Source organism: Halorubellus amylolyticus, assembly GCF_034808145.1.
Lineage (GTDB): Archaea > Halobacteriota > Halobacteria > Halobacteriales > Natrialbaceae > Halorubellus.
This window is the reverse complement of record NZ_JAXHGM010000004.1, coordinates 128,049-239,508: the sequence shown is the minus strand read 5'-3', so window position 1 is coordinate 239,508 and position 111,460 is coordinate 128,049. Positions and strand designations below refer to the sequence as shown.

At 69.8% G+C, this 111,460-nt stretch carries 105 protein-coding genes, 2 tRNA genes and 2 pseudogenes (1 of these 109 running past the window's edge); 54 read left to right on the top strand and 55 right to left on the bottom strand.

Translation table 11 applies throughout. The features are described from left to right. Positions 1-546: pseudogene (locus SM754_RS12345) on the top strand (hypothetical protein); the annotation flags it as partial. 55 nt (positions 547-601) lie between these two features. On the opposite strand, the gene SM754_RS12340 reads toward SM754_RS12345, so the two are convergent. Further along, a complete protein-coding gene (locus tag SM754_RS12340; protein WP_323676538.1) occupies positions 602-1,087 on the bottom strand; it encodes a DUF309 domain-containing protein in 486 nt (161 codons plus the stop codon). A 187-nt stretch (positions 1,088-1,274) separates the two neighbouring features. Between SM754_RS12340 and SM754_RS12335 the strand changes: the two genes are divergently transcribed. Then, positions 1,275-1,358, top strand: a tRNA-Leu gene (locus SM754_RS12335). Between the two features lie 144 nt (positions 1,359-1,502). Here the strand turns inward: SM754_RS12335 and SM754_RS12330 are convergent. After that, entirely contained in the window at positions 1,503-1,760 is a 258-nt protein-coding gene (locus SM754_RS12330; RefSeq protein ID WP_323676537.1) for a DUF8072 family protein, read from the bottom strand. Positions 1,761-1,878: 118 nt separating this feature from the next. On the opposite strand from SM754_RS12330, the gene SM754_RS12325 reads away from it, so the two are divergent. The 3 genes from SM754_RS12325 to SM754_RS12315 all read left to right on the top strand — a co-directional run bounded on the left by SM754_RS12325 (position 1,879) and on the right by SM754_RS12315 (position 4,674). Beyond that, entirely contained in the window at positions 1,879-2,700 is an 822-nt protein-coding gene (locus SM754_RS12325; protein WP_323676536.1) for an inositol monophosphatase family protein, read from the top strand. 102 nt (positions 2,701-2,802) lie between these two features. Further along, positions 2,803-3,252: an Lrp/AsnC family transcriptional regulator gene (locus SM754_RS12320; protein ID WP_323676535.1), complete on the top strand. Its 450-nt coding sequence runs from the start codon at positions 2,803-2,805 to the stop codon at positions 3,250-3,252. Positions 3,253-3,546: 294 nt separating this feature from the next. After that, positions 3,547-4,674 (top strand): DUF63 family protein, encoded by a 1,128-nt coding sequence (locus SM754_RS12315; RefSeq protein ID WP_501993788.1) that lies wholly within the window; start codon positions 3,547-3,549, stop codon positions 4,672-4,674. Positions 4,675-4,762: 88 nt separating this feature from the next. Here SM754_RS12315 and SM754_RS12310 read toward each other — a convergent pair whose 3' ends face one another. The 4 genes from SM754_RS12310 to SM754_RS12295 form a co-directional block, all read right to left on the bottom strand. Continuing rightward, on the bottom strand, positions 4,763-4,945 hold the full coding sequence (locus SM754_RS12310; RefSeq protein ID WP_323676533.1) for a hypothetical protein: 183 nt from the start codon (positions 4,943-4,945) through the stop codon (positions 4,763-4,765). Between the two features lie 150 nt (positions 4,946-5,095). Next, positions 5,096-6,838: a YcaO-like family protein gene (locus SM754_RS12305; RefSeq protein ID WP_323676532.1), complete on the bottom strand. Its 1,743-nt coding sequence runs from the start codon at positions 6,836-6,838 to the stop codon at positions 5,096-5,098. Between the two features lie 98 nt (positions 6,839-6,936). Continuing rightward, positions 6,937-8,313 carry a class-III pyridoxal-phosphate-dependent aminotransferase gene (locus SM754_RS12300; RefSeq protein WP_323676531.1) on the bottom strand — a complete coding sequence of 459 codons (1,377 nt, stop codon included), beginning with the start codon at positions 8,311-8,313 and terminating at the stop codon, positions 6,937-6,939. Between the two features lie 119 nt (positions 8,314-8,432). Beyond that, a complete protein-coding gene (locus SM754_RS12295; RefSeq protein ID WP_323676530.1) occupies positions 8,433-9,731 on the bottom strand; it encodes an MgtC/SapB family protein in 1,299 nt (432 codons plus the stop codon). Positions 9,732-9,851: 120 nt separating this feature from the next. On the opposite strand from SM754_RS12295, the gene SM754_RS12290 reads away from it, so the two are divergent. After that, on the top strand, positions 9,852-11,099 hold the full coding sequence (locus SM754_RS12290) for an AI-2E family transporter (protein WP_323676529.1): 1,248 nt from the start codon (positions 9,852-9,854) through the stop codon (positions 11,097-11,099). 2 nt (positions 11,100-11,101) lie between these two features. Here the strand turns inward: SM754_RS12290 and SM754_RS12285 are convergent, their stop codons facing one another. Next, positions 11,102-11,386, bottom strand: coding sequence for a PadR family transcriptional regulator (locus SM754_RS12285; RefSeq protein WP_323676528.1), 285 nt, complete (start codon positions 11,384-11,386; stop codon positions 11,102-11,104). A 204-nt stretch (positions 11,387-11,590) separates the two neighbouring features. Here SM754_RS12285 and SM754_RS12280 point away from each other — a divergent pair, with 204 nt between their 5' ends. Next, positions 11,591-11,881, top strand: coding sequence for an amphi-Trp domain-containing protein (locus tag SM754_RS12280; protein WP_323676527.1), 291 nt, complete (start codon positions 11,591-11,593; stop codon positions 11,879-11,881). Positions 11,882-12,494: 613 nt separating this feature from the next. Here the strand turns inward: SM754_RS12280 and tbsP are convergent. After that, the gene (gene tbsP / locus SM754_RS12275) at positions 12,495-13,313 is read right to left on the bottom strand and encodes a transcriptional regulator TbsP (RefSeq protein ID WP_323676526.1); all 819 of its coding nucleotides are present in this window, start codon (positions 13,311-13,313) and stop codon (positions 12,495-12,497) included. Between the two features lie 352 nt (positions 13,314-13,665). Further along, positions 13,666-15,735 carry a hypothetical protein gene (locus SM754_RS12270; RefSeq protein ID WP_323676525.1) on the bottom strand — a complete coding sequence of 690 codons (2,070 nt, stop codon included), beginning with the start codon at positions 15,733-15,735 and terminating at the stop codon, positions 13,666-13,668. 306 nt (positions 15,736-16,041) lie between these two features. Here SM754_RS12270 and glyA point away from each other — a divergent pair, with 306 nt between their 5' ends. Then, complete coding sequence (glyA, locus tag SM754_RS12265) at positions 16,042-17,298, top strand: serine hydroxymethyltransferase (RefSeq protein WP_323676524.1); 1,257 nt, start codon at positions 16,042-16,044, stop codon at positions 17,296-17,298. A 51-nt stretch (positions 17,299-17,349) separates the two neighbouring features. Here the strand turns inward: glyA and SM754_RS12260 are convergent, their stop codons facing one another. Genes SM754_RS12260 through SM754_RS12250 form a run of 3 tightly spaced genes read right to left on the bottom strand, consistent with a single transcriptional unit; the run spans position 17,350 to position 19,435 of the window. Next, positions 17,350-18,099, bottom strand: coding sequence for a DsbA family protein (locus tag SM754_RS12260; RefSeq protein ID WP_323676523.1), 750 nt, complete (start codon positions 18,097-18,099; stop codon positions 17,350-17,352). 44 nt (positions 18,100-18,143) lie between these two features. Then, on the bottom strand, positions 18,144-18,671 hold the full coding sequence (locus SM754_RS12255) for a hypothetical protein (protein WP_323676522.1): 528 nt from the start codon (positions 18,669-18,671) through the stop codon (positions 18,144-18,146). After that, positions 18,668-19,435: a DsbA family protein gene (locus tag SM754_RS12250; protein ID WP_323676521.1), complete on the bottom strand. Its 768-nt coding sequence runs from the start codon at positions 19,433-19,435 to the stop codon at positions 18,668-18,670. Before SM754_RS12250 ends, SM754_RS12255 begins: the two co-directional genes overlap by 4 nt. Before the next feature lie 103 nt (positions 19,436-19,538). Between SM754_RS12250 and SM754_RS12245 the strand changes: the two genes are divergently transcribed. After that, on the top strand, positions 19,539-20,132 hold the full coding sequence (locus SM754_RS12245; RefSeq protein WP_323676520.1) for a hypothetical protein: 594 nt from the start codon (positions 19,539-19,541) through the stop codon (positions 20,130-20,132). A 46-nt stretch (positions 20,133-20,178) separates the two neighbouring features. Here SM754_RS12245 and SM754_RS12240 read toward each other — a convergent pair whose 3' ends face one another. Then, positions 20,179-20,550: a hypothetical protein gene (locus SM754_RS12240; RefSeq protein ID WP_323676519.1), complete on the bottom strand. Its 372-nt coding sequence runs from the start codon at positions 20,548-20,550 to the stop codon at positions 20,179-20,181. 152 nt (positions 20,551-20,702) lie between these two features. On the opposite strand from SM754_RS12240, the gene SM754_RS12235 reads away from it, so the two are divergent. Continuing rightward, positions 20,703-21,596: a tetrahydrofolate dehydrogenase/cyclohydrolase catalytic domain-containing protein gene (locus SM754_RS12235; protein ID WP_323676518.1), complete on the top strand. Its 894-nt coding sequence runs from the start codon at positions 20,703-20,705 to the stop codon at positions 21,594-21,596. Between the two features lie 53 nt (positions 21,597-21,649). Here SM754_RS12235 and SM754_RS12230 read toward each other — a convergent pair whose 3' ends face one another. From SM754_RS12230 to glmM, 3 genes are all read right to left on the bottom strand, one after another. Further along, a complete protein-coding gene (locus SM754_RS12230) occupies positions 21,650-22,384 on the bottom strand; it encodes a DUF7117 family protein (RefSeq protein ID WP_323676517.1) in 735 nt (244 codons plus the stop codon). A 73-nt stretch (positions 22,385-22,457) separates the two neighbouring features. After that, the gene (locus SM754_RS12225) at positions 22,458-23,447 is read right to left on the bottom strand and encodes an ABC transporter permease (protein ID WP_323676516.1); all 990 of its coding nucleotides are present in this window, start codon (positions 23,445-23,447) and stop codon (positions 22,458-22,460) included. Positions 23,448-23,747: 300 nt separating this feature from the next. Beyond that, positions 23,748-25,082: a phosphoglucosamine mutase gene (gene glmM / locus SM754_RS12220; protein ID WP_323676515.1), complete on the bottom strand. Its 1,335-nt coding sequence runs from the start codon at positions 25,080-25,082 to the stop codon at positions 23,748-23,750. Positions 25,083-25,396: 314 nt separating this feature from the next. Between glmM and SM754_RS12215 the strand changes: the two genes are divergently transcribed. The 7 genes from SM754_RS12215 to SM754_RS12185 all read left to right on the top strand — a co-directional run bounded on the left by SM754_RS12215 (position 25,397) and on the right by SM754_RS12185 (position 30,086). Then, positions 25,397-26,131, top strand: a complete 735-nt coding sequence (locus SM754_RS12215; RefSeq protein WP_323676514.1) for a YihY/virulence factor BrkB family protein — start codon at positions 25,397-25,399, stop codon at positions 26,129-26,131. A 159-nt stretch (positions 26,132-26,290) separates the two neighbouring features. After that, on the top strand, positions 26,291-26,800 hold the full coding sequence (locus SM754_RS12210; protein ID WP_501993787.1) for a DUF7528 family protein: 510 nt from the start codon (positions 26,291-26,293) through the stop codon (positions 26,798-26,800). A 95-nt stretch (positions 26,801-26,895) separates the two neighbouring features. Continuing rightward, complete coding sequence (locus SM754_RS12205) at positions 26,896-27,861, top strand: DUF1028 domain-containing protein (protein WP_323676512.1); 966 nt, start codon at positions 26,896-26,898, stop codon at positions 27,859-27,861. Positions 27,862-27,972: 111 nt separating this feature from the next. Continuing rightward, the gene (locus tag SM754_RS12200; RefSeq protein WP_323676511.1) at positions 27,973-28,590 is read left to right on the top strand and encodes a hypothetical protein; all 618 of its coding nucleotides are present in this window, start codon (positions 27,973-27,975) and stop codon (positions 28,588-28,590) included. Then, a complete protein-coding gene (locus SM754_RS12195; RefSeq protein ID WP_323676510.1) occupies positions 28,587-29,252 on the top strand; it encodes a DUF2238 domain-containing protein in 666 nt (221 codons plus the stop codon). The genes SM754_RS12200 and SM754_RS12195 overlap by 4 nt, the downstream gene beginning before the upstream one ends. A 48-nt stretch (positions 29,253-29,300) precedes the next feature. Then, on the top strand, positions 29,301-29,501 hold the full coding sequence (locus SM754_RS12190) for a dodecin (RefSeq protein WP_323676509.1): 201 nt from the start codon (positions 29,301-29,303) through the stop codon (positions 29,499-29,501). A 99-nt stretch (positions 29,502-29,600) separates the two neighbouring features. Continuing rightward, complete coding sequence (locus SM754_RS12185) at positions 29,601-30,086, top strand: cupin domain-containing protein (RefSeq protein WP_323676508.1); 486 nt, start codon at positions 29,601-29,603, stop codon at positions 30,084-30,086. Positions 30,087-30,101: 15 nt separating this feature from the next. On the opposite strand, the gene SM754_RS12180 is transcribed toward SM754_RS12185, so the two are convergent. The 4 genes from SM754_RS12180 to SM754_RS12165 form a co-directional block, all read right to left on the bottom strand. Beyond that, positions 30,102-30,284 carry a DUF4177 domain-containing protein gene (locus SM754_RS12180; RefSeq protein ID WP_323676507.1) on the bottom strand — a complete coding sequence of 61 codons (183 nt, stop codon included), beginning with the start codon at positions 30,282-30,284 and terminating at the stop codon, positions 30,102-30,104. 41 nt (positions 30,285-30,325) lie between these two features. Beyond that, on the bottom strand, positions 30,326-30,691 hold the full coding sequence (locus SM754_RS12175) for a HesB/IscA family protein (protein ID WP_323676506.1): 366 nt from the start codon (positions 30,689-30,691) through the stop codon (positions 30,326-30,328). Between the two features lie 110 nt (positions 30,692-30,801). Then, positions 30,802-32,085 carry a histidinol dehydrogenase gene (gene hisD / locus SM754_RS12170; protein WP_323676505.1) on the bottom strand — a complete coding sequence of 428 codons (1,284 nt, stop codon included), beginning with the start codon at positions 32,083-32,085 and terminating at the stop codon, positions 30,802-30,804. A gap of 684 nt (positions 32,086-32,769) precedes the next feature. Beyond that, on the bottom strand, positions 32,770-32,982 hold the full coding sequence (locus tag SM754_RS12165; protein WP_323676504.1) for a hypothetical protein: 213 nt from the start codon (positions 32,980-32,982) through the stop codon (positions 32,770-32,772). 119 nt (positions 32,983-33,101) lie between these two features. Here SM754_RS12165 and SM754_RS12160 point away from each other — a divergent pair, with 119 nt between their 5' ends. The 3 genes from SM754_RS12160 to SM754_RS12150 all read left to right on the top strand — a co-directional run bounded on the left by SM754_RS12160 (position 33,102) and on the right by SM754_RS12150 (position 36,701). Then, the gene (locus SM754_RS12160; protein WP_323676503.1) at positions 33,102-34,739 is read left to right on the top strand and encodes a lipopolysaccharide biosynthesis protein; all 1,638 of its coding nucleotides are present in this window, start codon (positions 33,102-33,104) and stop codon (positions 34,737-34,739) included. 4 nt (positions 34,740-34,743) lie between these two features. Next, positions 34,744-35,550 (top strand): hypothetical protein, encoded by an 807-nt coding sequence (locus tag SM754_RS12155; RefSeq protein WP_323676502.1) that lies wholly within the window; start codon positions 34,744-34,746, stop codon positions 35,548-35,550. 128 nt (positions 35,551-35,678) lie between these two features. Continuing rightward, positions 35,679-36,701 (top strand): hypothetical protein, encoded by a 1,023-nt coding sequence (locus SM754_RS12150; RefSeq protein WP_323676501.1) that lies wholly within the window; start codon positions 35,679-35,681, stop codon positions 36,699-36,701. Between the two features lie 395 nt (positions 36,702-37,096). On the opposite strand, the gene SM754_RS12145 is transcribed toward SM754_RS12150, so the two are convergent. The 3 genes from SM754_RS12145 to SM754_RS12135 form a co-directional block, all read right to left on the bottom strand. Next, complete coding sequence (locus SM754_RS12145; protein ID WP_227131195.1) at positions 37,097-37,291, bottom strand: cold-shock protein; 195 nt, start codon at positions 37,289-37,291, stop codon at positions 37,097-37,099. Between the two features lie 74 nt (positions 37,292-37,365). Next, on the bottom strand, positions 37,366-38,457 hold the full coding sequence (locus tag SM754_RS12140; protein ID WP_323676500.1) for a phosphotransferase family protein: 1,092 nt from the start codon (positions 38,455-38,457) through the stop codon (positions 37,366-37,368). A gap of 98 nt (positions 38,458-38,555) precedes the next feature. Further along, a complete protein-coding gene (locus SM754_RS12135) occupies positions 38,556-39,134 on the bottom strand; it encodes an NADPH-dependent FMN reductase (RefSeq protein ID WP_323676656.1) in 579 nt (192 codons plus the stop codon). 251 nt (positions 39,135-39,385) lie between these two features. Here SM754_RS12135 and SM754_RS12130 point away from each other — a divergent pair, with 251 nt between their 5' ends. Beyond that, positions 39,386-40,030, top strand: coding sequence for a DUF998 domain-containing protein (locus SM754_RS12130; protein ID WP_323676499.1), 645 nt, complete (start codon positions 39,386-39,388; stop codon positions 40,028-40,030). A 417-nt stretch (positions 40,031-40,447) separates the two neighbouring features. Next, positions 40,448-41,059: a hypothetical protein gene (locus SM754_RS12125; RefSeq protein ID WP_323676498.1), complete on the top strand. Its 612-nt coding sequence runs from the start codon at positions 40,448-40,450 to the stop codon at positions 41,057-41,059. A 78-nt stretch (positions 41,060-41,137) separates the two neighbouring features. Here the strand turns inward: SM754_RS12125 and SM754_RS12120 are convergent, their stop codons facing one another. Genes SM754_RS12120 through SM754_RS12105 form a run of 4 tightly spaced genes read right to left on the bottom strand, consistent with a single transcriptional unit; the run spans position 41,138 to position 45,627 of the window. Next, positions 41,138-42,016, bottom strand: coding sequence for an ABC transporter permease (locus tag SM754_RS12120; RefSeq protein ID WP_323676497.1), 879 nt, complete (start codon positions 42,014-42,016; stop codon positions 41,138-41,140). Further along, positions 42,013-42,882: an ABC transporter ATP-binding protein gene (locus tag SM754_RS12115; protein WP_323676496.1), complete on the bottom strand. Its 870-nt coding sequence runs from the start codon at positions 42,880-42,882 to the stop codon at positions 42,013-42,015. Before SM754_RS12115 ends, SM754_RS12120 begins: the two co-directional genes overlap by 4 nt. Beyond that, a complete protein-coding gene (locus SM754_RS12110; RefSeq protein ID WP_323676495.1) occupies positions 42,879-44,921 on the bottom strand; it encodes a NosD domain-containing protein in 2,043 nt (680 codons plus the stop codon). Before SM754_RS12110 ends, SM754_RS12115 begins: the two co-directional genes overlap by 4 nt. Position 44,922: 1 nt before the next feature. Further along, positions 44,923-45,627, bottom strand: coding sequence for a nitrous oxide reductase accessory protein NosL (locus SM754_RS12105; RefSeq protein ID WP_323676494.1), 705 nt, complete (start codon positions 45,625-45,627; stop codon positions 44,923-44,925). A gap of 203 nt (positions 45,628-45,830) precedes the next feature. Here SM754_RS12105 and SM754_RS12100 point away from each other — a divergent pair, with 203 nt between their 5' ends. The 4 genes and pseudogenes from SM754_RS12100 (at position 45,831) to SM754_RS12085 (ending at position 51,046) form a co-directional block, all read left to right on the top strand. Continuing rightward, the gene (locus tag SM754_RS12100; RefSeq protein ID WP_323676655.1) at positions 45,831-47,273 is read left to right on the top strand and encodes an APC family permease; all 1,443 of its coding nucleotides are present in this window, start codon (positions 45,831-45,833) and stop codon (positions 47,271-47,273) included. Further along, positions 47,273-47,986, top strand: a pseudogene (locus tag SM754_RS12095) (universal stress protein); the annotation flags it as partial. The gene SM754_RS12100 and the pseudogene SM754_RS12095, both read left to right, overlap by 1 nt. A gap of 497 nt (positions 47,987-48,483) precedes the next feature. Continuing rightward, the gene (locus SM754_RS12090; protein ID WP_323676492.1) at positions 48,484-49,836 is read left to right on the top strand and encodes an RNase J family beta-CASP ribonuclease; all 1,353 of its coding nucleotides are present in this window, start codon (positions 48,484-48,486) and stop codon (positions 49,834-49,836) included. Between the two features lie 100 nt (positions 49,837-49,936). After that, positions 49,937-51,046, top strand: a complete 1,110-nt coding sequence (locus SM754_RS12085) for a pyridoxal-phosphate-dependent aminotransferase family protein (protein ID WP_323676491.1) — start codon at positions 49,937-49,939, stop codon at positions 51,044-51,046. A gap of 52 nt (positions 51,047-51,098) precedes the next feature. Here SM754_RS12085 and SM754_RS12080 read toward each other — a convergent pair whose 3' ends face one another. The 4 genes from SM754_RS12080 to SM754_RS12065 form a co-directional block, all read right to left on the bottom strand. Next, entirely contained in the window at positions 51,099-51,647 is a 549-nt protein-coding gene (locus SM754_RS12080) for a hypothetical protein (RefSeq protein WP_323676490.1), read from the bottom strand. A 210-nt stretch (positions 51,648-51,857) separates the two neighbouring features. After that, entirely contained in the window at positions 51,858-52,907 is a 1,050-nt protein-coding gene (locus SM754_RS12075) for a hypothetical protein (RefSeq protein ID WP_323676489.1), read from the bottom strand. Positions 52,908-52,960: 53 nt separating this feature from the next. Continuing rightward, positions 52,961-53,896 carry a LipP1 family hormone-sensitive lipase gene (gene lipP1, locus SM754_RS12070; protein WP_323676488.1) on the bottom strand — a complete coding sequence of 312 codons (936 nt, stop codon included), beginning with the start codon at positions 53,894-53,896 and terminating at the stop codon, positions 52,961-52,963. Positions 53,897-54,211: 315 nt separating this feature from the next. Next, positions 54,212-54,736 (bottom strand): winged helix-turn-helix domain-containing protein, encoded by a 525-nt coding sequence (locus SM754_RS12065; RefSeq protein WP_501993786.1) that lies wholly within the window; start codon positions 54,734-54,736, stop codon positions 54,212-54,214. Between the two features lie 189 nt (positions 54,737-54,925). Between SM754_RS12065 and SM754_RS12060 the strand changes: the two genes are divergently transcribed. From SM754_RS12060 to SM754_RS12050, 3 genes are read left to right on the top strand one after another with little or no spacing between them, the layout of a single operon-like run. Further along, positions 54,926-55,141 carry a heavy-metal-associated domain-containing protein gene (locus tag SM754_RS12060; RefSeq protein WP_323676486.1) on the top strand — a complete coding sequence of 72 codons (216 nt, stop codon included), beginning with the start codon at positions 54,926-54,928 and terminating at the stop codon, positions 55,139-55,141. Positions 55,142-55,152: 11 nt separating this feature from the next. Further along, entirely contained in the window at positions 55,153-57,078 is a 1,926-nt protein-coding gene (locus SM754_RS12055; protein WP_323676485.1) for a heavy metal translocating P-type ATPase, read from the top strand. Positions 57,079-57,117: 39 nt separating this feature from the next. After that, a complete protein-coding gene (locus SM754_RS12050) occupies positions 57,118-57,834 on the top strand; it encodes a hypothetical protein (protein ID WP_323676484.1) in 717 nt (238 codons plus the stop codon). Positions 57,835-58,284: 450 nt separating this feature from the next. Here the strand turns inward: SM754_RS12050 and SM754_RS12045 are convergent, their stop codons facing one another. The 6 genes from SM754_RS12045 to SM754_RS12020 form a co-directional block, all read right to left on the bottom strand. Continuing rightward, on the bottom strand, positions 58,285-59,508 hold the full coding sequence (locus tag SM754_RS12045; RefSeq protein WP_323676483.1) for an MFS transporter: 1,224 nt from the start codon (positions 59,506-59,508) through the stop codon (positions 58,285-58,287). Positions 59,509-59,716: 208 nt separating this feature from the next. Continuing rightward, positions 59,717-61,012, bottom strand: a complete 1,296-nt coding sequence (locus SM754_RS12040) for an NAD(P)/FAD-dependent oxidoreductase (RefSeq protein ID WP_323676482.1) — start codon at positions 61,010-61,012, stop codon at positions 59,717-59,719. Between the two features lie 105 nt (positions 61,013-61,117). Continuing rightward, positions 61,118-62,491, bottom strand: a complete 1,374-nt coding sequence (locus SM754_RS12035) for an NAD(P)/FAD-dependent oxidoreductase (RefSeq protein WP_323676481.1) — start codon at positions 62,489-62,491, stop codon at positions 61,118-61,120. Between the two features lie 114 nt (positions 62,492-62,605). Continuing rightward, entirely contained in the window at positions 62,606-62,944 is a 339-nt protein-coding gene (locus tag SM754_RS12030) for a DUF7116 family protein (RefSeq protein WP_323676480.1), read from the bottom strand. A gap of 173 nt (positions 62,945-63,117) precedes the next feature. Beyond that, a complete protein-coding gene (locus SM754_RS12025; RefSeq protein WP_323676479.1) occupies positions 63,118-63,363 on the bottom strand; it encodes a DUF5816 domain-containing protein in 246 nt (81 codons plus the stop codon). Positions 63,364-63,464: 101 nt separating this feature from the next. Then, complete coding sequence (locus SM754_RS12020) at positions 63,465-65,045, bottom strand: hypothetical protein (RefSeq protein WP_323676478.1); 1,581 nt, start codon at positions 65,043-65,045, stop codon at positions 63,465-63,467. Between the two features lie 139 nt (positions 65,046-65,184). Between SM754_RS12020 and SM754_RS12015 the strand changes: the two genes are divergently transcribed. Further along, positions 65,185-66,615 (top strand): bifunctional metallophosphatase/5'-nucleotidase, encoded by a 1,431-nt coding sequence (locus SM754_RS12015; RefSeq protein ID WP_323676477.1) that lies wholly within the window; start codon positions 65,185-65,187, stop codon positions 66,613-66,615. A 138-nt stretch (positions 66,616-66,753) separates the two neighbouring features. On the opposite strand, the gene SM754_RS12010 is transcribed toward SM754_RS12015, so the two are convergent. Further along, entirely contained in the window at positions 66,754-68,112 is a 1,359-nt protein-coding gene (locus SM754_RS12010; protein ID WP_323676476.1) for a hypothetical protein, read from the bottom strand. 166 nt (positions 68,113-68,278) lie between these two features. Between SM754_RS12010 and SM754_RS12005 the strand changes: the two genes are divergently transcribed. The 3 genes from SM754_RS12005 to SM754_RS11995 all read left to right on the top strand — a co-directional run bounded on the left by SM754_RS12005 (position 68,279) and on the right by SM754_RS11995 (position 70,068). Further along, on the top strand, positions 68,279-68,686 hold the full coding sequence (locus SM754_RS12005) for a universal stress protein (protein ID WP_323676475.1): 408 nt from the start codon (positions 68,279-68,281) through the stop codon (positions 68,684-68,686). A gap of 105 nt (positions 68,687-68,791) precedes the next feature. Next, complete coding sequence (locus SM754_RS12000) at positions 68,792-69,463, top strand: class II aldolase/adducin family protein (RefSeq protein ID WP_323676474.1); 672 nt, start codon at positions 68,792-68,794, stop codon at positions 69,461-69,463. Positions 69,464-69,528: 65 nt separating this feature from the next. Further along, the gene (locus SM754_RS11995) at positions 69,529-70,068 is read left to right on the top strand and encodes an NUDIX hydrolase (protein ID WP_323676473.1); all 540 of its coding nucleotides are present in this window, start codon (positions 69,529-69,531) and stop codon (positions 70,066-70,068) included. 42 nt (positions 70,069-70,110) lie between these two features. On the opposite strand, the gene SM754_RS11990 is transcribed toward SM754_RS11995, so the two are convergent. Then, positions 70,111-71,124: a mechanosensitive ion channel family protein gene (locus tag SM754_RS11990; RefSeq protein ID WP_323676472.1), complete on the bottom strand. Its 1,014-nt coding sequence runs from the start codon at positions 71,122-71,124 to the stop codon at positions 70,111-70,113. A gap of 86 nt (positions 71,125-71,210) precedes the next feature. Between SM754_RS11990 and SM754_RS11985 the strand changes: the two genes are divergently transcribed. Further along, a complete protein-coding gene (locus SM754_RS11985; RefSeq protein WP_323676471.1) occupies positions 71,211-71,954 on the top strand; it encodes a proteasome assembly chaperone family protein in 744 nt (247 codons plus the stop codon). Between the two features lie 54 nt (positions 71,955-72,008). On the opposite strand, the gene SM754_RS11980 is transcribed toward SM754_RS11985, so the two are convergent. After that, positions 72,009-72,479 carry a DUF5793 family protein gene (locus SM754_RS11980; protein ID WP_323676470.1) on the bottom strand — a complete coding sequence of 157 codons (471 nt, stop codon included), beginning with the start codon at positions 72,477-72,479 and terminating at the stop codon, positions 72,009-72,011. 176 nt (positions 72,480-72,655) lie between these two features. Here SM754_RS11980 and SM754_RS11975 point away from each other — a divergent pair, with 176 nt between their 5' ends. From SM754_RS11975 to SM754_RS11955, 5 genes are all read left to right on the top strand, one after another. Next, complete coding sequence (locus SM754_RS11975) at positions 72,656-73,222, top strand: DUF7549 family protein (protein ID WP_323676469.1); 567 nt, start codon at positions 72,656-72,658, stop codon at positions 73,220-73,222. 116 nt (positions 73,223-73,338) lie between these two features. Beyond that, positions 73,339-75,069, top strand: a complete 1,731-nt coding sequence (locus SM754_RS11970; protein WP_323676468.1) for a type II/IV secretion system ATPase subunit — start codon at positions 73,339-73,341, stop codon at positions 75,067-75,069. A 3-nt stretch (positions 75,070-75,072) separates the two neighbouring features. After that, positions 75,073-77,190 (top strand): type II secretion system F family protein, encoded by a 2,118-nt coding sequence (locus SM754_RS11965; protein WP_323676467.1) that lies wholly within the window; start codon positions 75,073-75,075, stop codon positions 77,188-77,190. Positions 77,191-77,272: 82 nt separating this feature from the next. Beyond that, complete coding sequence (locus SM754_RS11960) at positions 77,273-77,941, top strand: class I SAM-dependent methyltransferase (protein WP_323676466.1); 669 nt, start codon at positions 77,273-77,275, stop codon at positions 77,939-77,941. Between the two features lie 204 nt (positions 77,942-78,145). Beyond that, positions 78,146-78,216 (top strand) — tRNA-Gly (locus tag SM754_RS11955). 320 nt (positions 78,217-78,536) lie between these two features. Here SM754_RS11955 and SM754_RS11950 read toward each other — a convergent pair. The 4 genes from SM754_RS11950 to SM754_RS11935 all read right to left on the bottom strand — a co-directional run bounded on the left by SM754_RS11950 (position 78,537) and on the right by SM754_RS11935 (position 82,329). Beyond that, on the bottom strand, positions 78,537-79,349 hold the full coding sequence (locus tag SM754_RS11950) for an alpha/beta fold hydrolase (protein WP_323676465.1): 813 nt from the start codon (positions 79,347-79,349) through the stop codon (positions 78,537-78,539). A gap of 211 nt (positions 79,350-79,560) precedes the next feature. Next, complete coding sequence (locus SM754_RS11945) at positions 79,561-80,295, bottom strand: class I SAM-dependent methyltransferase (RefSeq protein WP_323676464.1); 735 nt, start codon at positions 80,293-80,295, stop codon at positions 79,561-79,563. A gap of 244 nt (positions 80,296-80,539) precedes the next feature. Next, positions 80,540-81,655 (bottom strand): DNA-methyltransferase, encoded by a 1,116-nt coding sequence (locus SM754_RS11940; protein ID WP_323676463.1) that lies wholly within the window; start codon positions 81,653-81,655, stop codon positions 80,540-80,542. Between the two features lie 128 nt (positions 81,656-81,783). Next, positions 81,784-82,329, bottom strand: coding sequence for a GNAT family N-acetyltransferase (locus SM754_RS11935; protein WP_323676462.1), 546 nt, complete (start codon positions 82,327-82,329; stop codon positions 81,784-81,786). A gap of 109 nt (positions 82,330-82,438) precedes the next feature. Here SM754_RS11935 and SM754_RS11930 point away from each other — a divergent pair, with 109 nt between their 5' ends. Further along, positions 82,439-83,080, top strand: a complete 642-nt coding sequence (locus SM754_RS11930) for a GNAT family N-acetyltransferase (RefSeq protein WP_323676461.1) — start codon at positions 82,439-82,441, stop codon at positions 83,078-83,080. An 18-nt stretch (positions 83,081-83,098) separates the two neighbouring features. Here SM754_RS11930 and SM754_RS11925 read toward each other — a convergent pair whose 3' ends face one another. The 4 genes from SM754_RS11925 to SM754_RS11910 all read right to left on the bottom strand — a co-directional run bounded on the left by SM754_RS11925 (position 83,099) and on the right by SM754_RS11910 (position 87,563). Then, entirely contained in the window at positions 83,099-84,610 is a 1,512-nt protein-coding gene (locus SM754_RS11925; RefSeq protein WP_323676460.1) for an RtcB family protein, read from the bottom strand. 73 nt (positions 84,611-84,683) lie between these two features. Continuing rightward, entirely contained in the window at positions 84,684-85,787 is a 1,104-nt protein-coding gene (locus tag SM754_RS11920; protein ID WP_323676459.1) for a DoxX family protein, read from the bottom strand. 70 nt (positions 85,788-85,857) lie between these two features. Beyond that, on the bottom strand, positions 85,858-86,334 hold the full coding sequence (locus tag SM754_RS11915; RefSeq protein WP_323676458.1) for an archease: 477 nt from the start codon (positions 86,332-86,334) through the stop codon (positions 85,858-85,860). Continuing rightward, positions 86,331-87,563, bottom strand: a complete 1,233-nt coding sequence (locus SM754_RS11910; protein ID WP_323676457.1) for a DUF502 domain-containing protein — start codon at positions 87,561-87,563, stop codon at positions 86,331-86,333. The genes SM754_RS11915 and SM754_RS11910 overlap by 4 nt, the downstream gene beginning before the upstream one ends. 116 nt (positions 87,564-87,679) lie before the next feature. On the opposite strand from SM754_RS11910, the gene SM754_RS11905 reads away from it, so the two are divergent. From SM754_RS11905 to SM754_RS11875, 7 genes are all read left to right on the top strand, one after another. Continuing rightward, entirely contained in the window at positions 87,680-88,615 is a 936-nt protein-coding gene (locus SM754_RS11905) for an ABC transporter ATP-binding protein (RefSeq protein WP_323676456.1), read from the top strand. Further along, on the top strand, positions 88,615-89,433 hold the full coding sequence (locus tag SM754_RS11900) for an ABC transporter permease (protein WP_323676455.1): 819 nt from the start codon (positions 88,615-88,617) through the stop codon (positions 89,431-89,433). The genes SM754_RS11905 and SM754_RS11900 overlap by 1 nt, the downstream gene beginning before the upstream one ends. 82 nt (positions 89,434-89,515) lie before the next feature. After that, positions 89,516-90,337 carry an ABC transporter permease gene (locus SM754_RS11895; RefSeq protein ID WP_323676454.1) on the top strand — a complete coding sequence of 274 codons (822 nt, stop codon included), beginning with the start codon at positions 89,516-89,518 and terminating at the stop codon, positions 90,335-90,337. Between the two features lie 118 nt (positions 90,338-90,455). Then, positions 90,456-91,634, top strand: a complete 1,179-nt coding sequence (locus SM754_RS11890) for a PQQ-like beta-propeller repeat protein (protein ID WP_323676453.1) — start codon at positions 90,456-90,458, stop codon at positions 91,632-91,634. A 302-nt stretch (positions 91,635-91,936) separates the two neighbouring features. Then, positions 91,937-92,422 carry a GNAT family N-acetyltransferase gene (locus SM754_RS11885; RefSeq protein WP_323676452.1) on the top strand — a complete coding sequence of 162 codons (486 nt, stop codon included), beginning with the start codon at positions 91,937-91,939 and terminating at the stop codon, positions 92,420-92,422. A gap of 55 nt (positions 92,423-92,477) precedes the next feature. After that, a complete protein-coding gene (locus SM754_RS11880; protein ID WP_323676451.1) occupies positions 92,478-92,966 on the top strand; it encodes a hypothetical protein in 489 nt (162 codons plus the stop codon). A gap of 107 nt (positions 92,967-93,073) precedes the next feature. Next, positions 93,074-94,300, top strand: a complete 1,227-nt coding sequence (locus SM754_RS11875) for an acyl-CoA dehydrogenase family protein (RefSeq protein ID WP_323676450.1) — start codon at positions 93,074-93,076, stop codon at positions 94,298-94,300. A gap of 24 nt (positions 94,301-94,324) precedes the next feature. Here the strand turns inward: SM754_RS11875 and SM754_RS11870 are convergent, their stop codons facing one another. Both SM754_RS11870 and SM754_RS11865 read right to left on the bottom strand, forming a co-directional pair. Next, the gene (locus SM754_RS11870; protein WP_323676449.1) at positions 94,325-96,211 is read right to left on the bottom strand and encodes a hybrid sensor histidine kinase/response regulator; all 1,887 of its coding nucleotides are present in this window, start codon (positions 96,209-96,211) and stop codon (positions 94,325-94,327) included. Between the two features lie 99 nt (positions 96,212-96,310). After that, complete coding sequence (locus tag SM754_RS11865) at positions 96,311-98,188, bottom strand: ABC transporter ATP-binding protein (RefSeq protein WP_323676448.1); 1,878 nt, start codon at positions 98,186-98,188, stop codon at positions 96,311-96,313. 196 nt (positions 98,189-98,384) lie between these two features. On the opposite strand from SM754_RS11865, the gene SM754_RS11860 reads away from it, so the two are divergent. The 3 genes from SM754_RS11860 to SM754_RS11850 all read left to right on the top strand — a co-directional run bounded on the left by SM754_RS11860 (position 98,385) and on the right by SM754_RS11850 (position 102,230). Beyond that, positions 98,385-99,161, top strand: a complete 777-nt coding sequence (locus SM754_RS11860; protein ID WP_323676447.1) for an SDR family NAD(P)-dependent oxidoreductase — start codon at positions 98,385-98,387, stop codon at positions 99,159-99,161. Positions 99,162-99,166: 5 nt separating this feature from the next. Then, positions 99,167-100,168, top strand: coding sequence for a TIGR04024 family LLM class F420-dependent oxidoreductase (locus SM754_RS11855; RefSeq protein ID WP_323676654.1), 1,002 nt, complete (start codon positions 99,167-99,169; stop codon positions 100,166-100,168). 277 nt (positions 100,169-100,445) lie between these two features. Continuing rightward, positions 100,446-102,230, top strand: coding sequence for a sensor histidine kinase (locus tag SM754_RS11850; protein WP_323676446.1), 1,785 nt, complete (start codon positions 100,446-100,448; stop codon positions 102,228-102,230). 11 nt (positions 102,231-102,241) lie between these two features. Here the strand turns inward: SM754_RS11850 and SM754_RS11845 are convergent, their stop codons facing one another. Then, the gene (locus SM754_RS11845) at positions 102,242-102,418 is read right to left on the bottom strand and encodes a hypothetical protein (protein WP_323676445.1); all 177 of its coding nucleotides are present in this window, start codon (positions 102,416-102,418) and stop codon (positions 102,242-102,244) included. 32 nt (positions 102,419-102,450) lie between these two features. Between SM754_RS11845 and SM754_RS11840 the strand changes: the two genes are divergently transcribed. Next, positions 102,451-104,151, top strand: coding sequence for a thiamine pyrophosphate-binding protein (locus SM754_RS11840; protein ID WP_323676444.1), 1,701 nt, complete (start codon positions 102,451-102,453; stop codon positions 104,149-104,151). Positions 104,152-104,484: 333 nt separating this feature from the next. Here SM754_RS11840 and SM754_RS11835 read toward each other — a convergent pair whose 3' ends face one another. Then, positions 104,485-105,657, bottom strand: coding sequence for a tubulin/FtsZ family protein (locus tag SM754_RS11835; RefSeq protein ID WP_323676443.1), 1,173 nt, complete (start codon positions 105,655-105,657; stop codon positions 104,485-104,487). A 384-nt stretch (positions 105,658-106,041) separates the two neighbouring features. Here SM754_RS11835 and SM754_RS11830 point away from each other — a divergent pair, with 384 nt between their 5' ends. Next, the gene (locus SM754_RS11830) at positions 106,042-106,548 is read left to right on the top strand and encodes an SHOCT domain-containing protein (RefSeq protein WP_323676442.1); all 507 of its coding nucleotides are present in this window, start codon (positions 106,042-106,044) and stop codon (positions 106,546-106,548) included. A 36-nt stretch (positions 106,549-106,584) separates the two neighbouring features. On the opposite strand, the gene SM754_RS11825 is transcribed toward SM754_RS11830, so the two are convergent. The 3 genes from SM754_RS11825 to folP form a co-directional block, all read right to left on the bottom strand. Further along, a complete protein-coding gene (locus SM754_RS11825; RefSeq protein WP_323676441.1) occupies positions 106,585-107,970 on the bottom strand; it encodes an FAD-binding oxidoreductase in 1,386 nt (461 codons plus the stop codon). A 200-nt stretch (positions 107,971-108,170) separates the two neighbouring features. Further along, positions 108,171-108,920 carry a 6-hydroxymethylpterin diphosphokinase MptE-like protein gene (locus tag SM754_RS11820; protein ID WP_323676440.1) on the bottom strand — a complete coding sequence of 250 codons (750 nt, stop codon included), beginning with the start codon at positions 108,918-108,920 and terminating at the stop codon, positions 108,171-108,173. 132 nt (positions 108,921-109,052) lie between these two features. After that, a complete protein-coding gene (gene folP, locus SM754_RS11815; protein WP_323676439.1) occupies positions 109,053-110,255 on the bottom strand; it encodes a dihydropteroate synthase in 1,203 nt (400 codons plus the stop codon). A gap of 115 nt (positions 110,256-110,370) precedes the next feature. On the opposite strand from folP, the gene SM754_RS11810 reads away from it, so the two are divergent. Beyond that, positions 110,371-110,982, top strand: coding sequence for a DUF8114 family protein (locus tag SM754_RS11810; RefSeq protein WP_323676438.1), 612 nt, complete (start codon positions 110,371-110,373; stop codon positions 110,980-110,982). A 1-nt stretch (position 110,983) separates the two neighbouring features. Then, positions 110,984-111,460, top strand: partial view of an RNA methyltransferase gene (locus SM754_RS11805; protein ID WP_323676437.1) — the 5' portion only. The gene runs 330 nt beyond the window's last position; only the first 477 of its 807 coding nucleotides appear in the window; it begins with the start codon at positions 110,984-110,986; its stop codon lies beyond the right edge, outside the window.

Here is a 111,460-nt window from a genome sequence, read left to right as displayed (position 1 = left end):
CCAACGACGACCACTACCACCACGACGGAGCCGACGACGACCACTACCACCACGACGGAGCCGACGACGACCACTACCACCACGACGGAGCCGACGACGACCACTACCACCACCACGGCGACGGAGTCAGAGGACGCGGCTATCAGCTACGTCGCGTTCTGCGTCGAGGGCCAGTCGGGCCCCGGGAACGACCCCTGTCCGGATGGCGAACGGCAGCTCGTGAAGTTCGAGTGGACGGGCAGCCAGTTCGTCCCCGAGGGTGGTGACAGCGAGGGCGTGACCATCACCGACGTCACGTTCAAGGCGCCCGGCGAGCCGATAGCGGTCGAGTGGACGTCGAACCAGCAGATCTCGACGGTTCTCGTCAAGTCCAGCACTGACCTGTGCGACGAGCCAGGTGGGACTGCTGGCACCGCGGAGTCGTGTGGCCCGCCGAACAGCACGTTACTCGGGTCGTTCCCGGAGGGGTCGCTCGCGGGCTGGCTGCTGTCAGCGTCGAGCGTGCTCGCCGCCGTCGGCGTCGTCGCGCGACGACGCCTCACCTGACCCGTCGCGAACCCCGCGTCTCTCTTCCGTTCGGTTCGCTTGCCGAGACCGTCGCTCAGTCCCGGTGCTCGGCGTACGCGTAATCGGCCTCTGTCGCCTCCGGAATCTGGCCGTCGAGCCGGAGCTGCCAGCCCTCGACGACCGTCGGGTCGTGGAGCGCGTTCGAGAGCGTCGTCCGGACGTCGAGGAGTTCGACGCCGTACATGTCCTTGGGGAGGCCCTGGAAGTACTGGAGAGCGGTCCGGAACAGCGACCGGAGCCCGTCGTCGTCCTCGAAGTCGACGTGCTTGTACGTGCCGGCGGCGACCTGCACCATCCCGTGGAGGAACATCGACTCGCGGGACCCACGCCCGTAGTTGTACCACTCGTCCTCGAAGCAGTCGTGCGATTCGTGGTACGCGCCCGAGTTGAACAGCGCGACGCCGTGTTCGAGGGAGCGCCGGAGCGTCGCGTGCTCCCAGCGGCCCGCGTCGGCGTCCCATCCCGTCGGGTCGCCGCGAGCAGGCGGACCGACCGACGGGTCGTTCGTGTGTTCGTCCATACGCCCGAGCACGCACTCGGTGCCGAAGAACGATGGGGTCCCGAGACCGTTCGGTCGGCAGCTCGCTCCCGTGCACGGACCGCCCCTCGACGGCTGGCCGCTCGGGGTCTCGCCAACGCGGCGCTCGCGTCCGCGTCGCCTCGGTCCGCAAGGCTTTAGCGCGCGGTCCGCCGAGACGCAATCGCGTGCGAGGGTAGCCAAGCTAGGAAACGGCGGCGGACTCAAGATCCGCTCCTGTAGAGGTCCAAGGGTTCAAATCCCTTCCCTCGCATCGCGTGCGCCGGACGGCGCACAAGATGCGGAAGGCGCTCTGGGAGCGTTCTTCCCTCGCAAAACTCTCACTCGAACCGGCGAGCGACTGCGCCCGCGTGGCGCTCGTGATGCTCGTGACCGGCTGGCGATGGCGTCGTCGGCGTCAGGCGCGCTGGACGTCGGTGGCTTCGCCGACGACCTGCCAGCCGTCGGTGGTCTCGCGAGCGACGAGGAGGGCGTCGTCGTCGTCGCCGTCGACGATGCGGTACGTGGTTCCGTCGTCGGCCTCGCCTTCGGCCTCGAGTTCCTCCTGGAAGAACTCGGCGTGATGCATGGCGAGGTCGACGGTGGTGTCGTCGGCGAACGTGAGGGTGACCGGGTCCGGTGCGACGTTGTACAGTCGCTTCGCAAGCGTGTTCATGGACGATGGTGGCGCGCGAGCCGACAAAGCCGCGTCGGTCTCGCGAGTGACCGCACTTCGAGGGTGACGGTGCGGGTGAATCGGAGGGCCTTTTGGTACGGCTCGCGCCAGTGAGAGCATGACCGAGGACGCTCGCGTTCGCGCGGACGTCGCGCTGGCTGCGGCCCGTGCAGGGGCGGCCGTCGCGGAGTCGCGCTTCCGGACGGGCATCGACGTGGAGACGAAGGACGGGAAGACCGACGTGGTGACGCAGGCGGACCGCGACGCCCAGACCGCGGTCGTGGACGCGATCCGCGAGGAGTACGACGCGGACGCTATCGTCGGCGAGGAGGACGACGAACTGAAGTCGGTGCCCGAGGACGGTCCCGCGTGGGTCGTCGACCCCATCGACGGGACGAACAACTACGTCTCCGGGATGCGGTACTGGGCGACGAGCGTCGCGGCAGTCGTCGACGGCGAGCCGGTGGCGGCGGCGACGGTCGCGCCAGCGCTCGGGGACACGTACGTCGTCGGCCCCGAGGGGGTGCGACGGAACGACGAGCCGATCGCGGTGAGCGAGGAGGCGGACCCGGAGCGACTCGCCGCGGTTCCGACGATCTGGTGGGATTTCGACCGACGCGACGAGTACGCCGCGGCGTGCACGGCCGCCGTCGAGCGGTTCGGGGACGTCCGCCGGTTCGGGTGCGCGCAGCTCGCGCTCGCGAGCGTCGCCGAGGGCGCCATCGGCGGGACGTTCACGAACGTCGAGGCGAACCCGTGGGACACCATCGCCGGCGTCCAGCTCGTCCGCGAGGCCGGCGGGCGCGTCACCGACATCGACGGCGACCGTTGGCGACACGACTCCCGGGGGCTGGTGGCGTCGAACGGCGCGGTCCACGAGGACGTGCTGGCCGCCGCGCGAGCCGCGGAGGACGCCCGCGACGCCGAGCGCGACGTCTGAAGACGCGACCCGAATCGCTCCGTGGATTCGTCGGTGAACGCGCTCAGGAGTCGTAGAATCCCCGACAGTCACTTGTATCCGGGCGACGAACCGTCGGTACCCATGGAGCTCGACGACACTGACCGGGAGATCCTCCGGATCCTCCAGCAGGACGCACGCACACCGTTCTCGGAGGTCGCGAGACGCATCGACATGTCGAGCGCGACCGTCCACGACCGCGTCAACCGCATGCAGGAGGCCGACGTCATCGAGGGCTATCACGCGAAGGTCGACCCGCGAGAGGTCGGGTTCGGCATCTCCGCGATCGTCGGCCTCCGCGTGGAGCAAGGCCGCGAGAAGGACACGCTCGACCGACTGAGTGCGGTCGAGGGCGTCCAGGAGATACACCTGACGACCGGGGAGTGGGACGTGATGGCTCGCGTGTACGCCGAGGACGCGGACGCCCTGCGCGAACTCATGTTCGAGGAGGTCGCCCAGATGGACGGGTTCGCGCGCTCGCAGACGATGGTGGTCCTCGGCACCGAACACGAGGCCGAGGAACTCCCCGTGTAGGTCACGGTGGGGTCGACGCCGGACCGCCGGTGAGACGCGCAGGTGGTCTGGCGGCGACGACGTGAAAGACCGGAAGCGTAAAACGCGGGCCGTCCGCTGGTATCCAACATGACGAGTGACGACCCCGGACACGGGGGCGACGACCCGGGCGCGGACGAGTCCCCGGACGCCGACGGTCCGACCGACGACGGGGTGCCCCTCGACGAACTCGAACACGACGCGGCGACCGAGTTCGACGCGGACGCTGACACCGGGCCGGCCGAGCGCGGGTTCCTCGACCGACTCGGCGTGTCGATGTTCCAGGCGTGGCTGGCTGCGGTCGCCGGGCTGTTCGTCGTGTTCGGGCTCGGCTCCGTCGCGTTCACGCGCACGATCTACGCGAACTTCGTCTGGCACTACTTCTGGGGGCCGGTGTACGCGGACGCGCAGGGCTGGCGGTACGCCGCGTGGGCGGACGGCGAGCAGGTGCAGGTGTCGAGCGCGGACGTCGCCGCGAACATGGGACCGGTCGCGGAGCCCGGGTACACGATCTACTCCGAGGTGGGGTACGCAGTCATCCTCCTCGTGATGCTCGTGGGCGTGGCACTCCTGCTGCGGCGCCTGGAGTTGACGCGCTATCGGGCGTTGTTCTACGCGCTGTTCCCGTTCGTCCCGCTCGGCGGGGCGCTCCGCGTGCTCGAGGACGCGAACAACGTGCTGCCGCCGGAGGCGAGCGCGTTCGCGCTCGACTACCCGCTGAACACGCTGTTCATCAGTCCCATCATCTACTTCACGATGTTCTTCCTGACGCTCGCGACGCTCCTGCTCGCGCTCTGGGTCCATCGGCGCGGGTTCACGAGCACGTTCGAGTATCCACTTGCCGCGATGGGGACGACGCTGCTCGTGCTCACGGTCGGCGCGGTCGCCGCGCTCTCGTTCACGACGGACCTGACGACACCGCCGCGTCTGCGATTCTATCCCCTCATCACCGTGCTGACGCTCGTGTTCGCGACGCTGTCGACCGCGGGCGTCTGGGGACTCATCCGGACGTTCGCTCCCCAGATCAACGAGGGAACGGGCTACATGGGTCTCGTCATCATCTGGGGGCAAGCGGTCGACGGCGTGTCGAACGTCATCGGGCTGGACTGGTACGACGAACTCGTGCCGGTCGCGACCGCTGACCTCGACCCGAAGCATCCCGTGAACAAGTTCGTGCAGGACTTCACGGGGCAGGTCCTCCCCGAGTCCATCACGGCGATCACGGGTGACGCGTGGACGTTCCTCCTCGTGAAGCTCGTCGCTGCCGTGTTCGTCGTCTGGGTGTTCGACGAGCAGATCTTCGAGGAGAGTCCGCGGTTCACGTTCATGCTCCTGCTCGCCATCCTCGCCGTCGGCCTCGGCCCCGGCACGCGGGACATGCTCCGCGCGACGTTCCTCGTGTGAGCTGATTCCGGGAGCATCCGGCGGCCTCGTGGCCGCCGGTTCGGTGGTGTTTCGTTCGGCTGAACTGTTTCGGTCTCGTTCGTGGAGTTCAGCTCGCTTCGTTCCCGATGAACTCGAGCGCTTCGGTCGGGTAGTATCGGCTGCCGCAGTGTTCGCAGGTGGCGATGGGGACGGGACCTGGGGCGTCGACGCCGAGGTCGTCGGGGGCGACGGTGTCGCGGGCGAGCGGGCCGTCGCAGGCCGCGCACGGCAGGTCGTATTCGGTCGTCATACGTGCACCTCTGTCTGGGGGTGGGCTTCCATCCGAGAGAACACCGTGGTAAACGTTAGCGACCAGCGGGGCTTAAATCTAGCCCACGCTAGATGAGCTTGACGCGAGACCCGTCGTCTGCGCGCGGCTCTCGGTGTGACACGACCCGTCTCAGGGGTAGGGATGGTGGCGGCGGTCGAGTCGCGGCTCGAACCCGAGGGACTCGGGGACGGAGTGCGCTCGCTCGCCGAACACCGGGTCGTCCGTGAACAGGGGTTGGGCGCCGGGAACGACGACGCGCACGGCCTCGAACCCGAGGGCGTCGACGTCCCGCGTCGTCACGCGGGCGGCGTACGGCGTCAGGTCGGCGTCCGCGACGGCGTCGACGAGCGCGTCGACGCGGCCGCTCCCCGTCGGTGCCTCGCTCGGGCCGACGCTCGACGCCGGCACGGGGCCGTCGGCATCGAGGAACGCGCTCGCGGCGCGCGGGAAGTCCGCGAACGCACCGATGGCGCCGTCCTCCGCGCTCGCCTGCGAGCGCCCCATCGACCGGAGCTCCATCCAGTTCTGGAGCGCCTCCGCCAGGGCGTCCGTCGCCGCCGCTTCCGGGTCCAGCGCCGCGTCGGAGCCGACTGCGAACCGCGGCCACTCGCCGTTCTCGCGGTGCACTGCCACCGCGACCACCGGAACGTCGACGTCCTGCGTGACGAGCAACGCTGTCACCTCGAGGCCCTCGCTGCGCGCGCGCTTCTCCAGGGTCCGGTAGTCCGGGGCGTCCACGCGGAGCTCGAGCGGCGAGAACGACGAGTACCACGCGAGCATCGTCGCGTCCCGCTCTATCACCTCCGTCAGTCCCGACGCGAGCGCGCCGGCGCCCGACGACCCGAGGCCGAGCCCGGTCGTGATGGCGTCGACGTGCCGCTCGGCCGGCGGCGGGAACTGCACGAGCTCCGCCGCGAGATAGGTCTCCTCGCCGGAGACGAGGTCGACGCCCGGCACCCACCGGATGGGGTCCTCGGGGTCGACCGCGGGCGCGTCCTCGCAGCGCACCACGGCCTCGGCCGTCACGCCACCGTCGACCATCGCCGGCGGCGCAGTCTCGAAGTCGCTCGCGTCGTAGACGCCCGCGCAGTACCGCTCCAGGCCCTCGCCGAGCGCCTTCATGAACGCCGCGTTCCAGTCCGCGTCCACGCCCGCGCTCTGCGGGGCGGCGCGAGCGGCGGCGAACGCGCTCGTGTCGCAGGTCCGCGCGAGGTAGTACGGCGCCGGATACGACTCGGCCTCCCCGACCTCCGCGACGAGGCCGATGCGGTCGTCGAGGCCGCGTTCGGCCGCGGCGAGGGACTCGTCGAGGGAGACGTCTCGGTGGCCGGTCCGCACCCGGCGGTCGCGGGTCTCGTCGTCGCACCCGCATCCCGGGACGGGGAGGAACTCGCGTTCCGCGTCGGGGAGCTCCCGGACGCCACCGACGAGCGACGACCCGTCGCCGGCCGCGAGCGCCGCGGCCTCGCTTCCCGCGAGCGCACCCGCCAGCCGCTCGATGCGAGCGCCGAGCGCGCCGGCCTCGTCGTCGACCGTCCCGGGTGCGTCCGGACCGCGGTTCGACGCGACGCGCGCCCCCAGACACTCGAAACACCCGGTATCGGGCCCGAACCCGGCTATCGCCGCGTCCACCCCGCCGAGCGCGTGCCCGCCGAGGCCACCGCGTTCCACGGCGAGCCACGTCGACCCGCCAGCCAACGCCGCCTCGTTCGCCGCCGCGAACGCGCTCGCGCCGACGTCCCCGACCACGACCCCGAGGTCAGCCCCCTCGACGTCGCCCGGGACGCCGCGTTCGACGTCGCACTCGACGTCCGCGAGCGCCGCCTCGACCGCCGCCACCGCCGGCCCATCGCCGGCGAGCACTACGTGCATGGCTACGACGTCGCACGAAGACGGGAAAAAGCCGACGAGTCACCCCGACACCGCGGCCGAGATACCGCAGTCGGCTGGTCGCGGTCGGAACGGACGCGTTACGACACGTCGCTCGAGTCGGTGGTCGCGAGCGGCGCGTCACGGCCTGCGGCGTCGACGGCGTCGAGGAAGATATCAGCACCCAGCTCTATCTCGCGCTCGGTGACGTCGAGCGGCGGGAGGAGACGCAGGCTCTTGTACCCGCACCCGAGCGTGAGCAGCCCGCGGCCGAGCGCCTGCTTGACGACCTCCTCGCGGCGCTCCTTCGAATCGAACTCGACCGCGAACATGAGCGCGCGACCGCGGACGTCGGTGATGCAGTCCGGGTCGGCGTCCTCGATGATTTCGCGGAGCTGACGGCCGCGCTCGCGAGCGTTCTGGAGCAGGTCGTACTCCTGGATGGCGTCGAGGGTCGCGACGCCCTGCGCCGCGGAGATGATGTCGCCGGCGCCCCACGTCGAGGAGAGGCGACCCTTCTCCTCGGGGAATATCTCGGAGCGGGAGACGGTCGCGCCGACGCGCAGCCCCTTCGCGCTCGTGACGACGTCGGGCTCCAGGTCGACGTGGTCGATCCCCCACATCTCGCCGGTGCGGCCGAGCCCGGCCTGGATCTCGTCGCTGATCACGCGGATGCCGTGGTCGTGCTTGATCTCCTTGATGTCCGCGATGAACTCCTCGTTCGGGACGCGATACCCGCCCTCGCCCTGCACGGGCTCGAGGATGATGTACGCGACCTCGTCCGGGTGGACGTTCCCCCGGGCGTGATGGAGCTTGTCCGCGAGGACGTTCCCGCCGGGGCCGTTTGTCTTCCACCCGCACTCGCAGTCGCCGCGACACGAGCAGTAGGGGACGCTCATGATGCCCGGGACCTCGGGGTAGCCCTTGCGGTGCACGGTCTTCGAGCGGTTCAGGCTGAGCGCGCCGAGCGTCCGCCCGTGGAACGCGCCCTCGAAGCAGACGCCGCGGTGCGCGTCCCGGTCCTGGTAGGACACCTTGATGGCGTTCTCGACGGCTTCGGCGCCCGAGTTCGACAGGAACACGGTGTCCATGTCGTAGTGACTGAGCGCGCCCGTGATGCGGTCCATGAGCTGCGTCGGCGTCGCGAGGTCGGGGTCCTCAGGCGGCCACCCGGCGCTCGCGTAGAAGTCCTGTCCCGCGATCTTCGACGGGTCGAGGAGGTCCATCCCCTCCAGCTTCTCCATGATCTTCGGGTTGTTGTACCCCAGAGGGGCGGCCGCGACGTGGCTCGTGAAGTCCATGAGGACGTTCCCGTCGACGTCGACGCAGAACGGTCCCTCCGACTCCTCGGTGACGTCCCACACGAAGTCGTAGACGTACGTGCTTGGCGCGGAGAATCCCTGATGGTAGTCAGCCCACCGTTTCGCCTTCTCGCCCGGCATCGAATCGACGCTCGGCGTAGCCGTCTCTCGGTCCATATACCCCGTATGGAAAACAAGTTGTTAAATCGCCCGTTACGGTTCGGGCGAACGTTGCCGACCATGGTCATCACGCGGTCAGCGCTCGACCCGGACGGAAGCCGGCGACGACGGAGCGCTCAGACGAGGACGGCGACGGCCACCACGGTCGCGGCGGCGAGCAGCACCGTGGAGTACGTCGCGACCTTCCGTGCGAACTCGCGGTTCGGGCCGACCCACGTGAGCGCGCACTTGACGACGATGGACGAGGCCGTGGAGAGCAGGACGGCGAGGACCGCGGTCTGCGCGTCGACGGTCCCCGCTCGGAACAGGAGGACCGCGGACGTCGTCGCCCCCGCGGAGGAGACGAGCCCGGTGAGGACGGCGGTGGCGACGAACGCCGAAGCGCCGACCTGCTCCTGGGCGATCGCGCCGACGACGAGGACGACCAGGAACACGGCCCCGAACCCGAGGACGTACCGGAGGCTGAACGGTGACTCGAGGTCCATATCGACGCTCTCCCCCCAGTCCGCGGTGAGGGCGGCGACGACGAACGACCCGACCACCACGACCAGCAGCGGGACGACGGCGTCGACGAGCAGCCCGACCGAGAGCGTGAACACGACCGCGATGACGAGGTTCCGCATCGCCATCGCCGCGTTCGCCAGGAGGATGGCGGCGACCGCGTACGCGGTCGCGTCCGGTTCGTCGCGGACGTGGTCGAGCATGGTGCCGACGACCGCCGTGGAGGACGCCAGTCCACCGAAGAAGCCGGTGACGGCGATACCGCGGCCGCCGTAGGTCTGGACGACGGCGTAGTTCACGATGCCGATGCCGGCGACCGTGACGACCATCAACCAGACGACCCGCGGTTCGATGGCGAGGGAGTCGATGCCGAGTGCGGGCGCGGAGAACACCTGCGGTTCCGCGGGCAGGACCGGGTACACGACGAACGCGAGGATGGAGAACTCGGTCGCGGACCGGACCTCCTCGCGCGAGAGGCTGTCCGCGAACGCGTGGAGCTCGCGCTTCAGGACGAGCAGGAGCGACGAGATGACGGCGACGGTGACCCCTTCGAGGACGAACCCGGTCGCGACCATCGCTCCGACGCCGTACGCGACCAGCATCGACACGGACGTCGTCAGCGAGAGCCCGTCCTGGTCGTCGTCCACGAGCCCGCGGACGGCGAGCAGGACTCCCTGTGCGATGACGAGGACGCCACCGACGAGGACGAGCGAGGCTCCCGCGGCCAGTTCGTCCGCGAGGTGCGTGAACACCGCACCGAGGAGGGAGATGAGCGAGAACGTGCGAACACCTGCCGACTTCTGGGACCACTCGCGCTCCAACCCGAGGAACAGTCCGAGGGCTGCGGCGAGGGCGAGCTGGACGACCGGGCTCGCCAGCGGCGCTTCGAGTAGTTGCAGTACCGACCCGTTCACTCTATAGATTATATAGCCGCGTCGGTTAAACGTTCTGCCACGCCGGTCCGACCAGCCCACACGACACATAATCCAAGCCACACGATAGGTTTTTTACACCCGGGCGGCGCTGTAGATGGTATGTTCGGTGGGTTCGACATCAGTCGCTCCCGCGCACCCTGGGTGCTCGCGGGCATCCTCCTCGCGGGCACCGTCGCGTTCGTGCTCTACTCGTTCGTCGGCACGTTCGTCTTCGGGCTGTTCATGTACTACGCCACGCGCCCCGTCTACCGGCGTCTCAAGCGACGCGTTCGCCCACCCAGTCTCGCCGCCGCCATCGCCATCGTCACCCTCGCACTCCCGTTCGTCCTCCTCGTCGCCTACACCGTCGCCATCGGCCTCCAGGAACTCAACGCCTTCACCGGACAGCTCCGCGCGAACAACACCACCCTCGGCAGCTACGAGTCCGTCCTCCAACCGTACTTCGACGTCTCACAGATCGCGGAGAACCCCGCTGCGCTCGTCGAGGACTCGGCCGGCCGCGAGATCCTCCAGCAGGTCCTCACCGAGAGCCAGCAGTACCTGTTCTTCATCGGGAACGCCCTTCTGCACCTGTTCGTCATGGCAGCCCTCGCGTTCTACCTCCTCCGCGACGGCAGCTCGCTCTCGGCGTGGGTCAAGGGGAACTTCGGCGACGACCGCGGCGTCATGGACGCGTACTTCCGCGCCGTCGACAAGGACTTCTCGTCGATCTTCTTCGGGAACATCCTCAACGCCTTCATCACCGGCGTCATCGGCACGCTCTCCTACAGCCTCCTCAACGTGTACGCACCCGGCGACCTCCTCATCCCCTACGCCGCGCTCGTCGGCCTCCTCTGCGGCGCCGCGAGCCTCATCCCCGTCGTCGGCATGAAACTCGTCTACTTCCCCGTCACCGCGTTCCTGTTCGTCCGAGCGTACATGGCTGACGCGTCCGGCCTCCTCTGGTTCCCCATCCTCTTCTTCGGCGTCTCGTTCCTCATCGTGGACGTCATCCCCGACCTCGTCCTCCGGCCGTACGTCTCCGGCCGGAACCTCCACGTCGGCACCGTCATGTTCGCGTACATCCTCGGACCGCTCCTGTTCGGCTGGTACGGGCTCTTCCTCGGTCCCGTACTCCTCGTCCTCGGCGTGCACTTCGCGAAGCTGGTGCTCCCGGAACTCCTGCACTCCAAACGCCTCCAGCCGTACGCGGTGGACCCGACGTACTTCGGGCCGGACGCCGAGGTCTCACCTCGCGACCGTTCGATAGAAGAACCGGCGACCGTCGACGACCCGCCCGTGGACGTCGAGGACGTCCAGGCCGACGACGACGGCGACACCGCTGAAGATAGCGGGGACGGCAGCTAGCCCTACTCCTCGCCGGGAGTCACGTACTGGGATTCCCACTCCCGCCGCGCCTCTATCTCGCGGCTGCCCCGCCGCGTGAGCGAGTAGAAGTTCGTGCGGCGGTCGAGTTCGCCCTTCTCGACGAGACCCTTGTCGACGAGCGTATCGAGGTTCGGATAGAGCCGGCCGTGATGGATCTCCTTCTCGTAGTAATCCTCGAGCTCCTCCTTTATCGCCAGTCCGTGTGGTTCGTCTGCCCCCGCGATGACGTACAGCAGGTCACGCTGGAATCCTGTCAGGTCGTACATCTATCTATCTACGCAAACTCATTAGTGTCTGAATTAAATAAACATAACGGCTCTCGCCCGGAATCAGCGGGTTTAGACGCTATTACCACTGGTTACGGTCGTGACGGTGACTCAACGTGTTCGGTGAGAGGGAGCCGACGTGTCACCTCCGATTTCACTTTGGCAGAGCGATGACTTATCCTGCTCGACGACGTACGTGTTCCCATGCCAGAAGAGGTACTCTTCGAGACCGAATCCAAGACGTCGCGCGCCGACATCGCAGCCATCCTCCGGAACACCGCCGACAAGCTCGAGGCGAACGACGCCATCACGCTCAGCTCCGGCAGCGACTCCATCACCCTCGACCCACCAGCCTCCCCCGAGTTCGAGGTGAAGGCCGAGCGCGAGACAGCGGCCGGACAGACCGAGGGCGAACTCAGCATCGAGTTCGAGATCGAGTGGGACGAACGCGACCCCGACGACACCGAGACCGACGGCACCCTCTCCATCGAGTAACCCACTCACGAACCCGGGTCGACACCTGGAGACCACCGGTTCGTCCCCGCGACCGAACCCGAGGCCGTCCGACCGCGCAATCTCCTCGGGTAGAACGATACTCTTCCGTAGAAGCTCTCTCTACCAGAACCGCCACCGCGTTCCGGCTGCGACCCGTGGACGCCGCGCAGTGCGACCGCTCCCTGTCGTGTGGTACATCGAAACAGGAAAGCAGGGCACGCGGGGAAAAACCGCGTGCCCGCTTGCCGCCCTGATTGGTCCCCGCTGACGCTTCGGCCCTCCAAGCGAAGCGTCACTTAGGCAAAGCCCCCACAGGCTATTAAAAGTACCGACCACAGCCGATACCACGGGTTGGTTCGGCGGCGAGAACCACCGGAAGACGCCCCATGAGGTGCGATGACCAGCTAGCGACGCGTACGTTCGCGCCGCCGGAGACGCCGTCCCGCGGCGAACGGTCCTCACCACACTCGCGCGACGACCTGGAGACGGTCCAGCCGACCACACACGCGTGACGATTCCCGGGAGAGTCCAGCCGACCGGAACACGCCGAGAACAGACGGCGAACGCGAAGCGGCCGCTGTCGGGCCGGGCGCCGAAAGGAAGGAAGCGACGTTCAGTTGAGAATCGACTGCGCGACCGTCGCGAGCTGGCCGTTGTCCGCGTTCCGCAGGCGGTCGTCGCCGATCTTCAGGCGAAGGCGCGGTCGACCGACGTCGATGGGCACCTTCTCCGTGTCGATGAGGCCCATGTCCTCGAGCTTCGTCTTCGTCCGGGAGAACGTCGCCTTCGACGCGATTCCGACGTCCTCGCCCCACTTGCTGATGTCGTAGAGCAGCGCCTCGTTCTTCGCCGCGACGAGCAGCGAGATGGTGACCTCGTCGAGGCCGTCACCGTCGCCGCGCGCGGTCTCGAGGCTCGCGAGGATGTTGTCGAAGTCCTCCTCGGCCTCGGGACTGATGTCGTCCTCGAGCGTCTGGCGGACGCGACTGATCGGGGGCGTGCGGAGCTTGAACTCCTCGGCCTCGCCCCACTCGGTCATGTACGCGTCGTACGCGGTCGTCACGAAGTCGTCGTCGTCGGTGGCGAGCCCGCCGACGCGGTTGCCCGCACGGACGAGTGCGACGACCTCGGTCTCGGTGACCAGCAGCGAGTTCTCCGGGCTCTCGTCGGTGGTGCGGAGTTCCAGTGCGTCCTGGTCGATGAGGTCTGCCGCGTTCGACGCGACGATGAAGTCGTCCATGACGTCCTTCAGCGTGCGCTCGTCTGCGAGCATGTGGACGTCCGGGAGGTCGCCGTCGAACGACGTGGCGACGCGGACGAACTCCTCGATCGCGTCCGCGGACGGATTCACCACGAGAAGGTCTCCCGCGGTATCTTCCAGCACGGTGCGGAGGATATCGTCAATTTGTTGGTCTAGTAAATTCGAGGTCATGCTTCTGTAGAACACAACGCCTCACTCGTACTTAATTTTGTTGGCTAACCTAACCGCAAGCCTGCCAGAATCGGAAAGGAATCGCCCTCGCGGTTTTGCGAGTCGACACCGTGTCGAGCTGTCCGAACGTTTAAGAATGGTGATGGACATGTCTCACGGTAGCACATGCGAGGACACTGCGACCCGACGTGGACGGAACCCGCAACTCGAACGGCCACACTCGACGGCTCCTCGAGCCCCTACACCGGGCCGTAGCCGGTTCGAAGAACGCGGTCGACGCGGCGTCGCGAACGCCATCGGTGACGAGCGTCGAACCTCCGAGCGCCAGTTCAGCCCGAGACGCCGGAACCCGTCAGCGACGGCTGAGTTCGTTCGCGAGTTCCGCCGCGAGCTCGTCCGACCAGTAGAACTCGCCGTCGAAGATGACCGACGTGTCCGCGCGAGCGAGGAAGTCGACGGTCGTCCGACGGTCGAGCGCGAACTCCGAGGTGTTCCCCGAGAGGTACGAGTACTCGTTGTCCGCGACGTACGGATGATAGTACGCGCCGGCTTCGCGGATGGAGAACTGGTCGAACATGAGGAAGAACTGGTCCTCGGCGAGTCGTTCGAGCTCCGCGGTCGTCGGCAGCCGGTTCGTCGTCTGACTGAGCGTGTGCGTCCCGTCGCCGACGACCGCGTAGTCCTTCCCCATCATGATGCGGCGACGCGCGATGCGGAGCGCGCGCTCGAAGCTGAACCCGTGGATGAGCAGTCGCGCGAACGCCGACCCGACCTTCACCGCGTGATCGTTCAGGACCTGCGTGAACGTCACACCACCCGTGACGGCGCCCTTCTCCACGAGCGCCATCCCCTCGTGGAACGACCCGCAGGCGTTCAGGAAGAACGTCTGCGTGTTCACCTCGTCGAGCACGCTCGCGGGCATGTAGCCGTCCGGGCACCGCAGCCCGTCGGCCTCGCAGTGCCCGATGTAGTGCACGAAGTCGTTCTCCGCCTCGAACACTGCGGCGAGCTCGTCGGTCGACAACTCCTCGTAGACGTCGACCGTTATCGGGAGGTCCTCGCTGCCCTCGCGGTAGATGCTCGCGACGTCCGCGTGCTCCTTGTCCATCTGCTGGTCGTTCAGGACGACGCTCACGATGGTGTCCTCGTGGTCGCGGTCCATGTACGACAGCCGGTTCCGGTAGGCCGACGGCGTGGACTTGAACACGTCGATCGGGACGCCGTCCGCGAGCCAGCCGTGGACGCGTCCACCGCGTAGCTCGGGTTTGACGACGTCGACGGTCGCGACCTCGCCCGGGCCCTGTGTGCCCCGATAGAAGTCGTCGAGCGACCGCTCGACGAGCTCCGCGCCCTCGAGCTCGCTCGTCCTCGGCGGGAACACGAGCGACAGCGAGTCCAGGAGGAACGGGAGCGTCTCCACGTACGCCGGGTCCGGGTCGACGTACGTCGACAGATGCCAGTCCGGAAGCCGGTGTTCGACCGCCTGGAACGGGACGTCGAGGTACGTCTCCAGGCGCTCGACGGGGTCGGCGTGGTAGAGCGTCGAGCCGTCGAGGTCGAGCGCGTCGAGCAGGCTCTCCTCGGCGAGGTTCGTCCCGTACGGCCCCGAGTTCCGGACGAGGCAGTCGAGGAAGAACGTCTTCCGGAGCAACCGCTGGACGTCCGTCTCCAACCTGGGCATCGGCGACAGCGGCTCGCGGATACCGGCGCTGGGCGCGCACAGGAGCGGCTGGTCGACGTCCGCGGTCTCCACGCTCGCCTGGAGGTAGTACGCGAGCGGCGCGGTCGTGTACAGCGTCTCGTACTCGGGCGGGACGAGGAGTTCGATGCCGACGTCCGGCGTCGCGTCGGCGACCGCGTCCGGGACGTCGACGCTGTCGCCGAGTTCGACGAGGGGCGGGTGGCCGCGGAGCGTCGGGTACGTGCGGTCGGCGCCCGTGGTTTTGTGGGCGCTTGAGGCGTGCGTGACCGCGGCGGCGAACCCCGTCGGCGTCTCGGGGACGGTGACGGTGTCGGTCGGTCGGTCGTTCCGACTCCGGAAGCCGAGCGTGAGCTCGCGGCGGTCGGGGAACGTGACGACGACCTGTTCGAAGTCAGGCGTCTTCGACACCGACAGCGGCCCGTCGACCTGGAGGTACGTCTTCACGTGCGTGTCGATGTCGAGGACGTACTCGCCGGCGGGCAGGTCGAGCGGTCCGGTGTCGTTCTCGAGCTCGTAGGTCGCGTCGCTGGCCTGTGAGGCGATATAGACGACGGCGACCGGGAAGCGGAGTTCGGACGCCTCGCAGTCGACGGTGACGTCCACGGGGCGCGGGATCGTCGTGTCGCTCGCGCGCACGGACAGGTCCGGTGAGGTGACGCGGAGTTCGGTGTGTCCCGCGTCCCCGACCGTGAGTCCGTCACTACGCACCCGCCACTCCATTCTCGTCGGTACCTCGCCGCGCGTCCCAGTTAGGTGTATCGGGCGCGGCATGGCGCACGCGCGTGCCGGTGGACGGGCCAGGGGCCGGGCAGTCGAACGGGTGCCGTCCCGGGTCGCCGACGGGTGCCGTCTCGGTTCGCCGACGGGTTCCCGTCCGGGTTGCCGCGATGCCTGCGCACGCGTGTGTCGTGATTCGTCCTGTGCGGCCCTGATGACGGCGCGGCCTATGCACGTTCGTGTTGTTCGGTGGTGCGCTTTCTGGCCGTCAAAGGTAGACTTATGCGGCCGCCGGTGTGGGTTTCTCGTATGGACTACGAGCGGGTTCGCGAGACAGATCCGGACGTGGCGGCAGCACTCGACGGCGAAGTGACGCGACAGCAGGAGTCGCTGGCGATGATCGCGAGCGAGAACCACGTCTCCGAGGCGGTCCTGGAGGCGCAGGGGAGCGTGCTGACGAACAACTACGCGGAGGGCTACCCCGGGAAGCGGTACTACGGCGGCTGCGAGTTCGCGGACGACGTCGAACAGCTCGCGATCGACCGCGCGAAGGAGCTCTGGGGCGCGGAGTACGTGAACGTCCAGCCGCATTCGGGGAGTCAGGCGAACATGGGCGTGTACCTCGCGGTGCTCGAACCCGGCGACAAGATCCTCTCGCTCGACCTGACTCACGGCGGGCACCTGAGTCACGGCCACCACATGAACTTCGCGGGCCAGCACTACGAGGTCGAGCAGTACGAGCTCGACGAGGAGTCCGGGCGCCTGGACTACGACGCCATCCGCGAGCACGCCGAGGCGTTCGACCCGGACATCGTCGTGTCGGGGTACTCGGCGTACCCGCGCGAGGTCGAGTGGGAGCGCATCCAGGCGGCCGCCGAGGCCGCGGACGCGTACCATCTCGCGGACATCGCGCACATCACGGGCCTCGTCGCGGCGGGCGAGCACCCGAACCCGGTCGGGACGGCGGACTTCGTCACCGGGAGTACGCACAAGACCATCCGCGCGGGCCGCGGTGGCATCATCATGGCGGGCGAGGAGCACGCGGACGACATCGACTCGGCCATCATCCCCGGCATGCAGGGCGGGCCGCTCATGCACAACATCGCGGGGAAGGCGGTCGGGTTCGGCGAGGCGCTCGACGACTCGTTCGACGAGTACGCCGCGCAGACGATCGCGAACGCGCAGGCGCTCGCCGACGGGCTCCGCGAGCGCGGGTTCGACCTCGTCTCCGGCGGCACCGACAACCACCTCGTGCTCGTCGACCTCCGGCCGAGTCACCCTGACACGACCGGGAAGACCGTCGAGGAGGCTCTGGAGGAGGTCGGTATCGTCCTGAACGCGAACACGGTCCCCGGCGAGACCCGGTCGCCGTTCAACCCGAGCGGGTTCCGCGCCGGCACGCCGGCGCTGACGACGCGCGGGTTCGACGAGGACGACATGGCGACGGTCGCGGACTGCATCGCCGACGTCGTCGACCACCCCGACGACGAGGACGTGAAGGCGGAGGTCGCCGAGATCGTGCAGGGGCTGTGCGACGCGTACCCGATCTACGAGAACCTTATCTGAACGCACCGACCCGGTCGCGGTGACTCCCGTCCGGTCGATTGGCGGGTCGGTTCAGTTCTCGCCGAGTTGCGTCATGGCGTCCCGGAACGCTTCGACGGGTTGCGAGCCGCGGATCGACGTCCAGTCGCCGGTACTGGGGTTCGAGAGCGCGAACACCGGGGCGCCGCGTTCGATGCCGAGGTCGTCGAACGCGACGCTCGCGTCCGCTCGGACGCTCGCCGCCAGGGCGTCGCGGTCGTCGACGACGAGCCGTTCGACGGTCTCGCCGGGGACGCCGTCGACGACTGCGGCGTACGAGAGGAGGTTCGACTCGGCCGCCCACTCGCCGTTCTCCGGGCCTTGCTTCGAGAACACGTAGCGGTGGAACCGGCCCCAGGCGTTCGGGTCGTCGTCGCGGACGGCGCGCCAGACGGCCTTCGAGACGACGCCCGCGGACAGCGATCGCTCACCGAGGAGCGGGAGGTCGAGGAAGACGATGGCGAGGTCGCCGGTCGCGACGTGGTTCTCGGCGAGTTCCGGGAGGGTGTCCCCGTCGAATCGCCGACAGTACGGGCACTGGTAGTCGCTCCACGCGAACAGTCTGCGGTCGGCGTCGAGGGAGCCCATGACCGGGCGGTCGGCGTACGCGATGCCGAGGCCGTCGCTCTGCCCGGAATCGGCGGAGAAGTCGGCGGGGTAGTCGTCGACGTCGGCGGCGGTGTCCGCCGTGAGGTAGAGCCCTGCGGCACCGAGTCCGAGGACGCCTGCGGTGCCGGCGAGGACGCGGCGTCGCGTGCGGCCGCCGTTCGTGTCGTCTGCCATGTCGCCCGCTGGGTGCTTCCGCGGGTTAAGTCGCGCTGCGGTTCTCAGACCCTGCAAACGCGCGGGTCGCCCGTCCTGGCGAGCGCGAACAGGAGCGCGAGCACGCCGACGGCGCGGACGAGGTTCCCGGCGAACGGGAAGAGCGCGTACGCGCCGGCGACGCCGAGCAGCGGGAGGACGCCGGCGCCACAGCTCGCGCAGCCGGCCGCGAGGACGCCCGGCGCGACCCCGAGGAGGTTCTCGGCGCCGCCGGCGCCCCGGCGGAGCGTGCTCGCGACGACAACCGTGGTGACGCCCGCGAGGACGGCGTAGGCGACGGTGAGCGCGAGCCCGAGCCAGCCGGCGGCGTCGACCGTGCCGACGGTGTACGCGAGGAGGAGGTCGTCGACGGTGCTGGCGCTCGCGTGCAGTGCGGCCGCGACCGCGGTCGGGTTCGCGCTGGCGACGAGGAGGACGTACGTCGCAGCGGCGACGCCGACGGCGGCGGCGGTCGTTCCCGCGGACAGCAGCGGGTACGTGAGTGCGCGGTAGAGGCGGTCCGAGCGGGTGCGCGAGGGGTCGGTCGCACTCATGTCTCCTGCAGGCGTTCGACGACCTTCTCGAATGTCTCGTACGGCTGTGCACCGGGGATACCGAGCCACTTGCCGGTGGTGACGTTCGACATCGCGAACGCTGGGGTCGCGCGCCGGAGTCCGAGGTCGTCGACGGCGGTGGTGACGTCCTCCTGGACGGCGGCGGTGACGGCGTCCCGGCGTTCGTCCATGCAGACCCGCAGCTCGTCCTCGGCGACGCCGTCGACGCCGCGCGTGTACTCGTAGAGGCGGTCCTCGCTCGCCCACCCGTCGTTCTTGTCGCCTTGCTGCGCGAACACCTGCCGGTGCCAGCGTCCCCACGCGTTCGGGTCGTCGTCGCGGGCGACGCGCCACGCGCACTTCGACGCGGCGGCGGCGACGTCGGAGTCGGCGCCGAACACGGGGAGTTCGAGGAAGACGATGGCGAGGTCGCCGGTCGCGACGTGGTTCTCGGCGAGCTTCGGGAGGGTGTCGACGTCGAAGCGCTTGCAGTACGGGCACTGGTAGTCGCTCCAGTAGAACAGGCGGAGGTCGGCTTCGAGGCTGCCGAGGACGGGGCTGCCGGCGTAGTTCACCTCGAGGTGCGCGCTCTGTCCGTCCTCGCGGCGGAAGTCGCCGGCGAGGGCGTCGCCGTCGTCGGTCGCGAGCGTCGAGGCGGCGTAGACGCCGGCGGCACCGAGGCCGAGCGCGCCGCCGAGGGCGGCGAGGGCTGTGCGGCGCGAGACCGTGATGGGGGGTTCGTCGGTGGACCTGTCGTCGGGCACGACCGGACGACAGTCTTGCAGGGTTTTAACTATACTGGTGTGGGGTGTGGTCCGTGCGCACTCGCGCGGCACGCTTTTCGCTTCGCCGGCCCACCGTCCTCGTATGGACCACGACGCGCCGCGACGCCGGCTGCTCGCCACGCTCGGCGCCGTCGGACTCGCGGGATGCCTCACTGGGTCCGACGGCACGGACGAGGGGCTCGACGGTGACGGGACCACCGATGCGGACGACGGCGACGACCCCGGGTCCGAATCGAGCACGGCGGCTGAGGTGGTCGACGACGGCGAGCCCGCGACGACCGAGGCGGCGACGACGACTGATGGACTGGACCTCCGGGAGGCGAACGTCACTGGCGTCGAACTGGACGCGCAGGGCGACGGGCGGGTGCGGTTCTCTGTGACGCTCTATCACGACGACGACGGCGAGGACGGGTACGCGAACCGGTGGACGGCGGAGACGCGCGACGGCGAGGAGCTCGGGCGCCGGGAGCTCCTGCACGCGCACGGCACCCGCGAGTTCACGCGGTCGGAGACGGTGTCGGTCCCGATAGACGTGGAGTGCGTGGTGGTGCGCGGGCACGACCAGACGCACGGCTACGGCGGCCGGGCCGCGCTCGTGTCGGTGTCCTCGGGCGCGACGCGGTTCGTCGACCAGGGCCCCGGGCGGCGTTCGTTCGCGGACGCGGAGTGTCCGTGACCGTGGCGCGACACGGATGGACGGGAGCCGCGGGCAGTGCTGGCCGTCAGCGCCGTTGGTCGTAGCGGTTCCAGCCCATGTCGCTGCGGACGCCGCTCCAGACGCGAACGACGTTCACGAGGACGACGAGCGCGACGAGCGCCGGGGCGAGGACGTAGATGGGTGGGAAGAGCGCGAGGACCTGCGAGGTGGTGACGGCGTCGGCGTCGAGGAGGGCGGTGGTCTCGGCGGGACGCCGGCTGACGAGGTAGAGGACGGCGGCGATGGCGACCGTGAACGCCGTGGAGAGGGTGGTTCGGATGGGGCACGTGAACACGCGGACGGTGCGGGTGCGAAGCGACTCCGAGAACCGGCGGATGTCGCGCTCGCTTCGCCGTGCCCGTCGGCGGACGACCCAGGAGAGGAAGCGTCTGAACATGGGTTCTAGACGCGCGTTCGCGTCATACCCGTGCTGCCCAGTTGCTGACGGCCACCCGATAGGATACAAGAACATGCACAATTCGAGGTATCGAGGCGGCGTTTTGGGCACGAACCCGAGGGTTTTAGGCGGGCGTGGTCGTGAGGTCGACCATGACGAACGTCATCGACGGGAACGCGCTCGCGGACGAGGTATTCGACGGCGTCAGCGACGCCGTCGACGAGTTCGAGACCGAGGACGTCACGCCGGGGCTCGCGACCGTCATCATGGGCGAGGACCCGGCGAGCCAGACGTACGTGAACATGAAGCAACGCGACTGCGAGAAGGCCGGCGTGAACGGCGTGCACGTCGAGGTCGACGGCGACGCCTCCCAGAGCGACCTCCTCGACACCGTCGCGGACCTGAACGACCGCGACGACGTCCACGGAATCCTCGTGCAGACACCGCTCCCGGACCACGTCGACGAGCGCGAGATCATGACCGCCATCGACCCGGTCAAGGACGTCGACGGCTTCCACCCGGAGAACGTCGGGCGGCTCGTCGCGGGCGAAGCGCGCTTCAAGCCGTGTACCCCCCACGGCGTCCAGCGGATGCTCGCGCACGCCGGCGTCGACACCGAGGGCAAGGACGTCGTCATCGTCGGCCGGTCGAACATCGTCGGGAAGCCGCTCGCGAACCTCCTCATGCAGAAGGCCGACGGCGGGAACGCGACCGTCACCGTCTGTCACTCCCGCACGAAGGACCTCGAGGCGAAGACGCGGAACGCGGACGTCGTCGTCGCGGCCGCCGGGATGCCGGAGTTCGTCACGGGCGACATGCTCGCCGACGACGCGGTCGTCATCGACGTCGGCATCAACCGCGTCGACGCGGACACCGAGAAGGGCTACGAGCTCGTCGGCGACGTCGACTTCGAGAGCGCGAGCGAGAAGGCGTCGGTCATCTCGCCGGTCCCGGGCGGCGTCGGCCCGATGACGCGCGCGATGCTGCTGTACAACACCATCAAGGCGACGCGGCTCCAGACGGGCGTCGACGCGACCCTCCCCTGACGCCACCTGACCGCGCCTCCACTGCGCTCTGTTTTTCCTGCGCTCTATTCTCCCTACGTGTCGCCGAGCGACCGCAATCGGTCGGCGGCCTCGACGACCGCGCTCTCGTCGCCGGTCCGGTAGTACTCGTTCAGGCCGCGAGCGGCCGCGTAGAGCGAGTCGGCGTGCCGCGGGTCGACGTCGCCCTGGAGCGCCTGGACGCGCTTCTGGTGGGATTCGAGCCCGGTGAGGACGTCGTTCGCGGCGGGGACGAGCGTCCGGTCGGTCGCGTCGAGCCAGTCGCGGACGTCGCGCCGGTACCGCTCGACGAGGTCGGCGGTCGCGAGTCCGCGCGCCGCTCGCATCGCCGGGGGGACGTCCGCGGCGGGCGGTCGGTCGCCGGTGTCGGCGCCGCGGAGGAGCGAGAGCACGTAGTACTCGACGTCCTCGGGGTTCTCGAACGACCGCGTGCGGCCGACGACGTCGACGGCGTTCGCGAGCTCGCGCGCCGCCAGCCGACGCCCGTCGAACGCGACGAGGTCGCCGGCGTGCACGAACCCGTTCCCGCGCACGAACTCGCGGCACGCGGCCTTGACGACGTCCACGGCCTCGTCCTCCGGGGCGTCGTCCCACGCCGTCCGCGCGTCGGTGAGGTCGAACTCCGCGGGCGTGGTCGTGTGGAGCGCCCGGTCCTCGTCGACGCCGACGCTCCGCAGGCTCCCGCAGTCCGGGCATTCGACGGCGCCCGTGTCGTAGTACGACCACCGCGTCCCGCAGTCGCTGCACTCGCGCTCGCCGCGTATCTCCATGCTCTCGGGTTGGACGGGCGCGAGGAAATGTCCTCGGACTCGCCGACGCCCGCGTCGAGCGACCGGCGGCGGTTCAGTCCGCGTCGACGCGCGGGTCGACGACGCCCATCCCGAGGTCCTGACAGAGGTTCAGGATGATCGCACCGGTCACGACGACGACCACGAGCCCCATCGTCGTCGACACGTCCCGCGCCTTCACCGAGACGAGACCGAGCTGTCCGAGTCCGGGGAGGTCGAACACGAACTCGAGGACGAACGCGTGCACGAGGAGCGTGGTGACGACGTCGTCGAGGAATCCCGTCAGGAGCGGGAGGCCCGCGGTCCGGACGACGCCCGCCGCGATCCGCCAGTCGCTGGCGCCCTTCGCTCGGGCGAGCCGGACGAAGTCGTCGGTCGCGTACTCGAGGCACTCCGAGCGCGCGTACCGGACCTGGCCGCCGGCGAGCGTGATGGCGAGTATCGTCGCGACGATACCGAACTGGACGAGCGCGTCGGCGGTCCAGACGTCGACGGGCGCGCCCTGCGTGTAGTACTTCCCCTGGGACGTGCCGAGCGTGAACTCGACGAGCCCGAGCTGCGCGGAGAGCACGACGAGCGCGAGCTGGGCGACGACGAAGTTCGGGACGCCGAACGCGAGGTAGCCGACGGACCGGACGGCGCGGTCGACGTAGCCGCCGCGTCGGAGGGCGGCGTACGCGCCGAGGCCGACGCCGCTCGCGAACCCGACGAGGAGCGCGGGGACGACGTAGAGGAGCGTGTACGGCGCGTGCCGAGCGATGAGCGTCGTGACGGGCGGTCCGATGCTCCCGAGCCGGCTCACCGAGCGCCCCCAGTCGAGCGTCGCGAGGTTCCCGAGGTACGCGACGTACCGGTCGAGCAGCGGCTGAGTTCCGCCTTTCGCGGCGATGAGGGCCGGAATCTGGTCGGCGTTGACGTTGTAGTAGTTGAGGACGGCGGGCGCGGGGTCGGGGACGAGGACGACGGCGACGAACACGAGCGTCACGACCGCGTACAGCGAGAGCGCGGCGACGCCGACTCGTCGCAGGACGTACGTCCGGTTCACGACGTCCCTCCGCGGGGGCTCCGGCGAACGTGGGTCTGTCGGTCGGACGGGCTGGACACGTGACGCACGTGCGACCGGTCGCGAGAAATGTGGTTCGGTGTGTCAAACGGCTCTTTGAGGCACCATGAGCTGCGGCTCGCGGCGACGGGAGCGGTCGGCGACCGGGTCGACGCCGCCGTGGCTCCGCCGCGTGTCCCGTCGCGATGTAGCGGTTGGTGGTTCGCTATAGACGACCGTTCAGGCACGGAGCGCTCGGTAGCCGCAGTGTACCTAGCGTCGACGTGCCGCGAACGGGGCGGGTCAGCGGCCGTCGACGGCGGCGAGCGCGTCGTCGAGGTACTCGCGGGCCCGGGCGGCGAGCGCGTCGCTCCGGTCAGCCGAGCGCGCCTCGGCGGTGACGCGGACGAGCGGTTGCGTGCCGCTCGCGCGAACGAGGAACCAGCCGTCGTCGGTGTCGACGCGCACGCCGTCGCGGTCGTCGACCGCGTCGAAGTCCGCGCGGACCGCCTCGGCGACCGCCGTCATCACGGCCGCCTTGTCGGGGACCTCGACGCTCTCGCGGCGCGTCGGGTACGTCTCGACGGCGGCGGCGAGGTCCGCGAGCGGGCCGTCGGCCGCGACGAGCGCCGCGAGCTTGACGGCGGCGAGCGGGCCGTCCGGGCACTTCGTGGCGTCCGGCCAGATCCACGCGCCGCTCATCTCGCCGCCGAACACGACGTCGTCGGCCTCGGTCCGCTCGGCGACGAACCCGTCGCCGACCTTCGTGTGGACGAGCGTCGCGCCGACGGCCGCGAGCGCGTCGTCGACCGCGAGGCTCGTGTTCAGGGGGGCGGCGACGCGGTCGCCGCCGCCCGCGACGGCCGTCGCGAAGACGGCGAGGAGGACGTCACCGGCGAGGAACTCGCCGTCGCTCGACACCGCCATCATGCGGTCGGCGTCGCCGTCGTGCGCGATGCCGAGGTCCGCGTCGCTCGCCGCGACGAGCGCGGAGAGCGCGCCGCAGTGCTCGGCCGTCGGCTCGCTCGGTCGTCCGGGGAACGAGCCGTCGGGCTGCGCGTTCAGCGTCTGGACGTCGGCGCCGAGACGGTCGAGGACGGTCGCGGTCACGCCACCCATCCCGTTCCCGACGTCGACGACGACCGACAGCCCGTCGAGGCTCGCGTCGACCGCGTCCGCGAGCGCGTCCGCGTGGCGGTCCACGGCGTCCTCGAGCCGGCGTTCCGCGCCGACGTTCGCCGCGTCGACGAGCGCGTAGTCGCTCTCGCGGACGCGGCGCGCGATGGCGTCCTGCTGGGCGCCGTCGAACGCACGCCCCGAGGCCGTCCAGAGCTTCAGGCCGTTGTCCGGCGCCGGGTTGTGGCTCGCGGTGACGGACACGCCCGCGTCTCCATCGACCCACTCGACGGCGCGCGCTACCGTCGGCGTGGACGCCATCCCGACGCGCACCACGTCACTTCCGCCCTCGCGGAGACCGGCGGCGACCGCGTCCGCGAGCGGTTCACCGCTCTCCCGCGGGTCGCGGCCGACGACGACAGTCCCGTAGCCCTCCGCGGCGAGCGCCCGGCCGACCGACAGCGCCAGCTCGCAGGTGACCTCGTCGCCGACGCGACCCCGTATCCCGCTCGTTCCGAACATGACAGTCGATACCGGCGTCCGGCAGGTAGTTATAACCTCTCCGTTGGTGCGGTGGCGAGCGACCGGTCGCCGTACGCTCCCGGCGCGGCGTCCCGCGGGTAGTGTCGTCGTACCGCGCTCGAAGCGGCCTCGTCGACGCCGGGTAACGGCATCATAACGACGCTCCTGTGCGTCGACGACAGACCGATGACACGCCATCGCGCTCCGTGCCGCGGCCCGCCCGCCGTTCGGTGGGCGTCGGTGACCGGGTTGCACGACCTGGAACCGCCCGCCGCCTCGGCGGTCGGTGCGTCCAACACCGACCGCGAGTGGTCGTGAGCGCACCGACGGAGGCGGTCGCTCGCGCACGGCGCGCGGACGTCTCGTTCGTCGCCGCCGCGGTCGCGTACTACTGGCTCGGGTCGCTCGTTCCCGTGCTCGCGCTCGGGTTCGTCGCGGTGCAGCTCGTGTACGGAGGCGTCCTCGCGGACGTGACGCTCACGTACCTCGACGGGGTACTGACGGCGGACGGCCGGTCGCTCCTCCGGCGAGCACTCGTCGACTCCCGGGGCGCGACCGGACTCGGCGCGGTCGGCGTGCTCGGCCTCCTATGGGGGTGGTCGCGGCTCTACGCCGCCCTCGAAGCCGCGTTCGAACGCGTCTACGAGACCACGGCCGACGACGGGCTCGCGGCGCGAGCGCTCGCCGGCGCGGTCGTCGTCCCCGCCATCTCCATCGGGATGGCGCTCGCCGCGTCCGGGCTCCTCACCACGTCCGGCGGCCTGACGTGGCAGGTCCTGCACGTCGTCGCCGTCGCGCTCGCGCTCTTCCCCGTGTTCGTGACGCTCCCGCCGACACGGCCGGGGTTGCGTGCCGCGATCCTCGGCGCGAGCACGACCGCCGTCGCGTGGTCCGCACTCCGGTTCGGGTTCGAGGTGTACGCCGCGTACGGGTCGTACTCGCCCGCGTACGGCGTCATCGGCGGCCTCATCCTCGTCGTCACGTCCCTCTACCTCGGCGCGCTCGCGCTCCTCGTCGCGGTCGCGCTCACCGCCACGCTCGACGCGTGACCGACCGAACCGACCGGCGTCCGCGACCGACCCGTCGGGACGGGCGCGACCGACGAACGGTTCGGGTGGCGGTCCGACAGGCAGAACCTGCATCACCACCAGCGTTTATGCCACTCGGCGCGAAAGAGGGGGTTGCAATGACACGGAGTTCCCAGGCTCCTGGTCGAGAAATTCTCCGACGGTAAGCCGACCGTCGTAGCCGACGACCACGACCTGTCCCTGTGCGTCGGCGACGAAACGCACGACCTGAGCCGCGACGAAGCAGCACAGTTACGCGACGCGTTGTCGAACGCGCTCACGCGCACCACCGAGTACGTCCACACGACGGGCACGCACCGCGAGGACGACGCGTACGTCGTCGCGCGCCGCGGCGCCGACTCCGCCGGCCACGAGAAGGTGTTCGAGTCCTTCGAGGCCTGCGAGCGCGTCTACGAGCAGCTCCCCGCGTCGTTCACCGCGTCGGACGTCGAGCGGTCGGGCCTCACCGGCGGGCGCCGGCACATGCTCGTGTGGCACTACGCGGAGCATCCCGCGTTCGACTGCGAGCTCGCGTCCCGTCAGCCCCTCACCGTCGAGAAGACCGATGACGGCGAGGGCGCGGACGCGACCGCGTCCGCGGACGAATCGACGAACGGCGACCACCTGGGGGTGATGCCCGCGGACGACTGACGGAACGGTCGGATGTGGCCGCCGGGCGTTCGGTGATAGACCGCGGGGCTGCCGGGACGCCAGTCCTTTTGCGACCGCGTGCCGTGCCCTCGGCCATGTCACGAGACCACGCGAGGGCGAGCAGCGGGCCGCGACCGTCGACGTTCTCCATCGTCGCCCGCGACCCCGACCGGGACGCGGTCGGTGTCGCCGTGCAGTCGAAGTTCGTGAGCGTCGGGAGCGTCGTCCCGTTCGCGGACGCGAGCGCCGGCGCTATCGCGACGCAGTCGTTCGCGAACGTCGCGTACGGCCCGGACGGCCTCGACCTCCTTCGCGACGGTCACCCCGCCGACGAGGTCGTCGACGAGCTCACCGACGGCGACGAGGAGGCCCCGCAGCGACAGGTCGGCGTCGTCGGCCAGGACGGGTCGGTGGCGGCGTTCACGGGCGACGAGTGCTTCGACGTCGCCGGGGACATCCAGGGCGAGCACTACACGGTCCAGGGGAACATCCTGGAGAACGACGAGACGCTGCCCGCGATGGCGGACGCGTTCGAGGCGACCGACGGCGGGCTCCCCGAGAAGCTGCTCGCGGCGCTGCACGCCGGGAACGACGCCGGCGGTGACTCCCGCGGCGAGCAGTCCGCGGCGATGTACGTCGCGAAACCCGAGGGCGGCTACGACGGGAGGAACGACCGGTGGATAGACGTGCGCATCGACGACCACGAGCACCCCATCGACGAGCTCGAACGCGTGTTCAAGGTGTACGACGTGACGCTGCTCGCGCGCGAGGAGCCCGACGTCGTCCGGGACCTCGAGGGCGAGGTCGCGCGCGAGGTCGCGGCGACGCTCGCGGACCTCGGGTTCTACGACGGCGACCCCGAGTCGGTCGCCGACGCCGGGTTCGGGGACGCCGAACGCGACGCGCTCGAGGGGTTCCGCGGGATGAACAACTTCGAGAACCACGACCTCTCGGTCATCGAGGACGCGCTCGTCCGCGGCTGGGAGGACGCCTCGGGCGAGGGCGAAGCCGAACTCGTCGACGCGATCTGGCACGGCCTGCAGCGCCTGGACCGCGAGTAGGCGCTTCGGCGCCTCGACCGCGAGCAGGCACGTGCGATCCTGGCTCGGTCCGACGCACGGACCCGCTGCCGGGGAGGAGGCTTTTTCCCTCGCACCCGTCTACGTCGGGGTATGTCAGGGGCTGACGGTGGGTCGTTCGAGGAGGACCTCGCGGGGCTGTTCGAGGATCATCGGGTGAACGCGGCGCTCGCGTGGGTGGTGGTCGCGGTGCTCGTCGTCGACGCGGCGACGGAACTGCTGCTCGGCGGCGTCCCGTCGGCTGTGTTCGCGGCGGGCGTCGCCGCGCTGGCGGCGCTCCCCGCGGTCGCGTTCCGGAACCCGCGCATCATGCTGCCGTGGGAGGTCGTCGCGCTCGCGGCACTCCCGATGCTCGGCCGCCTGTTCGCGACCCTCCCGGTCACGGAGGCGCTCGCGACGTACCTCGCGGTCGCGGCGGTGGCGCTCATCGTCGCCGTCGAGCTGCACGTGTTCACGCCCGTGAAGATGACCCTCGGGTTCGCGGTGCTCTCGGTCGTCGTGTTCACGACGGCCGGCGCGGGCGTCTGGGCGGTGACGCGGTACGCGGGGTTCGTGTTCCTCGGCTCGCCGTTCGTGCAGGACAACGAGGCGTTGATGATCGAGTTCGTGTACTCGATACTCGCCGGCGTGCTCGCCGCGGGCGTCTTCGAGTTCTACGTCCGTCGACGCGCGAACCTGGACCGCCTCCCGCCGGGAGTGACTGTCCGATGACCACGCTCTCCTCGCTCGGCCTTCCGAAGCACCGTCAAGAGCAGCTCACGCGAGTCATGCAGCTCTCGCTCATCGGGCTGCTGTTCGTCGGCGTCTACGAGCTCAACGCCGGTATCGTCGTGAACTGCGTGGTCGGGCTCGTCGTCACCCAACTCCCAGCCATCGTCGAACGGGACTACGACGTCCCCATGGACGCCGGACTGACCCTCTGGATCACGAGCGCCGCGTTCCTGCACGCGCTCGGGACGGTCGGCCTCCCCGGGATGGAGGACTCGTTCTACCGGACGCTCCCCGTCTGGGACGACGTCACGCACGCGTTGTCGGCGAGCGTCGTCGCCGCCGTCGGGTACGCGACGGTGCGTGCGCTCGACGAGCACTCCGAGGACATCCACCTGCCGCGTCGCGTCACGTTCGCGTACGTCCTCGCGTTCACGATGGCGTTCGGCGTCGTCTGGGAGACCCTCGAGTTCGCCATCTCGCTCGCGACGCGCGCGCTCGGCATCGGGAACGTCCTCACGCAGTACAGCGTCGAGGACACCCTCGGCGACCTCGTCTTCGACCTCGTCGGTGGCGCGCTCGTCGCCGTCTGGGGCCACGTCTACCTCACCGACGTCGTCGGCGCGCTCCGGGCGCGACTCGCGAACGACTCGCATGTGGAGTGATAGCGCGCCCCTAGGCTTACGTCGGGTGCGGTCGACCACCCGAACGCGATGGTATTCAAGAAGATAACCCTCATCGGTACGAGCCCCGAGAGCTTCGACGCCGCGGCCGACGACGCCATCGACCGCGCGCAGGACACCCTCCAGAACGTCCTCTGGATCGAGGTGGACGAACTCGGCGTCGAGGTCGCGAGCGTCGAGAACCGCGAGTACCAGGCGGAGGTCACGGTCGCGTTCGAGCTCGAAGGCTGACGCGACCGCGACGCTCGCCCTCGCTGCACGCCGCCGTCCCCGCGTGGTGGCCGACGTCTCACCAGAACGCCTACCAGGTGGTCCGTCGAACCCACGGGCATGGAACCGGTCGACGAGCGCGACCTGGAGTGGCGCGAGTACGAGCACGGCGAGTCCGCGTTCCGACGGAAGCGCCTCGCGGCGGCCGCCGGCGCCGGCGACGACCTCGGCTGTAGCCTCTACGAGCTGCCGGCGGGGAAGCGGTCGTGGCCGTACCACTACCACACCGGGAACGCGGAGGCCATCTACGTGCTCGCCGGCAGCGGCTTCGTGCGTCTGGGCGACGACGAACATCGCGTCGAGGCGGGCACGTACGTCCCGTGTCCCGCGCGGCGCGAGGGCGCGCATCGCGTCGTGAACGACGGCGACGACCCGCTCCGGTACCTCGCGGTGTCGACGATGACGGAGCCGGACGTCGTCGAGTACCCGGACAGCGAGAAGGTCGGCGTCTTCGCCGGGGCACCGCCGGGGAGTCGCGACGAACGCTCGATACACGGGTACTTCCGGACCGAGGACGCGGTCGACTACTGGGACGGCGAGGAGTGACTCGGGACCGGGAGCTCAGCGCGGGCGTTTGAACACGAGGGACTGCGAGTTCCCGCTCGCCTCGCTGAGGTCCTCGACGAGCTCCCAGCCGTCGCGGCCGAGTTCGTTCAGTCGGTCCTCCGGGTCCTCGACGGACTTCCCGAGGAACGACGTGGACAGGTCGACGACCTTGTACTCCCACTGCTGTCGCGTTGACATGCTCGCGACTCCGAGGGCGCCCGAGAAGTGTCTTGTGTTCGTCAGGTCCGGAACGACTCGCCGCAGCCGCATTCGCTGACGACGTTCGGGTTCTCGACGTGGAACCCCTCGCCCTGGAGCCCGCCCTCGAACGCGAGGTGGCTGCCTTCGACGTAGTCGAGGCTCGCGGGGTCGACGAACACGCGCAGTCCGTGATGGTCGAACACCGAGTCCTCGTCGGCGGGTCCGTGCTCGAACCGCATCCCGTACGACAGGCCCGCGCAGCCGCCTTGCTTGACGAACAGGCGGAGTCCGGCCTCCTCGACGTCCATGTCCTCGCTCTCGAGGAGCGAGACCGCCTCGGACGCGGCCTCCTCGCTGACCGTCAGCGACCCGCCCGGCTCGGCGCTCGCGGTTTCCGTGCTCATACTACAACTGAGGGAGCGCGACCGTGTTAAGCGTGGCGTCGACGGCACCGAACCCGTCCACCACCGACCCCGGGTTTACGTCTCCCGTAAACCTCGATGCATGGCGGGTGTCAGTCGTCGCGCTCGGTGCGTTTGCGGACGCTCTCGGCGTGGGCTTCGAGGCCTTCGGCTTCGGCGAGCGTGGTGATGGCGTCCGCGAGGTCGCCCAGTCCTTCCCCGTCGAGGCGCTGGACGGTCGTGGACCGCACGAACTCGTCGACGCTGAGGCCGCCGTGGCGTTTCGCGCCGCCGTTCGTCGGGAGGACGTGGTTCGTGCCGGAGGCGTAGTCGCCGGCGGCGACGGGCGTGTGCGAGCCGAGGAACACGCTCCCGGCGTTGTCGATGCGGTCGAGGAGCGCCTCGTCGTCGTCCGCGTGGATGGCGAGGTGCTCGGCGGCGTACTCGTTCGCGAACAGCACCGCCTCGCTCATCGAGCGCGCGAGCAGCACGCCGGACGCGTCGCTCGCCAGTGCCTCCCGGATGGTGTCCTCGCGCTCTCGGCCGTCGACCTGCGCGGCGACCTCGTCGACGACGTCGTCCGCGAGATTGGCGTCGTCGGTCGCCGCGACGACGCTCGCGTTCGGGTCGTGCTCGGCCTGCGCGACCAACTCCGCGGCGACGAGCTCGGGGTCGGCGGTGTCGTCCGCGAGCACGAGCACCTCGCTCGGCCCCGCGAGGAAGTCGATGTCGACGTCCCCGCGCACCTCCGCCTTCGCCGCCGTCACCCACTTGCTTCCCGGGCCGACGACCTTCTGGACGTGCGGGACGGTCTCGGTGCCGTACGCGAGCGCCGCGATGGCCTGCGCGCCACCGATACTGTACACCTCGTCCGCACCGGCCGCGTGCACGGCCGCGAGCGTCGCCGGGTTCAGCTCCTCGGCGGGCGGCGTCGCGACGACCACCTGCTCGACGCCCGCGACCTTCGCCGGGACCACGCCCATGATGGCGCTCGACGGATACGCGGCGGTCCCGCCGGGCGCGTACACGCCGACGCGGTCCAGCGGCCGGAACCGCCGACCGAGCTCGCGCCCCGGCGAGAACTCGTCGCGCCAGTCCGCCGGCACCTGTCGCTCGTGGAACTCGCGGACGTTCGCGACCGCGGTATCGATGGCGTCGCGGACGGCGGGGTCCACGCGGTCCTCGTACGCGCGCTCGGCGGCGTCGCTCACGTCCAGGTTCCCGACGGAGACGCCGTCGAAGTCCTCGGTGAACTCGCGGACCGCGACGTCGCCCTCCTCGCGCACTCGTTCGACGACCTCGCGGACGTCCTCGCGAGCGCTCTCGACGCCGGCGTCACGTTCGAACAGCGCACGGCGTCGGTCGCTCCCGAGGTCCGCGATCTCGTTGACGTCCATGCATCGGCGTTGACAGCGACCGGAGAAAAGCCGTTTCCTTCGCGGGTTCCCCGCCGGGACCGTCCCGAACGTCGCCGGCGACGGTCTCGACGGGTCGCGACTACCAGCTGTCGACGACCCGGTTCGCGCAGCCGCCGTCGGCGAGGAAGTCCGGCTCGTGGCCGTCGACGTCGCTCGCGCCGTGGTCGACGTAGTTCTCGGGCGGGGTCTCCTCGATGCCTTCGGCGCCGAGAGCGGTCTTGTCGAACGAACTGACGAGGTGGCCTCCCGTTCCTCGACGCGGGTCGTCGCTGGTCGTCGCGGGTCGTCGCGACGGCTCAGGGTACCGTCGCTGTGCGGAGTGATAGGTGACGACCCCATGGAGCAGGCCGCTCCTGTACGGTGCGGCCGTGCTGGGGTGCCGTCTGACGCAGGTGCGGGACCGTCGCGTTGCGGACGGCCGCGGTCGCTCCGAGACGCCGTGTGCACGACGCCGCGAGGGGGAGTGCGGCGCCAGGCATCGACCCGTCGGGGGGACGAGGCGACCGTGTGTCGGCGTCCGTGCCACGGCGAGTCGTGGGGGGGACGGTCTCGCCGCGGCGCGGCCATGCCCGTGGTCCGAGCGACCGCGGACCGCACGCTGCATTCGCAGTTGGACCTCACAGAACAAATAGGTGTCGCTTTCGGAAGTTTCCAATGGTTATCTCAGGTCGCGTCGTCGGTGCCGAACAGCACCGTCCGCAGGGACACCGCGAACAGCACGACGACGAGGACGAACGCGACCAGTCCGAACGGTGCCGCGAGCAACTGCGCCGTCCGGTACCCGAGCGCGAGCCGGCCGAACCCGAGCGTCACGAAACTCGCGAGCACGCACCCGAACGCGACGAACGACAGCGACACGAACCGGTTCCGGTCCATGCGGCGACTCCGGCCGCGCCCGCCAAGTCCGTTTCGTCCGACCGCCTCGCCTCATGATGCGTGGTACCGTCACTGTAGCCACCATCGGACTTATTCCGTCCACTGCAGAATCCACTGGCGTGACAGCGGACGCGACCGCGGAACCGAACGACGGAGCTTCGAGCGAACGCGGTTCCACGGCGAACGCGAACGCCGACGGCGCGCCGAGCGACGCCGACGCCGCACCGAGTGACGCGGTCGTCGAGGCACGCCTCGAGGACGCGCTCGAACGCGTCGCACACGGCGCGACCGTCTCCGTCCCCGGTATCCTCGCCGAGCGCGGACTCTCGGTCGCGTTCACCGCCGCCCTCACCAACGGGTTCGGCGCCGCAGCGTACGGCGTGTTCGCGCTCGCGCGCCGCAGCCAGGCGTACCTCCTCCACCTCGCGTTCGGGTTCAACAGCGGCCTCAGTCGGTTCCTCCCGAACGCCGACGACGACGCCGAGCGCGACGCCATCGTCACGTTCGCCGTCCTCCTCCTGCTCGGCGTCGCGACCGCCTTCGGCGCCGCGCTCTACGTCGCCACGCCCACCATCGTCGACCTCGTCGAGGTCGGCCGCGAAGGCCAGTTCGGCGCACTCCTCCGCGTGTTCGCCGTCGGCCTCCCCGCGGTCGCGTGGCTGTTCACCGTCAGCGGCGTCCTCCGCGGGCTCGAAGCCGTCGTCCCGTTGACGCTCACGATGCGCGTCGGCGTCCCGGTCGCGCACCTCGCCGTCGCGGGCGTCGGCGTCCTCGTCTTCGACGACGTCGTGCTCGTCGCCGCCGGCGTCGTCGCGGCGAGCGCGCTCGTCGGCACCGTCGCGATGGCGTGGTTCGCCCGCGACCGCGGCATCCGCCCGCGCCTGAGCGGCCCCGACGTCCGCGGGCTCTGGAAGCGCTACGTCACGTACACGTTCCCGCTGTTCCTCGGCGGGTTCGCGACCGTCACCCAGCGCCTCGGGTTCTACCCGCTCATCGCGTGGTTCCTCTCGGGCCTCGCCGGCGGCGTGTTCGCCGTCGGCGTCCTCGTCGGGTCGCTCGTCCGCCTCCCCCTGAACGCCATCAACCAGTTCATCCCGCCCGTCGCCGCGGAACTCAACGAGGAGGGCTACGACCGCGCGCTCAGCCGACTGTATCACGTCACGAGCCGCATCGTCCTCGTCGGCGTCACCGCCGCCGCCGTCCCCGTCGTCGTCTATCGACGCGAGCTCATGGCGCTGTTCGGCGAGGCGTTCGTCCCGCACGCCGACCTGCTGGCCGGGTTCGTCGTCGCGCAGTACGTCGCCTGCGCCGCCGGCAGCGTCGGCATCCTCCTCATGATGACGGACAACCAGCGCGCGCTCCTCGTCGTCAACTCCGCCATCACCGCCGCGCTCGTCGTCGTCGCCATCCCCCTCACCGCGAACTACGGGCTCCCCGGGCTCGTCGGCACGTACGTCCTCATGCTCACCCTGAACAACACGCTCGAGGTCGTCGTCCTCTACCGCCTCGAGGGCCTCCAGCCGCTCACGCGCCGCCACGGCTACACGCTCGTCGCCGCCGTCCCGCTCGCCGTCGCCGCGCTCGGCGCGCGCGCACTCCTCCCCGGCGCGCTCGGGCTCGCGGTCGGCGTCCTCTTGGGGCTCGGCGCGTACGCCGCGACCCTCCGCCGGCTCGGGTTCACGCCCGTCGAACGACGCCTCGTCGGCACGCTCGCCGACCGGTACCGCGAAGCGCTCGCAGCCCGTCGTCCCGCCTGAGACCATGTCCGGGAACGCCCGCACCCGCGACGGGACGGCTTTCGACCCGACGCACGCGCTCGTCGTCCGGACGACCGTCGACGCGACGACCGAGGCCCGAGCGACCGCCGCGGCCGTCGACGCCGTCCTCGACGACGCCGACGTCGTCACCGTCCGCGTCGACCTTCAGGCGCTCGCGTCCGACCATCCCGGGGTCGCGGGCGACCTCCGTGCCGCGTTCACCCCCACGGCGGACGAGCGCGACGACCGGACGGGACCTGGTGTGCGGACGCTGCGAGCGCCGGTCGCAGCCGGCCGAGAGGCGCTCTCGGCGGTGCTCGCGCTCGATTCCGTGCATCGGTTCGTCGCTGTCGAGCGCGTCGACGCGTTCCGCGACGGCCGGCAGGTCCTCGCGTACGTCCCCGACCACGGCCGGTTCCGAATCGACGCGGACGCCGCGGCCGACCCCGACGCGCTCCTCGGTCGCGTGGCCGACGCGCTCGCGACCGAGCCGGCTGGCGTCCTCCCTGCGCGTCCGCTCGCCACGTGGATCGACGCCGGCACGCGCTACGCGCTCGAACCGCCGTCGCTGTGCGTGAACGACGACGCGTGCTTCGACCTCGGGGCGCTGGAACGCGTCGCACTCGACCCCGACGACGGGGTCGTCCGCGTCGCGTGGACGACCGGCGACGGTCTCGCGGCCCGGGCCCTCGACGCGCTCGGCCCGAACCGGCCAGCGCGACTCCGGTTCGATGCCACGAGCCGGTACGACCGCGTCGCCACCGCGTTCCGCACGGTCGCCGACGCGCTCGACGTCCCCGTCGACGACTGACACACCGACGTCCCGTTGGATGACCGACCCATGGACGTCCCGTTCGACGACCGACCCATCGACGCGACCGCCGGAATCGAGGGTCCGCAAGCGCAAGGTACGAACCGCTAGCTCGCGTCCGGAGAGACGTGCATCGACGACGCGTGCTCGCCGTCTGTCTCCTCGCCATCGCGCTCGCGACCGTCGCCGCGCCAGCGCTCGGGCACGTGCCGGCGTTCTCGGCGGACAACGACGACCCGGGGAACGCGACGTACGTCGACGACCCGGCGAAGTCGTGGTCGTTCTACGACGACGTCGAGGCGAACGAGAGCGCGTACTACCGGACGTACCTCGACGCGGGCGAGCGCCTCCAGGTGAGCACGTTCGTGCCGCGCGACGGCGATTTCAGGCCCGGGTTCGTCGTCATGAGTCCCGCGCTGAACGGCACGGACGGCGTGCCCTCTCACGTCGAGGTCCCCGAGGGGTACGGCGCGCGCGTCGTCGACCCCGACCCGGCGGTCGACGCCGAGTACGAGCCGTTCACGCCCGCGGCGCTCTACCGGACCGCGGCGCTGAACGCGACCGTCGACACCGCCGGGACGTACTACGTCGCCGCGTACGAGCCCGACCGCGGCGCCGGCGCCGTCGGCGTCGTCGTCGGCCATCGGGAGACCTTCGGCGTCGAGGAGTACGTCACCGTCCCCCTCGACCGACCGCGCATCCACGAGTGGGAGGGCCAGCCGGCGTGGTTCGTGTACGGGCCCATCCTCCTCGGCGCGCTCGCGACCCTCGGCGCGTTCGCGTGGTGGACTGGGGGCGACCGCGAGGACGCCACTGACGGTGGCGCTCGCACGACGCGCTCGCTCGTCCTCGCGGTCGCGTCCGCGCTCTACGGCGGCGGTGCCGCGGGCGTCGCCGTCCAGACCGCCGTCGCCGCGAGCGTCGCCGGCGTCACCCTCGGCGTCCTCGTCACGCTCGCGTTCGTCGCGATACCGGCGCTCCTCGGGTGGTACCTGCTCGGTCGCGCCATCGGCGACCGGCCGTCGTCCCGCGCCAGTCGCGGGACGCTCCTCGGCGTCGCACTCCTCGGCGTCGCCACGTGGGCCGGGTTCGTCGTCGGTCCCGCACTCGTCGTCCTCGCCGCGTTCCTCCCCGGAGAAGCGCGCGCCTGACCGACCGGCCGGCTACGACGACCTCCGGCGAACGTCGCCGACGGACGCGTCCGCGTCGACGGTACCGACCGGTCGGTCGTTGCCCGCAGTGACCGTCACCTCGAACCGTGGCGACTGCCGGGACACTAGCTCGACGTCCGAGAGATCGAGCGCCGACGGGAGGACCGCGGCGTCGAACTGGTCGAGACTCCCCGGCGGGAACGAGCACTCGTTGAACCACTCCTCGCGCTCGCGACAGGAGAGCTTCGCTGCGAGACCGCGAACGCGGTCGCTCGCCGGAACGCCGGCCGCCGGACGGTCGACGGCGCTCGCGCTCTCGGGTGGTGGGTTCGTGACGAGTCGCCCCGTCAGAAATCGAATCTTCGTCGCCCCGAGGGGCGGGTCGAAGACCGTAGTTACAGACGCGTCAGGTTCGTCGCGCGCGGACCCTTGTCCGCCTGCTCGATGCTGAATTCGACCTGCTGCCCCTCTTCGAGGTCCGGACCGCCAACGTCTTCCATGTGGAAGAACACGTCGTCGTCCGCGTCGTCAGTCGAAATGAAACCGTAGCCGCCAGTGTCGTTGAAGAAGTCAACTTCGCCTTCTGCCATTGCGACCAGACAGAGCGCCGGTACACTGTTAAGGCTTGCGAGAGACGCGGTACCACGACTGTCGGGTGGCGTCCTCACGGGTCGTCGCAGCGCTCGCGGACGAACGCGCGGTGGTCAGCTTCGATGGCGGCGCGCTCGCTGGGGCTCGCGTCCTGGTGCCAGAGCCCGAAGCACGCCATCGCGCCGACGCGCTCGCCGAACTCGTAGAACGCCATGCGTTCGCGGACGGCGTCGGTGAACGCGAACCCGTCGTCGCGAGCTGCGGCGTACGCGTCCCGGAACGTCCGCCGGCGCGCGGCGAGCGTGGCGTCGTCGGGGTCGCCGGCGTCGAGCAGGTTGAACTCCGCGGACGCGAGGTTGCTCGCGGGTTCCGCGGCCGAGAGGTTCGCCCAGTCCAGGACGGCGTTCGTCGCGCCGGTGTCGACGTCGACCAGGAGGTTCCCGTAGCGATAGTCCCAGTGACAGTACCGCGGATCGTCGGCGGCCGGGAGCGTCGGGACGGTTCGTTCGACGTGCGCGCGGAGGACGGACTGCAGGTCCGCGAACCGCTCGCGGTCGTCGGTGACGCCCGGGAAGAACCCGCCGTCGTCGAGCGAGTCGATGGCCGCCAGACAGTCTTCGCGAGCCTTCTCGAGGCCGTTCTCGGCCCGTGGGTTGTCGTCGGTGTCGAGGACCGCGAGGTCGCCGTCGCGGACGCCGACGGTCCCGACGCCGGGGAGCGTCCCGAGGTCGTGGAGTGCCGCGAGGTTCTCGCCGGCCGCCCGTAGCAGGCGGCGGACCGCAGGCTCGTCGAGCACGTCGGCCTCGCCTTCGAGCGCCGCCCCGGGGACGTACTCGAGGAGGTAGAACGGCGCGGGGAGCGCGTCGTGTGCGTCGCGGTACCCGTAGACGTCGGGGACGGGGGTCGTCGTCTCCCGGCCGACGCGTTCGAGGAGTCGCGGCTCGGCGCGCGCGACCTCGGCGTCGACCCACGTCGCCGTCGTCGCCTTGAGGACGACGCGTCGGTCGCCGGTCGACGTCGAGACGTCGAGGGTCGCCACGAAGTCCGTCCCGTCCGCAGCGCGCTCCACGCGCTCGACGGTCCACCCGGGGCGGAGCTCTCGCACCATCTCCCGGACGGCGTCGTCCGACACGTCGGCGTCCGCTCGCGTCCACTCGTCGGTCACGTCCGCACTCGCGGCGTTCGAACACACGAAGCTATCGGCCGCATGCGAGTCGTTCACTCGCACGTTAGCGGCGAGACGCGACGCCGTGGCCCCAGTCCTCAGTCCCCGGCCGTGGACGCGGGTCGACACGGTGGATGGTCGTCGAGGCGAGCGTAGTCGACGACGTCGGTGCCGAGGTCCGCGACGCGCTCGGCGACACCGTCGTCGACGATCTCGTCCGCTCGCACCGTCGAATGGGACGACGGCACCGCGACCTCCACGGGGAGCGTCCACGCGTTCAAGGTGCGTGCGACCGTCCGGAGGTGCGCGAGCGCGCTCCCCGGGAACCGCCCGCCAGCGACCTCCACGAGGCCGACGGTCTTCCCGCCGAACTCCTCGCGCCCCAGGTAGTCGAGGGCGTTCTTCAGGACGCCCGAGTACGACCCGTGATAGTTCGGTGTGCCGAGGAGGACGGCGTCCGCGTCCGCGACGTGGCGCCGAAGCGTCGTCGCGTCGCCGGCGTCCGTCGCGTCCGCGTCGAACGGCGGGAGGTCGTACGCGTCCAGGTCCACGAGTCGCGTGTCGGCGCCGCGGTCACGGGCCGTCGAGAGCGCTGCGCGGAGCACGACCTTCGTCTTGCTCGCGTCGCGTCGACTCCCGCACAACGCCACCACCGTCGGTGTGTCAGTTCCGAGCATCGTCACGTCTCGGGGTTCCGGTGGGACCGAGTTAAGCGGTCGCTGAAACGACGTATTGTAGCGAAACGAACACGAAGGCGGGCGGGGCCGCGCCCACGATTCGCGTCGGTCGTCGGCGGTGCAACGACACGCGAGCGGTGTCCCGTCGATGGCGGCCGATAGCGTCCGTCAGCAGTCGTCGTCGTTCTCGCGCGCTGAGACCCACCGCTCGGAGATATCCGCCTTCCGCGCGTCTCTCCACGTGATCCGCGATGACTGAAACCACCCTCACCGAGAACCTCGTCACCGAATCGACCACCGGCACGGTCCGGGCGCGGCGTCGCGCCGGTCTCGTCCTCGCGGTCCTCTCCGCGCAGTTCATGACGGTCATCATGCTCGCCGCGGCGATGGCTCCCGGGTACGACTTCGGCGCGAGCGCCATCAGCGACCTCGGGGTGTTCCCCGAGACCGCGTGGCTGTTCAACGCCTCGCTCGTGCTCGTCGGCCTCCTGAACGTCGCGGGCGGGTACTACTACCACCGCGTTCACGGGAAGCGCTGGCTCCTCGGCGCGTTCGTACTCGCCGGCCTCGGTGCCGTCGTCGCCGGCGCCGTGCCGCTCGGCACCAGCGACCTCCACAGTCTCGGCGCGCTCCTCGCGTTCCTGTTCTTCAACGTGCAGGCGATCGGGGCGGGGACGCAGGTCCGCGGCGCGATGCGGTACGCGTCCGTCCTCGCGGGCGTCGTCGGCATCGCGTTCCTCGCGCTCATGATCGTCGGGGACGCCGGGAACCCCGCGGTCTTCGGCGCTATCGACCACGGCGGTGCCGAGCGCATGATATTCTACCCGGCGATGCTCTGGCTCGTCGCCTTCGGCGGCTACCTGCTCGGCCGCGGCGAGACCACCACCGTCGCCTGAGCGCTCCGCGCGACGGCTGAGCGGATACCGCTCGCGAACGCTGACGCCGTACCGTCGGAATGAAACCCCTAACGAAGCTGTTTTCACTTTCACTCCGCGCTGTCGCCAACGGTACTTCGATACCGTGCGTTCGACGGTGCGGACGCCGAGGCTGCGACCTCGACCGCCACCGAGTATATAAAAGAACTCTCGAGTTCGCAGTTGCTACCCGCTACCAGTCGGCCGAGACGCGACCGTTCTCGACGACTGACGAGAACTCAAAGTCCCGGTATAAGCTTCCAGAATTGATAAGAGACCGTTTCTCCGCACACGGGACCTGGTGGGGTCGACGACGCGATAGCAACCGTCAGGAACCAGTAACAAGATTGTGCTAACACAAAGTTCATAAGGTAGGCTGGGGCTACGGTTGCCAACGACATGGACGGGAACGACTCGGTCGAGGACCGTCACGCGGCCGCGCTCCTCGGCGACTCGCAGTACGAGCGGATCAAGCTCCAGCGGTACAGTCTCTTCAAGCAGTCACTCCCGCGGACGCTCGCACTCCAAGGCCTCATCCTGGCCGCGCTCGCGCTCGTCCTCCCGCTCGCGCTCTCCCAGCCCGAGCCGACGCGCGCGCTCCTCGGCGGTGACGTCCTCGCCGCCGAACCGAAGTTCCTCTTCCTCGGCGCGTACGCCGGCGCCATCGAGTTCGTCGGCGTCGTCGGGTGCTGTTACGTCGCGTACCGACGGCTCGCGACCGACGACGGCCTCTCCGAGCGCGAGGTCCACGACCTCCTCGCCATCGAGGACGCCGCCACGCACGTCAGCCTCGTCACCGGCGGTGCCGCCGTCGCCGTCGTCCACGGGTTCTTTCTCGTCGGGCTCGCCGGCGACCCGTTCGTCGGCCGCTTCCAGACGTTCGTCGGCCGGAACCCGTTCGAACCGGGCCTCATCCCCGTCTCCGTTACGGGCGTTGCGGCCGCCGCCACCGTCCTCGCCGTTCTCGCACTCGGACTCAGCTACCTCCTCCGCGGGCGTCTCGCGTACTGACACACCGAGCTGTTCGCGTCCCACGCGTCCATGCTCGCCACGCTCCGCGCGACCCACTCGCGTCCGACGCGAACGCTCTCACTTCTCGCTGGACTCGGCGTCCTCGCTCGTGGTCGAATCGACGCGCTCCCAGCCGCGTTCCCGCGGGGTCGGCCAGACGAACGCCGCGGCGAGCGCGAGCGCCCCACCGAGCCACGCGGCCAGTCCGACCGCGTCCGCAACCACGACGCTCGTCGGGATGGCGGCGGCGTCCACCGTCCGGACGACGAGCGTCAGCACGAGCCCGCGGAACGCGCCGTTCGGCCCGACCGCCTGCAGGTACCGGAGGGTCTCCGGACTGAGGACGCCGGACGCGAGGCCGCCGACGAACGCGAGGTCGACGCCGACGGTCACGAGGACGAACAGCGCGACGGCGGCCGCCACGGCGGTCCGCGCCGTGGACGTCACCGCGGAGACCGCGAGGACGGCGGCGAGCACCACGCCCGCGTACGCGGTGGCGAGCACGACGAACCGGAGGTACGCGCCGAAGGACCCTTCGCCGCCGTGGGTCGCGACGACCGACGACCCCTCGGACCCCAGGAACGGGACGAGGACGCCGGCGAGCACGAGCGTCGCGAACACGAGCGAGCAGACGACGACCGCACGACCGGCGTACACGCCGCCGACGTACACCCACCGCGGCATCGGGTACGTCCGGAGGACCGGCCGTTCGGTCGTCTCCGTGCCGGCGCCGAGCGACCGGTACCCGAACGCCACCGCGAGCAACGGCACGAGCACCTCGACGGGCGCGAGCAGGTCGACCGCGAGCGGGACGTACCCCGTCAGGCCGCTCGCGACCGCGAGCCCGAGCACGACGACGGCGAACCCGACCGCGACGAGGACGTACTGCGGCGTCCGGACCATCGTGTCGAGCTCGCGGTCGGCGACGGCGAACAGCCGGTCGCGGTCGGTCGTCATCCGTCCACCTCCGTGCCCGCGTGGACCGCGAGTTCGTCGCCGACGATCTTAGTGAACGCCGCGTCGAGCGAGTCCACGCCGGCCTCGGCCACCACCGCCTCCGGCGTGCCGTCGGCGACGACGTCGCCGTCGTCGAGGACGAGGACGCGGTCGGCGTTCGCGGCGCCCGACAGGTGGTGGGTGGCGACGACGACCGCGGGCCCGGTCGCGGCGACGTCCCGGAGCGTCTCGAAGATGTGCGCGCGCAGCGACGGGTCGAGCCCGGACGCGGGTTCGTCGAGTACGAGCAGGCCGGGGTCGCCGAGGACGGCCTGTGCGATGCCGAGCAGTCGAACCATGCCTCCGGAGAGCGCGTCGACGCGGCGGTCGGCGACCGCGCCGAGGCCGACGAGTTCGAGGGTCTCGTCGACGTCGACGGTCGCGTCCAGCAGGTCCGCGTAGAACGACAGCGTCTCGTCGACGGTGAAGTGCGCGCGGAACCGCGGGTCCTGCGGGCAGAACCCGACCGGTCGGTCGGCCTCGCCGACCACCCGGACTGTGCCCGCCGTTGGCGGGAGCAGGCCGGCGAGCGCGCGCAGGAGCGTCGACTTCCCGGAGCCGTTCGCGCCCACGACCGCGGTCACCGCGTCGCCGCCGAGCGCGAGGTCGACGTCCGAGAGGACCTGGACGTCGCCGAACCGGACGCCAAGTCCGTCGGTGCGCGCGACCACCCGCGATTCCGTCCCCGGCGCTCCACCGGTGGCGTTCGCGGTGGCTTCGAGGGACCGGCCGTCGACGTCGCCACCGACCGCGGCGTCGGCGGCCCCCGTGTCGGCGTCGTCGGCGACATCGGCACCGTCGGCGGTCTCCGGGTCGGTGTCGCTCACGTTCGATGCACCTCCGTCGCGTGTTCGACGACCGGACGCGTAACGTTATCGTCGACGGAGCCCCGGACCGGGGTCGCACCGGGGCGGGTCGCGTCGCTCGCGGTCGCGTTCAGCCACGACCGCGGGTCGGCGTCGGGCGCCGTCGCGACGCGCTCCAGGACGCCCGGGCGGACCGGTGCCGCGAGCGGCGCCACGTCGAGCACGCCCTCCGCGCGGAGCCCGGGCATCGCCGCGGCCGACGACCGCAGGAGCGAGACCGCAGGCGAGCGCGCCAGGACGTGCACGCTCGGGACGGCCTCCGCGTGCCGGTCGACCGCACCCGTCGGCCGGAACGACCGTTCGAGGACGCCGTCGCCGTCGCGGTCCGTCCCCGGCGCGCCCGCCCAGTGGTTCCCGCGGCCGGCGTGCGACCAGACGCGGACCGGGCCGAGCGAGGCCTCGGCGTACGCGTCGTTGTTCGCGACGTCGTTTCGAGCGACCGCGTTCGTCGGGACGAGCGTCGACCCGCTGATACCGACGCCGTTCCCGTACACGGTGTTCTCGGCGTACAACGACCGGTACGAGCCGACGTCGACACCGACCTCGTTCGCCGCGACGACGTTCCGGAGGACGAACGACGACCGCCCGGCGACGTCGACGCCGACGCCGCTGTCACGCACCGCGTTCCCGAGGACGACGTTGCGCTCCGGGCGCGTCATCACGACGACGCCCGTGTCCGCGTCCGTCACGACGTTGTCCGCGACGAGCGTGTCGGACGTGTACATCTCGTGCACGCCGAACCGGAGGTCCCGGAAGTCGTTCCCGCGGACGACCGTCCCGTCAGCGACGTGCATGTAGACGCCGTCCCGGCCGCCGTCGAACGTCGAATCCTGTATCACGACCCGGGAGTGCGCGGCGAGCGTGCTCATGAACCCCTCCTGCCACGGCGACCGGCCGTCGACGTGCACCCGTTCGACGACCACGCCGTCGCTGTACCGGACGGTGACGCCGTTCGACGGCGTCTCGACGCGGACGTCCGCGACGTACGACCCGCTCGCGTTCTCGAACTCGACGCCGGAGGCGGCGTGCGCGTACGACCGCATGACGAGCGCGTCCCACGCGTCCGTGTCGACGGAGACGTTCGGGACGCTCTTCCCCTCGCCGACGCCCTCGATTCCCAGGTCGGTGACCGCGACCGTCGAGTTCAGGACGCGGAGCACGCTCCCGTTCCCGGTCCCGACGAGCGTCGTCGCGTTCGCCCCGGCGCCCGCGACGGTGACGGGTTTCCTGACGGTGACGTTCACGTCGGTGTACGTGCCGGCGGGAACGCGGACGGTCGTGTTCGGCGGGGCGGCCTCGACGGCGGCGGCGAGCGTCGGCGCGTCCTCGCCGACGACCACGGACACCGGGCGGGAAGCGAGCCGGCGTGCGTCGGCGGTCGCATCGTCGGCCCACGCGTGCCGGTCGGCCGCGAGCGAGAGGCCGGCGTCGACGGCGAGCCGGCGGTCGCCGCGGTCGCGCTCGCGAGCCCGCAGCGTCGCCCAGTCGACGACCTCGCCGCCGTGCTCGCTCGCGAACGCTCGCGCCGCCGAGCGCTCGCCGAACGGCACGACGACCGGGCCGCCGGGCCGGCGCGCACTCGAGTTCACGACGAACGCCGCGTTCTCGACCGCGACCCAGCTCGCGTACCCGTCGGTCGTCGCGAGGTAGCCCTCGTCGGTGACGTCGAGCGTCGCGGTCGCGTAGTCCGACACGACGATGTCGAGCGCCTCCCCGAACTGGCGGCCGTGCGCGTCGTCGCCGAGGACGGTGACGAGCGACGACAGCCCGAGGTGGCCGACGACGTACCGGTACCGCGAGTAGAACACCTCCGCCTTCGGGACCGCGAGCTCGCGCTCCTCGGCGATCCGACGCTCCGCGTCCGTGAGGTCCGTGAGGACGATGGTGTCGTCGAACGGCACCGGGTCGACGTCGTCGGCCGGGCCGACGTCGGTCACGAAGACGCTACTCGACACCAGCAGGACGCCGACGAGGACCGCGACCGCGCCGCGTGCGGCCATCTTACCGCCCGACGACCGTCGGCGATATCTCGTCGAACGGCACGACCGACCCGCCGTACTCGGCCGCGAACGCCTCGGCGTCAGCGCCGTCGCCGAACGGCACGAAGTCCGGCCCCATCGCGCCTTCGACGTCGCTCCCGACGACGTAGTCGAGGTCGGTCGCGTCCGCGAGCGAGTCCGCGCCGGTGTGAGACGTGATGTACGACGCCCCGTCCTGCGTGTTCACGGCGTACTCGACCGCGGAGTAGTCGGTGACGTACGCGGCGTCGAGCGACCGGCCGGCGTCCTCGCCAGCGAAGTAGTGCGGGAAGAAGCACTGCTTGAGGGAGTCGAACCGGAACGGCGCGTCGTGCCCGTCAGGGTCGACGTCCTCCCAGTATATCTCGGCGTTCGGCCCGGGGTGCTTCGAGATGACCATCCCGCACTCGTCGCAGGCGGCGGCGTCCGCTATCGCGACCGCAGCGGGCGCCACGCCGTCGTCGCCACCGAGACACCCGGCGACGCTCGCCACCGCGACCGCGCTCGCGCCAGCGAGGACGGTCCGCCGCGAGACCGACGTGGGGGACGACCCCTGCGGTGAGTCGGCCGCGTGCCTCCCTTCGCCGGGAGCAGGCGCGTGCTCGCGGCTGGCGTCGCTCGCGGCGTGCTCGCGGCCGCCGTCGGTTCTGCACGTCGTGGGGGAGGTGACTGGTTCGTTGGAGGACATGGCCTTGTACGGTCTTGTACGAGATACTCCGAGACGAAGGGAGTTATCAATCGGGGCGGTTCTCGAACCGCAGGAATCGCGGCCCGTCACCCGAACCGTGCGACCCCCCCCTCGGTCGTCGTCCCCGGTCGACGCGAAGCGCCCGAATACCTTAGTGCGCGCCGGTCGACCGCGAGTACGTGTCCAGCCACTCATCGTCCGAGGTGGACGCCCCGGATCCCTCCGAGGCGCCCGCTCCAGAACCCCCCGGTGGCGAGAACGTCGAAGGGGACGTACCCGACGCCGAACCGACCGTCGAGACCCCCGAAGCCGACGTCACGACCGACTCCGAACTCGAACGCACCATCGGGCTCACCGGCGGCCTCGCCATCGGTATCGGGACGATGATCGGCGCCGGCATCTTCGTCTTCCCCGGCATCGCCGCGGGCGAAGCCGGCCCGGCCGCCGCGCTCTCGTTCGGTCTCGGCGCCGTCATCGCGCTCCTCGTCGCCCTCCCGACGAGCGAGCTCGCGACCGCGATGCCGAAGAGCGGCGGCGGCTACTACTTCATCTCGCGCGCCCTCGGCACGCTCCCCGGCGCTGTCGTCGGCATCTCGCTGTGGTTCGGGCTCGTGTTCGCCACCGCGTTCTACCTCGTCGGGTTCGGGTACTACGCCGTCGACACCCTCGCGCAGCTCGGCGTCACCGTCGGCGAGAGCCTCGCCGTCCCCATCGCGCTCCTCTTCGGCGCCGCCGTCACCGTCCTGAACGTCACCGGCACCGAGAACGCCGCGAAGCTCCAGAACGGGATCGTCGCGCTCCTGCTCTCCATCCTCGTCGCGTTCCTCGCGTACGGCGGCCTCGACGCCGTCGGCGTCTTCGGGTCGCAGACCGCGCCCGAGCAGTTCGCGCCGTTCGGCAGCATGCCGATATTCACGACCGCCGCGCTCGTGTTCACGAGCTACCTCGGGTTCGCGCAGGTCGCGACCGTCGCCGGCGAGATGAAGCAGCCGGGGCGGAACCTCCCGCTCGCGATGGTCGGCTCGGTGGTCGTCGTCGGCATCCTCTACGTCGTGACCATCTTCGTCGCGACGAGCGCCCTCGGCAGCGTCGAACTCGGCCGCATCGGGGAGACCGCGATGGTCGACGTCGGCCGGGAGCTGCTGGGCGCCCCCGGCGCACTCGCCATCGTCCTCGGCGGGCTCCTCGCGACGATGTCGAGCGCGAACGCGAGCGTCCTCTCCACGAGCCGCGCCATCTACGCCGTCTCGAAGGACGCGCTCCTCCCGAAGCGCGCGAGCCGCGTGAACCTCCGCTGGGGGACGCCGCACGTCGCGCTCGGCCTCGCCGGCGGCCCCATCCTCGTCCTCGTCGCCACCGGCCAGACCACCGTCCTCGCGGAGGTCGCCTCCTTCCTCCACCTCGTCCAGTACGGCCTCATCTGCGTCGCACTCGTCGTCCTCCGCCGCAAGGACCCGGACTGGTACGACCCCGACTTCCGGACGCCCGGCTACCCGGTCGTCCCCGTGCTCGGTGCGCTCGCGAGCTTCGCGCTCGTCGGGTTCATGCAACGGACGTCCCAGATAATCGGCGCGGCGCTCATGGTCGCCACCGTCGGGTGGTGGGCGTACTACGCTCGCGACGTCTCCCTCAAGGGGGTGCTCTGATGACTCGCGTACTCGTCCCCATCGCGGTGCTCGAATCCGAAGCCGTCTCCCTCGGCCTCATGAACCTGCTGTCGACGATGGACGTCACCGTCCTCGGCTACCACGTCCTCCCCGAGCAGACCCCGCCGGACCAGGCGCGCGCCCAGTACGAGGACCGCGCCACCGACGCGCTCGAGGACATCACCGAGGAGTTCCGGCAGGCCGGCGGTGACGCCAACCACCGGCTCGTGTTCACGCACGACCGCAAGCAGAGCATCGACCGCGTCGCCGACGACGTCGACGCGAGCGCGTACGCCATCACGGGCGCGACCGGCACCGTCGACCGCATCCTCGTGCCGCTCACGGGCGACGTGGACGTCGAGCGCATCGTCACGTTCGTCACCGACCTCGTCGGCGACCGCGACATCGACGTCACGCTGTTCGCCGCCACCCAGGACGCCAACGCGGACGCCGTCCGGAGCGCACTCGAGGACGTCGCCGCCGACCTCGACGAACGCGGCCCCGCGGTCGACGTCGAGTTCGCGGCGAGCCAGCATCCGTTCGAAGCGCTCGTCGACGCCATCCCCGGGCACGACGCCATCGTCATGGGCGAACGCGCCCCGTCGCTCCAGTCGCTCGTCTTCGGCGAGGAGGCGCGCCGCGTCGCCGCCGAATCCGTCGGGCCCGTCCTCGTCGTCCGACGGGAACCCGAGGCGACGGCCGACGACGCGAGCGACGTCGAACGCGACGCCGAGGGCGACGGGCGCGAGACCGACGGCGCCGGGGGCGACGGTGCCGATACCGACGGCGCCGATACCGACGGTTCGGATACAGACACCGCCGACGACGCGGGACCGGACCTCGCGTCGACCGGTGACGGCTCCGGAACAACGGGAGCGACGGAGGAGGGTTCCGAGAACGAGCGCTGACCGTCCCAGGTCGTCCGCCGCTGCCGGGCCCGGTCGACGTGGTGCGCTCGCGTTCGGCTCGGTCACGGGGACGGACCACCAGTCATCCTCGGGAGGTGACGACGGTTCCGGACAGTACTTACGTCGAGGCGAGAGACGTGCACGTAACCGCAACACGTGTCGTCCCCGAGAAGGGCGAGACGAGGCGGCGCCGCTACCGCGCTCGAACCGGTGGGCGGCGGCGCGCTCGGTCGTCCTGCTCTCCTCCACACAGGCGTACTCTGAGACGGGTTCTGGGATAGCGTTGTTCGGACCTCATACCTATGGAAATCGAAATCGCGACAATCGGCGGCTACGAGGAAGTCGGGCGGCAGATGACGGCGGTGCGCGCCGGAGACGACATCGTCGTCTTCGACATGGGCCTGAACCTGTCGAAGGTCCTCATCCACGACGACGTCCGCACGGAACAGATGCACAGCCTCGACCTCATCGACATGGGCGCCATCCCGGACGACCGCGTGATGAGCGACCTCCAGGGTGACGTCAAGGCTATCGTCCCCACGCACGGCCACCTCGACCACATCGGCGCCATCAGCAAGCTCGCGCACCGCTACGACGCACCCATCGTCGCCGCGCCGTTCACGATCGAGCTCGTCAAGGACGAGATCCAGGACGAGAACAAGTTCAACACCGAGAACGACCTCGTGAAGATGGAAGCCGGCGAGACGATGCCCATCGGTAACTCTGGCGAACTCGACCTCGAGTTCGTGAACGTCACGCACTCGATCATCGACGCCATCAACCCGGTGCTGCACACGCCCGAGGGTGCGGTGGTCTACGGGCTCGACAAGCGCATGGACCACACGCCCGTCATCGGCGACCCCATCGACATGGAGCGGTTCCGCGAGATCGGTCGCGAGGGCGAGGGCGTCCTGTGTTACATCGAGGACTGCACGAACGCGAACAAGAAGGGCCGCACGCCGAGCGAGAGCGTGGCGCGCGACCGACTGAAGGACGTCATGTACAGTCTCGAGGACCACGACGGCGGCATCGTCGCGACGACGTTCTCCTCCCACATCGCTCGCGTCAAGAGCCTCGTCCAGTTCGCGCGAGACATCGACCGCGAGCCGATACTGCTCGGGCGGTCGATGGAGAAGTACTCCGGGACCGCGAAGCGGATGGGCGGCGTCGACTTCCCGGACGTCGAGATGTACGGGCGACGTCAGGGCATCGAGCGGACGTTCCAGCGCATCATGAACGAGGGGAAGGAGAACTTCCTGCCGGTCGTCACCGGCCATCAGGGCGAGCCCCGCGCGATGCTGACGCGGATGGGTCGCGCGGAGACGCCGTACGAACTGGACGAGGGCGACAAGGTCATCTTCAGCGCGACGGTCATCCCGGAGCCGACGAACGAAGGGCAGCGCTATCAGTCCGAGAACCTCCTCTCGATGCAGGGCGCGCGCATCTACGACGACGTCCACGTCTCCGGGCACCTGTCGCGAGAAGGGCACTACGAGATGCTGCAGGCGCTCCAGCCCGAGAACGTCATCCCGGCCCACCAGAACATGAAGGGGTTCTCGGGGTACGTCGAGCTCGCCGGGAACCAGGGCTACAAGCTCGGCCGCGACCTCCACGTGACGACGAACGGGAACGTCATCCAGCTCGTCGACGAGTAACCGCTCTCGACTCGCCGAGTTCACGCGTTCGTCACAAGAGCCGGTATCACAACTACCATGCAACCCGGCGTCGCAGTTCCGGGTATCAGGTGGAGTCCTAATGGAGAAACGCGAATACACCGACGACTATCCCGAGAAGACGCTGTACATCCCCGGTCCGACCGAGGTCCGCGAGGACGTCGTCGAGGAGATGGCGCAGCCGATGTTCGGGCATCGCATGGACCGGATGACGGACCTGTACACGACCATCGTCGAGGATACGAAGGAGTTCCTCGGAACGGACAACGAGGTCGTCATCCTCACGGCGTCGGGGACGGAGTTCTGGGAGGCGTCGACGCTGAACCTCGTCGACGAGAACATCCTCGTTCCGACGTGCGGGAGTTTCAGCGAGCGGCACGCGAACGTCGCCGAACGCCTCGGGAAGGACGTCGACCGCCTCGAGTACGCGTGGGGCGAGGCCATCAAGCCCGAGGACGTCCGCGCCGAGCTGGAGGCGAGCGACGACGGCTACGACGTCGTCGCGACCGTGATGAACGAGTCCTCGACCGGCGTCCGGAACCCGATCGAGGCGATCGGTGACGTCGTCGCGGAGTACCCGGACACGTACTTCGTCGTCGACGCCGTCAGCGCGCTCGGCGGCGACCACGTCGACATCGACGCGCACGGCATCGACGTCATCTTCGCGTCCACGCAGAAGGCGTTCGCGATGCCGCCGGGGCTCGCGGTGTGTGCGGTGAGCGACGAGGCGTACGAGCGCGAGGTCGAGAAGGACTCCGCGTCGTGGTACGGCGGCTTCCAGCGCACCATCGACTACTACGAGCGCAAGGGGCAGACGCATTCGACGCCCGCCATCCCGGTGATGCTCGCGTACCGCAAGCAGATGAAGCACATGCTCGACGAAGGCCATCAGGAACGCAGCGACCGTCACCGGGAGATGGCGGAGTACACTCGCGAGTGGGCTCGCGAGCACTTCGACGTGTTCCCGGAAGCTGGCTACGAGTCCCAGACGGTGTCCTGTATCGAGAACACACAGGGTATCGACGTCGCCGCGACCATCGAGACGGTGAGCGACGAGTACGACTACGTGTTCTCGAACGGCTACGGGAGCCAGCTCGGCGAGGAGACGTTCCGTATCGGCCACATGGGCGAGCACGACCGCGACTCCATCGAGCGACTCACGGACGCCATCGAGGACGTCGCCGGCCTCTGAGCTGCAGCGAGCGTTCGCGGTCGGCCCCGACCCGCGACGCGGCCGCCGTCCGTCACTCCGGTTGGTCCCGCCCGGGGTCCTCGGGGTCGTCGATCCAGTTGTAGCACCGGAACTCCTCGCGGTCGGTCGTGAGGGCTTCGATGGGGACGAACCCGCGACCGCCGCGGGCGCCGACCGCCGGCTTCTCGGGGTCGTCGGCGACGAACATCGCCTTCGCGTTCAGCGTCACGGTGACTTCGAGGTCGCCGCTGTGGTCGTCGTCGGGGTCGAACGACATCGCGACGTCCTTCGCCCCGACACCGAACCGGACGTGACCGTCCGGGGACTCGACGGCGACGTCGTGACTCGCCATCGCACCCGCGAGATCCGACAGCCACGACGACAGCGTCTCCCGGTCGACGTCCCGGGAGAGGTCGAACGCACCGTCGGCGTCGACCGACCCGTCGTCGAACGCGAACGTCGGATACACGAGATCGTCGGGTGGGAGGGCGTGGTCGCCCGGTTCCAGTGGGTTGCCGTCGACGTCCGTGGCTGCGTCCTCGTCGACGTCTGTCGCTACGTCCTCGTCGTCCGCGGTCCCGCCGGTATCGCGGTCGGTCATCGCGACGCGTCGCGGTCGGGACCGCGGTCCGCATCGGCTTCGTCTCCACGAGCACCCCGGTCTCGGCGGACGCACGACGTCGATTCCATCGACGCGAACCTCACGCGCGACGGTCAAGAAACGTTCGCTCGCGGTCGGCGGGGCCGCGTCGACGTCGGGGGTGACGGGAGGCGTTCGAGCGCTCCGAAGTCACTCCCCGTCTCGGTCGCCTCACCAGTCGAGCCCCTGGGATTCGCTGGGTGGGGCGAGCGGACTCGTCGGGAGGTCGTCGCTCGGCTCGGGGTCGTTGTACGCCTTCGGTGCGACGTCGTTCGGCGCGTCCGGGTAGAACAGCGACGCGAGCGCGTGGAGGTGCTCGCGGCCGACGTCGAGCTCGAACTGGCCGCCGCCGTACATCTCGATGCCGTGCTCGCGACAGTACTCCAGCGTGTCGAACAGCGCCTCCACGGACCCGAACCGCGACGGCTTGACGTTGAGTGACTCCGGCTCCCACGGCAGTTCCTCGACGGTCTCGACGCTCCGGATCGGGTAGTCCCACGTCACGCGCTCGACGTTCGATTCCAGGAGCGGTCGCGTCTCGTCGGTCACCTCGGGGTCCTCTATCAACGCCTCGGGGAACCCGTCGACGATTCGCTCGTACAGCTCCGGGTCCGCGGGCTGGTCGACGGTCGTCCCGTGGTACTGGCCCTTCAGGTCGAGCGTCCGCACCGCCTCCGTCGCCGCGAGCCGGTCGACGACGTCGTCGGTCCACTCGCTCGTCGGGTCGAGCTTGAACTCGAGGTCCGGGTCGCGGTCGAGCCACTCCAGCACGCGGTCGCCCGTCGGCGGCTCCTCGAGGCGCGTGCTCACGACGAACCGGACCGGGTCGTACTCGCGGTCGAGGCGCTCCGCGAGGTCCGTGTCCGCCTGCCGGAGTGCGAGGTCGAGCGCCGCACTCTCGAACGCCCACTGGCGGTAGTTCCGGAATATCGGTTGACCGGGTTCCCCGCCGAAGAACAGGTCCGCGTCGCCGAGATGCGCCGAGAACGAGTCGAGCGTGTACTCGCCTGCGAGCGCGAGGTTCGTGCCGACGTCGTGGAACCGCTCGTGCGCCTCCGTCTCGTACGTGACGTCCTCGCCGCGACCCGTCTCGCCGTCTCCGTGCAGGACCACGACCGTCGAGGCGCGCGTGAACCCGCTCGACGTGTCGCGCTCGAACCACGCCAGCTCGTAGTCGTCGATGCGGACGTCCAGGTCGGCGACGTGCTCGTACAGACGCATACGCTCGCTACGCGCACCAGTGAAATAAAGCTGGAGGGTGCGAGCGGCCGACGTCAGCGTGCACCGAGTGCGTCGGCGAGGTCGTCGCCGAGGGCCGCGATGGCGCCGCGAGCACGGTCGACGCCGGGCATCGTCAGGAACCCGTGCGGCATGTCGTCGTAGTTCACGTACCGGGTCGCGACGCCGTCGCGGACGAGCCGTTCGGCGTACGCCCGGCCGCCGTCCCGGAGCGGGTCGAACCCGGCGGTGACGACCGTCGCCGGCGCGACCGCGGACAGGTCGGCGGCGTTCGACGGATCGGCGTAGGGGTTCCGGCGGTGGACGTCGCTCCGGTAGTAGCAGTCGCCGAAGAACTCGAGGTCCGCCTCGGAGAGCACGATACCGGTGTGGTCTCGGACGGACGCGGCGTCCCCGTCGATGCCGACGCTGGGGTAGACGAGCGCCTGGTACGCGAGGTCCGGTCCGCCCTGCTCGGCGGCCATGAGCGCGGTCACCGCGGCGAGGTTCCCGCCCGCCGAGTCGCCCGCGACCGCGAGGTCGCCCGTCCCGGCGAGCACGTCGGGGTTCGTTCCCGCCCACTCGACGGCGGCGTACGCGTCCTCGACGGCGGCCGGGAACGGGTGCTCGGGCGCGAGCCGATAGTCGACGGAGAGCACCGCGCACTCGCTCTCGCGGACGAGGTGCCGACAGACCCGGTCGTGGGTCTCGACGCTCCCGAACACGAACCCGCCGCCGTGGAAGAACACGACCGTCGGCGTCCGTCCCGCGACGTCCGGCCGGTACAGGCGCGCGTCGACGTCACCGGCCGGCCCGGGAATCGCGAGGTCGACGGTCGCGCCGACCGGCGGCGGATTCCGGTTCCTGGCCCACATCACCGGCTTCGTCAGCACTCTGGCGAGCCGTACGCCGAGGCGACTGTGTGGGAGCGGCATGCGCTCCTGCCGTGCGACCGCTGCCCGCGCCTGTGGGTGCATCTCGTCGGCCTGCATCACCTTCGACTACGACCAGGGACTGGAAACCGATTGCGTTCGGGATGGCGCGCTCGGCCACTCGCGAGGAACGCGAACGTCCGCGAACCGACCCGGACTGCCCCCGACCCCCCACGCCAGCAACCCCCACGGCGCAGAACCCCATCACCGCGCCGCGGCGCAGTGAAGCCATTTGTTCGCCAGAAACTCCGTTGGACGGGAAGTCGAACCGCGAGGCCCGAACTACCGTAACGGCGGGCGTCACGTTGGTGGGGATTCGTCGTCCCGGGGTGGGATTCGTCGTACCGGGGTGGGATTCGTCGTACCGGGGTGGGATTAGTCGTCCCGATGGGCACGGACGAACGCGCGACGCAGGACGGTGAGTAGCACGTACGTCTCGTATTTCTGTGTCCGACAGTGGTCGCAAGGTTGTATCGCGGCGGTGACTTCCTCGATCGTGTCGTCGTATTCCTCGGTCAGTGTCGCGAGTGCCGCTTCGATCTGTGGCTGGACAGCGTCGGTCATCTCCTCGATGGCTGGCTCGGACGACTCTGGGAGCGAGTAAGAGAGGACGATCGTATTCGCACCATAATATTTCGTCGTCCCACCACGCCCTTCCTCGAATCGAACGACGTCTACGAGCCCCGCGTCACGGAGTTCGTTGATGTGATGACGGACAGTGTTCTCGGTGCGCTCGATTCCCCTGTCTGCAAGCCGTTCGTGGACGTCACTCGCGGTCAGCGCGTCGTCTGCGAGGATGTCGAGGACCATCGCTCGCATCGGTTCGTCGATCGCGTCGGACACCCGCGTGTCGCGGACGGCGATGTCGTCGAGGTGAGAATCGGTATCGAACGCACTCATGGGTGAATCGAGACCGTGCGCGGTGATAAGTATTGACGACCGCTCACGTGTGTCGACCTGAGCGAATTCGGACGGCGAACCGGTCGAAGCCCTATATGGGTCATTTGTCCGTTCAAACGGCTCATTCACACGTTCAAACATATCATCTAAAAAATACTTTAGGGGGCGTGGGTGCTACGTTGAGATGTAATGAACGAAACGACCCAATTCCGCGTCATGGACTTCGACTGCCCGACCTGCGCGAGCACTGTCGAACGCGCCCTCTCGAACGTCGAGGGCGTCGAGGACGTCGAGGTCCACTACTCGACCGGTCGCGTCGAAATCCACTACGACGACAACGTCGCCGACCCCACCACGTTCGAACAGACCATCGAGAATCAGGGTTACACGCCCCAACCCGCCTGAGGAGGAACGTCATGGACACCCAATCAGTCACGAAGTACTACCGCAGACACCGGAAGGCCACCATCGTCGCACTGAGTGGCCTCCTCTACGCCGGTGGCTGGAGCCTCGGCTACCTCACTCCCCTCGATACCGCGAGCGCCGCGGTCCTTGTCCTCGCGGCACTCGTCGGCGGGTACGACATCGCCAGGACCGCCTACCACGAGATCAGAAGCCGAACGCTCGGCATCAAGACGCTCGTAACCCTGGCCGCCGTCGGCGCGATCGTCATCGGGTCCTACTGGGAGGCCGCCGCGGTGGTCTTCCTGTTCGCCCTCGGCTCCTACCTCGAGGGACGGACGATGCGCAAGACGCGCAACGCCCTCGAGGAACTGCTCGAAATGACGCCGGACACGGCGACGGTTCGCCGCGACGGCGAGCAGAAAGAGGTGCCCGCCCGCGAGGTCGCCGAGGGCGAGATCGTCGTCGTCAGGCCCGGCGAGAAGATTCCCGTGGACGGCGACGTCGTCGATGGGGAGAGCGCCGTCAACCAGGCACCGGTCACCGGCGAGAGCGCGCCGGCCCACAAGGCCGACGGCGACGAGGTCTACGCGGGGACGATCAATCACGAGGGGGCGCTCGACGTCCGAACGACCGGTGCCGGGTCGGATACCACGCTCCAGCGGATCATCCGCCGCGTCGAAGCGGCCCAGGAGGCCCAGTCGCCGACGGAGAGTCTCATCGACCGCTTCGCGAAGTACTACACGCCGGGCATCATCGCGCTGTCCGTCGCCGCCTACGCCCTCACGCAGAACGCGACCCTGTCGCTGACGCTGCTCGTGATCGGCTGCCCGGGCGCGCTGGTAATCGGGCCGCCGGTCAGTATCGTCTCAGCGATCGGTAACGCCGCTCGGAGCGGAGTTCTCATGAAGGGCGGCGAGCACCTCGAACGGGCCGGCAAGATCGACCTCGTCGCCTTCGACAAGACGGGCACGCTCACGAAGGGCGAGACGGCAGTCGCCGACGTTGTAGGGTTCGATACCGCTGCCAGCGACGTACTGGAACTCGCGGCCATCGCCGAGAAGAAAAGCGAACACCACCTCGGCGACGCCATTCTCGAGGCGGCCCAGGACCGCGAGGCAGCCGTGACCGATGGAGGGCCGACGGCGGTCGGGACGGATGCCGACTCGGTGGCCACGGATGCAGGGTCACTCCCTGACCCGGACGACTTCGACGTGGTCGTCGGGAAGGGCGTCGTCGCCCAGTACGGCGGCCGCGAGATCGTCGTCGGAAACCGTGCGCTGCTCGACGAGCGCGGAATCGACCTCCCGGACGACGTCGCTGCGTATGTCCGGGGGCGCGAGGAACGTGGCGAAACCGCGGTCCACGTCGTCCGCGACGGCGTCGTCGTCGGTGCCATCGCGCTCCGGGACGAACTCCGCGAGGCAGCGCCCAGCGTCATCGCCCAGCTGCAAGACGTGGGTATCGAGACGGTGATGCTCACCGGCGACAACGAACGCACCGCTCGCGCGGTCGCCGAGGAGGTCGGCATCGACGACTACCGCGCGGAACTGCTCCCCGAGGACAAGCAGACGGTCATCGAGGAGCTCCGTGAGGCGGGGCAGGTCGTGGCGATGGTCGGTGACGGCATCAACGACGCGCCGTCGCTGGCGACTGCCGACGTCGGTATCGCGATGGGCGCCGCCGGCACGGATACCGCCATCGAGACGGCGGACATGGCGCTGATGGCCGACGACCTCGAACGCATCCCCTACGCGGTGACGCTGAGCAAGGCGACGCGGTGGAACATCTCCGAGAACGTCGGGCTTGCCGTACTGACGGTGACGCTCCTGCTGGCGGGCGTCCTGACGAGCTACGTCACGCTCGCGCTCGGGATGCTCGTCCACGAGGCCAGCGTCCTCGCGGTCATCCTCAACGGGATGCGCCTCCTGCGCCACTGAACAGCACCGAACCACTGACGAAACCGCAAACGACTCACCATGTCAGAGAACACGACTCCGACCGACACGAACCGCACCGACTCGAACCTGGCCGTCGAATACGACGTCGAACCGCTCCGGCTCCGCGACCCCGTCGCAGAAGCACTCGCGGTCCTCGAACCCGGGGACCCGTTCGTCATCACCTACGAGGACGTCGTGAAGGCCGCGGGCCACTCCTGTCCGACAGCCGCGGGTGCCTATCGCATCGTCCAGTCCGGCCTCGACGCGCTATACCCCGACGACCACCCTGTCCGGAGCGAGGTCGAGGTGCGCGCTGCGGGGCCGCGCGACGACGCCACGTACGGCGTGATGGGGCGTCTCATCTCGTACGTGACCGGCGCCGCCCAAGAGGACGGCTTCGGTGGGCTCGCCGGCGGGTACGGTGACCGCCAGAACATGCTGACCTTCGATGCGTTCGCTCCCGACAGTGCCGACCCGACGTTTCGCTTCCACCGGACTGACACCGACGAAACCGTCGAGGTGACCTACCACGTCGGCGACGTTCCGGACGGCGGACCAGCACTCGGCAACCTCCAACAGATCATCGAGGGAACAGCGAGCGAAGATGACCGAGAGCTGTTCGGCGACGTGTGGCACAGCCGCGTCCAGAGTGTCCTCTCCGAGGACTCGCTATTCACCGTGACGACCGTCGAATCAGAAGCCGGAACCGGCTCTGGTGAATCGCCGGGCAGCGGCGGCTTCGACAGTCAGAGCTAGGGAACTGAGGCGGGAAACCGCGGGTGACCGGTATCGAACAGTTTCACTTCACGGAGAGAGCGGTCCGATTAGTCGAAACCGTTGTTGGTGGCCGACCACGCCATCGTCTCGGTTGAGCGTCTCCCAGTTCACGCGGCTGTCAAGCCCTTCCAGATTCCTCTAACAGGTACGGAATGTTCGCCCGGAACACTAACGACCGACGTCATCCCTGGCGGCGTGCCGAGTCTGCCGGGAAACCCTCGTGCCGGGCGGGCCGTACGCGGCCAGCGGGCACTCTCGTGCCGGTATGTTGCATGCCCGGGTTCTCCGCACCGTCATCGCACCCGGTTGCCGGGTCTACTGGGGCGGGGACTGAGGCACGCGTTCGAGCCTTCGCCGGGTGCGCGGGTATGTCTTGCGGGTCGAGTACGTCCCGCTGGACCCGTCCGCATCCGCGTGCTCGTCCTCGATTCACTCGACGACCGGGACCTCCCACGCGAGCACGAGCGCGGAACCGACGACGAGGACGCCGCCCGCCACGGCGAGCGCGTACAGCGGCGAGACGGCGTCGGAGATGACGCCGCTCCCGAGCTGGAACGGGACGACCGCCAGCCCGCTCACCATCGCCATCGCGGAGAGGACGGTCGCGCGCCCGACGGTATCGATACGGTCGTTGACGTACTGGCCCGCGAACGACCGCGTGACGTCCGCGAGCCCCCTGGCGAACAGGAACGTCGGCAGTGCGAGGACGGGCACGAAGTACATCGCCAGCAGCGCGCCGCCGACGACGAACGGCAGGACGACGAACCACGTCCGTATGCCGACGCGCTCGCGGATAGCGCCCGCGTGGTAGCTCAGGACCGCCCCGAGGAGGCTGTACGCGGCGTAGAACCACCCGACGAGGGACTCGACGCGGGACGGCGGGACGCCGAGGTCGACGACGACCGTCTCGAACACCGGCTGGAGGAACACGAACACGAGGTAGGTGACGGCGGCGTACAGGACGTAATAGTAGACGACGAGCGCGCGGACGTTCCGCTGCGCGAGCGCGCTCCGCACGATGCCGAGGACCCGACGCAGTCCGAGAGCGTCGGTGTCCGTGTCCTGGTACGTCGCCGTGTCGTCCATCGTCAGGAGGACGACCGCGCCGACGGCGGTGACGCCTGCGGCGACGAACCACGGGTAGGAGAGGTCGACGCTCCCGAGGTACCCGCCGAGAACCGCCGCGCCCGCACCGACCGCGAGTGACACGGACTCGCCGCGGCCGCGGACCGACGCGAACGCGTCCTCGGAGATGTCGTCGGTGAGCGTGTCGTACAGCCACGCGTCCTCGCTCCCCGACCGGAAGTTGTACCCCATCGACCAGACCGCGTACAGCACGAGGAACGCGGGGAACGAACTCGCCAGCCCGATGCCGACGAGCGTCACCGAGATGACGGCGGTGCCGACGAGCAGACTGTTCCGTCGACCGACGCGGTCGCCGACGTACCCCGTCGGTATCTCGCCGACGACGGTCGTCACGTTGTACGTCGCCTCCAGGACGGCGATCTGCGTGAACGACAGGTCCTGCGTGAGCAGGAACAGGTACATTATCGGCCGGTAGAACTCGACCGCCTTCGTCGCCTTGTACGCGTAGTACTTCAGCACGCTCGGCGGCGTCCCGTCGAGCGGGGCACGCGACGACGACTCGGTCATCGACCGGTTGGTTCCGGAACCGGGTTGAATTACGTTCCGTTAATACCCACCCGCGAAATCGTAATATCGGCCGTCGCCGAGGGCCTCTCGAGTCGGACGCCTTCGGTCAGGCCAGCACGTGCGGGTACCGGAACTACCGGTCAAGTCGACACGTCCAGATTCCAGAACTACCGGTCAAGTCGACACGTCCAGGTTCCGGAACTACCGGTCAGGTCGACGCGTCCAGGTGCTTGAACTCCCAGTCGTTCGTCCACGCTCGCCAGGCGCGCTCAAGCATCGGCCTGCTCCCGAGCATGTTCGCGACCAGGACCGGGTGGCGTGCGAGGCGCGCGAACGCCTTCCGCGGATTCCGGTCGACGTCCTCGACGTCGATGCCGGAGACGGCCTCCATGACGCCCGAGAGGATGTCCGGGCGTCCGTCCTCGAGCGCGCCGCGGACGACGTACGCGAGCCGGTACTCGTCGCGGAGCCGCGCGTACAGCGCCTCGGGGTACGCGTCGAGCGCCCCCGCGTCGGCGTGCGCCGCGGCGAGGTACGCGGACTCGATGGCCTGGGAGATGCCCTTCCCCGTGAAGCGGTTCGCGATACCGGCGGCGTCGCCGACGCGCACCACGCCGCGTTCGGGGAGCCACGTCCGCTCCGGGTCCAGCGACGGCCCCCTCGGTATCGTGTACACGTTCGCCTGCTCTCGGGTCGGCACCGGCCAGTCGTTGCGCTCGCACGCCGCCTCGAACGCCGCCATGTAGCTGTCCGGCTGGCGGTCCTGCGCCCACCCGATACCGACGTTCGCCCGCGATTCCGACTTCGGGAACACCCACGAGTACCCGAGGTAGTTCTCGAACACGATGCGCGAGTCCGGGTAGAGGTCGGAGAAGTCGCCCTCGACGTCCGCGTTCAGCGCCGTCATCGCGCCCGCGTACTCCGCGGTCGCCCCCTCTATCTTGCTCGCGAGCGAGGGCTGTCCGGTCGCGTCCACCACGAGGTCGTGTTCGTCGCACAACGCTTCGAACTCGGCCTTAGACACGCCGGTGTTCTCGCGGACGTCCACGCCGTCGTCGCGGAGGCTCGCCGCCCACGCGCGCTCGACGAGCGAACGGTCCGTGACGTACGCTCGCGACGCCGGGAACCGACCGGTCCCGGCGAGCTCGCGGTCGTCGACGTCCCCGGTGAACACCTGCACCTCGAACGTCGGCGTGTCGTTCGCGAACCCGTTCTCGGGCGTCTTCTCCAGGGGGATGCGGGTGACGTCCGTCATCGCCTCCCCGCAGTTCACGCGCTTCTCGTCGAACGACTGCCGTTCGAACAGCGTCACGTCCCAGTCGAGGCGCGAGAACGCGTGCGCCGCCGCGAGCCCCGCCATCGCACCGCCGACGACCGCCACCGACCGGTCGCCACCGCCGACGGCCGCACCCGACGACCCGCCGGTCCCGCCCCGGGTCGCTCGCACCTCAACGTCAGCGCGGAACGCGTCGAAGGGGTCGCGCGCTCCGTCGTCCGTACTCATACCTCGTCAGTTCGGAGGCCCGCAGTAAAAGCCGTCGCACCGCGGCACGCCACCGCGGGTGTCGTCACCGTCGACTCCCCGTGGCACCGGCGACCGTTCCCCGGCTCAGACCGTGTACTCGTCCTCGGTTATCTGCACGTAGCCGTCCTTCTTCAGCGAGCGCTTGCGCCACTTGTACTTCGCGAGGAGCTTCAGTGCACCCGGGCCGGCGCCGAGGCGACGCGACAGCAGTTCGCCGTCGGCGCCGTCGCCGAGCATCCGGCTCGCGAGGCTGAACGTCCGGTCCCAGTCGTCGGGCTCGTACTCGGCGACGAGGTCCGCGAACGCGACGTTCCGGATGAGCTCCGTCCCGATGGCGCTGCGCCACTCGTCGTTATACCGCTCCAGGGAGTCCGTCGCGGCGAGCTCGCCCGCCAGCTTCCCCGAGCGCACGGCGACGTGATAGCCGCCCTCGTGGAACGCGCTCGTCGTCCCCATCGCGCCGCCCGCGACCGCGATACCGGCGCCGACCGGCGAGTCGATGGGGCGCGTCGACGAGATCGGGTACGTCTCGGTCCCGCCGGACTTCCCGCGGTCCTCGACGCGCGGGAAGTCCTCCTCGATGTCGTACTCGTCGCCGTACACGCGCTCCAAGAGCCGAGAGATGTACTCGCCGGCCTTCGGGAGGCGCTCGTCGTCCGGGTCGAGCAGGCGGTAGCCTTCGGGGTGCTCGACGTCGTCGAGCGTCATCCCGATCGGCATCGTGAGGCCGACGCGCGCGACGTTGCCGTCGTTCGGGAACACCCACGGGTACGCGGTCTCGCCGGGCATCCACCCCCACCAGAACTTCAGGCGGTCGTCCTCGAACGCGCCGTCGGGGAACTCGCGGTGCTCCTGGTACGCGATGTGGTTCGCCGTCGGCGGCGACATGACGTCGCTCGCGGCGCGGTGCGCCGGGAGGAACGCGTCGAGGACGCCCATCGACACCTGGCGTTGCGGACCGTCGGCGAGCACCACGTAGTTCGCCGCGACGTTCTCGCCATCGGCGAGTTCGAGGGTGTGACGGTACTCCGCGTCCAGGTCGGTGTCGACGCCGCGAACGGACACGCCGACGTCGTACGTCGCACCCGCTTCCTCGGCCTGCTCGCGGAGGAAGTCGTCCATGCGAGCGCGCTGGAACGTGTACCCGAACCGGTCGTAGCTCGACTCGATACCGGTCGCGTGCATCGTCGCGGTCTCGGTCGGCCCGATGAACTGCACGCAGTCGAGCTCCTGCAGGACGACGCCGTCGGGGAGGTCGGCGGGGTCGATGTCCATGATGTCTATCCAGTAATCGAGCATCCCCGCGGCGTCCGTCGAATCCGGTCCGAGGCCCTCCCGGTCGGCGCGCGGCACGCCCTTCTCGAGGAGGAGGGCGTCGGCGCCGTTGCGCGCGGCTTCCCACACCGCGCTCGTCCCCGCGGGCCCGCCTCCGACGACGGCAACGTCGACACGCTTCATACGCCAACACCGGAGGGGCCGGGATAATAAACGGTCCGAACCGCGGTCGCTATCGCGCGCCGTGGTGCGGTCGCTCGCGACGCGCGAACCGTCGGTGTCGGGTGCGTCGACGTGCTACCGGAGCGGGTCCTGGGGCGGGTGGATGACGTCGTAGCCGCCGTCGGTGCTGGCCGCGGGGGCGTCGGTCACGGAGAGGATGGCCCAGTCGTAGTCGGGCTTGTCCGCGAGGAGTTTCTCCCGTAGCGAGTCGGCGGTGTCCTCGGGCGTCACGAAGCAGCGGAGGTCGCCGCCGGTCGGGGTCTCGGGCACGTCACGCGTCGGGTTCACGTGGACCGTCTTCCAGTCTCGCTCGGCTCGGAACTCGCCGGCGGCGTCGGTCACGTCGTAGCCCAGGCCGCGGAAGATGGTCTTCGCGCGCTCGTGCAGGTTCTCGGTCGTGGTACCAGAGACCATTCGATACGTGTTATCACACAGCGCAGTCTTAAAGTTGTCGTATAAACAGGTCGGCGGGTTCGAAGGCGGAGACGGCGTCGAGCATCCGTCCTCGACGGTCAGGGCCGTGATAGCTTCGAGGTGCGGTCGCGGCGTCGCAGTCACTCGTTCGACCGACGTCCACGGGGTCGCGCTCACTCGTGGGCGGCGTCCCACTCCGTCGGTTTCCGGAAGTTCCCGCACTCGTTGCACTGGATGCGGCCCATCGAGTCCATCGCGTTGTCGAACGTCGAGCAGTTCGAGCAGAACCAGCCGTACTTGCGTTCGCCGTCGGTCGTCCGGTACACCACCATGAACGGCGCCTTCGACCCGCGGTCGCCCTCCGTCGTCGAGACGTACACCGTCTCGCCCTCGTCGGTCTCGTGGGGGTCCAACTCCATGCTTCACCGAAGTCGACGCCGCGACTTAGTGCTGTTCGTCCCCGACCGCCAGCTCGTCCCCGATTGCCGGTGTATCCCCGACTTCCTGCACCGCGGTCACGTCAGCGCCCTCGCCGCGGACGCCGCGACCCGTCGGTCGCGTCGTCGACGAGTTCGACGGTCGAGCCCTGGCCCTCGTACGTGAACCGGAACGGCCCGTCGCCCCACCGGAACGGGCCGCGCTCCGGCGTGGTCGCGGTCCGGTAGCGTACCACGGCCGCCTCGTCGGCGAACGTGAGGGTGTTCCGGAGCACCCGGTCGCGGTACGCCTGCTCCGCGACGAGCGTCGGCGACGGCGTCGCGTCGACCGCGCGACGCTCGAAGACGAGCGCGGCCGCGTCGTCGAGGCAGCGGTCGCTCACGACGACGGCGTCGTCGTCGCGTTCGACGGTCACGCCCGCGGTCGGCCGGAGCGAGAGCGACGGCGCGTCGACCTCGAACGCCGCCGCGAACCCGTCCTCGTAGGCGCTCGCGAACGCGTACGTGCCGCCGCCGAGGAAATCCACGGGGATGCCGGCGCCCGCCGGTGTGGTGTCGTCGTGCGCGAGCCGGAGCGTCCACGAGACGCGCTCTCCCGGGAGTATCGGCTCGCTGATGTCGGCCCGGTCGCGCCAGGACAGTGGATGCCACGAGCCATCCGCGAGCCGGTGCAGCCGCCACTGGTCTCGCCGCCCGGTGAGGTTCGACTCGGTATGGTTGACGAGCTCGAACGAGAGCGTCGCCGGCAGTTGGACGCGCCGTCTCGCCGGCGCGAGCCACGACTTCGACCGCGGCGTCGCGTCGTGGTACCAGCGTTCGACCGACGACAGCGGCGGGCGTCCGGCGCCGTCGACGTTCGCGGGGACCGTCGGCCCGGGCGTACTGCGACGCCAGACGAACGCGGTCGTCGCGAGCGCGCCATCGCCGAGCCGATACCGACCCGTCCCGATGGCTAACCCCCGGCCGGTCTCGTCGGTCGTCGCCGCCCCCGCGTCGCTGCCGGTCGTCGTGGTCGCGTCGGCGTCCCGGTCCGGGTCGACGCCGACGAGCGCGTACCGGCCGGTCGCGTTCCCCCACGCGTCGATGGTGACCTCGTCGGGCAGCCACGCGTCGACGCTCGACACAGTCCACGACCCGTCGCCCGACCGCGCGACCGCCGGCGTCGACAGCGAGAACGGGTGGTCCGGGGTCGGCGCGAGCGCGAACCGCCCCCGCTCCCCGGGCGCGTCGGCGCCCTCGCTCGTCTCCCCGTCGACGCCCGCGTCCCCGGCGTCCGGTCGGTACGCGGGCTCGGGCTCGAACGCGGGGACGCCGCTGGTCTCGACGGTCACCTGCTCCTCGGACCGGTTCCGGAGGGTCGCGCGCAACGTCGCGGGCCGGGACTCGGTCGCGTCCCGCTCGAACCCCACTCGGAGGACGAGCGACGACGACGACCCGACCTCCGCTGGCGAGAACGCGACCACGCGGTCCGCGGCCGGCAGCGACGCGGTCGTCCCCTCGAACTGCGAGTACGGCACGGGTCGGAGCGCCCGCTGGGTTCCCGTCCCCGTCGGTGGATTCTCGACGCCGAAGGTCCCGCGGCCGCGGCGCTCCGCGCCACCGAACGCGCCACAGCCAGCCGTCACGGACGCGGCGACCGTCGCCAACAGCGCTCGCCGTCGCATCCCTCGAACCGACGGCTTCCGGCGGCATACGCTTTGGCCAGGCGGCCGCCTCCACCGCCTTCGCCGACGTCGTCGGCTCGACGGCCGCCGTCGGTTTCGACACCCTCAAACGCGGCGAGTTCCTGCGTTCGGTGGTTAGATGACTGCGCGTCTCCTCCACTACTCCGACGTCGAGAACGCTTTCGACGACCCCGAGCGCATCGGTCGGCTCGCCGGCCTCCTCACCGGTCTCGACGGCGACGACGCCGTCGTCGTCGGGAGCGGGGACAACACCGCGCCCGGCGTGCTCTCGCTCGTCACCGAAGGCCGCCACGCGCTCCCGTTCTTCGAGGCGGTCGACGCGGACTTCGACACGTTCGGGAACCACGACTTCGACTACGGGCCCGCGGCGACCCGGGAGCTCGTCGCCGATTCGCCCCAGACGTGGCTCACGGTGAACGTCGAGGAGGTGACTCCGGCGGCCGCGAGCGACGGTGGCGAGGACGACCGAGAGGAAGCCGTCGGGAGCGACGAGCGGTTCGCGAGCGAGCACACCGAGCCGTGGGTCGTCCGGGAGGTCGACGGCGTCTCGGTCGGGTTCTTCGGGGTGACGACCCCCGCGACGAACTCGATCAATCCGAACGCGACCGACGTCGCGTTCGCGGACCCCATCTCGCGGGGGGAGCGCGCCGCCGACGCGTGCCGGGCGGCCGGTGCGGAGTTCGTGGTCGCGGTCTCGCACCTCGGGATCGACGACGAGGAGCTCGCGGTCGCGGCGGACGTCGACGTCGTCCTCGGCGGGCACGTCCACAGCGAGGTGGTGGAGCGCGTCGACGACGCGGTCCTCCTCCGTCCGGGCGTGAACGGTCGGGTCGCGCACGAGGTCGCGCTCGACGTCGACGACGATGGCGACCGGAGCGTGGACGTGACGCGGCACGAGACCGCGGACGCACCCGTTCACGAGGGCGTGGCGGACGCGATGCGGACCGAGATGGAGCGCGCGGACCTGACGGAGGTGGTCGCGCACGTCGAGGAGCCCATCGAGCGGACCCAAGCCGCGGCGTTCCGAGGGGAGTCCCGTATCGGGAACTTCGTCGCGGACGCGTACCGGTGGGCGACGGGCGCGGACGTCGGCCTCCAGAACTCCGGCGGCGTCCGCGAGGGCGACCCGCTCGTCGGCGACGTCACCATCGCGGACGTGATGAGCGTCGTCCCGTTCCAGGAACCGGTCGCGGTCGCGGAACTCACGGGCGCGGAGCTCCGAGCGACGATCACGCAGGCCAGCGGCGCGAACCTCTCGTTCGGCGAACCCGACTGGTGGCACGCGCACCTCTCGGGGGCCAGTGTCGTCTGGGACCGCAACCAGGAGACGGTCGTCGCGCTCCGCGTCGACGGCGAACTCGTCGACGACGACGCGACGTACACGCTCGCCACCACCGACTACCTCTTCCACACCGACCACGAGTTCCCCGCGCTCGACGCCGACCACCGCGTCGACCTCGGCGACGTCCAGTACGAGGTGCTTGCCGCCTACGCCCGCGAGAACGGACTCGACCCGCAACTCGAAGGGCGAGTCGCGTGGTCAGACTGACTGCACGAGCATACGGCCGCCGCCAGGCGGCCGTTTCTGCGGTGATGTCGCTGCTGGGGTTGAACTGACTCGCTAGCATACGGCCGCCGCCAGGACGCCGTTTCGATGGTGGTGTGGTCGCTGTCCGGTCGTGGTGATTCAGGGGCCGTCGACGAGTTGGTGGTAGACCTTGGGGTGGTGGTGGAGTTTGGCGCGGCCGACGAGGGCGTAGAGGTAGGCGTCGAGGCGTTCCTTCCAGGCGGTCCAGTGGCCGTCGTTGTTGCTGTGGTCGACGGTGGCGACCTGGAGGTCTTCGATGGCGCGGGCGGCCTGGCGGGTGAGGAGGGGGTCTGGGTCGTCGCCGATGGTGTTCTGGTAGGTGCTGCGGGCGCGGCGTTTCTCGGCGAGGACGTGCCCGGAGTCGAAGCCGGTGGTGGTTTCGTCGACGACGAGGTGGCCGATTGCGAAGCCGTGGGCGCGGTGGTCGACGACGCCTTGCGCGAGGGCGACGGCGGTGAGGGTGCGGGCGTCGGCGTCCACCTGGGTCGCCCAAGGGGAGACGATGGGTGCGTCGTAGCACCAGCGGGCGAGCCGCGAGTGCGCGAACTCGTCGGGGCCGTGGTCGTCGGTGCTGCGGACGTCGTGGCGTTCGAGGACGGTCTCGCGCGACGGTGCGTCCGCGAGGACGTCGCGGAGGTCGTCGCTGACGGCGCGGAGGTGAGAGTCGTACGGGGTTACGTCGTCGCCGAGGCGCTCCTGGAGGTGTTCGTGGAAGCGTTCGGCGTTCGAGACGGCGACGTCGCCGAGGACGACGCCTTCGGTGAGGTCGCCGACGCGACGCGGGTCGAACTCGCCGCGGGGCGGGCCGTCGTCGTCGTCGACGCCGTTCGCGGTGGCGTCGACGCTGCTCCACGTCGCCTGTCCGGTGCCGCGGACGGCCTCCTCCTCGATGCGGAGGTACCACGCGAGGTCGGTGCTCGGGTCGTCGACGGGGTACGGGGCGAGCGCGTCGAGGAGGCTGGTTGCGCGGTCGCGGACGTCGACGGCGCGCTCGGCGAGCGCGGGAAGGTCGGCGTCGTCGAGTTTCGCGCGTGCTCGACCGAGGTCGTTCGCCGCGAACTGGAGGCCGTACGTCGCGTCGAACAGGGCCTCGTGGTGGTTGCCGGCGTCGAGCGCCGAACGCGCGCTCTCCAGCCAGCCGTCGCCACCCGACCCGAACCGGTCCTCGTCGATCTCGGCCCAGCGCTCGTCGGCGCGCTCGTGGGTCGTCGCGAGCGTCTCGACGACGTCGCGAGCGTGCGCTTCGGTGACCGTCGGCCGCCAGTGCTCGGTGACCCCCGGCGGCGTCGGGTAGTGCTTGGTCGCTTCGTCGGTCAGGACGTCGGGGAGCGCGGTCGGTGCGGTCGCACCGACCGCTATCGAGCCGACCGTGGCGAGGCCGACGGCGCCACCGACGCCGGCGAGGACGCGCCGGCGCGTCAGCTCGGGGAGGGACGGAGCCGCGGGGTCGGAGACCATGTCACCTGACGACTTCCCCGTGGAACGGCATAAGCTCGGTGTCGGTGTCAACCGTCGCGCAACGCGCCCCGTCGCCGTCGAACGCCCGACGAGGAGTCCGCTGGCGGGTCGTCCTCGCGCGTCGAGTCCGAACGTTTAGGGCCGTCGACGGATTCGAATCCACTAGATGACGCGCGTTCTGGTCCCAGTCCGGTACCCACTATCTTCGCACTCGAAGCGGACGCTCGCCGCGGCGGTCGACATCGCGGAGGAGCGAGACGCCGCGCTCACCGTCCTCCACGTGAACCTCTACCAGGACGGTGGACGGGTGACGCGCTCGGAGCTGAAGGCCGCGGCCGAGCGCGCCGTCGACCTGGACGTCCACACGCGCTACGTCGTCCGGAAGGGGTTCCTCGTCGAGGAGACCATCCTCGACGAGGCGGCGGCCGAAGGCGCCGACGTCGTCGTCATCGGGACGAAGCAAGCTGGTCGCTGGCGGCGGATGCTCCGGCGCCTGTTCGACGACCCGGACGTCGACGCGTACCTCCGCGAACACCTCGACTGCGAGGTCGTGACGGTCTCCGCGACCGGCTAGCGCGCCGCCGCTCGTCCCGACGCCTTCGTTCGCATTGCCCCGATGCCTTCGTCCCCATTGACATGCGGGGGAAGCGTTAACGTACCGGCGGTCGAACCGCCGCGCGTGACCACACGACGGGACCTCGTGCGAGCGAGCCGCGCCCTCTCGCATACCGGTATCCTGGACGCGTTCGGCCACGTCTCCGCGAGAGACGGCGACACGGTCGTCCTGCCGCCCGCGGTCCCGCCCGGGCGCGCCGAGCGCGACGACCTCCTCGAGATGGACGTCGAGGGTCGCATCGTCCGTGGCGACGGTCGCCCGCACGACGAGCACTCGCTCCACCGACGGCTCTACGCCGCGCGCGACGACGTCGGCGCCGTCGTCCACCATCACGCGCCCGCCGTCCTCCCGTTCGTCACCGCGGGCGAACCGTTGCGGCCCGTCAGTCGACTCGGCGCGCCCTTCGCGGACCCGGTCCCGGTCTTCGACGACTTCGACGACGCGGACGGTCATCTCGTCACGACCGACGCGGAGGCGGACCGGCTCGCGGCGACGCTCGGCGACGGTCTCGCCGTCATCCTCGCCGGGAACGGTGCGGTCGTCGTCGGCGAGACCGTCCGCGAAGCCACCGTCTTCACGTGGTACATGGCTGCGAACGCAGAGACCCAGTACCGCGCCTCGCAGATGGGTGACCCGGAGCCGGTCGGCGACGAGACGTCGCTGGCGGCGACCGCGGCGACGCTCACGAACGCCATCGCGGTCGACCGCGTCTGGTCGTACCTCACCGGCGGCTGACGCGGCGTCCGGTCCTCGGCGAGCGGTCCGGAGCTTTCAGTACGAACGACCGTGGACCCTCTGGTATGGACGGTTTCGAGGGATACGCCGACGTGGTCGACCCGCGGGAGCGATACGACGACCTCGTCGAGGACGGCGGCGAGGACGTCCGGGACCCCGAGCGCTACCGCGAGGACCGCGAGCTGGAGGCGTTCCGGTCCGGGTGGGTGGCGGTCGGCGTCGTCCTCGACGACGCGGACCGGGTGCTCTGCATCCGGAACGCGGACGACGAGCGATGGCTGCTCCCCGGCGGGACGCTCCACCGCGATGAGTCCCTCGACGATGGACTCGTTCGCGAGGTCCGCGAGGAGACCGGCGTCGACGTCGACCCGGTGCGGCCGCGTGCGGTCGGCGCGAGCCGTATCGTGAACGCCGACGACAGCGACGAGTGGACGGGCTTCCACGTCGTCCTCTACGAGGCTCGCGCGACCGACGCCACCGTCGGCGAGGACCTCGGCGTCGACGACGAACGCATCACGGCCGCGGACTGGTTCCACGACATCCCCGACCCCGTGTTCAATCCGGGCCTCACGCGACCGGCGGTCCGCGCCGCGAGAGACCGGTGACGGGAACGGCTGTACGTGACGGTGGGCTCGACCGGTCCCGAGTCACTGCTCGTGGTCGGTCGGCAGTCCGTCGGCGGGGAAGTCGCTGTCGTCGCGCGGGCGGTCGCGGTTGGCGACGTTTAGTTCGCCGCTCGTGTCGTCGAACACCACGTGACTGTGCGGGTACGCGATGTCGACGTCCGCGTCCGACAGCGCGGACCAGACGTTCGTCTGGACCTTCGACCGGACGGTCAGGAGCTTGTACGGTTGCTTCGCCCAGTACCGGAGCGTCAGCTGGATGCCGTGATCGCCGAACTCGTCGATGTAGCACGTCGGCGCCGCCGGGTAGCGTGCGCTCCCGATGCGGATGTCGGGCCCGCCCGTGATGACCTCGTCGACGTCGCGAGCGCTCCGTTCCATGATGCCGCGGGCCTCGTCGAGGTCGCCCTCGTACGTGACGCCGACCGTGAGCGAGAGCCGGGTGCGCTCGTCCTCCGCGGAGTAGTTGATGACGTCGCGGTCGCGGATGGAGTCGTTCGAGATGACGATGAACGTGTTGTCGAGCGTGAACATCTTCGTGTAGCGGATGGTGATGTCTTCGACGAACCCGGTCTGCCCGCGGTCCGCGAGCTCGATCATGTCACCGATCTCGTAGGGCTGGTCGGCGAGGACGAAGAACCCGTTGATGATGCTGCCGACGATCGGTGCGAGCACGATACCGAGAACCGCCGAGAACACCGTCACCGAGAGGAGGATGTCGCCAGCCTGGAACCCGATGAGGCTCGCCGCGAACGCCACGCCGAGGAGCACTACGCCGAGTTGCACGAGCCGCAGCACGGTGCGCGTGACGCTCGGGCGCTTGATGCGGCGGGCGACGGTCCGGCCCGCGAGACGCACCGCGAGCTTCGACGCGTACCACGTCCCAGCGAGGACGACGATCGCGAGCACCCACCCGATGACCTCCGCCGGCAACCACGCGGGGAGCTCGACGCCAAACCAGTCCGCCAGCGCCTCCCCGGCAGCAGCCCCGCTGCCGCCGCTACCAGTCTCGTTCCCCGACTGCTGCCCGATAGTCACGTCACAGTCGTCTCGCCCGCCCCCGATAAAACGCACGGCGTCGCCGTCGGGCAAAGAACGAAGCCCGCTGCCCGACAAGCACAATCATGGCAAATGATAGCACACGTCGGTTCGACGTCTGCGACCAAGGTGCCGACGTCGACCGCGTCGTTGCCGGGTTCGCGGCGTACGGGCTCGCCGGCCTGACGGCGGTCGACTACCTCCGCGAACGACTCGACATGGACTCCTGCGGGTACGTCACCACGGACGCCCTCCCGACCATCACGCCGTTCGAGGGCGGCCGGCCGCATCATCACACGCGCATCCTCACCCGCGACGACCTCGACCTCGCAGTCCTCCACGGCGGGCTGTTCGTCCCGAACTCCGCGGCGAAACCGTTCACCGAGGCGATACTCGACTGGACCGAGTCCGCTGGCGTCGACGAGTTCGCCGTCCTGAGCGGCGTCCCGGTACCGCACGGTCCCGACGACCACCGGACGTTCCAGGTGTCGACGCGGGACTACCTCGACGCCCGCGTCGCCGACGCGGACCCCGCGATTCCGGGGATGGGGAACGGCTTCCTCGACGGCGTCGACGCCGCACTCGTCGAACGCGGCATGGTCAGCGACCTCGCCGTCGGCGTCTTCCTCACGCCAGTCCACGAGCGCGTCCCGGACGTCGACGCCGCGATTCGCCTCGTCGACACGATAACGCGGCTCTACGACCTCGACGTCGACACCGGGCCACTGGAGGCGTTCGCCGCTGACGTCGCGGCGTACTACGAGCGCCTCCACGAGCGCCTCGAGACCATCCCGGAGAACGAACGACCCGAGGACCGCATGTTCAACTGAGCGGTCGCTCCGTCCGGCGTCGTAGACCGCGGAGAAACGAGGACCGGAACCGGTCTACAGTTCCACGCCGCTCGGGATGAGCGAGTGGTTCCGGAGCAGGTTCCCGTCGTTGTCGTACACGAGGAACGTCGACTTCTCGTAGGAGACGAACTCCTCGCCGCCGAGCGCGATGTCGACGCGGTACCCGCCGTCGTCACCGGCCTGCTCGCCGTACCGGCGTGCGGCCGTGATGAACGTCCCGACGTCCGCCGCGTCCTCGTTCAGTTCCAGCACGAAGTCCCCCGTCAGGCGGTTCGTGACGCTCACCACGCCGACGGCGTCGCCGTCGCCGACGTCGTCCTTGTACCGGAACGCGACGTCCGTCTCCCCGGCGGGAAGCGGGTCGCCGTCCGGTCCTGTGAGGCGCTCCTCGAGCGTCGCCACGGGGCCCTCGAAATCGATCGATACAGTCGGCTTGGAGGGCTCACCGTCGTCGTCCACCCAGTCGACGTTGCTCACGTCCAGCGTGAAGTAGTCGCGCCTCATTCCACGCCCGGGTCTTGGGTATCCCCCCGTATGAACGTAACGCCCGGCACGGACTCGGCCGGTACCGGAACGCGACCGGCCGCGTCGACCGGACCGGTCGCGGTCACTGGTCGCATGCGCTCGCGGTCACTGGACGCATCCGATACGTTTTACTCGCCGCCCCGTCCCGTGTGCGTATGGTCTGGGTGAAGTCGGAGTACGCCGAGGAACTCGCGGTCCTCGTGACGTGGCTGTCCGCGCTCGTCCCGTGGTCGATATCGTACGGGTCGTTCGCGGTCACGTCCGGAGGGGACCTCACGCTCGTCATCCTCCGATTCCCGTTCGTCGGTATCCGCTACCAGCTGGGCGTACAGATTCTCGGTGGGACGTCCGTGAGGACGCCGCTCCAGTTCCGCCAGGAGGTCCTGAACGCCGGCGGGAGCGCGAGCGCACAGGTCCCGGGGTACGACCTCTGGCTCGTCGGCCTCGCGATACTCGCCGTCGCCGTCCTCGTCTCGCTCCTGCTGTACTTCGAGGTCGAGGACGCACTCGACGCCATCCCCGCCGACCCCGTCAGGGTGCTCGGCGCGCTCCTCCTCGGCGTCGCCGTCGCCCTCCTCGGGTCGACGTACGTCCTGTTCACGAGTCAGGCCGCGCTGTTCGTCCCCTTCGGCGTGTTCCTCCAGCTCGCGTTCGGCGTCATCCTCCTCCGCGTCGACCGAACCGGCGTCGACGACGCGGACGCGGACGCCGAGTCAGCCTGACACCGACCCACGGCAGCGGGCGGCTCCGAACCTGCCCTGTTCCTTCCCAAATGGCCGCCTGATTTAAGTTGGCGCTCGCCCTAAGCCCTGGAAACCACTCGGTTCTCTATTCGACGATGTCCGGACACCCACACGAACGACGCGACGACGCCCCTTCGCACGAGCGGATCCAGTCCGAGGACTCCAGGTCGCCGGAGTCGCGACTCGGGCAACTCAAGCGCCGCGTCGTCCGGACCGTCGAGATGCTCCGCGGAACCACCATCGACCACTCCCGGTACGACCCCGCCCAGCACGGCCGTCTCGTGAACTTCGACGGCGTCGACGGCTACGAGGAAGTGAACCGGTACTGGGTGAACCCGCCGTTCGCGTTCGTCTCCGTCAATCACGACGTGGACGCGAACGAGCACCTCTACTACGTCGTCGAACCGGAGCTCGACGAGTACGAGCACGCGCTCCTCGAGACGCTGTTCGAGGACGTCCGCGACCCGCTCGTGTACCGACGCGACATCGACGCGGAGGACACCGAGGTCGTGCTCGACGAAGCGCTCCACGAGCACCTGGAACGGTACGGCGCGGACGTCGACATGACGACGTACTACAAGCTCTACTACTACCTGTGGCGGGCGTTCCGCGGGTACGGGAAGCTCGACCCCGTGATGCACGACCCGCACGTCGAGGACATCTCGTGCGACGGCTACGACCTCCCGCTGTTCGTGTACCACGACGAGTACACGGACATCGAGACGAACGTCAAGTTCGACCAGGAGTCCCTGGACAACTTCGTCGTCCGACTCGCACAGCACTCCGGCCGACACATCTCCATCGGGGACCCGATGGTCGAGACGACGCTCCCGGACGGGTCGCGTGCGGAACTCGCGCTCGGCGAGGAGGTCACGCCCCGAGGGTCGGCGTTCACCATCCGGAAGTACGCCGACGAACCGTTCACGCCCATCGACCTCCTCGACTACGGGACGTTCAACATCGACCAGATGGCGTACCTCTGGCTCGCCATCGAGCACAACAAGAGCCTCATCTTCGCGGGCGGGACCGCCTCGGGGAAGACCACGAGCATGAACGCCATCTCGATGTTCATCCCGCCGCGCTCGAAGGTCCTCTCCATCGAGGACACCCGCGAGCTGTCGCTGTACCACGACAACTGGCTGTCGAGCATCACCCGCGAGCGACTGCACGAGGGCACGGACGTCTCGATGTACGACCTCCTGCGGTCCGCGCTCCGGCATCGCCCCGAGTACATCATCGTCGGCGAGGTCCGCGGCGAGGAAGCGATCACGCTCTTCCAGGCGATGAACACCGGGCACACGACGTACTCGACGATGCACGCCGACTCCGTGCGGACGGTCATCAATCGCCTGGAGAACGAACCGATCAACGTCCCGCGGTCGATGGTGCAGAGCCTGGACATCCTCTGCGTGCAGACGCTCACGCGGATGGACGAGGAGCGCGTCCGCCGGAACAAGACCATCGCCGAGATCGAGGGAATCGACCAGCGGACGGGCGAACTCGACTACTCGACGGCGTTCACGTGGTCGGCCGACGACGACCAGTTCTCCTCCTCGGGGAGTTCGCTCCTCGACGAGGTCCGCGAGGACCGCGGATGGAGTCAGGAGGAACTCCTCACCGAGCTCCGGAACCGACGGCGGTTCCTCGAGTACCTCTGGGAGCGCGACATCACGGACTACCGGCGGTTCACCGCGCTCATCAACGAGTACTACGCCGCCCCCGAGCGCGCGCTCTCCCGCATCGAGGACGTCGTCGGGTCGTCGAGTACGGTGGACGACGAGGACCGCGACGACGGACTGGACGTGACGCTCGCCGAGGGCGACTGACGCATGTCGTGGGCGAACTGGGTCCCGCTCGGGTTCGCTGTCCTGCTCGCGCTCCCGGTCGCGCTCGCGCCGTACTCCGCGTACGCGAACCGTATCGTCAGCCGGTTCGCGCTCGTCGGGTTCGGGTCGTACGTCGAACGCATCGACCGGAAGAAGACCCAGCGGAAGAACACGCTCCGCGCAGCGCACCTGTCGACGACGTACCGGATCTACGCCGCGAAGACGATGTTCTACTCGGCCGTGATGGCCGTCGTCGGGTCGCTCTCGGGGATGTACTTCATCTGGGGGACGTTCACGCTCCTCGCTATCGACGAGGAGACGATCACGAACACGCTCCCCCAGCAACTGCACGTCCTCGCGAACTTCACGGGGCTGCCGTCGTTGACGATCTACGAGCTGTTCGTGCTGATGCTCGTGACGAGCGCGACCGTCGGGAGCATCTTCGGCGGATTGACGTACTTCCTGCGGTGGTGGTACCCGTCGTACCGGGCGGACGAACGCGCGCGCCGCATCGAGGCGTCGCTCCCGCGCACCATCGCGTTCGTGTACGCGCTCAGCCGGTCCGGGATGGAGTTCCCGAAGGTGATGCGCATCCTCGCGGACAACAAGGCCGTGTACGGCGACGCGGCCGACGAGGTGAACGTCGCCGTCCGGAACATGGACATGTTCGGCCAGGACATGATCTCCGCCATCCACACGATGGCGCATCGGACGCCGAGCGGGCAGTTCAAGGAGTTCTCCGAGAACCTCGCGAGCGTCCTCCAGTCGGGCCGGTCGCTGTCGTCGTTCCTCCAACAGCAGTACGAGGACTTCCAGGAGGAGGCCGAGAGCCAGCAGGAGAAGCTCCTCGACCTGCTCGCGACGCTCGCGGAGGTGTACGTCACGGGCCTGGTCGCCGGGCCGCTGTTCCTCATCACGATACTCGTCGTCATCGGTATCGCCGTCGGGGACACCATCCAGCCGTTACAGGTGCTCGTGTACGTCATCGTGCCGAGCGGGAACCTCCTGTTCATCATCTACCTATCGACGGCGACGGACACGCTCAACCAGATCAAGCGCATCGACGACATCGAGAACCCCATCGAGAAGATGGCGGACGTTCGGCGCACGAAGGACGTGCGTCCGGACGGTGGCGGTGATGGATGGAGCGAGCGGGATTCGGACGCGGGCATGGAGCGCCTCCTGCTGTACAGGCGGTTCCGTTGGCTCGGCCGCAAGCTCGGGAGTCCCGGACGGACGATAATCGAGCGACCGACGGCGTTGTTCTGGGCGACGGTCCCCATCGCCCTGCTCGTCACCGCGATCCGGTTCCCGGAGACGCTCGTCGACGGCCAGGTGTCGATCCGTGCGCTCGACGACCTGCTCGTGCAGGGGACCCTGTTCGTCGTCGGGACGTTCGCCATCGTGTTCGAGGTGCATCGACGGCGCCTGGAGGCGATCGAGTCGGCGGTCCCGGACCTCATGGATCGGCTCGCGAGCGTGAACGAGGCGGGGATGACGGTCGTGCAGTCCATCGAGCGCGTGCAACGCAGCGAACTCGGGGCGCTCGACCCGGAGATAGAGCGCGTGTGGCGGGACATCGAGTGGGGCGCGGACGTCGAGACCGCGCTCAAGCGGTTCGAGTCGCGTCTCCGCACGCAGATCATCTCGCGCGTGGTGACGTTGACGACGAAGGCGATGAACGCGAGCGGTGACCTGTCGACGGTGCTGCGTATCGCGGGGTCGCAGGCGAAGGCCGACCGGCGACTGAAGCAGCGCCGGAAGCAGGAGATGGTGACGTACATGGTCGTCGTGTACGTGTCGTTCTTCGTGTTCCTGTTCATCATCGGGGTGCTGTCGACGGTCCTCATCCCGAACCTCCCGGACACGGGTGGGGCGTTGAACGGAACGGGGTCGGGTGCGTCGGCCGGCGGTGCCGGCGTGGGCGCGATCGGCGGTATCGGTGGCGGTGGCGTGAACACCGAGGCGTACACGCTGCTGTTCTTCCACTCGACGCTCCTCCAAGGGTTGCTCTCGGGGCTCATCGCGGGACAGCTGTCCACGGGCGACATCCGCGGTGGTGCGAAACACGCGGCGGTTCTGGTCGCCATCGCGTACGGCGTCTTCCTCCTGTTCATCTGAACCGCGGTCGTCTTCGGCCAGTCGCCGGTTGGCGTTCGAGTGAACCGCGGTCGTTATGCGTGTCGTGGGCGCAGCGAGTGACATGGATCGGTCTCGCGAACGGACGCGACGCGTCTACGACCGCATCGCGGAGCACTTCTCGTCGACGCGCGAGCACCCCTGGCCGGAGGTGTCGTCGTTCCTCGACGGCCGCTCGGGCGCGGTCGGACTGGACGTCGGCTGCGGGAACGGTCGGCACGCGCAGGAACTCGCCGGTTCGTGCGACCGCGTCGTGGGCGTCGACGCGAGCCGCGGGCTGCTCGACGCGGCCGCCGACCGCGCCGAGGAACGGGCGTACGCCGAGTCGCTCGCGCTCGTCCAGGGAGACGCGAGCCGGCTCCCGCTCGCGACCGACAGCGTGGACCTCGCGGTGTACGTGGCGACGCTCCATCACCTCCCCGACCGGGAGCGTCGCGTCCGCAGCCTCGACGAGCTCGCGCGCGTCCTCTCGCCGGACGGTGCGGCGCTCGTGAGCGCGTGGTCGACGGCCCACGACACGTTCGAGGACGCGAGCGCGGACGACGACGTCGGGTTCGACACGACCGTCGACTGGACGCTTCCCGGCGGCGAGACCGTCCCACGGTACTATCACGTGTACTCGCCGCCGGAGTTCGAGCGCGACCTCGCCTCGAGCGCGCTCGCGGCCGCGGAGCCGTTCCAGTCCAGCGGCAACTGTTACTCGCTCGTCAAGTCCGAACGGAAAACATCTTAAGGCCTCGCTACCAAGCACTCTGTGCGCACACCCGTTGGTGTGGGACCTACGCGTCTCGGGGGCCCTCGCGCACGGCTCCCGAGACACAGCGCACCACGCGCTGTCTTCAACCGTAACCATCAAATGCGAGCGACGGCTCCCTCGAAACGAGTGCCGGCGCGACGGTCGCCGACGGCGTCGACCGACACCGACCGCACGACTCGCGCACCGGTGGTCTAATGGTAAGACCTTGGCCTTCCAAGCCAATGATCCGGGTTCGATTCCCGGCTGGTGCACTCCTCCACGACACGCGAGCGAGGAGCGACAGCGACGAGCGTCGCATCGTGGAGAACTGCGAAACCCGGTGAATCGAAGCCTGTGAGTCGCAGCCCGCGAGCGTAGCGAGCCGGAACGTCTCACTTCGGTTCGATTCCCGGCTGGTGCACTCCCTTCGGTCGGGCTCCAGCCGACGTTCACCTCGCGTGACTCGGTGAAATCCCGGCTGGTGCACTTCTCTTGCCGACTGTCCGACGGGCCAGTACTCGTGTCGACGTGCCGCCCAGTTCGTGCCGGCGGCGGACGTTACAAGCCTCGGGGGAGCGTGCGCGGGCGGTCCTCAGCGGACGTCGGCGAGGAACTCGCGGACGGCGTCGTTCACCGGAGCGGGCCGTTCGAGGTTCACCGAATGGCCCGCGCCCGGAACCGTGACGCGTCTTGCGTCGAGTGCCTCCGCGAGTGGCTCGGAGCGTTCGGGCTCCAGGGCGACGTCCTCCTCGCCGTGGACGACGAGCGCCGGGACGTCGACGCCGGCGAGCTGTTCGGTGAAGTCCGGACGATGGAGCCACGACCGAACCTCCTGGTAGACGCCTTCGCCGGGGTAGGTCAGCCACCGGTCGACCCAGGCGTCGACGAGCGCGGACCGCTCCTCGTTCGTCGTCGCCCCGAAGAGGATGTGCTTGATGACGTCAGCGAGGTGCTCGGGGACCGCGTCGGCGTCGCGCGCCGTCGCGATCATCTCCTCGTACCGCGCCGTCTCCTCCTCACCGTGGGGTCCGGCCGTCGTCGAGACGAGGACGAGGCCGTCGACGCGCTCCGGGTAGCGCTCGGCGAACCGGAGCGCCATGAACCCGCCCATCGACATCCCACCGAGGACGCAGGAATCGATGCCCTTCGCGTCCATGAGCGCCGCGCAGTCGTCGGCGAGGTCGTAGAGGTCGTAGCTGTCGGCGTACCGGTCGGTTCGAGCGCGGAGGTCGTACGCGACGACGCGGTGGTCGTCCGCGAGCGCGTCGACCTGCGGGTCGAACATCGTCCGGTCCATGAGCGTCCCGTGCGCGAGGACGACGGGCGGACCGTCGCCGCGGTCGGTCGCGACCGTGTCTGCGCGGGTTCGGTACCGGTCTGTACCGCTGCCGGCTGAGGGAACCATGCGCTCGCTTCTCGACGAACCACCTTATTTGTTGACCTGAGCCTGGGAGAATTAGCGTCGACGAGCGCGCGTTGACGGCCGCCGGACGGTACGCGGCCCGGACCGAACGTGGAGAGGGGCGTCAGCGGGGTCCCGCCGAGGTGGGCGTGGTCGGCCGGGCGTCAGCGGCATCGAGACCGCCAGGCGGCGTCGGCTGTGCGAGCGGCGGGGGTCACTTGGGGAGCCAGACGATGGGGACGTCCTCCCACGCCCAGCGTTCCTCGGGGTGGTCGGCGACCTCCCAGAAGCTCCGCGGCCACGTGCCGACGGCGTCGTGGATGGCGTCGTACGTGAGCGTGCTCTCGCCGTCGAGGACGAGCCGCCAGCGGCGCTCGAACTCGGCGAGGTCGAAGCGGTCAGGGTCCTTGCCGTGGCCGGCGGGGTCGTCGACGATCCGTTGGAGGTGTCGGCGGAAGCCGTCGTTGACGTACCCGAGGACGAGGTGTCCGCCGGGTTCGACGGCGTCGTAGAGCGCGCGGAGCGCGTCCGCGGAGTCCTCGACGTAGCTGAGGGTGCCGTAGCAGAGCACGCACTCGAACTGGCGGTCGAGGTCGAGGTCGGGGAGTGCGGCGTGCTCGAAGTGCGCGTTCGCGACGCCGTCGGCGGTGGCGCCCTCGCGGTTCTCGGCGACGATGGACCGGGCGGCGTCGTAGCCGTAGACGGTGGTCTCGGGGTGCTCGCCCGCGACGTGGAAGGCGACGACGCCGGGGCCGCAGCCGACGCTCGCGAACGACTCGGGGACGCCCTTCGCGTCGAAGAACTGCGAGAGCAGGTCCTGGACGTGGTGCGTGCTCGGCGTGGCGGACTCGCGGTCGGTCTGGTCGGCGTCCCGCCAGAACGCGTTCCAGTCGATGGTCTCGGGGTGGCTGGCGTCGCTGCGGTCAGATGTGCCTATGGTTCTTGTCATATTGACGTAGCTGCGGCTGGTCGGACGGATTCGACACCACACCGATTCGTGGGCCCTAGGTGGCTCCTCGTCGGCTTGAGAGGATAGCTGCCGCTACCGGAAAAGAATTACTATTCCTCTTAACAGTCTCTTTCACTTACAACTTCGCACGCTGGGGATTTATAACTTTTGGACACCGCGAATCGGTGGTCTGGACGGTCGATAGAGTCTCTGTAACGCCGATTCTCGAATCGGGGTCCTGGCGTCACTCGACCTCGGACTCGTGCGGTTCGTGCCGCACCCGGTACGTGCACGCCGCCGCAGCCCCGTCGGCGTCATCACCTGAACCAGCGTCGAGGGCCGTATCGACCCCGTCGGCGCCGGTTTCGTCGACACCGACCACGTCGTACAGCAGCAGGTCGCGCTCCTGGCGCGTCCGCACCGGCACGTCGTAGTGCTCGTTCTCGTACCCGAGGTCGTCACCCGACTCGCGGGCCTCCGTGACGAACTCGCGATGCGCGTCCAGTCGCGCCGCGTTCACGTCCCGCGACACCGCCGGCGCCTCGCTCGCCCGGTCCGCGAACGCCTCGACGAACCCGGGGTCGCGCTCCACGCCCACCGAGTTCCGGCCCGCCGCCATCGCCGCCAGACTCGTCGTCCCCGTCCCCCAGAACGGGTCCAGCACCGTCTCCCCGTACACCGAGTACATGCAGACGAGGCGATACGGCAGCTCCAGCGGGAACGCGCCCGAACGCGCCCGGAGCGCGTCGTCCGCGAGCGTCTGGCGCTCCCCGCCGACGTCCGTCCACACGTCGCTGAACCACCGGTTGCGCTCCTCCCAGAAGTACGCCGACTCGTAGCGGTCCTCGTCCCCCGGCGGATACGACCGGGACTCGCCGTTCCGGAACACCAGCACGTACTCGTGCTCCAGGGTCACGTAGGCGTTCGGCGGCACCATCCCGCTCCCCATGAACTTCGCCGCCGAGTTCACGGGCTTGCGCCACAGCACGTCCGGGAGCGGGTCGAACCCGAGGTCCGCGAACGCCGAGAGCACTCGCGCGTGATTCTGGTACACCCGGAACCGGTCGTCGACCGACCGCGTCGCGTCCCCGACGTTCACGCACGCGATCCCACCCGGCGCGAGCACGCGCTCGACCTCCGCCCACACCTCCGCCAGGACGTCGTGCATCAACTCGAACGCTCGCTCGCCGTCACCGTCAGCGAGCGCCTCGCCGATGGCCGGGTCGAGGTCCGCGAACACGTCGTCCCACATCTCGATCATCGGGTACGGCGGCGACGTCACGACCAGGTCCACGCTGTCCGCGTCGAGCCCCGACAGGTCCCGCGCGTCCCCGACGTGCACGCAATGGGTCGTCTCCATCACTCACCCACTCCCCGCGCCACACATATAGGTGATTCTCCACGACCACACGGCGACGCCCAAGAAGAGTGCCCGCACCGCGCCGGGCGACTCCTGGCGCGACGCGCCACGACCAGGGCGGCACCGACTCACTCCCAGTCCCCGCGCGCGAGCCCGTAACAGACCATGTCGCGGTGCTCGCCGTCCACGAACATGAAGTCCCGGCGGACGCCCTCGCGCTCGAACCCGAGCGATTCCAGAAGCGCGCGCGAAGCCTCGTTGCTCGCGAACGCCTCCGCACCGATGGCCGGCGTCGGGTACTCGCGGAACGTCCAGTCGACGACGAGCGCGACGGACTCGCGGCCGTACCCCTCGCCGTGGTACTCGCCGGCGAGCCAGAACCCGAGGTTCGGGCGCTTGTACGCGACGTCGTCGACGTGGACCGTGCCGAGGCGCTCGACGTCGTCCTCGTCGACCGCCCCCGGGCCCGCGTCCTCGCCGTCGAGACACGCGAGGAGGTCGTGGCCGTCGTCGTCGGCGTCGCCGGCCGCCATCGCCGTCCGACTCGTCAGCGGGTTCCCGAGCGGATATCGGATATCAGGGTTCGCGCGCGAGCGCTGCACGAACGCGCGGTCCTCCTCCTCCAACGTCCGCAGCGTCACCCGTTCGCCGTCACAGACGCGTGCACCAGGCATACCCGCACCGTCACCGCTGGGTCCGATAAGCCTTCTTCCGACGTGGCAGTCACTCACGGTCGCCGGTCGCGCCGAAACCCACAGGACCCTGGCGGGCGAACCTCGACGCGTGCACTTCGAGGTCCTCGGCTGGCCCGACGACGGCCCGACGCTCCGCCTCGACTACCGCGAGTTCGGGTACGCCGGGAAGTTCGCGATGTCCTCGACCGGGAAGGCGGTCTGCCACGACCGCCCGCGACCGGTCGCGGCCACCCACGACGACCCGGCGAGCGCGTTCGCGGGCCGAGAGAGCGACGACTACGCGACGGACGTCCTCGCCGCGGTCGCGTTCAACGAGGACCGGACCGACGGCGACGTCCTCTGGCTGCGGTACGTGACCGTGCGCGCCGACCGGCGCGGCGACGGCCTCGGTCCGCGACTGCTCGCGTTCGTCCGCGACGCGGCACGCGACCGCGGCTACGACCGCCTCCGCATCGCCGTCAACAACCCCTACAGCTACGAGGCGCTCTACAAGACAGGGTTCGCGTACACCGGCCGCGAGACCGGTATCGCCGAACTCGTCCTCGAACACCCCGCGAGTGGCGCGCTCGACGACGACGGCGAGGGCGGTGGCCGCGACGCGAACGCCGACGCCGCGGCGCGCTATCGCGACGGTCTCGACGTCTTCGCTGCTCGCGAGGACCTCAGCACGGGCGAGCGCGAGTTCGCCGGCGCGAAACGCGAGCGCGGCCCACCCGCGGCGACGCGATGAAGCGGCCTCCCACAGCGATTACCCCTTGATGTTGCAGACGGGGAACGTCCGCGCGACCTTGTCGCCGATACCGAGCGCGTCGCTCACGCGAACGACCTCGTCGACGTCCTTGTAGACGCCCGGCGCCTCCTCGGCGATGGTCGCACCCGACTGCGCCTTCACGTACACGTGCTCCTGCTCGCGGAGGTCGTCCTGGACGTCCCCGCCCCAGTAGTCCTGCTTCGCTTGCGTGCGACTCATCGTCCGCCCCGCACCGTGCGCGGTCGACCCGAACGTCTCCGAGAGCGAGTGCTCGCCACCGCGCAGCACGTAGCTCCCCGCACCCATGCTCCCCGGGATGATGACCGGCTGCCCGACGTCGCGGTACGCCGCCGGTAGCTCCGGTCGACCGGCGGGGAACGCACGCGTCGCGCCCTTCCGATGCACGTAGAGCTCCCGCTCCTCCCGGTCGACGGCGTCGCCGTCTCCCACCGGTCGGCCCTGCGGCCCGACCCCCACCTCGTGGACCTCCTTCTTCCCGATGTTGTGCGCGACGTCGTACAGGAGGTCCATCTCCATCGCCTCCCAGTCGCGGTCGAACACCTGCTCGAACACCTGCCGCGTCCGATGCATGATGAGCTGGCGGTTCACCCACGCGAAGTTGATCGCCGCACACATCGCGCCGTAGTAGTCCTCGGCGAGCTGACTCCCCGCCGGCGCCGCCGCTAGGTCGCGGTCCGGGAGCTGGTCGACGAACCCCGAATGCCGCTTCTCGATGTCGCGCACGTAATCCTGGCACGTCTGATGCCCGAGCCCACGACTCCCACAATGGATGAGCACCACTAGCTGGTCCGCCACGAGCCCGAACTCCTCGGCGACGTCCTCCCGGAACACGTCCGTGACGCGCTGGACCTCCAGGAAGTGATTCCCCGACCCGAGCGACCCGACCTGCTTCCGGCCGCGTTCCTTGGCCTCCTCGGGCACCTTCGACGGCTCCGCGTCCGCGCGCTTCCCCTCGTCCTCGCAGTGCGCGAGGTCCGCGGGCACCGCCCAGTCCTCCGCGAGCGCCCACTCGACGCCACCCTGCAGGATGCGGTTCACGTCCGCCACCGACCCCTCGAAGATACCACCCGCACCCAGTCCCGTCGGCACGTTCTCGAACAGCGCGTCCACGAGTTCCTCCTCGCGCCCGCGAACGTCCTCGTACCGGAGGTTCGTCTTCATCATCCTCACTCCGCAATTGATGTCGAACCCGATGGCTCCGGGCGAGAGACAGCCGTTCTCGGCGTCCGTGGCACCGACGCCGCCGACGGGGAACCCGTACCCCTGGTGGGCGTCCGGCATCGCGAGCGCGTGCTTCTGGATGCCGGGGAGGTGCGTCGAGTTCTTGAGCTGCTGGAGGCTCATGTCGTCGCTGATCTGGTCGAGGAGCGTCTCGCTCGCGAGGACGCGCGCCGGCGCTCGCATCCCCTCGCTCTCGTCCTGGGGGATCTCCCACACGTAGTCTCGGACCTTGTGGAGCGTGATGCCGTCGGCGTCGTACGTGGTCATGTGCTAGCGGTCGCTCGCGCCGGCGGAATAGGTTTCGTCTACGCGATGACGTCTTCGGGCGAGGTGCCGTCGTCTACGCGGTCGGGTCCTCGCTCGTGGCGGGGTCAGGGGAGCCGTCGTCGAACAGGGCGTCGAGCGAGAAGGGGCCGGCGCCGGTTATCATGAGCGCGGACGCGAGCCCGAACAGCGAGAGGTGCGCGAGCACGGGGTCGTCGGGGAGCCCGAACAGCGTGAGGGTGAACAGCGCGAGGGAGAGGCCGGCGGCGGCGCGCGTGTAGAGGCCGACGGCGAGGACGACGCCGACGGCTATCTCGGCGAGTGCCGCGCCGACGACCCAGAGTTCGGGTGCGACGGGGACGACGGCGGTGAGGTCGTACTTCGCGACGACGGCGAGCGCGTACCCGGGGTTGAGGAGCTTCTCGACGAGTCCGAGGTAGACGAACGTCACGGCGAGCGAGAGCCTGACGGCGACGGGGACGAGCGGTCTCGCGGGGGCGACGCGTTCGCGGAAGCGGACGGCTCGGTCGTAGATGGGGTCGACGCGACCGTACGCGCTCGCGTCGTCCGCGGCGAGGCGTTCGAGGACGTCGTCCGCGCTCGGGCGGCCGCTGCCGACGGCGACGAGTGCGAGGAACCCGCCGACGTACTCGAACTGGAGGGCGAGCGCGGGTTCGCTCGCGAGGCCGGCGGCGTACAGGAGGAGGCCGACGGCGGCGACGACCCTGGTCGCGAGCCCGAACAGGAGGAGGAACCCGAGGGCGATGAAGACGAGGCGGAAGCCGAGGCCGACGAACGGGAGGCTGGCGTCGAACCCGATCAGCGGCGTGAAGTAGTACCCGCTGAACCCGGCGCCGACGAGCGGGATGCCGATGGCGAGCCGGAGGAGCCACGGGAGGAGGTCGCGGTAGTCCGTCATCGCCTCGGTGAACAGCGCGCGGTCGCGCTCGAACGGTCGAAGCTGTTCGTACGCGAGCACGCCGCCGACGGCGGCGAGCGCGCTCCCGCCGAGGATGGCGGCGTGCAGCGGGACGGCTATCGTGCTCGCGACGAACGAGACGATGGACGCGACGTCCGCGGGGTCGTCGACGACGTACCGGACGTGCGCGCTCGCCGTCCCGGCGAGCGACGTGACCGCGAGCACGAGGACGACCGCGACGCGGCCCGTGAGACGCTTCATGCCCGGTCGTTCGACGCCGGCACGTAAACGCTCCGCGACGGTTCTCACCGCGCACACTCCCCGGGGCCCTTCAGACGTCGAAGACGACGTACGCGTACCACTCGTCGCCGCGTTCCTCGATCACCATCTGCGAGAACGTCACCGCCTTCACCTCCCGGGCGTCGACCGCCGCGAGGTCGACGCCGCGTGCGGTCGCCGCCAGACGGTACCGGGCGTCGTCGCGGGCCGCCTCGTCGGACCCCTCGTCGTGCGCGCGGTCGCTCCCCTCGGTGTCGAGCCTGGAGATGGTGACGTCGTTGTCGACGGGGAGGACGCCGCGGACGTCGCGCTCGTAGATGAGGCGTCCGAGGTAGTCGTAGAGCAGTCCCTCGAGGTCCTCGGCCTCGCGCTCGACCGCGAAGCGCGCCCCGCCCGTCGCCGGCACGTCGTCGCACTGCGCGGCCGAGAGTCCGTCCGCGACCGCCGCGAAGACCGTCGACGCCGAGTCGCCCGTCGCCTCCACCGCCACGTCCGCCGTGTGCTCGCGGAGCGCGAACGCGCCCGTCATCGTCCCTCCGCGTCCGTGTCCGCGTCAGGTCGCGTCGGGCCGCGTCCGGTCGCGTCGCGGCCGGCCCCGTCGACGTCCGCGAACGCGTCCTCGGGCTCGCTCCCCGGTTCGCTCGAATCGGCGTCCTCGGCCTCGACGCCGTCGTCCCGCGTCTGGTCGCGCCAGCGTCCGCTCGGCTCGTTCGCCGCGTCCACGTCTGCGGGCGTCTCGAGGTCGCTACCGAGCGATTCGTCGTTCCCGCCGGCCGCGACGTCGGCGGGCGTCGCGTGGTCCTCGCCGAGCATCCCGTCCGACTCCCGTCGCTCCACGTCCCCCGGATGCGGCTCGCTCGCGCCGAGCGTGCCGTCGTCGCCGTACGACTCGACGCCGGACGGAACCGCCTCCTCGTCCGGCGAATCCGGTTCCGCGTACGACTCGTACGCACCGCGGCGCGTCTCGGCGCTCGCACCGCGACGCTGCCGCTCGCCAACGTCCCTGTCCGGCGTCGCGTCCGCACCGACGGCCGTCTCCGACGTCGCAGCGAGCCGCTCGAGTTCGTCCGCCGACAGCCCCGACCCGGAACGGGCGTCGCTCGGGCCGCCGGTCGCCACGCCGCTCGTCACCACCGTCCTGATACCCTCGTCGACCGTCATGTCCACGTCCATCACGCGCTCGCTCGGGACGTGCACGAGATGCCCGCCCATCACCGGGTTCGGCGCGAGCGGCAGGAACAGCGTCACCAGGTCGCGCTCGCCGGCCGCGTCCTTCAGCGACCCCGCGGACTCCGCCGTGAGGAACCCGAGCGTGTACGCGCCCTCGTGGGGGAACTCGACGAGCTTCACGTCCCGGAAGCTCTGCTGGTCGCTCTCCATCATCACGTCGCTCATCTCGCGGAAGCTCTCGTAGATCGAGCCGAACCCGGGGACGCGCGCGAGCGCCGCGTCCACGTACTCGATGAACGTCTCCCCGTACCGGAACTGCGTGAGGAACCCGACGAGGAACACGATGCCGACGAGCACGCCGACCGCCGCCCCGATGAGGATTGGGCCCGCGCCCTGGTTCCCGGTGACGTCCAGCAACGCCGTCATGTAGTTCAGGATGTACCGGACGACCGTCGCAAGCACGAGGACCGTCACGGCGAACGGCACCACGACCGCAAGTCCGCCGATGAACGCGTCTCGAGCGAGGTCGACGGCGCTCCGACCGGCCTCGCGCGGCGACGAGTACTCTTCACCAGGGGACGGCGTCATTGTCACCCTCCAGGCACGGATTCCCGAAAGGTATTTCGGGAACTCGCGGTCCGCCGGAGAACGGTAGAAGCGATACTTTCATCTGGTTCCTGTCGAAAAGCAGACTGGAATCCCCGATGACAGCGATACGTACCTCCAACCTCACCAAGCGGTTCGGGACGCTCACGGCGGTCGACCGCGTCGACCTCGAGATAGAGACCGGCGAGATATTCGGCTTCCTAGGGCACAACGGCGCCGGGAAGTCCACGCTCATCAACATGCTCCTCGACTTCGCTCGCCCGACGAGCGGGTCGGTCGAGGTGTTCGGCGTCGACTGCCAGGAACGCCCCGTCGCCGCCCGCGAACGCATGGGCGTCCTCCCCGAAGGCTACGACGTCTACGATGACCTCACCGGCCGCGAGCACGTCCGGTTCGCGATGGAGTCCCGGGACGTCACCGGCGACCCGATGGACGTCCTCGAACGCGTCGGCATCGCCGACGACGCCGACCGGGACGCGACCGGCTACTCGAAGGGCATGAAGCAGCGACTCGTCCTCGGGATGGCGCTCGTCGGCGACCCCGACCTCCTCATCCTCGACGAGCCGACGAGCGGCCTCGACCCGAACGGCGCGAAGGCGATGCGGGAGATAATCAAGGCGGAGAACGAGCGCGGTGCGACCGTGTTCTTCTCCAGTCACATCCTCGAGCAGGTCGAGAAGGTCTGCGACCGCGTCGGCATCATGCACGAGGGCGAACTCGCCGCGGTCGACACCATCAACAACCTCAAGCAGACCGTCGGCGGCGGCACGAAGCTCCTCATCACGACCGACGGTGACGCCGAGGACTGCCTGGAGACCGTCCAGAGCGTCGACGGCGTCGACAGCGCGTGGCGGGACGCCGAGTTCGACGGCGGCGGGTCGGACGCGACCAGGCTCGTCGTCACGTGCACGAACGACGCGAAGATGGACATCCTCGTCGCGCTCACCCAAGCCGGGGCGGACGTCCTCGACTTCACGACGGAGGAGCCGTCGCTGGAGGACCTGTTCGTCGAGTACACCGGAGGCAAGGCGTGATGGCGTGGGACGTCATCGCCCGCAAGGAGTTCGACGACGTCGTCGACCCGCGCGGTGGGAAGGCGGGGCTGGTCGCCGTCGCGCTCGTGTTCGTCCTCGGCGGGTACGTCCTCCCGATGAACGCTCGCGCGCCGACGTCCGCGGACTACGCGAGCTACATGACCGACGCGGTCGGTCTCGTCGTCCCCCTGTTCGGGCTGTTGCTGGGGTACAAAGCGATCGTCGCGGACCGCTCCGCCGGTCGCCTCACGCTCCTGTTCACGCTTCCCTACAGCCGTCGAGACGCACTCGTCGGGAAGTACGCGACGCGAGCAGGCCTGCTCATCGCCGCCGTCGCCGGCGGCGTGCTCGCCGGCAGCTGGCTCGTCTACTATCCCTTCGGGAGCTTCGACGCCGGGGTCGTCCTCGGGTACCTCGCCGTCACGTGCTGCTACGGGCTCGCGTTCCTCGGTATCGGGTTCGCCATCTCGACGCTCACGACATCGAACCGCGTCGCGTCCGGCGCCACCTTCGGCGTGTTCTTCCTGTTCGTGGTCGTCTGGGGGCAGCTCCGCGGTGCGCTCGCGCTCGCGCTCGACTACGTCGGACTCGCCGACGGTTCGCTCCCGGACTGGGCGCTGTTCCTCCACGGCCTCGAACCCAGCCTCCTGTACGGTCGCGTCGTCACCGGGTTCTACACCGAGGCAGCCAGGGGACCGTACTTCGGCCCGGACGCCGCCTGGTACCTCGGCGCCTGGCCGGCGCTCGTCGCACTCCTCGCGTGGACGGTCCTCCCGATAGCACTCGGCTACCGCCGGTTCGAGGTGACCGACCTATGAACCGCACCGCGCCCGCGCCGTTCGCGCCCGCACCGAGCACCGACAGCGACCACGTCCACGCCGGCGTCGCCGAGGTGAGTCGATGACCGACGGCGGACGCGCCATCGCACGCACCGACCTCCGCATCGCGAAACGCTCGAAGGGCGTCTGGGCGACCGTCGCGCTGTTCGTCCTGACCTTCGGCGGTCTCGCGTACGCCCTCGCGTCGCTCTCCACCCCGAGCGTCGACGGCTACCTCGACACCGCCACCACCGTCCTCTCCCTCCTCGCACCGCTCGTCGGCGTCCTCTTCGGCTACCAGACCGTCGTCGCCGAGCGCGAAACCGGCACCATCGCGCTCGCCCTCTCGCTCCCGCACGCCCGTCGCGACGTCGTCACCGGCAAGCTCGCCGCGCGCGCACTCGTCCTCACTACCGCCATCACCACTGGCGCCATCACCGGCCTCTTCGTCCTCTACCTCCGCTACCCGACGCTCCCGCTCGGCCGCTACCTCGCGCTCTGCGCCGGCACCCTCGCCTACACGCTCGCGTTCCTCGCCCTCGGCACCGCGTTCTCCACGAGCATCCGCACCTCCCGGCGCGTCATCGGCGCCACCTTCGGCAGCTACATCGCCCTCGTCATGCTCTGGAGCAACCTCGTCGACGTCGTCGTCCTCCTCCTCTTCCGCTTCCGCGTCGAACCCGGGAGCTTCCCGCTCTGGGCCGAGACGCTCAAGTTCGCCACCCCACGCCCCCTCTACACGTACCTCCTCGCCGACACCGTCGACATCGGCACCGGCCCCCCCGGCCTCGTCGCCGACACCCAATGGTTCGCCACCCCCGCCATCGCAGCCATCATCCTCCTCGCCTGGCTCACCATCCCCCCACTCCTCGCCTACACGCACTTCCGGACCCAAGAGCTCTGAAACTGACGAGCTATCGCACTCTCCGGAAGCACCTCCTCACAGCTGTCCCCGTCTTATCGAGACCCGGGGAGATACCGTCACCAGTGCCTATTTGACATTTCGAGAAGCACTTCGGGCCATGAATCGACGTGCCGTGCTCGCGGCAGTGGGGAGCGTCGTGGGGAGCGGGTGTCTCCGGTTGACCGATGACGCGACGACGTCGCGGGCCTCCACCTCAGATGGCGAACCGACGACTGTGGCGACGACCCAAGGGGGGACGACCGAGACGCGGACGGAGAACCCGACGACCGCGAAGCCCGAGCTGGTCCGGGAATGGCAGGTCGGAGTCGGGGGCGAGGGCATCGCGGTCGATGATGAGACCGTGTTCGTCCAGACGGGGGGCGTCGTGACGGCGGTCGACGGGACGGCCGGAGCGAAGCGCTGGGAGGTCAGTCTGGGGGTCCCGACGGGCGGAGCGAAGCCGTTCGCGTTCGGCGAGGACCTCGTGTTCACGGCGGGCGACGGGAAGGTGTTCGCGATCGAGCCGAGCGGACCGACGGTGCGCTGGCAGCGGGAGACGCAGTTCAACGAGGTACGCGACCTCCTCGTCCACGAGGGGCGGCTGTACGCGGTGGACTTCGAGCGCCAAGAGGGAAACACGCCGGCGGGCCTGTACGCGTTCGATACGGACGGTGGAACGGTCGCGTGGAGCGCCGAGTACCGGAGCGACAGCGAGGACCGGTGGCCGCGAGAGCTGGCGGCCGTCGGCGACGTGCTCTACGTCGGGATGTACCAGGGACTGTTCGAGTACGACCTCGCGACGGGCCGGAAGCGGACGCACGAGACGGAGGACGGGACCGTCGTCGAACACAATCCCACGCTGGCCGGCGGATTCTGTCGTCGCGAGGACGGCCTGCTGTGGCTGGTCGGGTCCGTTCGCGGGCCTGATACGCTTCAGAAGTACGACCCCGCGGCCGACGAGGTACGCTGGGAGGCGGACGTGCACAGTACGCCGCGAGCGGGCCCGGTGTTGACCGATGACTCCGTCGTCGTCGGGTCGAACTCGGGGTTCTTCGCGTACGACCGCTCAGACGGCGCGAAGCGGTGGGAGAAGCTCACCCGGGAGTGGCCGTACATGACGACGACCGTCGGCGACGTGGTGGTCGGCTCGGACCGCTCACGGACGATGTACGGCATGAATCCGGCGGGCGAAGTCCTGTTCGAACGGGGCGTCGAGAAGACGTATCACTCGGTGGCGTCGCTCGAGGACACCCTCGTCGTCGCGACACAGAACCTCACCGGGCACTCCTTCCGCTGACGCCGCGCGTCGAGCGAATGTGGGCGTCTGCGACCGACCACCTCGACGAGCTGACGACTGCGACCGATACAGCTCTCGACCACCTCTCCGTCCCAAAAGCACGTGATTCTCTCCAAGCCCTACGATAGCAATCTGCTAGCACGGTCGCCAAAACCTCGAGAAACGGCCGGCTGGGGTCGCCGTACGCTCTTCTGGTCCGCAGCAACAACGCCGCAGGAAACGACTCCCTGGCGGGAGCCGTCTGCTCCTGGGGGTGGGGGTGCCGATGGAATTATACCTGTGTGTCTCGGATTCCCAATCTAGTGAGCGTCAACGTCGACACACGCGTCATCGGTCCCGGGAACGACGATCTCGTGACCGAGGCGTGGAAGCTGAAAGAGCAGATTCGACGGGCCGAAGGCGTGCTCAAGCAGCGGCGTGACTTCTTCACGGACGCGTACCGTCGGTCGACGGTGCAGGCGTTCGTCGCGGACGGCATCGACCCCGAACTCATGGGGTTCGTCGCCGTGCGTCGCGACGGCTACATCCTCTTCCTCGCCGTCGACCCCGCCCACCGCGGCGAGGACGTCGGGAAGAAGCTCGTCGCGCGCGTCGCCGACGAGCACCGCACCGTCACGTGTCACGCCCGAACGACGAACGAGAACGCCCTCCAGTTCTACGAGCACCTCGGGTTCGAGGTTAAGCGCCGCATCGACAACTACTACGAGGACGGCGGCGACGCGTACTACCTCAAGCTCGGCGACGACGGCGGCCTGACGACGCGCCTCCAGGAGATCCTCCGCGGCTGAAACGGCGGCTTGACCCTACGGTACGCTTTTCCCGCAGTCCTGACTGTGTTCGAACATGAATGCTCGAATCGACCCGAGCGCGCTCCTGCGCGAGAGCGTCCCGCTCGCGGTCGTCGTCGGCGTCTGGACCGTCCTCTCGCTCCTCGGCGGTGCAGCGGCCGGGCCCGCGCTCCGGTTCGCCGGGATCGCGATGGCGCTCGGGTACGCCTTCGTCAGGAGTCGCGCGCTCGCCGCCCGCACCGAGGGCGCGTCGCTCTCGCTGACGCCCGCGGCGCTCGTCCGCGCGAACGCCACCCCCGTCCTCGCCGCTGCTCCGTGGTTCCTCGCCGCACGCCTGCTTCCGGTGTTCGGCAGGGCCTGGGGGCGGCTCGGCCTCCCCGGCGCGTTCGTCACGCCAGCGGGAGCTCTCCGGTTCTTCGCGGCCGCCGTCGGCTTCCTCACCGTCGTCCTCTACGTCGCCGTGTTCGCGCGAACGCACACGACGGCCGACCGTGAGACCGGCGGTCGCCCGACCGGCACCGAGGCGGCCACGGGCGGCGACTGACCGCATCCGACCGCGGCCGCCGACGCCGACCGAACGCGTTCGGAAACCCCTCGCGCATCGTCACCTGTTGCCATACCGTTTAGAGGGCGGCGTCCGTCGGTCGACGCATGGAGTACGACGACCCGGACCGCGGTAAGGAGGTGGCGTCACGAGCGCGCGAGTTCGTCCGCGAGGAAGCGATCCCGGTCGAACGCGAGTACCTCGGCGCGAGCGAGGTCCCCGACGCGGTCATCGACGACCTCCGCGAGACGGCCCGCGAGTACGACGTGTACGGCCCGCAGCTCCCCGAGGAGTACGGCGGGCTGGGGATGGACTTCCGCGCGATGCTCCCGGTGTTCGAGGAGGCCGGCCGGAGCCTCCTCGGGGGGACCGCGATGCGGTGCGCGGCGCCCGACGAGGGGAACATGCACACCCTGGAGCACTTCGGAACCGACGAGCAGCAGGAGCGATGGCTGGGGCCGCTCGCGCGCGGCGAGATGAACTCCGGGTTCTGCATGACCGAACCGATGCAGGGCGGCGGCTCGGACCCGAAGATGCTCCAGACCACGGCCACGAAGGACGCCGAGGCCGACGAGTGGGTAATCTCCGGGCACAAGTGGTGGACGACCGGCGGTGCCGACGCGGACGTGTTCCTCGTGATGGCGCGCTCGAACCCGGACGCGCACCCCTACGAGGGCACGAGTCTCGTCATCGTGCCGCGGGACACCGAGGGCGTGGAGGTCGTCCGCGACGTCCCGCACACGGGCGGTGAGCCGGTCGGGTCGAGTCACGCGGAGGTGAAGTTTCACGACGCCCGCGTCCCGCTCAGCAACACGCTCGGTCCCGAGGACGGCGGTTTCATGGTCGCACAGGCCAGGCTCGGGCCGGCCAGACTGACGCACTGCATGCGGTTCGCGGGGATGGCCGACCGCGCGCTCGACATCGCCACCGCGTACGCGAGCGAACGCGAAGCGTTCGGCGAACCGCTCAGCGAGAAGCAAGCGCTCCGCCACGAGGTCGCCGACCATCGGACGAGCCTGCACGCCGCGCGGACGATGATCCGGCACGCCGCCGACGGCATCGCCGCCGGCGACGAGGCCCGCATCGAGGTGGCGATGGCGAAGACGTTCACCGCGAACGTCGCGCAGGACGCCGTCGACACCGCCGTCCAGGTCTGCGGCGGGAACGGCATCGGGAAGGACCTGCCGCTCGCGGACTTCTACGAGAACGTCCGCGCGTTCCGCATCGTCGACGGCGCCGACGAGGTCCACCGGCGCTCCATCGCCCGCTGGGCGTTCGACGACCCGGACGCCGAGGAGCTCGCGGGCATCACGCGCTACGACGACGACCTGTAATCGAGCAGGCCGCGGTCGCGACGACTACGATTCCGGCAGTGACGCGGGCGGTCTGGGGGGATTCGACGTCTCGACCTCGAAGCGCGCCCCACCCTGTTCGCTCTCCGTACACCGCACCGACCAGTCGTGCGCCTGCACTATCTCGCGGACGACCGCGAGCCCGATTCCGGTGCCGTCCCCGTCGCTGACGCCGTACTCGAACAGGTCCTCGCGAACGTCCGCGTGGAGGCCGTCGCCGTCGTCCGCAACCGCGAACCCGTCCGCCGTCACCGTCACGCGGATACGGGACGTGCAGCCGCCGTGCTCGACGGCGTTCCGGAAGCAGTTCTCGAACACGCGACGGAGTCGCGACGGATCGGCGGTGACCACGCCGTCGCCCTCGACCTCGACCGCGACGTCCTCGGAGAGGTCGACCGCGGACCGTGCGGACTCGGCGACACCGGCGATGGAGACGTCGTGCGCGTCGACGTCGTGGTCGCCCTCGCGAGCGAGCGAGAGCACGTCGTCGATGAGTTCCGCCATCCGGTCGTGCGCGTCCGCGATCTCCGCCAGTCGCTCGTCGTCGCTCTCGAGATCCATGGCGAGAAGTTCGCGGTAGCCCTCCGCGACCGACAGCGGGCCGCGGAGGTCGTGCGCGACGACGCTCGCGAACTCGTCGAGGCGGTTCCGCTGGGTCTCCAGCTCGTGCTCTCGTTCCTTGAGTTCGGTGATGTCAGAGCTGATGCCGCAGACGCCCGTCGGGTCGCCGTCGTCGTCGAACAAGGGGACCTTCACCGAGTAGTACGTGCGTCGTTCCCCGTGCCGGTACGCGTCCTCCTCGACCTCGATAGCGGACTCCTCCTCGATGGCGCGCCGGTCGTTCGCGCGGACCTCCGCGGCGAACTCGTCGTCCTGTATCTCCCAGTCGGTTCGCCCGACGAGTTCGCCGTCGTCGACGCCGACGACCTCGCGGAACCGCTCGTTCACGAGCTCGTATCGGCCGTCGCGGTCCTTGATGTAGACGATGGCGGTGGTGTTGTCGAGTATCGCTTGGAGTTGCTCGGTCGTGCGTTCGTACTCGCGTTCGCGGTCCAGGCGGTCGAACGCTTGCTCGACGTGCGTCGCCAGGAGCTCGGTGAGTTCCAGGTCTGAGGCGGTGAACGCGTTCGGTTCCGCGGCGATGGCCTGGAAGACGACGTCGTCGCCGACGGGGACGGAGACGGCGGACCGGAACGACGGCCGGTCGGGTGCGGCGTCGTCTGTCCCGGCGACGTCGTCGACCCGGAAGGATTCCCCGCGCTGGTAGGTCTTCCCGAGGACCCCCTCGTCGAGCGCGGGGAGGGAGTCCGGTTCGTAGGTCGCCGCGCCGAGGGGCTCGAAGCGGCCGTCGGTCGCCTCGTAGAGCCCGTAGACGTGGAAGTCGAGGATGTCGTCGGCCGCGGAGAGCGCGGCGTCGACGACCGCGTCGCGCGAGGACGCACCGGCGATGTCGGCGGCGTGCCCGTGGAGTTGCGCCGTCTTCTCGCGGGTGCGTTCGAGTTCTTCTTCGGCGCGTGCGGCGTCGACGGCGTTCTCCACGCGGTTCGCGAGGAGCGCGTACTGCTCGCGTCCGCCCTTCTGGAGGTAGTCGGTGACGCCCGCGGAGATGGCGTCCGCCGCGACCGCTTCGCTGCCCTTGCCCGTGAAGAGCACGAACGGGACGTCTGAGTGGTCCTCGCGGACGGTCTTCAGGAACGCGAGCCCGGTCCGGTGTTCGAGGTCGTAGTCGCTGACGACGCAGTCGACGTCGCGCTCGGCGAGCACGTCGAGCGCCTGGTCGGCGGTCCTCGCCGGCAGGACGTTGATGCGGTCGCTCTCGCGGTCGAGGAACGTCTCGGTGAGATCCAGGAGACTCTGTTCGTCGTCGACGCAGAGGACCTGGACGTCTCGCATATCGTTTGCCGTCGACCCTCTCATGCAAGAAACGTTCGGTTCGCCACCACGGGACCCGCACCCTCGGGGTTCCGTCGTTCTGGTGCGTTGGGGTGCGTTTCAGGGCGCGTCGTCGGGGTCGTCGAGCGCGCCGGTCTGGACGTTCCAGAGGGTCGCGTACCGGCCGTCGTCGGCGAGCAACTCGTCGTGCGTGCCGCGTTCGACCACCTGGCCGTCCTCCAGGACGACGATGCGGTCGGCGTCCTTCACCGTGGAGAGGCGGTGCGCGATGGCGAACGTCGTCCGGTCGGCGGCGAGGTCGTCGAGACTCCGCTGAATGCGGAGTTCGGTCTCCGTGTCGACGTCGCTCGTCGCCTCGTCGAGCACGAGCACGGGCGGGTCCTGGAGGACGACGCGCGCGATGGCGAGCCGCTGTCGTTGCCCGCCCGAGAGCTTCACGCCGCGTTCGCCGACGCGCGTGTCGTAGCCCTCCGGGAGGGCGTCGATGAACTCGTGGGCTTCGGCGAGCCGAGCGGCGCGTTCGACCGCGTCCCGGTCCGCGTCGAACCGCCCGTAGCGGACGTTCTCGGCGATGGTACCGTCGAAGAGGAACGAGTCCTGGCCGACGTACCCGACGTGCTCGCGGAGCGACGCGAGCGTGACGTCGCGGACGTCGTGCCCGTCGACCGTGACCGCCCCCTCGTTAACATCGTAGAGCCGCATGAGCAGTTTCAGCGTCGTGGACTTCCCGGCGCCCGTCGACCCGACGAGCGCGACGGTCTCGCCGGGGTCGGCGTCGATGGAGACGCCGTCGAGGACGGGTTCGTCCGCGCCGTCGTACGCGAACGTGACGTCGTCGTAGCGGACGTGCCCGTCGACGTCGTCGAGGACGAGCGCGTCCTCGCGCTCGGTGACGTGCGGCGGGACGTCCATGAGACCGAACACGCGCTTCCCGCTCGCCTTCGCGTTCTCGTACCAGTCGACGATGTTCGACACCTGCGAGAGCGGCTGGACGAACCGCTGGGTCATGAACACGAACACGACGAACTCGCCGACCGAGAGCGTCCCCGTCAGCGGCCCGGGTGGCCCCTGGAACAGCCAGAGGCCGCCGACGAGGAACGTCGTCGCGAACGAGAGCCCGGCGAGGAAGCTCATCCCGGGCCGGTAGAAGTACGAGAGCGTGAGGATGGACATGTTCGCGTCGTAGAGCTCGCGGCTCGCGCCGCGGACGCGACCGGTCTCGTGCGCTTCCGTCCCCGTGGTCTTCACGAGCTGGATGCCAGCGAGCCCGTTCTCCAAGCGCGTGTTCAGGTCGCCGACCGCCTCGCGGACGCGAGCGTACCGCGGTTCTGCCTTCCGCATGAACCAGAGCGTGAACGCGCCCATGAGGGGGACGAACACGAGCGTGACGGCGGCGAGCTGGGCGTTGTAGAAGAACAGGATGCCGGCGATACCGAGGACCATCACGACGAGGCGCAGGGCCTCCGAGAGCGCGTCGTCGAGGAACGTCTCCAGGTTCGACGCGTCGTTGTTCAGGATGCTCATGACCTCGCCGGTCTCCTTGTCGTCGAAGAACGTCATGTCGAGGTCCTGCATCGCGGCGTACGTGTCGGTGCGGACGGCGTGCATGACGCCGTGCGCGAACGTGTTCATCGTCACGCCCCACACCCAGCGCGCGGCGGTGCCGACGACGAACGCGCCGACGATGAGCCATACCGAGAACCAGAACTGTTCGACCTGCGTCGTCGGTATCATCCCGGCGGGAACCAGCGGGAGGTTGTACCGGGCCGCGCCGTCGGTCGAGAAGACGGCGTCGATGGCGGTCCCGAGGACCACCGGCGGGAGGAGGAGTGCGGCCCGGGAGACGAAGTTCGAGAGGACCCCCGCGAGCAGCCACGGCCACCGCGGGACGCCGTACTCGCGGAACAGTCGGGCGAGCGGTCGGTCGACGTCCACGCGGTACGCCTCGAAGGGGTTCTCGTCGTCGGAGGAGGCCACGTTGCGGGAAGCAACCTCAGCGAGCAGCAAATGACCTTCGATTCGAAACGCTCGTTCTCGTCGGTTGGACGAGCCATGGACGTCGTCGACCGGGCACCCGGGTGAACTGGAGCGGGGCGCGTTTGTCGCCGCCAGGAACCAGTGAACAGACAACCCATTGCAAATTACTTTGGTCCTGGGTTCCATGACCCTCGGTATGGCCACGGACCAGTTCAGCGTCGACGGCGACGTCGCTATCGTCACCGGATCGTCCTCGGGTATCGGGCAGGTGATCGCGGAGCGGTTCGCGGACGACGGCGTGGACGTCGTCGTCTGCTCGCGCGAGATGGAGAACGTCGAACCGGTCGCCGACGGCATCAACGACAGCGACCGACCGGGGAGCGCGCACGCGGTCGAGTGCGACGTCACCGACCGGGACGCGGTCGAGGCGATGGTCGAGGCGACCGTCGAGGAGTTCGGGGGCGTCGACGTCCTCGTGAACAACGCCGGCGCGTCGTTCATGGCGAACTTCGACGACATCAGCCCGAACGGCTGGAAGACCATCGTCGACATCAACCTCACCGGCACCTACCACTGCATCCAGGCCGCCGAGGAGTACCTCAAGGACTCCTCGGGGAGCGTCATCAACCTCTCGTCGGTGGCGGGCCAGCAGGGCGCGCCGTGGATGAGTCACTACGCCGCCGCGAAGGCCGCCGTGGAGAACCTCACGAAGACGCTCGCGTTCGAGTGGGCGGACGACGACGTGCGCGTGAACTGCATCGCGCCGGGGTTCGTCGCGACGCCCGGCGTCGCGAGCCAGATGGGCGTCACCGCCGACGAGGTCGACCGGGACGAGGTCAAGCGTCGAATCGGCGTGAGCGAGGAGATCGCGGACGTCGCGCAGTTCCTCGCGTCGCCGGCGTCGTCCTATCTCGTCGGGCAGAGCCTCACGGTCGCGGGCGTCCCGGACATCATGGAGAACCCGGAGGTCTGATGGCGATGACGGACTATCACGTCCACCTGCCGGTCGCGGCACAGGACTCCGTGCAGGACTTCGTGGACATGGCGGTCCGCGCGGAGGAACTCGGGTACGAGGGCGTGTGGTTGCCGGAGACGTGGGGTCGGGACGCCGTGACTATCATGACGAGCATCGCGCACGCCACCGACGAGGTCCTCATCGGGTCGTCCATCATGAACGTGTACTCGCGGTCGCCCGCGCTCCTCGCGCAGACCGCGGCGACGCTCGACGAGGTCTCCGACGGCCGGTTCCGCCTCGGCATCGGCCCCTCGGGGCCCGCGGTCGTCGAGGGCTGGCACGGCATCGACTTCGGGAACCCGCTCCGACGCACCCGCGAGTACGTCGACATCGTGAAGGCGGTCCTCGCGGGCGAGGAGCTCGACTACGAGGGCGAGTACTTCGACCTCAGCGGGTTCCGGCTGCGCTGCGACGCGCCCGACCCGGCGCCGCGCGTCGACGTCGCCGCGATGGGCCCGAAGGCCGTCGAGCTCGCCGGGCGATTCGCGGACGGCTGGCACGCCATCCTCTTCACGCCCGACGCGATGCGCGACCGGCTCGCGGACTTCGAGCGCGGCACCGACCTCGGCGACAACGACCGGGGCGAGCAGGACGTGACGCTCTCGCTCACGTGCTGTGCGCTCGAGGACGGCGACCGCGCCCGACACCTCACCGCCCAGCACGCGGCGTTCTACGTCGGCGCGATGGGCACGTACTACCGCGACTCGCTCGCCCGCCAGGGCTACGAGGACGAGGCGCACGACGTCGCCGCGAAGTGGACGAACGGCGACCGCGAGGCCGCCATCGACGTGTTCAGCGGCGAGATGCTCGACGACTTCACGGCCGCCGGCACCCCGGAGCGCGCCCGCGAGGAACTCGCGAAGTTCGCGGACGTCGACGGCGTCGACAACGTCTCCATCGGGTTCCCCCGCGCCGCCAGCCCCGCGGAGATCGACGCGACCCTCGAAGCGTTCGCACCCGAGTGACGCCGGTCGCGGTCGGTTGACAGCGGCTGCGGTCGCGGTCGGTTGACAGCGGCTGCGGTCGCGGTCGGTTGACGGCGGCTGCGGTCGCGGTCGGCTGACGGCGGCTGCGGTCGTGGTCGGCTGACGGCGGCTGCGGTCGTGGTGGATTGGTCGAAGTAGTGTTCCCGCAGAAGCGGCCGTTCGAGCCCACTACGCCCCGATGACACCGTTTTCGGTAGAGATGGCCGGAAGCTAACCCCCGCTCCGTGCGACACGTCGTACCACACAGGCTGGTATCGTGGGTGGCGTTCCGTTCCTCAGCGTCGTGCTCGCCGTCGCCGCAGTCGCAACTGGGTTCCTCGCGTACCTCGGCTACGTCCGCCGCGACAGTCCCGGCGCGCGCACGTTCGCGATCCTCGCGTCGACGATGGCGTTCTACTCGGCCGTCTACGCGGTCAGTCTCCCCGTCGAACCCGGGCTGCTCCGGAACGGCCTCGGCGCGCTCCAGTGGTTCGGTATCGCGCCACTTCCCGTCGCGTGGCTGCTGTTCGCGCTCGAGTACTCGGGTCGCCCCGAGTACCTGACGCGACGCGTCACCGTCGCGCTCAGCGTCGTTCCAGCGATAGCCGTCGCCGCCGCCGTCGCGCACGCGATGCCGGTCTCGGACACGCTCCTCGTCGCGCGCCTGGGCGACCTCTTCTACCCGACGACGAGCGCGTCCGAGTGGATGGGGCACACGTTCATCTCGCACGGGCGAGGCCCGCTCTACCTGCTCTACCTCGGGTTCGCGTACGTGTACTTCGTCACGGGCGCCGCCATCCTCGTCGAGTTCGTCGTCCGATTCGACCGGCTCTACAAGCATCAGGCCGCGACCCTCGTCGTCGGCGCGCTCGTCCCGTGGGTCGGGAACGTCGTCGCGGTCCTCGGCGCCGCACCCATCCCCGGCCTCGACGTCCTCCCGTTCACGCTCCCGGTCACGGCCGCGCTGTTCGCGAACGCCATCTTCCGGTACGACCTCCTGGACTTCGTCCCGGCGACGCGCCGTCGCGGCGCGAGCGCGCTCGTCTCGGAGATGCGGGACGCCGTCGTCGTCGTCGACGACGCCGACCGCGTCGTGGACGTGAACCCGGCGGCGTCGGCGCGCTTCGACCTCGACCGCGAGCGCGCGCTCGGCGCGTCCCTGTCCTCGGTCGCGGACGTCACGCTCGCCCCGGACGAGGACCTGTTCGAGGTCGTGAACGACGGGAACGTCTACGAGGTGACGGTGTCGCCCGTCCACGACCGGTACGGTTCGGTCATCGGGCGGACGCTCGTGTTCCGAGACATCACCGCGCATCGGGACGCCCAGCAGCGCCTGGAGGTCCTGAATCGCGTCCTCCGACACAACCTCCGGACGGAGGTGAACGTCATCTCGGGGTACGCGAGGATGGTCGAACGCCAGCTCGACGGCGACGACGCGTCGATGGCGGCCGAGATATCGACCGCGGCGGGGACGCTCGACGAGCTCGGACAGAAGGCGCGGGAGGTCGAGCGCATCATGTCCCGGGACGGCGACGCGGCCACGTACGCGCTCGCCGACCTCCTCGAGGCCGCCGTCGGTCGCGTCACCGACGACCATCCGGACGTGGTCGTCGACGTCTACGCGCCCTCGCGGTCGGTCCAGTTGGACGTGGACGCGGTCGTGTTCGAGGCGGTGGTCGCGGACCTCGTGGACGCGCTCGCGCACTACGGGAACGACGTCGTCTCCGTGCGCGCGCTCACGCTCGGCGACGACCTGACGGTCCGCGTGAGCGACGACGGTTCGGGGATTCCGGCGTCGGAGTACGAGGTGGTTCGGCGCGGCGAGGAGACGCCCCTCGAGCACGCGAGCGGGCTGTCGCTCTGGCTCGTGAAGTGGGGCGTCCGGTCGCTCGACGGCGAGGTCGAGTTCGACGACGACGGCGACGCCGTTCTCGACATCGCCGGGTGCGTCGCCGGCGCCGGTCCGAGCGCCACATCGACCGGAGCGCAGGGGAGCGTCGCGGCCGCGGACGGCGGCGACCAGGAGGACTCCGCTATCGACGGCGACGACCGCGAGACGTGAGCGGGCGGTCCTTATCGTCCGTGTCCGGTGGTCAGACCGAGTATCGCGCCGCCCTCCCGCGGTGCGGTGAGTGCGAGCATCGAGCCGAGGGAGAACCCGACGATCGCGCCGGCGACGGCGCCACCGAGGGAGTCGAGGTCGACGCTCCAGGCGGCGATGGCGCCGACGTCGGGCCACCGGCGGGACAACCGCTTAGGGGGAGGGGTGCGTGGTCGCGGGCATGACCGACTACACGGGAGCGGACCTGTTCGTCGACGCGCTCGAGACGTACGGTATCGAGCACGTCTTCGGGAACCCCGGGACGACCGAACTGCCGGTGACGCGAGCGCTCGCGGACAGCGACGTCGCGTACGCGCTTGGCCTCCACGAGGACGTCGCGGTCGGTGCGGCGGCGGGGTACGCGTCGACGCGCCTCGCGGACGCGGACGACCTCGACGGACTCCCGGCGGGCGTGGTGAACCTCCACGTCGCGCCGGGGACCGCGCACGGGCTCGGGAACCTCTACGACGCGAGCGTGACCGGCGCGCCGCTCGTGGTGACGGCCGGGGCGCACGGGCGCGGGTTCCGGCACGAGGAACCGATCCTCGACGGCGACATGGTCGCGATGACCGAGCAGTTCACGAAGTGGAGCGCGGAGGTCCTAGACGTCGACGCGCTCCCGACGATGCTCCGGCGCGCGTTCCGCGTCGCGTGCACGCCCCCGACCGGTCCCGTCTTCCTCGCGCTCCCGCTCGACGTGATGCGGGCGGCGACCGACGCCGAACCGGAGCCCATCGGGGGTCGCATCCAGAACGCCGGCGGTGGCGACCCGGCGGCGCTCGCGGAGGCCGCGGACCGGCTCGTGGCCGCGAACGACCCGGTGCTCGTCGTCGGCGACCACGTCCCGCGCCACGGAGCATCGTCGCCCGTCGACCCAGTCGCGGCCGCGGTCGACCTCGCGGAGGGCGCGGGGATGCGCGTCCACGGCGAGATACTGTCGAGCGAGGCGTCGTTCCCGACCGACCACGACCAGTGGGTGAGTCACATCCCGCCGAGCGAGGAGTTCGCGCAGGCGCTCCTGAACACGGACACGCTCGTGTTCGCGGGCGTGTCGACGAACACGACGCTCTGGGACCACGACGACCCCCTGGTGCCTGGCGACCCGACGTGCGTCCATCTCGCGACCGACCCCTGGGAGGCCGGGAAGAACCATCCGGGGACGGGCGTCACGGGCGACCTCGGCCTCCTCATGACGGACCTTGCCGAGCGCGTTCGCGAGCGCCTCGACGATGCCGAACGCGAGAAGCGCCTCGAAGGCGTCGCCGCGATGAAGACGTTCGCCGAGCGGAAGGTCGCGGACCTCGCGGAGAGCGACGTCGACGACCCCCGCCCGTCGAAGGCCGCCCTCGTCGACGCCCTGCACGCGGTCGTCCCCGACGCGTACGTCGTCGACGAGGGCGTCACCGCGAAGTACGCGCTCCTGTCGCGCTGGGACTTCGAACCGGGCGACCTCGCGTCGAACAAGGGCGGCGGCCTCGGCTACGGGCTCCCGGCGAGCGTCGGCGCGGCGCTCGCGGAGTCGATGCGCCCCGAGGGCGAACGTCGCGACGTCGTCGGGTTCGTCGGCGACGGCTCCTACTGCTACTACCCCCAGAGCGTCCAGCTCGCCGCCGGCCTCGGCGTCGACCTCACGGTCGTCGTCGTCGACAACCGGAACTACCGCATCCTGAAGGACAACCAGCGCGCGATGTTCGGCGGCGACGAGACCGACGAGGACTTCGTCGGCATGGACTTCGACCCGCCAGTCGACGTCGCGGCGAGCGCGAGCGCGAACGGCGTCGACGGCCGCCGCGTCGACCCCGACGACGACCTCGAACGCGCGCTCGCGGACGCCGTCGACACCGGCGGCCCGGTCGTCGTCGACGTCCCCGTCCACGATTAGTCGACCGCCGGGTTCGCCCCGTGCTCGAGCGGGCGACGGCGTGGTTGGAGCGGGAGCGTGGTTGGAGTGGTGCTGCAGTCAGGTCGTGGTCGTCGACGATGGTGCTGGGTCGGGAGGGTCGTCGGAAGGGACGGCGCCAGTGCGGAGCGGACACCCGGATTCGCGAACGCCCACCCGTCGTTACAGTTCACCATAGTCTCGGAGGGTTCGACAAACCCCGCATCTCTCTCGACCAACCTACCGACCCCACATTGGGCGCATCGACCACCCGTTCGACGCGCCCGTGACCGGATAACGACGGATTCCGTCGCTGGAGACCAGCGAAACCGGAACTCAGATCGGGTCGAGCTCTCCGGCGTCGTCCGTGATGAGGTCCGAGATCGCGTCCTCGCGGTCCGCGCGCTGCTGGGCCATGTCGTCCTTCGCCTCGACCGCCCGACCCTGCATCTCGTCCACGCGCCTGACCGTCGTCGGGTTCGAGAGCACCACGACCGCCGAGAGCGCGTCCGCGTCAGGCTGCGGGTTGTCGCCAGCGAGCACGTCCATGCTATCGGTCTGCTCCTCCACCCAGTGCCGCGAGCGCTCCAGGCCCTTCCGCGAGAACTCCTCGGGCGGCCCCGAGATCACGATCAACGACCGCTCCACAGACGAGACGTCCGCCGGGCACGTCAACCGCGACTGGATCGCCTGCCGGACGAGCCCGCTCACCTTCTGGGCGGGGTCGACGTCCTCGCCCGTGCCGTTCTTCCGGAATCGAGACAGCAGGCCCTTCGAGCGGACCGTCGACGGCGACAGGTCGGTCTCCGCGTACGCGATCGTCGACACGCCACCGGTCGCGAGCGTCCGTCGGACGTCGCTCGCGTCCATCGCGTTCTCCGCGACGACGTCACCGACGTTCCCCGCGGCGAACAGCGACCCGAGGCGCGTCGCGAGCTCGCGGTTCGTGCGCTCGTAGCCACCGCCCACGGTGTCCTCGCTCCCGCGCCACGCGTCGTTGTCGAACAGGAGGACGTTGTCCGTCGCCTCGACGAACGACTGGAACGACCGCGCCGCGTTGAACGCCGCCCGACCGCCTTCCTCCTCGCTCGGTAGTACGCCGAGGCCGTACACGGGCTCGTCGAACTTCTCCGAGAGCGCCTCCGAGAGGACCGGCGCGCCACCGCTCCCGGTCCCGCCACCGAGGCCGGCGAGGACGAGGAACGCGTCGACGTCGTACAGCGGGACCTCGTCGAGCGCGCGCTCGACCTCGTGGAGGTCCTGCCGCGTGACCTCCGCACCGAGTTTCGGGTCCGCACCGACCCCTTGACCCTTCACTCGCTCGTGGGTCTGCCCGAGGAGCAACTGCTGTTCGGGCGGCACGTAGTCGAGCTTCGCGAGGTCGGTTCGCGCGGAGTTGATCGCGAGCGCCGACCGAACGAAGTCGCCGTCGCGCTCCGCCTGGTGGTACAGGAGCTCGTCGACGATCTTCCCGCCGGCGTTCCCGAACCCGAAGAGTGCGAGTTTCATGCGAGAAACGCACGAACACGCGTCGCTTTGTTACGAGCGTGTTATTGGCGCCAGGCGACGGCCGGCACCCGCCAGCCACACGTAAATCCCGAGGTGGACGGGGTGGGTCGACGTCACACTCCGCACGGATGCATCCCGGCGCCGCCCGAGGATAACGAGGGCTTACGTATTCCGACCGACGGGTCCCGTCTCCCGACTGACGGACTGACGAGTTCCGTCTTCGGACTGACGGGTCCCGTCTCCCGCCGACGACGATCCGACGTGTTACCCGACGCAGTCGGGGGCCGACCTGTTACCGCAGGCAGCGCGACGAGACCCGGACACGGCTCACCGACGGCTCAATGGAGGGATACGCATTTGGCGCGGGCGGGACAATTCTGGCGCATGAGCGAGTACGGCCCGGATGACCCCGGCGTCGGCGGAGGCGGCGAGCACGAGGGCGAGAGCCTGCGGGAGGTCATCGTCGCCATCATCCCCATCCTGACGTTCGGGCTCGGCGTCTCGAGCGCGGTGTTCGGCTACGGAGACCTGACGGCCCCGATCTTCGCCGTCGGCTGGTTCCTCCTGACGCCGCTCGTCGCGGTGCTCTCCGACACGCGCATCGTCAGGAGGCTCTTCGGCGACTTGCCCGAGAACCAGGATGCGTCCGTCGACGACGACGAGGCGGCGCTGGAGGAACTGAAGGCGCGGTACGCGCGCGGCGAAATCGACGAGGTCGAGTTCGAGCGACGCACCGCCTTACTCTTGGAGAACGAGTCCATCGACGACGTCCGGGACCGCGTCGACAACGAACCAGCTCGGGCGTCCGAGCGGAGCGAGCGCGACACCGACCGTGCGGGCCGCGAGCGCGCGGACCGCGACCGACGCCGCGAACGCGACTACGAGACCTGACGGCGCGACGCCGCGCCGTCGGTCGACTCACGGCGCTCAGTCGTCGGGCAGTATCTTCCCGGGGTTCAGGACGCCGTCGGGGTCGAGCGCGCGCTTGACGCGCCGCATCGCGTCGACGGCGCCGGGGCCGCGCTCGCGTTCGAGGTAGTCGCGCTTCCCGCGACCGATACCGTGTTCGCCCGTCGACGTGCCGCCGAGCGCGATGGCCTTCTCGACGATCTGCCGGTACACCATCTCGCCCGTCTCGACCGCCTCCGGGTCAGCGTCGTCGACCAGCACCGAGTAGTGGACGTTCCCGTCGCCCGCGTGCCCGAAACACGGGACGACGACGTCGTGCTCGGCCGCGAGGGCCTTCGCGTACCGAACGACGGTGCCGTACTCGCTGATGGGGACGGTGACGTCGCCCGGATGGAGCGGCGTCAGGTCGGGGTCGTAGCTCCGGATGGCGAACGCGAGGTCGCGCCGCGCCTGCCAGAGGTCCGCCATGCCCTCGCCGTCCGCCGCCAGCTCGAACCGGAGCGGGTCGTGCGCGTCGAACACCTCCCGGCAGTACCGGACCTCCGCCTCGATGCCGTGGTCGGCGTGGAACTCCACGAACACCATCGGGGCGTCCGGGAGGTCGGTGCCCGTGTACGCGTTCGCCATCCGCGCGCTCGTCTCGTCGACGAGCTCCAGCTTCGCGACGTCGACGCCGGACTGCACGGCGTCGGTCACCGCCGCCGCCGCGTCGTCGAGCGTCTCGAAGACCGCGCGGCCGCCGCGAACCTGACGGGGACGACCGTCGAGTTCGAGCGTCGCCTCCGTGACGACGCCGAGCGTCCCCTCGCTCCCGACGACGAGTTCGGTGAGGTTGTAGCCCGCGCTCGACTTGACCGCGCGCGTCCCCGTCTCCACGACCGTCCCGTCCGCGAGCACGACCTCCAGCCCGACGAGCCAGTCGGCCACCTCGCCGTACTTCACCGTCCCCATCCCGCCCGCGTCGGTCGCAATCATCCCGCCGATGGTGGAGATGTCGCCCGAGGACGGCAGCGGCGGGAACCAGAGCCCGTCCTCGCCGGCGCGCTCGTCGACCGTCGACCCCATCACGCCCGGTTGGACGTCCATCTGAAAGTCGCCCGGGCGGACGTCGAGGACGGCGTCCAGCCGCGAGAGGTCCAGGCTGACGCCCGCCTCGACGGGCACGGCGTTCCCCTCGAGCCCGGTCCCGGCGGCGTACGGCGTCACTGGCACGCCCCGGTCGCTCGCCGCCGCGAGGGCCGCCGAGACGTCGTCCGTGCTCGCCGGATAGACGACCGCGTCCGGAGCGACGCCCTCTCCGTCGGGCGTCCCCCAGTCTCCCGCGTGCGATTCGAGCGTCCCCGGCGACGTCGACACCTCGCCGTCGAGGCCGAGGGCGTCGAGGAACGACACGTCGTGACTCATGCGCACGACCCACGCACGCCGACGCCGTATCGTTTGCCCTCACGCCGTAGCGCTCCCCCGAAACACGGCGTTCCCCCCGCAATACAGCGCTCCGGCGTAATATAGCGCTCCCGCGCAGTGGGCCGTCCAGCTAGCACCGAGTTTACACGAGGCGTAAACCCGCGGGTCGTGGCTCCGGTGTCGCGACCGAGTGTTCGACGCTACGCGGTCGCGAACGAGTGGTCGACGTCGTCGCGGTGGCCGTCGAGGACGTCGAACCGCGCCTCGTACCGTGCGTCGTCGAGGCGGTCCTGTCGGTCGAAGCGGTCGCGTTCGAGGAGGGCGAGGAGCCGGCGCGCCCACGCGAGCTTCCTCGCCTTCATCGGGTCGACGTCGGGGTCGTCGAGGTCCCAGCCGGGGAAGGCGAGCGAGCGCGCGCCGACGTGGTCCGCGAGGAAGGCGGCGCGGTCGCCGTCGGTGAACCCGCCGACGTTGACGACGCCCGCGGCCGGCCGGGGCGCGGCCTGCGTGGTGCCCAGCACGTGCTCGCGGTCGCACTCGGGGACGACCTCGCGGACCGCCGGGACGTTGTCGCCGTGCGCGTGCACCGCCGACGGGACGCCCGCGTCGGTGAGCGTCGGCGCGAGCTCCGGCGTCGCGTCGAGGTCGGTCACGTACGCGTCCACGGCGACGCCGTGCTCGCGGAGGACGGGCGCGGCCGAGGACACAGCGAGCACCGCCCCGTCCGGCGCGTCCGCGACGGCGGCGACCGCGTCCAGGTCGTCGACGAGCGACGGCCCCGGCGCCACCACCGCCACGTCGCGGCCGCCCAGCGCCGCCTCGAACGCCGCGAGCGACCCGCCCGGGTCCAGGCCCGCGAGGACGTCCCGCGCGCGCTCGTCGCTCGCCCGGTCGAACCCGAAGTCAGCGAGCACCGCCTCGTACGCCGGCTCGAACGTCTCGAAGTCCATAGCTAGCGCTAACGAGTCGGTGCCAAGATAATCCGTTGGTGTGGGCCGGCCGAGCCTCCACGTGTACCCCTACCCGTGAGGCCCTACCGGCTTCCACTCATCCATTTCAAGCCCTCCGGCATAAGTTTTCTCTTAGTAGCCGGATTGTTGTAGGCGGTCCAGAACGGCGGCGTACGGCCCTTCAGCGCCCTCGGAATCGGCGCAGAGGCGGTCGAACGCGGCGACGGGGCCGGCGAGCACGCAGCCGTCGGCGGTCGGCGCGTACGCCACCCCGGCGTCCTCCGCCCCGGCAGCCAGTCGCGAGGCGGTCGCGTCGTCCACCGGCCCGACCTCGAACACGCGCGCCACGCCCTCCGCGGCGATGCCCGCGTCCACGTCCAGTCGCTCCGCGTGCCGGCGACCCTCCGCGGTCGTCGTCACGTCCAACTCCTCGACCCGCGGGTCCGCGGCCGCGGCGTCGCCCTCGCGAACGCGCTCCCGTGCGAACTCGCGGCCGACCGCGACCGCGTCCACCGTCTCCCGGACGTCGTGCGTTCGGACGACGTGCGCGCCGCGTTCGACCGCCATCGACGTCGCCGCGAGCGACGACGCCAGCGCGTCCTCGGTCGACCGCCCGGTCAGCGACCGGAGGAAGTTCTTCCGGTTGATCGAGACGAGCATCGGTCGCCCGAGCCCGCGGAACTCGCGAAGCCGCCGGAACGCCTCGCGGTCCTGCTCGATCGTCTGCGCCTCCGACCACCCGCCGAACGCCGGGTCGACAATGGTCTTCTCGGTCAACCCGTTCTGTTTGAGCGCCTCGTACACCTGGTCGACGTAGTCCGCCCGCTCCGCCCACGCCGCGCCCTTGCGTTCCGCCCACGGCGTCTCCTCGACCGCACCCGGTCGCGTCAGGTCCGGCGGGCTCGCCATCTTCGCCACCGCCACGTCCCGCTCCTCGCACACCGTCGGGAGGTCCGGGTCCGCGAACCCCGCGATGTCGTTCACCATGTCGAACCCCGCATCGAGTGCCGCCTCCGCGACCTCGGCGTACCGCGTCTCGATCGACCACACCGCGTCCCCGGCGGTCGACTCGAGCGTCGCCACCGCCGTGTCGAGGCGGTCGAGCTCCTGCTCTGCGCTCAGGACGTCGAACTTCTTGTTCGCGGACTCCAGACCGACGTCGACGATGTCCGCCCCCTCGCCGATGAGCTCGTCGTCGACGTACGTCGCCGCCTCGCCGGGGTCGTCGAACACGCTCGGGTCGTACGGCGACTCCTTGCTCACGTTCAGGACGCCCATCACGCGCGGCGGATGGTCGTCCCCGATACCGAGGCCCGCGGCGTCGACGTTCTCCATACCCCTAGGCGAGTGTGGACGGACCAAAAGCGGACCGTTCGGAGAAGCCAGCGCGCCACCGGCACGACCGACCCGAGACGCGGCCCTTTTGCCCGTTCGCGCGCTACGACCGGCCATGAGCAAGGTGAGCATCGGGCTGCGAGGGTGGCGCTTCGACGAGGACGAGGTGTTCACCGCGGACGGCGACGTCCGCCCGTTCGACGAGATGAGCGAGGACACCCGGCGGCGGCTCGTCAGGGTCGGCGTCCTCTACGGGTCGCCGTGCGACGCCTGCTGGCTGATCCACGGCGACGACGACCTCCAGGAATGCAACGAGGCGGCCGTCGTGTACGGCGAACCGCTCTCGGAGATCGCGGTCTGCGACGAGCACGAACCGGACTTCCTGTACTGGTTCCGGGAGGCCGGCGGTATCGAGCACGCGGAGACCGAGCGGTTCGAGGACGCGTTCCACGAGTGGTTCGTCGCCGGCGAACGCGCCCCCGAGGGGTACGGTGGCGTCGAGCACGTCGAGACCGACCCGCGCGAACTCCCCGAGACCGAGATGCCGGACCCGGACGAACACGAGGACATCGGGACGCGCGAGGTCATCGAGCAGCGCATCGACCTCCGGACCGGCGAGGTAGAGGACGCCCCCGACCCGCGACCCGACCGCGGCGACGACGACGAGGACGAGGATCTGGACCTCGACGACGCGGACCTCGACCTCGACGCGGACTACCCCTCCTGACATGACGGACGACGACACCGAGGCCAACGCAGCCACCGACGCCGAGGCCGACGGCGGGCCCGCGCTCGCCGGCGAGGACGCGCCCGCGGTCGCGGTCGTCGGCGCACAGACCCCGGGGAACGTCGGCACCATCGCGCGAGCGATGAAGAACTTCGGCATGCGCGACCTCCTCCTCGTCGACCCGCCCGAGGACGTCTGGGACCCCGACGGCGTCGCGTACGGGTACGCCGGGCACGCCCGCGAGGACGTCATGCCGGACGCCCGGGACGTGGACCTCGACCACCTGGTCGAGAACTACTACACCGTCGGCTGCACGGCGACGACGAACGAGGACTGCCGGAGTCACGTCCGCTATCCGTTCTTCACGCCCGCGGAACTCCCCGAGCACCTCGCCGGCGTCGACGCGGACGTCTGCCTCGTGTTCGGCCGCGAGGACCGCGGGCTCGACAACGCCGAACTCGAACGCCTCGACGCCGTC

Excerpts from the sequence above, each read along its gene's own strand:
- SM754_RS12340 (WP_323676538.1), bottom strand. The coding sequence starts at position 1,087 with ATGGACGAACACACGAACGACCCGTCGGTCGGTCCGCCTGCTCGCGGC.
- SM754_RS12330 (WP_323676537.1), bottom strand. The coding sequence starts at position 1,760 with ATGAACACGCTTGCGAAGCGACTGTACAACGTCGCACCGGACCCGGTC.
- SM754_RS12325 (WP_323676536.1), top strand. The coding sequence starts at position 1,879 with ATGACCGAGGACGCTCGCGTTCGCGCGGACGTCGCGCTGGCTGCGGCC.
- SM754_RS12320 (WP_323676535.1), top strand. The coding sequence starts at position 2,803 with ATGGAGCTCGACGACACTGACCGGGAGATCCTCCGGATCCTCCAGCAG.
- SM754_RS12315 (WP_501993788.1), top strand. The coding sequence starts at position 3,547 with ATGTTCCAGGCGTGGCTGGCTGCGGTCGCCGGGCTGTTCGTCGTGTTC.
- SM754_RS12310 (WP_323676533.1), bottom strand. The coding sequence starts at position 4,945 with ATGACGACCGAATACGACCTGCCGTGCGCGGCCTGCGACGGCCCGCTC.
- SM754_RS12305 (WP_323676532.1), bottom strand. The coding sequence starts at position 6,838 with ATGCACGTAGTGCTCGCCGGCGATGGGCCGGCGGTGGCGGCGGTCGAG.
- SM754_RS12300 (WP_323676531.1), bottom strand. The coding sequence starts at position 8,313 with ATGGACCGAGAGACGGCTACGCCGAGCGTCGATTCGATGCCGGGCGAG.
- SM754_RS12290 (WP_323676529.1), top strand. The coding sequence starts at position 9,852 with ATGTTCGGTGGGTTCGACATCAGTCGCTCCCGCGCACCCTGGGTGCTC.
- SM754_RS12285 (WP_323676528.1), bottom strand. The coding sequence starts at position 11,386 with ATGTACGACCTGACAGGATTCCAGCGTGACCTGCTGTACGTCATCGCG.
- SM754_RS12280 (WP_323676527.1), top strand. The coding sequence starts at position 11,591 with ATGCCAGAAGAGGTACTCTTCGAGACCGAATCCAAGACGTCGCGCGCC.
- tbsP (WP_323676526.1), bottom strand. The coding sequence starts at position 13,313 with ATGACCTCGAATTTACTAGACCAACAAATTGACGATATCCTCCGCACC.
- SM754_RS12270 (WP_323676525.1), bottom strand. The coding sequence starts at position 15,735 with ATGGAGTGGCGGGTGCGTAGTGACGGACTCACGGTCGGGGACGCGGGA.
- glyA (WP_323676524.1), top strand. The coding sequence starts at position 16,042 with ATGGACTACGAGCGGGTTCGCGAGACAGATCCGGACGTGGCGGCAGCA.
- SM754_RS12260 (WP_323676523.1), bottom strand. The coding sequence starts at position 18,099 with ATGGCAGACGACACGAACGGCGGCCGCACGCGACGCCGCGTCCTCGCC.
- SM754_RS12255 (WP_323676522.1), bottom strand. The coding sequence starts at position 18,671 with ATGAGTGCGACCGACCCCTCGCGCACCCGCTCGGACCGCCTCTACCGC.
- SM754_RS12245 (WP_323676520.1), top strand. The coding sequence starts at position 19,539 with ATGGACCACGACGCGCCGCGACGCCGGCTGCTCGCCACGCTCGGCGCC.
- SM754_RS12240 (WP_323676519.1), bottom strand. The coding sequence starts at position 20,550 with ATGTTCAGACGCTTCCTCTCCTGGGTCGTCCGCCGACGGGCACGGCGA.
- SM754_RS12235 (WP_323676518.1), top strand. The coding sequence starts at position 20,703 with ATGACGAACGTCATCGACGGGAACGCGCTCGCGGACGAGGTATTCGAC.
- SM754_RS12230 (WP_323676517.1), bottom strand. The coding sequence starts at position 22,384 with ATGGAGATACGCGGCGAGCGCGAGTGCAGCGACTGCGGGACGCGGTGG.
- glmM (WP_323676515.1), bottom strand. The coding sequence starts at position 25,082 with ATGTTCGGAACGAGCGGGATACGGGGTCGCGTCGGCGACGAGGTCACC.
- SM754_RS12205 (WP_323676512.1), top strand. The coding sequence starts at position 26,896 with ATGTCACGAGACCACGCGAGGGCGAGCAGCGGGCCGCGACCGTCGACG.
- SM754_RS12200 (WP_323676511.1), top strand. The coding sequence starts at position 27,973 with ATGTCAGGGGCTGACGGTGGGTCGTTCGAGGAGGACCTCGCGGGGCTG.
- SM754_RS12195 (WP_323676510.1), top strand. The coding sequence starts at position 28,587 with ATGACCACGCTCTCCTCGCTCGGCCTTCCGAAGCACCGTCAAGAGCAG.
- SM754_RS12190 (WP_323676509.1), top strand. The coding sequence starts at position 29,301 with ATGGTATTCAAGAAGATAACCCTCATCGGTACGAGCCCCGAGAGCTTC.
- SM754_RS12185 (WP_323676508.1), top strand. The coding sequence starts at position 29,601 with ATGGAACCGGTCGACGAGCGCGACCTGGAGTGGCGCGAGTACGAGCAC.
- SM754_RS12180 (WP_323676507.1), bottom strand. The coding sequence starts at position 30,284 with ATGTCAACGCGACAGCAGTGGGAGTACAAGGTCGTCGACCTGTCCACG.
- SM754_RS12175 (WP_323676506.1), bottom strand. The coding sequence starts at position 30,691 with ATGAGCACGGAAACCGCGAGCGCCGAGCCGGGCGGGTCGCTGACGGTC.
- hisD (WP_323676505.1), bottom strand. The coding sequence starts at position 32,085 with ATGGACGTCAACGAGATCGCGGACCTCGGGAGCGACCGACGCCGTGCG.
- SM754_RS12165 (WP_323676504.1), bottom strand. The coding sequence starts at position 32,982 with ATGGACCGGAACCGGTTCGTGTCGCTGTCGTTCGTCGCGTTCGGGTGC.
- SM754_RS12155 (WP_323676502.1), top strand. The coding sequence starts at position 34,744 with ATGTCCGGGAACGCCCGCACCCGCGACGGGACGGCTTTCGACCCGACG.
- SM754_RS12145 (WP_227131195.1), bottom strand. The coding sequence starts at position 37,291 with ATGGCAGAAGGCGAAGTTGACTTCTTCAACGACACTGGCGGCTACGGT.
- SM754_RS12135 (WP_323676656.1), bottom strand. The coding sequence starts at position 39,134 with ATGCTCGGAACTGACACACCGACGGTGGTGGCGTTGTGCGGGAGTCGA.
- SM754_RS12130 (WP_323676499.1), top strand. The coding sequence starts at position 39,386 with ATGACTGAAACCACCCTCACCGAGAACCTCGTCACCGAATCGACCACC.
- SM754_RS12125 (WP_323676498.1), top strand. The coding sequence starts at position 40,448 with ATGGACGGGAACGACTCGGTCGAGGACCGTCACGCGGCCGCGCTCCTC.
- SM754_RS12120 (WP_323676497.1), bottom strand. The coding sequence starts at position 42,016 with ATGACGACCGACCGCGACCGGCTGTTCGCCGTCGCCGACCGCGAGCTC.
- SM754_RS12110 (WP_323676495.1), bottom strand. The coding sequence starts at position 44,921 with ATGGCCGCACGCGGCGCGGTCGCGGTCCTCGTCGGCGTCCTGCTGGTG.
- SM754_RS12105 (WP_323676494.1), bottom strand. The coding sequence starts at position 45,627 with ATGTCCTCCAACGAACCAGTCACCTCCCCCACGACGTGCAGAACCGAC.
- SM754_RS12090 (WP_323676492.1), top strand. The coding sequence starts at position 48,484 with ATGGAAATCGAAATCGCGACAATCGGCGGCTACGAGGAAGTCGGGCGG.
- SM754_RS12085 (WP_323676491.1), top strand. The coding sequence starts at position 49,937 with ATGGAGAAACGCGAATACACCGACGACTATCCCGAGAAGACGCTGTAC.
- SM754_RS12080 (WP_323676490.1), bottom strand. The coding sequence starts at position 51,647 with ATGACCGACCGCGATACCGGCGGGACCGCGGACGACGAGGACGTAGCG.
- SM754_RS12075 (WP_323676489.1), bottom strand. The coding sequence starts at position 52,907 with ATGCGTCTGTACGAGCACGTCGCCGACCTGGACGTCCGCATCGACGAC.
- lipP1 (WP_323676488.1), bottom strand. The coding sequence starts at position 53,896 with ATGCAGGCCGACGAGATGCACCCACAGGCGCGGGCAGCGGTCGCACGG.
- SM754_RS12065 (WP_501993786.1), bottom strand. The coding sequence starts at position 54,736 with ATGAGTGCGTTCGATACCGATTCTCACCTCGACGACATCGCCGTCCGC.
- SM754_RS12060 (WP_323676486.1), top strand. The coding sequence starts at position 54,926 with ATGAACGAAACGACCCAATTCCGCGTCATGGACTTCGACTGCCCGACC.
- SM754_RS12055 (WP_323676485.1), top strand. The coding sequence starts at position 55,153 with ATGGACACCCAATCAGTCACGAAGTACTACCGCAGACACCGGAAGGCC.
- SM754_RS12050 (WP_323676484.1), top strand. The coding sequence starts at position 57,118 with ATGTCAGAGAACACGACTCCGACCGACACGAACCGCACCGACTCGAAC.
- SM754_RS12045 (WP_323676483.1), bottom strand. The coding sequence starts at position 59,508 with ATGACCGAGTCGTCGTCGCGTGCCCCGCTCGACGGGACGCCGCCGAGC.
- SM754_RS12040 (WP_323676482.1), bottom strand. The coding sequence starts at position 61,012 with ATGAGTACGGACGACGGAGCGCGCGACCCCTTCGACGCGTTCCGCGCT.
- SM754_RS12035 (WP_323676481.1), bottom strand. The coding sequence starts at position 62,491 with ATGAAGCGTGTCGACGTTGCCGTCGTCGGAGGCGGGCCCGCGGGGACG.
- SM754_RS12030 (WP_323676480.1), bottom strand. The coding sequence starts at position 62,944 with ATGGTCTCTGGTACCACGACCGAGAACCTGCACGAGCGCGCGAAGACC.
- SM754_RS12025 (WP_323676479.1), bottom strand. The coding sequence starts at position 63,363 with ATGGAGTTGGACCCCCACGAGACCGACGAGGGCGAGACGGTGTACGTC.
- SM754_RS12020 (WP_323676478.1), bottom strand. The coding sequence starts at position 65,045 with ATGCGACGGCGAGCGCTGTTGGCGACGGTCGCCGCGTCCGTGACGGCT.
- SM754_RS12015 (WP_323676477.1), top strand. The coding sequence starts at position 65,185 with ATGACTGCGCGTCTCCTCCACTACTCCGACGTCGAGAACGCTTTCGAC.
- SM754_RS12010 (WP_323676476.1), bottom strand. The coding sequence starts at position 68,112 with ATGGTCTCCGACCCCGCGGCTCCGTCCCTCCCCGAGCTGACGCGCCGG.
- SM754_RS12005 (WP_323676475.1), top strand. The coding sequence starts at position 68,279 with ATGACGCGCGTTCTGGTCCCAGTCCGGTACCCACTATCTTCGCACTCG.
- SM754_RS11995 (WP_323676473.1), top strand. The coding sequence starts at position 69,529 with ATGGACGGTTTCGAGGGATACGCCGACGTGGTCGACCCGCGGGAGCGA.
- SM754_RS11985 (WP_323676471.1), top strand. The coding sequence starts at position 71,211 with ATGGCAAATGATAGCACACGTCGGTTCGACGTCTGCGACCAAGGTGCC.
- SM754_RS11980 (WP_323676470.1), bottom strand. The coding sequence starts at position 72,479 with ATGAGGCGCGACTACTTCACGCTGGACGTGAGCAACGTCGACTGGGTG.
- SM754_RS11975 (WP_323676469.1), top strand. The coding sequence starts at position 72,656 with ATGGTCTGGGTGAAGTCGGAGTACGCCGAGGAACTCGCGGTCCTCGTG.
- SM754_RS11970 (WP_323676468.1), top strand. The coding sequence starts at position 73,339 with ATGTCCGGACACCCACACGAACGACGCGACGACGCCCCTTCGCACGAG.
- SM754_RS11965 (WP_323676467.1), top strand. The coding sequence starts at position 75,073 with ATGTCGTGGGCGAACTGGGTCCCGCTCGGGTTCGCTGTCCTGCTCGCG.
- SM754_RS11960 (WP_323676466.1), top strand. The coding sequence starts at position 77,273 with ATGGATCGGTCTCGCGAACGGACGCGACGCGTCTACGACCGCATCGCG.
- SM754_RS11950 (WP_323676465.1), bottom strand. The coding sequence starts at position 79,349 with ATGGTTCCCTCAGCCGGCAGCGGTACAGACCGGTACCGAACCCGCGCA.
- SM754_RS11945 (WP_323676464.1), bottom strand. The coding sequence starts at position 80,295 with ATGACAAGAACCATAGGCACATCTGACCGCAGCGACGCCAGCCACCCC.
- SM754_RS11940 (WP_323676463.1), bottom strand. The coding sequence starts at position 81,655 with ATGGAGACGACCCATTGCGTGCACGTCGGGGACGCGCGGGACCTGTCG.
- SM754_RS11935 (WP_323676462.1), bottom strand. The coding sequence starts at position 82,329 with ATGCCTGGTGCACGCGTCTGTGACGGCGAACGGGTGACGCTGCGGACG.
- SM754_RS11925 (WP_323676460.1), bottom strand. The coding sequence starts at position 84,610 with ATGACCACGTACGACGCCGACGGCATCACGCTCCACAAGGTCCGAGAC.
- SM754_RS11920 (WP_323676459.1), bottom strand. The coding sequence starts at position 85,787 with ATGAAGCGTCTCACGGGCCGCGTCGCGGTCGTCCTCGTGCTCGCGGTC.
- SM754_RS11915 (WP_323676458.1), bottom strand. The coding sequence starts at position 86,334 with ATGACGGGCGCGTTCGCGCTCCGCGAGCACACGGCGGACGTGGCGGTG.
- SM754_RS11910 (WP_323676457.1), bottom strand. The coding sequence starts at position 87,563 with ATGACGCCGTCCCCTGGTGAAGAGTACTCGTCGCCGCGCGAGGCCGGT.
- SM754_RS11905 (WP_323676456.1), top strand. The coding sequence starts at position 87,680 with ATGACAGCGATACGTACCTCCAACCTCACCAAGCGGTTCGGGACGCTC.
- SM754_RS11900 (WP_323676455.1), top strand. The coding sequence starts at position 88,615 with ATGGCGTGGGACGTCATCGCCCGCAAGGAGTTCGACGACGTCGTCGAC.
- SM754_RS11895 (WP_323676454.1), top strand. The coding sequence starts at position 89,516 with ATGACCGACGGCGGACGCGCCATCGCACGCACCGACCTCCGCATCGCG.
- SM754_RS11890 (WP_323676453.1), top strand. The coding sequence starts at position 90,456 with ATGAATCGACGTGCCGTGCTCGCGGCAGTGGGGAGCGTCGTGGGGAGC.
- SM754_RS11880 (WP_323676451.1), top strand. The coding sequence starts at position 92,478 with ATGAATGCTCGAATCGACCCGAGCGCGCTCCTGCGCGAGAGCGTCCCG.
- SM754_RS11875 (WP_323676450.1), top strand. The coding sequence starts at position 93,074 with ATGGAGTACGACGACCCGGACCGCGGTAAGGAGGTGGCGTCACGAGCG.
- SM754_RS11870 (WP_323676449.1), bottom strand. The coding sequence starts at position 96,211 with ATGCGAGACGTCCAGGTCCTCTGCGTCGACGACGAACAGAGTCTCCTG.
- SM754_RS11860 (WP_323676447.1), top strand. The coding sequence starts at position 98,385 with ATGGCCACGGACCAGTTCAGCGTCGACGGCGACGTCGCTATCGTCACC.
- SM754_RS11855 (WP_323676654.1), top strand. The coding sequence starts at position 99,167 with ATGACGGACTATCACGTCCACCTGCCGGTCGCGGCACAGGACTCCGTG.
- SM754_RS11840 (WP_323676444.1), top strand. The coding sequence starts at position 102,451 with ATGACCGACTACACGGGAGCGGACCTGTTCGTCGACGCGCTCGAGACG.
- SM754_RS11835 (WP_323676443.1), bottom strand. The coding sequence starts at position 105,657 with ATGAAACTCGCACTCTTCGGGTTCGGGAACGCCGGCGGGAAGATCGTC.
- SM754_RS11830 (WP_323676442.1), top strand. The coding sequence starts at position 106,042 with ATGAGCGAGTACGGCCCGGATGACCCCGGCGTCGGCGGAGGCGGCGAG.
- SM754_RS11825 (WP_323676441.1), bottom strand. The coding sequence starts at position 107,970 with ATGAGTCACGACGTGTCGTTCCTCGACGCCCTCGGCCTCGACGGCGAG.
- SM754_RS11820 (WP_323676440.1), bottom strand. The coding sequence starts at position 108,920 with ATGGACTTCGAGACGTTCGAGCCGGCGTACGAGGCGGTGCTCGCTGAC.
- folP (WP_323676439.1), bottom strand. The coding sequence starts at position 110,255 with ATGGAGAACGTCGACGCCGCGGGCCTCGGTATCGGGGACGACCATCCG.
- SM754_RS11810 (WP_323676438.1), top strand. The coding sequence starts at position 110,371 with ATGAGCAAGGTGAGCATCGGGCTGCGAGGGTGGCGCTTCGACGAGGAC.